This is a genomic window from Acetobacterium sp. (genome assembly GCF_039830195.1).
Taxonomy (GTDB): domain Bacteria; phylum Bacillota; class Clostridia; order Eubacteriales; family Eubacteriaceae; genus Acetobacterium.
The window spans coordinates 1-115,343 of the sequence record NZ_JBDODG010000006.1; the positions used below are offsets into that span (position 1 = coordinate 1).

A 115,343-nucleotide genomic window follows, 5' to 3' on the forward strand; every position below is an offset into this window, starting at 1 on the left:
ATCCATGACCTCCGCCAGCATATTCTCAAATGGGCTCGATTCCTCCGTTGTATAGATGTATTTTCCAGAAAAGATACCTCCATTTTCATGAGAATGATTGGTATAAGCAATCACATTAGGGTTCCAGGAGGTTCCAACGATATAACCTAGAGTCCATTTTGAGACATCCTTACGATAGGTCCCACTCCCACCAACTCTCCCGAGAGAAACTGCTCTTTTCCCATGTATCACGTCAACTGCAGTTCGACAATTCTCTTTAAGCACATTAAAAAAACCATTTGCATAGGCATCATAAGTCGAGTTCTGGGCATGATCTTCCACCCATATACTTTGAATAAGATAAAGCGGTTCTTGTCGACTGGTATTAAACTCATAGAAAGCATTGTAAAAGTCATCGTCCATAATCTGGTTCAAGCGAATAGTATTTGCACCCATTGCCGCAATTTTATCAAACCACCGTAAATAAGTATCTTCATCCGCTTGATAATTTGTCGCATAGTGTCCGGGTAATGAACTGTCTAAAGTGACGCCTTTGACCGTAAATATTTCATAACCATGACCTGTATCCATTAGTATATTATCATGATCTGTTTTTACATTGCTTTTAATCTCTGCATCAGGGTAAATATCTATAAAAAAACCAAAGTACAGGTTTGTATACCAATATCCCAGCAGCGAACAAATCACGATTGCACTAATAATCAGAAATTTTTTTATTTAATTCACCTCCCAGCCCACTTTTAATCAACAAACTGTTTTATTTTAGATTCGTGACAATACTGATAGAGTGTTTCAATATTTCTATCCATCCAATCGCCTCGTTTAACAATATAGTATCTTAATTGATCTATAGCTTCATCATAACTGGTTGGATTTAATTCTATTGGTCTTCTGCTTATGCCTGGCAGTTGATGTTCACGCTGAAACGAGTATCCCCACACAGAATAATTGCGGTCAATTTCATCCCCAAGGTACGCAGTAGTTTCATCGATGTAGTTTAAAAGATAATCCTCACTCAGATACGACTTTCTTAACTGTTTGTACCTTTCAATGACTTTCTCAACAAAGTACTCATCCTTCAAAAGCATCGTATACCAGGTCCTGTCGATAAAATTCATACCACTCCCATCGAATTCCAGATTAATATAATTATTACAAACATTATTATAATCCCAAACCGGTCCCATCGCTAACTTCCCACGAACATCCTTATATAAATATGTTGACCGTGAACACATATCATTGTTACTCAGAAACTCCTGAAGCACGTAGTAATCGACAAATGAATCCACATTAATATATGCCCGATACCCTTTTTCCGGGTCTTTGAAATCATACGAATACAGGACTTTTTCAAATTGACTAATATCTGATTCTACGTAATTGACGAGATCGTCTGAAAGGTCCCTTTTAGCTGGATAGATTATCGATAACTCAGTATTATACTCTGTATTCAGGGTATAATAAGTAAAATTTTCCAGCGATTTTTCATCATTGGAAAGTTTATCAAGTTTGACAATGTAACTAGATTCAGCATCTCCTGGTTCATATTCGTTAATATCAACACGTCCCTCTGAGCGACCAATCGTTTCCATCATCAGATACAAACCTTTGAATTCACCGTCGATATAACACTCACAAAACCTTACATTAGGTGCATATCCCATAATTTCAGCCGAAATATTCATCCACATATAATTTCGGATCAATGTTTTGTCTAAAAACGGACCATAAAGAGCCCATTCATCATGTTGATACATGCCCATCACGGCATAGTCCGCTTCGTCTCCTGTTTTGTCAACGAACCGAATTAGATAGCTTTTTTTATCAAAATTTCTCGATGAATTTCCACGCAACCTAATCAAAGCATCCGTAGCAAAGACTGCATCATCTGTCGTATCATTGTATTCCGCTTCTTTATCCATAATACTGATATTAACCTTCACCATCTCTTCGCCGTTCACACCAGGCAAAAAACTAATAGCATTACCTACATTATCTAAAACTGGTTCTCCCGGAATTCTTTGGCCTCCAGTCTCAATTGAAATAATCGGCAAATGCGATCCCGTTTTGTCTTCCGCGTAAATTGCGCTTTCTGTTTGGTTCTCAAGATGCTGATGAATTCTTTTTGCTGTTTTGTCTGTTGGTAGTAATGCAGCAACAATACAAATTAAAAACATCATTACAGTCACAACTGCATATTGAATTTTGGGTTTCACAAAAGCCTCGCTAACTGCTTATCTCATCATTTTGCGCAACAAGATTGACATATTCAATACTGCCTATTTCATAAAGTACATCCATAATGCTTTTCTCGTTTTTATTGCTACGTTCAACCATTTTTCTGGATAATTCATAGATTAATTCCACACTGTTCTCTGTTGTATTCTGAACGCGCTGCACTGCTTTTTTGCTATAATATTCAAATACCGTTGCCTGAATCTTTCTTTCACTAGTACGCGATGCTCTGATAATCAAAAGAACTCGATTATCATTTTTTATTCTACCTAAAACTAATAAAATAATAAAAACCGCAATACTACCGATAGCAACAACCAGGTAATTTCCAACTCCGCAGCAAATCCCACCAATAATTGTCCAGAAAATATAGACCGTATCTCTTGAATCTTTGATCGCTGTTCTGAAACGCACAATTGACAAAGCTCCTACCATACCAAGAGAAAGGGCGATGTTATTTCCAATAACAGTCATGACTGTTGCAGTTAAAACCGTCAGTGATACTAGAGACGTATTGAACTTCTTACTATATATCGTCCCTGAATGAGAGATCCAGTACGAGGTAAAAATCACAAAACCAATAACAACAGAAATTGTAATTCGAATAACAATCTCTTCAAAACTCAATACATTTGTCTGTTCTGAAAGCTGACTGATCAAATCCTTCATAAAAACACCCCTTAAAAATTGTAGTTGCAGCCAATACTTCGTGCGAGGCAATACTTGCTCACTGAGATCTCACTGCCGTTCGTTTCATTGATTAATTCACGTATATAGCTTAAAAGAAAACCATTGTACTTCACTTCCAATACAAAATTAAACTGATCAAGGACGGGATTTAGAACAAGTTCATTTGAAAAGATATCATAACAACTCTCTGTTGCCGTAATGTTACTGTCCAAAGTAACTCTTATTTTGTTTTCCTTGGCAATAAATGCTTTTCTGTTATATTGAACAATTGTTTTCGGACGATAACAATGCATACTCATGATACCATAGCATTCTGCCGCAAAAGGTTCTGCATAACGGAGTAAAGATCGATAATCACCGTTTATCAATTCAATTGCATCTTCCCTATTCACTTTAAGCGATCGTTTCAACTGATTCGATCCCTGCTTTTGTTTTATTTCTAACATCGCAAACTCGCTGTTAGGATCGTAATTACGGAGACGTATCTTGCGCCGTATTTCAATTCCGTTCTCTTTTTCATGGAAATCACGATCATCTAGCGTATCAAAATATAGCGATCGGATCAAATAACCAGTTGAACCATTGTGACTATCCTGGCTAAGAATCTTTTCAAGATAATCACTATGTTTGTAGAAATCATTCATATTCAATAAAAATTTTCGTTCCTGACGCATTACCTCATTGACATTCCTACTATTATTGATCTGAATGATTTTATTTTGAGGAATATTTAAATGTTTTCTGTTTGTTAATTTTTCTAGTTCTGGAAAAGTACTCGATGACTTATCATTCGTTTCCGAATGCCTACGAAATGTTTTTTTTTCAGAATACTTCTTTACAAAAATCTTTTTTTCTCCACAGTAATTCAGTATTAAGGAATGATCAATCCTATAGAAGTGAGTATATTCATTTATTTGTCTTGGGTTAGCTTTTTTCTCTTCCATCATAGAACATCTCCTTATTTATAGGACCACTAAAATTCTTTATATAATTTACTCAGCAAAATGCCTTACATACAAAAAAGCTACCAAAATTAATGGTAGCTTGACTATCATAGTTTACTAAATTCTGCAAACCTTAGATTCTATGCTTTGCGTCCCCAACTTTCATTGAATTTGCCCTTGTCACTTCTATTTAACTGTCTTAAGAAACTATTAGTAGTATATCAAACTTTTTTATATAAAGTCAATGTATTTTAATCTTCTAAAGTGAATATTTTTCTTTTTAACTGTGAAAGTACTTTTGATAAAAACAACACTTTTTCTCCAAAATTTCCTCAAACCGTTCATTATACGTCTTTACATCCTTAACAGTAAATACCTTGGTAATATTATCTGTGACTGGATCGTAGAGGTTACCAGTCGCTCCGGCCCCGATGCCGATGGTAGACTGGCATTCAGCCATCATCAGAATATTGTAAATGCCTTCGTGTCCCGGCTTGGCATAGCCAATATTCTCACTGTTATCTCTAGTATATTTCAAACGATACAGATAATAAGGTTCAAATCCTTTATTACTCAGTCGGGTTTTTACTGCCTGATAAAAGTCTTCACCATATCCCTCTTTTACGACAATCCCGTTTTGATCTTTAATTCGGGAACCCTTTTTAATCGATAAATTATGAATGGTTATGTTTTGAGGTTCAAGTGCAATCACAGTCTCCAGTGATCGTAAGAAATCATCCGGGGTTTCATTTCCCAATCCGACAATCAGATCCATATTCAAGGTTTTAAACCCGAATGATTTAATTAATGCCACCTGTTTTTCAATCAACCCCGCTTCCCAGGGTCTTCCGACACTTAATAGCGTTTGCGGGTTCATGGACTGAGGATTCAGACAAATCCGTTCTACGCCATGAGCTTTTGCGATTTCCAGCTTTTCCCGGTCAATGGTTTCCGGTCGCCCTGCTTCCAGGGTATATTCCCTGAGATGGGATAAATCAAAACATTCTTCCAGTGCTGACATCAGGATATCTAACTGACTGGCACTTAATACAGTCGGTGTTCCACCGCCGATATACAAGGTATCAATTTGCAAATCACAAGTTCTCAGTATTTCTCCAGTTTTCTCGATTTCAACAAGTAAATGATCAAAGTACTGCTGTAAATTTTCACCCTTTCTATCTACAATGGTAGAAACAAAGGAGCAATAGTCACATTTGGAAGGGCAGAGGGGAATCCCCACATACAAGCTGATCAGGTGCTGTGCCCCGTAATCGAGTTCGTCCGGAATAAAACCTGCCTGTTTTCTTGCAATCCGCATCAATAGGTCGGTGCGGTCGCTGCTGACCCGATAGTAGTTTCTGAATCTGTCTCTGATTTGGGTTGGACTCCAGCCCAGTCTGACATACTTTTGCACCATTTTCACCGGTTTGATTCCGGTTAATGTTCCCCATTCCAGCTGTTTATCAAAGTACTCACATAAAAAATCATAAAGAAACCCCTTATAAATACTATTTTCAAGGGGTTCTTCACTGTTATTGAATTGATAGGCCCGGGATAGTGTTTTTCCATTTTCCCAAGCCAGGGTGAGAAAGACTTGATTTTCCAAACTCTTTTGTGATAATACACCTGCGGCTGCTCCTGACAAGATGTTTTTTACACCTGGGTCGAAGGCCTGATATAATTCGTGAAAATAATACTCCAACTCTGGTCGTTCTAAATCAAAACGCAGTACTCTCATTGGCTCTCTCCTAGAAACGTCCCTTTAAAAAAGGATTATTCATTTTTTCATATCCAATCGTCGTATTCTCACCATGGCCCGGCAATACAGTGGTTGCATCATCCAGGATAAACAATTTCGATTCAATCCCATTCAATAATTCGTTTAAGTCACCATCAGCAAAGTCAGTTCGGCCGATGGAGGTGTTAAACAGTGTATCACCGGCAAAAAGCTGATCTTCCGCCAAAAGACAGATACCTCCCTTTGAGTGGCCTGGTGTATGGATTACCCGGATAACAACTTCACCTAAGGCAATGGTTTCATTTTCTTTTAAAAACTCATCGGCTGGTTCCAATACCATTGACATGCCTGCCAGAACCGATAGGTTACGTCTCGGGTCAAGAAGACAATCAGCATCATTTTCATGAATGAAAACTTTGGCACCAGTTAATTGTTTGAGCTGATTAACGCCGCCGAGATGGTCAAAATGGCCGTGGGTCAGTAAAATATATTTAACCTTCAGTTTATTTTCATTAATGATATCGTTAATCCGCTGGTCTTCAAACCCGGGATCGATGACAGCCGCTTCCAGTGTTTTTTCATCCCAAATCAGATAACAGTTTGTGCCCATCTGTCCCAGGGATTTTTTTATTACTTCCATCTGTTCTTTCCTTATCTATCTAAAAATTCTTTTCACTATCTAATAACAAGGTAACCGGACCGTCGTTGACGATTATAACTTCCATTTCAGCTTGAAAAACACCGGTCTCAATTTTTTTTATCGGTTGACTTTTTAGTTTTTCAATAAAAATAGTGTATTTTTTTTCTGCCTGGTCCACCGGCCCACTTCGCGTAAAGCCTGGCCGTCTCCCTTTTCGACAATCACCATAAAGGGTAAATTGAGAAACTAGCAATAGTTCCCCTTCCACGTCTAAAATAGAGCGGTTCATTTTACCATCGGCATCTTCAAATATTCTCAAGTTAACCAGTTTATTAATAATATAATCCATATCTGTTTCGGTATCGTCATCCTTAATCCCCAGCAGGACGTTGAGACCATGAGCAATTTTTCCCACCGACTCGTTGTTGATCCGCACTTCCGAAGATGACACCCGCTGTATCACTGCCCGCATAACTTCTCCTTATACTCGGTAAATCTGGGTGATTTCTTTTATTTTATTCAAATTTTTTATCAGTAAATTCAGTTCCCGACGGCTTTTAACCTCAAGGGTAGCCGCAAAGAAATCATATTCATTTTTTTCATTTTTTGCATTCAGGGCTGTCACGGGAATGCCCATGTCCAGAAAGGTCTTTGAAATCTGAATAATTGTTCCCGGGGATTCCCGGGCTTTAATGTGTATTTCTGCCGTAAATGAACCGGTACTGAATTTATTCCATTCCACTTCCACAATCCGGTTGGGATCCGTTAGATTTAAAACATTGGAACAATCGGCCCGATGAACAGAAATCCCCCGCCCTTTGGTAATGTACCCAACTATTTTATCCCCGGGGACCGGGTTACAGCATTTGGCAAAATGGACATCAATCTCGTTATGTCCAGCAACAATGACGGTGCTGCTGGTCTTCTTGGAATCCTTGGTTGGTTTTTTGAGAACAACTTCTTCAACTTCTTCAGGAAATTCCTTGGGAAACAGCAGCTTCATTTTCTGAAAAACAGTACCAATTTTTATGCCGTTATAGCCAATGGCCGCATAAAAATCATTGAGACTTTTGTAACTGCACTTTTCTGCTAAAAGCTCAAGATTGTTCAAGTTCAATAAATTGGAGTGTTGCAAACCTTCACGCTTGATTTCCCGCTCCAGAATACTTCGCCCTTTTTGGATATTCTCGTCTTTTTCTTCTTTTTTAAAGTATTGCTTGATCTTATTTCGGGCATGGGGACTTTTGACAAAGGTCAGCCAGTCCCGGCTGGGACCATTGGAATTTTTGGAAGTCATGACTTCGACAATATCGCCACTTTTCAAGGGACTGTTCAGCGGAACAATTTTATTGTTTACCCGGGCACCAACGCAACTGTTTCCAATATCACTATGAATCCGGTAGGCAAAATCCAGGGGACATGATCCGGCTGGCAGCGGAACCACCGCGCCTTTGGGTGAAAAGACGTAGACCTCTTCGTTAAGAAGATCCACCTTGATGGTTTCCACCAGTTCCCCGGCATCCTCCGAATCGCGCTGTAGTTCAAGCATTTGGCGCAGCCAGGACATCTGAACTTCATATTTATTGTCCTTGGCATCCATTCGCCCTTCTTTATACTTCCAGTGCGCAGCAATCCCATATTCAGCGGTTTCATGCATTTCTCTGGTTCGAATCTGGATTTCAAACGGCTCGCCTTTTGGTCCCATAACCGTCGTATGAATGGACTGATAGAGGTTGGGTTTAGGCATGGCAATATAATCTTTAAACCGGCCGGGAATAGGCGTCCACTGGGAATGAACTACTCCCAGAACACCATAACAGTCTTTTAATGAATCGACAATAACCCGAACTGCGATGAGATCGTAAATTTCGTCAAAGCTTCGGTTCTGACTCTTCATTTTTCGGTAGATACTGTAAAAATGTTTCGATCGGCCATAGATCTCAGCATGCGTGCCGACCTTTTCAATTTCTTTTGATAAGATCTCAATCACGTCGGCAATATAGGCTTCCCTAGCACTTTTTTTAATTTTAATTTTCTGTACTAAATCATAATATCCCTCGGGATCCAGATATTTAAGGGCCAGATCTTCCAGTTCCCACTTGATGGTGGAAATCCCCAGGCGATTAGCCAGTGGCGCATAGATATCCAGCGTTTCTTTGGCTTTTTCAACCTGCTTTGCTTCCCGCATGTATTCCAGAGTCCGCATATTATGAAGCCGGTCAACCAGCTTGATTAAGATAACCCGAATATCTTTAGACATCGCCAGGATCATTTTACGAAGGTTTTCGGCCTGACTTTCTTCTTTGGATTGAAACCCAATCCGTCCGATTTTTGTGACCCCTTCCACCAGATCCGCGATATCCTGATTGAATTCTTCTTTAATATAATCATAGGAATAGATTGTATCTTCAATAACATCATGTAAAATGGCAGCAACAATTGTTTCTGTATCCATTTGCATTTCAGCCAAAATGTAAGCAACAGAAACTGGATGAATTACATAGTCCTCTCCAGACAGACGTTTCTGATCTTTATGAGCTTCCCTGGCCAGGTCATAGGCCTTATAGATCATATCCGTTTCTGCGTCTGGATTGTTTGCTTTTACCAGGTTTATTACATTGTCAATTTTTCCTTTTACTGCGTCATTATCCATATCGTTTCTGCCTTTTTAATTAATGAGTGCTTTTTAGTAGGGGTAGGTCACAATCGAGTGTACAAAATAGTTTTTAAGGAGATCTCGGCCACCTAATTCTGTTAGTTCAATCAGAGTGATAATTCCTGATATTTCCCCACCCAAATTTTCAATCAGTTTGGTGGCAGCCATCATGGTTCCCCCGGTGGCCAATAAATCATCCACAATAATAACCCGGTCGCCCGGTTTGATGGCATTTTTTTGAATTTCAACAATATTTGATCCATATTCGAGGTCATAAGCTTCTGATGAAACTTCACCGGGTAATTTACCTGGCTTTCGTACCGGTACCAGACCAGCTCCAATTAAATAAGCCAGCGGTGTGCCAAAGATGTAACCTCTGGCTTCCGGAATCACGATGATATTTGCATCAAGTGCTTTTGCAACCTTTGCCATTTCGTCAATGACATGCTGAAAAGCTTTGGGGTTTAAAATCAGGCTGTTAATATCCTTAAAACTAATACCTTCTTTTGGAAAATCTTCGTAAATGCCAATATTTTCTTTTAGATCCATTTTAAATCTCCCTTATCAATCACTAATCATTTTTTCTAATTTTATCATTAGTTTCGTGTTTTGAATATCCTTTTTTTCCCTTGTTTCTATTATTTTGGAAAAAACCAACCCATCCTTAAGTCCATAGGCAATTAACCCGGCTTCTCTTAATATTTCGCATGCCATCAGCAAATGAAACGGAGACAATTCAGCATTTTTTTTAGTCTGGATGGATACCCCACTTCCCTCTGCTTTTTTCAGCAAAAGATAAACTCGTTTAACGGTCTCTCGCAGCAAACGCAAGTCTCCGGGATTAACGTCATAGGCTGTCATATCAACTTCACTTTTGGGATTTTCTGATCGGACAATCGATTTTACTAACAACATTGCTGTTTCAGAATCCCAGATGGGATTCACTCTAATATCTTTTATTTGCAATTGTAGGGATTTATTGCCCCGGTATTCATTGACATCCAGACGACATAGTATCTCAACTCCCTGGAAACCATTGACCCCCAAATCCGGTTGGAAATGATAAAAGTCGCCAAAGCCAAAACCGACTCCTCGGATGTCGTTTCTCAAGCTAAGACGCAAATGGTTGCTTTCCTTGCCCATGGTGCCCATTGAAACAATCTCCGGTTTATTGATGACAAACTGTACCCCGGGATTACCAAGACCGCAGGGTTCAAAATGAGAACAATCACTTAATAGCTCCCAGGTAATTTCTTGTTCTTCGATAATCGCATCATAGGGAATTTTATTGATTAAATGTTTTTTAATTCCGACGGATTCACCATATTCTTTGATTTTTTCAATCATTGGGTTAATGTTCTCAGCTTTGATACTAAAACCGGCAGCCTGATCGTGACCACCGAAACTGCTGAAATACTCGCCGCAGGATTGCAACGCCTCAAAAATATTAAACCCTTCGACACTGCGACAGGATGCTTTCCCGATGCCATCCTCAACACTGATGACAATCACCGGATTGTAGTATTTCTCCTGAATCCGGCTGGCCACAATTCCAATCACACCAGAGTGCCATTTTTCCCCAACCACGATAATGATATCATCCTTATTTAGCGACCGGGTTTCGACCTGCGCAAGCGCAGCTTCCAAAATGGATGACTCCAGATCCTGACGCTTGCGATTCTCATCACTTAAGAATTGGGCCAATTCCATCAGCTTCACTGAATCGGTTCCGGTTAACAAGTCCACAATGTGATTGGCCTCGCCTAAGCGTCCGGCAGCGTTAATCTTAGGACCCAACACAAATCCAAAATGCCATGCCTTTATCTGAGTCAGTTCACTGACTTCAATTAAAGCCTGAATCCCGGGATTTTTAGGTTTAGCGTTAAGATAATCCAGTCCCATCGAAACCAGACTGCGATTCTCATTCTGTAAGGGCACAAGATCGGCTACTGTCGCCAAAGCTACGCATTCCACGGCGTTTTGGATATCAAAGGCTAACTCCAAACGGGCACTAAGTGCTTGAACCAGTTTAAACGCCACCCCAGCACCACATAATTCTTTAAAGGGATAGCTTGAACCGGGTACCTTGGGGTTGATAATTCCGAATGCTGCTGGTAACGTCCCGTGACACTCGTGATGATCTGTGACAATAACATCGAGATTGTGCTGATTACAAAAACCGATCTGGTCATTAGCCGAAATTCCGTTATCGACGGTTATCAATAGTCCTACCCCCGCATCAATTAAGTCCTGCAAGGGATCCAGGTGAAGTCCATAGCCAGTGATTAAGCGATTGGGGATAAAGTAGGTAACATTAAAGCCATTACTTTTTAGAAAACTGAACAGGATCGATACCCCGGTTGTACCGTCGGCGTCGTAGTCACCATAGAGGCAGATTTTTTCATTACGCTCTTTGGCCTTGGCGATCCGTTTCACAACTTTTTCCATATCATCAAAGAGAAAGGGATCATGAAGATCATCCAGGGTGGGATTGAGGTAACGACGGGTTTCCTCAACTGAGGTCATGCCCCGATTGATCAGTATTTCAGCCATCCGTGTCCCCAAGTTGAGATCATGGATCATCTGGTTTTTTAGACGCTCAAATTCTGATGCATTTAATTGATTGTTTTTGTTTTTCCTTAATATCCATTTTGTTGTAACTGACATATTCACCTCAAGATTGAATCAATTAGTAAAACTATATGATCTTATAATTATGACAACCTAAAACGAAAGCGTCAGGGAGTTACCTCCTTGACGCCAAACGTTTTGTAGCTTGTACTCGTTTTTTTAATTAGTTTTTAACCGCCGCTCTTTTACTGGCCTGAAATTCTTTGATTTTACACCAAAGCGTACTGGCAATAAAGATCGATGAATAGGTTCCACTGACAATCCCGACCATTAACGGCAGGGCAAAATCCTGTACCGCTGGTACCCCAAAGGCATATAAGGCTCCAATCGCCAACAAGGTAGTAAAGGATGTGTTAATACTTCGTCGCAGTGTTTGAGTTACACTGGTATCGACTAAACTGGCAAAATCATATTTACCGAACTTAGGACGATTTTCCCGGATTCGATCAAAGACAACGATGGTATCATTGATGGAATAACCTAATATCGTCAACAAAGCTGCAATCAGTGGTGAATTGACTTGAATCTGGAAGATCGAATAAACACCCAATACAATAATAAGGTCGTGGACTAAGGCAATAATAGCCGCCAATCCAAACATGAATTCAAAACGGAAGGTAATGTACACCAGCATCAGCAGGACCGCCACAACTGCGGCAATCATCGCACTGTTGGCCATTTCCGCACCGATTGACGGACTAACCGTGTCAATCGATAAAAGGTCTGTGTCTTCTAAATTGTATTTTTCCTGAAACTTAGCGAATAACGCCTGTCGCTCTTCAGTCGATAAATCTTTTTTAGTGGAAATAATCACCTGCGTTTTAGCTTCCCCAGCATAGGTTACGTCAGCACTGGAATCATACTCTTCAATCAACGCCTTGGCATCACTGGTTTCGAAGGGTGAGTTTAGTTCAATGGTTACGATGGTTCCGCCAATAAAGTCGATGCCGAAATTCAGGCCATTGATAAATAAAGAGCCGATACTGATGGCAATAAGGATCAATGAGACGGCAAACCATATTTTACTTTTTTCTACTACTTGAATGTTCTTTTTCATTATGGTCTCCTCTCTATATTCCGTAAAATGTATTGCTCTTAAACAATTCTGTTTTTACAAGTAAAATGACCAGTTGTTTGGTAATCACAACAGCGGTGAATAGACTGACTAAAATACCTAAAATCAATGTAACCGCAAATCCCTGGACACTCCCGCTTCCTAAAAAGAAAAGCACAAAACCAGCAATTAAGGTGGTGACATTTGAATCCAGAATAGTCGAAAATGCTCGAGAAAAACCAGCGTCAATGGCAGTCAGTAAGGATTTTCCTAACCGGGCCTCCTCTTTGATCCGCTCAAAAATAATAACATTGGCATCCACGGCCATCCCAATCGTCAGGATCAGTCCGGCAATCCCCGGCAGAGTCAGGGTAACGTTGAGCGCTGTTAAAATGATCATAAAAATGATGATAAAGATAATTAGCGCCATATCGGCAATGATTCCCAAACCCCGGTAAAAAATCAACATAAAGATGAGAACCAAACCAATACCGATCATACCGGCATAGATGCTCTTATCCAGAGAATTCTGACCTAATGTCGGTCCAACTGTTCGTACTTCGATTGGTACCAGTTTCACCGGCAGAGCTCCACCACGAATCAGAGAAGCCAGATTGCCCGCTTCTTCGATGTCGCCAATCCCTTCAATAACGGCTTCACCGTTAGTAATCGCCACGTTGACGGTTGGTGAAGAAATAATCTCGTCATCCAGTTTGATCTGAATCGCCTGGCCAATATATTTTTGGGTGGCATCAGCAAAAAGCTTGGTGCCTTCTTCACTGAATTTTAAGGTAACTACCGCTTTTTCTAAGCCCGTACTATCAGTCTGCATAACGCCCTTTGAATCCACCACGTCTTTACCAGTCAGAATAACCGTTCCGTCGGGACCCACAAATTCCAACTGTGCCGTTTTACCAATCAGATCCAGGGCTTCTTCCTGATCACTTACCGAGGGAATGGAAACCCGAATGCGGTTATCTCCCTGTTTGGTGATGGTCGGTTCTGAAACCCCCAGGGTATCAATTCGCTGACGAATGGTCAACATCGCCGACTCAATTTTTTCGGCCGTAACCGGGTCATCATCAGTTGCCTCGGCTTCCAACACAACATTTACCCCACCGGTTAAATCCAACCCATAGTTGATGTTATTGCTGACATTACCAATGTCATAAACACCCACAGATACCCCACTAAAGAGTACATATCCCACTAACGCAATAAACAGCGTGATCAGGATCAATAGCATTCCGCTTTTCGTCTTATTATTTGTTTTTTGCTTACTCATGTACTTTCCTCCTTGTCTAATTTATTTATAATTGCATAATCGATGACACTGACTTGATGCGATTTATAACCTCATCTTTTCCCAGCACATCCATGATTAATGTCAGATCCGGTCCGTGCATTTCACCCGTGATCATGATCCGGCTTGGCATAAAGAGCATTTTTCCTTTTATTTTTTCTTCTTTTTGGATTTCTTTTAAGATGGCTTTACCCCGGGCGGCATCTAAAACATCCGTGCCTTCGATTTTAGCAATCAGGGCCTGATAGAGACGCTTAGAAGACTCTTCATGCAATAAAGCCAACGCTTCCTCGTCTTCAATGATAAAATCGTTTTTGAATATCATTTCCAGTTCCTGCGGTGCCTGGGCAAAATATTCAATCCGCTCTCTTAAAATCTCGGCCACTTTGAAGAGCCATTCCTGCTTTGCTGCTAATTCTTCCTCGGTTATCACCCCGGCATTTATTAAAAAAGGAGTCAGCTGTTTAACCAATTCTTCAATCGGTAATTCTTTGATATAATGGGCATTCATCCAGTTGAGCTTAGCCCGATCAAAAACTGCACCGGATTTATTAATTCTGGAAAGGTCAAAAGCCTGAATCAACTCTTCCATCGAAAATATTTCCTGATCATTCTCTGGACTCCAGCCTAATAGCGCCAGAAAATTGACCAATGCTTCCGGTAAATAGCCTTTAGCCAGAAAATCGCCTACTGACACATCGCCCTGACGTTTGCTGAGCTTTTTCCGGTCATCATTGAGGATATTGGGTAAATGGACAAAATATGGCATCTCCCATCCAAAACACTCATAAAGGTAGGCGTGTTTTGGTGTAGATGGCAGCCATTCCTCCCCACGGATGACATGGGTGATCTCCATGAGATGATCATCAACGACTACCGCCATATGGTATGTCGGGAATCCGTCTGCTTTTAGCAGCACTTGATCATCCAAATCATTGGTATTCATCTCAATAATGCCCCGCACCAGATCATCAAAGGTAATCACATGATTTTCAGGTAATTTTAATCGGACGGTATAGGGCAATCCAGCCTCAATATTTGCTGCGATTTCTTCCTGAGTTAACTCTCGGCATTTTCCATCATATTTAGGGGTTTCACCCTTTTCCTTCTGGGCATTTCTGACCTCTTCCAAACGTTCTTTGGTACAGAAACAATAATAAGCCTGTCCCTGATCCAGGAGCATCTCGATGTACTTCTTATAGATTTCCAGTCGTTGGGACTGGATATAAGGGCCATGTTGTCCTTTTTGAATCACGCTGTCATTTTCTTTTATTAAGCCTTCATCCGGAATCACACCAGTCATGTTCAGGGCATCCAGCAAATTTTCTACTGCACCCTGTTCAAGCCGGGTCTGATCGGTATCCTCAAGACGGAGTAAAAAATCCCCGCCCATTTTTTTTGCAAATAAGTAGTTATACAGTGCTGTCCGTAGGCTCCCAACGTGAACATTACCAGTTGGACTCGGTGCAAAGCGATCTCGTACCATTTTTCCTCCATGTTTAATTAAAATAAATATAAAAAGTTCTTTAACTTAATTATTATAGCATTTAATCTTCAATTGATCATGTCTTTTTTTTGTTTTTCCGAATTAACTGAGCATTCCGGATAAGATTTTTTTTACCCCGCCATCCACTTGCGGTGTTTCCATACCGTCTTTTGAATCCCTTATTTGTCAGTGTCAAAATATCTTCCAGGAGTGGCGATGCGGTATCAGCGTCAATCGTGAAAGCTGCTTCCCTTGTTGGTTCAAGATTCTGATTATAGGGACACACTTTCTGGCAGATATCACAGCCATAAAGATAAGTACTGATTCGACTTTCTTCATCTGCGGTTAGCGATTTTTTTTGAGTAAGATATGAAATACATTTTGACGGATCCAGGCACGAATTTTCTCCAAGTGCCTGATTGGGACAAGCATCCAGACAACGTCGGCAAGTACCGCAACCATTTTCAACCAATTGCGGCTGCTCAAATATAATGTGGCAGTCCACTATGATTTGCCCAATAAAGAAAAAAGAACCCAATTGCTGATGGATCAGGCAGTTGTTTTTACCAAAAAAACCCAAACCGGCACGATACGCAGATCCCCGGTCAACCAGTGGGCTGTTATCAATAAAAACCTGATAATGTATTGGTCTACTTCCAGATTTTTTCCTTTCGTCGTTGAGAGCTTCCATGAGTGCATTCATTTTTCGTCGCAGGACCAGATGATAATCTTCACCCCAGGAAACCGAGGCAAATTGACCTCGGACCTGATCGTCTGGCATCGTTTCAAAGGACTGATAATTACTAATACCGATAACAATGCCGGCTTTGGCAGCTGGAAATGCTCTGCGGTAATCAATTCTTTCCTCGGGTTCGCCACCCTCAAAACCGGTGGAAAACCCGTCTTGATGGCGCTTAATCAGGTAGGGCAGAAATTCCCATAACGGTTCCACCGAAAAGAAACCGATCAGATCAATACCTGTTTTCTCAGCCAGCTCCCGAATTTTTCCTTCAATCATTTTTTCTTCATTCATTTGTCCCTCTTTTGAATCACTACAGAACTGGAAAAAGCTTCCTGATTAAAGGAAGCCCTTGGTTTAATCTAGTACTTTTTCAATATGTTCCCAGACTTCTTCTTTTCCCAGCTTTGTCTCTGCCGAAAATAGAATAACTTCCCGGGAGCTCCTCAGATTCAGCAATTTAGCAATGCGGTTAATAGATTTCTTCTGATTCGTTTTTGATATCTTATCAGCTTTAGTGCCTATAATCATGGGATTCAGACCATAATGTACCAACCATTCATACATTAGCAGATCATCTTCGGAAGGATCATGCCGGGAGTCGATGAGCTGGAAAATCATGACGACATTTTCCCGATTCCGCAGATACTTCTCAATCATTTTCCCCCATTTTTCCCGTTCCGTTTTCGATGCTTTTGCATAGCCATATCCAGGCATATCCACAAAATGAAACAGATCATTGATCCGATAGAAATTCATGGTTTGGGTTTTTCCCGGTTGAGAACTGGTTCGCGCTAGACTTCGACGTTCGATCAAGGTGTTAACAAAGGTTGACTTACCTACATTTGAGCGCCCAAGCAGAACTATTTCTGGCAGATTGTCATCCGGGTACTGTGCTTCCGCAACAGCACTGATGACAATCTCCGCTTTTGTTACTTTCATTAATATCTCCATTTCCTGCGAGTTTGGTCACTCATGCTATTGCAACTGTTTAAAGACGATTTCGGTGACCTCGCTCATTTTTGAAACAGACTGAATATGTAAAGCCTCCAAAACCACATTTGGAACATCTTCCAGGTCTTTTTCATTTTCTTTTGGTAAAATAATTTCTTTGATTCCAGCCCGATGGGCTGCCGTCAGTTTTTCTCGTAGTCCACCAATTGGTAGAACCCGACCACTAAGGGTTATTTCACCGGTCATCGCAAGATTTTGTGGTACCGGCATGTTGGTCAGTGATGAAATCAGTGCTGTTGTAACAGTGATCCCTGCTGATGGACCATCCTTAGGGACGGCTCCCTCTGGCACATGAAGATGAATGTCTTTTTTGGAGTAAAAATCAGATTCAATCCCCAACACACTTGCTTGAGAACGAATGTAACTGATACCTGCTTTTACTGATTCTTTCATCACGTCTCCCAGCTGGCCGGTAATTTCAATTTTCCCGGTTCCATCCACAACAATCACTTCAATTTGCAGAGTGTCTCCCCCAACTGGTGTCCAGGCCAATCCATTAACTAGACCTACTTCTTTTTTATCACCAACGGTGTCAAAGGAATAACGATGCTTTCCTAAGAATTTTTCCAGGTTCTTCTGGGTAATGCTGATGCTTTTTTTCTTATGTTCCACAATTTCTTTGGCAGCCACCCGGCAAATCTGAGCAATTTTTCGCTCCAGTTCCCGGACTCCTGACTCCCTGGTATAATACTCAATGGTATTTTTTATCACTGCTTCACTGAATTTACAGGTTGATTTCTTCAAGCCATGAATTTCCAACTGTTTGGGAATCAGATAGCGCTGGGCAATTTCGACCTTTTCGCTTTCCACATAGCCATTGACATCAATAATTTCCATTCGATCCAATAGCGGTCTGGGAATAGTCGATAGCGAATTGGCTGTTGTCAAAAACAACACCTGAGACAAGTCAAATGGCAGTTCCAGATAATGGTCGGTAAAGGTATTATTTTGCTCCGGATCCAACACTTCAAGTAGTGCTGATGCCGGATCGCCATTGAAATCCTGTCCTAGTTTATCAATCTCATCCAACAAGAAAAGAGGATTTCTGGTTCCGCATTTTTTAATGTTATAAATAATCCGTCCTGGTATGGCACCGATATAAGTTCGCCGATGCCCTCTGATCTCGGCTTCATCGCGCATCCCGCCTAATGACATTCGCACATATTTTCGGTTTAACGCGCGGGCAATAGACTTTGCGATCGATGTTTTCCCCACCCCCGGCGGTCCCACCAGACAAATGATTGGTGACTTCAGGCTTTTGGAAAGTTGAAGTACTGAAATATATTCCAGAATTCGTTCTTTGACCTTCTTCAAGGCATAATGATCTTCATCCAATATTTTTCTGGCAATCGAAACATCAATGGTTTCTTCAGTTAAAGTATTCCAGGGAAGATCTAATATCCATTCGACATAGGTCTGAATTAATCCCGCTTCAGAAGAACCCTGGGGGACTTTATTTAATCGGTTAAGTTCTCCCAGAACCTTATCCCGGACTTCATCCGGCACATCCAGAGCTGCCAGACGTTCCCGATAAACTTCCAGTTCATTTTGAACATCACCTTCACCTAATTCATTTTGAATCACTTTTATCTGCTCGCGCAGATAATATTCGCGTTGGTGTTTATACATTTCACTACGAACTTTCTCGTCGATATTGTGTTCGATTTTGATCATTTCCACTTCTTCGACTAGAATTTCGTAGGTGAGCACCAAACGTTTATTGACGTCAGTTTCCTGGATCAGTCGTTGACTGTCTTCCAGATCCAGGAATAAATTAGCGCCAATAATATCAATGAGCTGATCGGGATCATCCAACGAATTCATCGCCAGAATCAGATCAGTGGCAACTTTTCTGGTAACATTCATATAGTTTGCAAATGATTCTCGAATCATTTTTTGTAATGTTCGATTTTCTTTTGTATCAAAATATACAGAACGTACTGGTCTGGACGTTACCAGAAAATATGGATCCAGGCTTTCAAACTCGACAATTTCTCGTCTTTCCTGGACTTCAACCAGAACTCTGACGAGATTATCCGGCATTTTTAGTAATTGTTTTACCTTAACTCTGCACCCAATTTTATAAAAGTCATCTGGATTGATGTCTTCTTTAATAATTTCTTTTTGAGTGACCAAAAACGCCATCTGATCCCGCTCCATAGCAGCTTCCAACGCTTTAACAGATTTTTCACGACCCACATCAAAATGAACCACCATGCCAGGAAACACACTCATTCCACGCAGTGGTATTAATGGTAAGGTTTCTTTTTCCTGAACAAACAATTCCGGTTCAGTCATTCCAATATGGTCAGTATTTTCTTCTGGAATTTCTTTTTTTTCGATACTCAAATTAATCAACTCCTTACCTCTCTTATTGAGAATGGCACTCTTTATGTTTTTATATTTATTACTTACTTTGATATATACCCAAACTTCTAAAAAAAAGCCGAACAAAATTTCAAATACACGGTATTAAATACCAAAGAGTAGTTGGTCTTTTGAACGGCCATATAATAAAATCTAAGATACTACATCATTTTTTTTATTTTTACTATCATTTTTCTGACCCAAAATCATAATTGGTTCAACTTGTTTCTCAACGACTTCTTTGGTTATGATCACTTTTTCGATGTGTTCATTTGAAGGTACTTCAAACATAATGTCAAGCATTATGTTCTCAATGATCCCCCTAAGACCTCTGGCGCCGGTTTTCGTATCCATCGCTTTTTTAGCGATTGCCACGAGAGCATCCTGATGAAATTCCAACTCGACCCCTTCTATTCGGAACATTTTTATATATTGTTTTACCAATGCGTTTCGCGGTTCGGTCAATATTTGAATCAACGACTCTTCATCTAGATGTTCCAATGAAGCTATCACTGGAATTCGTCCAATAAACTCTGGAATCAGACCATACTTTAATAGATCCTGAGGCGTAACAGAGCTCAGGTTGTCCTCTTCGATTTTTTCTTTAGAACTGCGAATATCAGCTCCAAATCCCATCGAACTTTTTTCTGTTCGCTGTTCAATCACCTTATCCATCCCGTCAAACGCACCACCGCAAATGAATAAAATATTATTGGTGTTAATCTGAATGAAATCCTGGTGGGGGTGTTTTCGTCCACCTTGGGGTGGAACATTAGCAACTGTACCTTCCAAGATTTTTAGAAGTGCCTGCTGTACGCCTTCGCCGCTGACATCCCGGGTGATGGATGGATTGTCACCTTTTCGGGCGATTTTATCAATCTCATCAATATAGATGATGCCTTTTTCTGCCTTGGCCACATCGAAATTTGCTGCTTGAAGGAGTTTTAATAGAATATTCTCAACATCTTCACCGACATAACCGGCTTCAGTTAATGAGGTCGCATCAGCTATCGCAAAAGGTACATTCAGAACTCGGGCCAATGTTTGCGCCAGTAGCGTTTTTCCTGATCCAGTTGGTCCTATTAAAAGAATATTACTTTTCTGCAATTCGACTTCAGCATCATTTTCATCCATCGCAGTGATCCGTTTGTAATGATTGTAAACAGCCACAGCCAGCGCGCGCTTGGCGCGGTTTTGAGCAATGACATATTCACTAAGTTTTTGTTTAATTTCTTTTGGTTTGGGGACATCGTCAAAGACGATATCATCAGGCATACTGTCCACATCCATGATTTCTTCGCAGAGCTCAATACATTCATTGCAAATATAAACACCTGGTCCTGCGACCATTCGTTTTACCTGAGATTGGCTTTTACCACAAAAGGAACATCGAGCATTTTCGATGCTGTCTTCATTTCTTGCCATTTTTAAGCCTCCTATCTCGACACAATGATCTCATCAATCAATCCGTAGGCCTTCGCTTCGTCAGGATCCATAAAATTATCGCGATCAGTATCTTTAGCAATTGTTTCCAGGGGTTGTCCTGTCCGTTCGCTAAGTATTAAATTCAAATTTTCTCGTGTTTTTATCAGCCGTCTGGCGTAAATTTCAACATCAGTACTTTGGCCCTGGGCGCCGCCCAATGGCTGATGTATCATAATTTCACTGTTCGGCAGGGAAAAGCGTTTTCCCTTTTTTCCGGCTGCTAGTAAAAACGCCCCCATGGATGCCGCCATGCCCACGCAAATGGTGGACACATCACAGCGAATATAGTTCATGGTATCGTAGATAGCCAGCCCTGCAGTGACTGATCCGCCGGGACTGTTAATATAGATCTGGATGTCTTTTTCAGCATTATCAGCTTCTAAAAAAATCAATTGTCCAACAATCAGTGAAGAAAGATTCTCATTTATTTCGCCATTTAAAAATATGATTCGTTCTTTCAACAACCTTGAAAACAGATCATATGATCGTTCTCCCCGGCCGGTCTGTTCAACGACCATCGGTACCAGATTGTTGGAAATTAACGATTGTGATGTTTTACTTGTTAGCATGAATACACTTTCCTGCTTTCTTATTAATTATTCAGAAATTTTAGTTGTGGCCGCATCTACCAGCATTTCCACTGTCTTTCTTCTGATAATATTTGCTTTGATATAGTCTAACATTCTTTCCTGAAGACCTTTTTTATATTCTTCAAAATCATGACCATAAGCATCAGCAAATACTTTTATTTCTTCATCGACTTCTACTTCAGTTGCTTCTAAAGCTTCCATTTCACCAATTTTTGAAAGGATTAATTCGGTTTTAATATTTCTTTCCGCATCCTCTTTCAGATTGTCTCTGAACTCATCTCGATTAACATTGGTAAATTTAAAATAATCATCTAAAGAAATTCCCTGTTGTTTCATCTGTGACTCGAAGTTTTGTAAATTGTTATCTACTTCTTCCTCAATCATTAAATAAGGCACATCAATTTCGGCATTTTCCACTGCATAATTTACTGCTGTGATTTCTGCCGCTTTTCTCAGTTCAGCAGTTTTTGCAGCTTTTAAGCGTGCTTCAATATCTGCTTTCAGTTCTTCCAATGTATCGAATTCACTGGTATCTTTGGCAAAATCATCGTCTAATTCCGGTAATTCTTTTTCCTTGATTCCCTTAACTGCTACTTTAAATACCACCGCTTGACCTTTTAGGTTTTCGGCATAGTATTCATCTGGGAAGGTTACATTAACGGTTGCTTCTTCTCCAATTTTTGCGCCGATTAATTGCTCTTCAAAGCCTGGAATAAAGGTTCCACTGCCGATAACCAGATCATGATCTGTGTCTTTTCCACCAATAAAAGGTTCATCATTTAAAAACCCTTCATAATCAATGGTAACTGTGGCACCGTCTTTAACTTCGCCTGCTTCCAAAGTAACCAGTCGGGCATTTTGATCTTGCATTTTGGCCAGATCTTCGGCGATTTCTTCGGCTGTGATAACAGCTTCTAAAGAATCAACTTCAGCTCCTTTGTATTCGCCCAGTTTAATTTCAGGTTTAACCCCAACTTTGACGATAAAGGTTGCCCCCTCTTCTTCACTGATCTTTTCAATATTTTCAAGGTCAGGTCGGGTTACCGGTTTAATTTCTGTTTCTTCCAATGCACTTGTATAAGCTGGTGCAAATGCAAAGTCAATGGCATCCTCCATAAATACATTTTTCCCATAGTAGGATTCAATAACCTGTTTAGGCACTTTCCCTTTTCTAAATCCTGGAACCGAAAAACGTTTTTTATTTTTATCATAGGACTTTTTAACAGCCTGTGAGTATTCCTCCGGACTAATTTCAATTTTTAGGGTTGCAATATTTTTTTCAATACTTTCTACTGTAGCACTCATGTTATCCTCCGTATCTTTCACTATAAATTATATTCACATTCAATTTTAACAGTATATCATAGGTATATTTTCATATCAAGGATGAAAATTAGGGTGTTTAAGAAATATTATGGGTGTATGCAGTCAAATTTAGCAAAGATGATGCATCCCATTAAAAAACTGCCTCAATTGAGACAGTTTTATCAATCAGCCACCCAAATAGGCTTGCTGGACTTCCGGGTTTACCAGCAGATCTCTGGCATTGCCTGAAAGTTTGATATATCCGGTTTCCAGAACATAGGCGCGATTAGCAATATGCAAAGCTTTGTTGGCATTCTGTTCGACAAGCAATACAGTTGTTCCGGCATCGTTAACTGTTTGGATCATGTTAAAGATCTCATCAACCAGAAGTGGTGCCAGACCCATTGATGGTTCATCGAGAAGAATCAGCTTGGGTCGCGTCATTAAAGCCCGGCCCATTGCCAGCATTTGTTGCTCACCACCACTCAATGTTCCGGCAATTTGTTTAATGCGTTCCTTAAGCCGGGGAAAATTCAAGAATATTTTTTCCATATCTTCCTGGATTTGATCCTTATCATTTCTGATATAGGCACCCATTTGCAGGTTTTCAAAAACAGTCATTTCTGCAAAAATTCGCCGCCCCTCGGGAACATGGGCAATTCCCAAAACTGGGATCTGATGGGCCGGCACCTTGTTGAGATTTTCGCCCTCAAAGGATATCATCCCTTCGCTGGGTTTTAATAGCCCCGAAATGGTCTGGAGAATAGTAGTTTTTCCGGCACCGTTGGCACCGATAAGGGTTACGATCTCACCCTCATTCACCTCAAAGCTAATTCCTTTAATCGCATGAATTTTTCCGTAATGTACATTCAAATCTTTTACTTTTAGCATGTGCGGCCTCCTAATCTCCTAAATAAGCACGAATAACGTCAGGGTTGTTCTTGATTTCATCCGGAGTACCTTCTGCAATAGTTTTACCATAATCGACGACGATTATACGTTCGCAAATTCCCATTACCAATTTCATATCATGTTCAATGAGCAAAACGGTAATATCAAATTTATTTCTGATAAAGTGGATGGTTTCCATGAGCTCAGCCGTTTCATTGGGATTCATACCCGCTGCTGGTTCATCTAACATCAGTACTTTAGGATCTGAAGCCAACGCTCTGGCTATTTCAAGCTTTCGCTGCTGGCCATAGGGCAGGTTTTTTGCCAGTGTATCAGCATATTCGCCCATATCAAAGATATCCAGCAGTTTCATACATTCTTCCTGAGCCTTCTTTTCTTCGTCCCAGAATTTTTTTGTTCTGAACATTCCCTGAATCATATTATAGTCAATAAAATTATGATAAGCTATTTTTACATTTTCAACAGCTGTCAGGTCTTTAAATAAGCGGATATTCTGGAAGGTTCGACTGGCACCCAGTTTGACGATTTCATGGGGTGTTTTTTTGATGATACTTTGATCATTAAGAATGATCTCCCCCATGGTTGGCACGTAAACCCCGGTGAGCATATTGAAAATCGTTGTTTTTCCGGCTCCATTGGGTCCGATTAAGCCAACCAGCTCGTTGGCGTTTAATTCAAGATTAAACTGATCAACGGCTGTCAGTCCACCAAATTGCATGGTAATATTTTTTGCAGACAAAACGGTCATGATGCTTCACCTCCGCCAATGGATTTATTTACATTTTTTCGTTGAATTAGTGACTCAATGAAGGATGTCAGCGAAAATTCAGATCTTCCAAAAATTCCCTGAGGCCGGAAAATCATCATAATAATCAATACCAGCGAATAGACGAGTAAACGATACTCGGCAAAGCTACGGAGCATTTCCGGCAGTACCGTCAGCACAATAGCCGAGATGATCGAACCAGTTAAGCTTCCTAAACCTCCTAAAACAACAATGACGAACATTTCGATTGAGAACATAAAACCGAACTTACTGGGTTCCAGAAATGATTGGTAGTGGGCATACAATGCACCGCCAACACCAGCAAAAAATGCTGCTAAAGAAAACGCCAATACCTTGTATCGGGTAGTTGGGATTCCAGCTGCTTCTGACGCGATCTCGTCTTCTCTGATAGAAATAATCGCGCGGCCCTGTTTAGAACGACCCAAAGTGAAAATTAGAAATGCAATGACAATTGTGACCCAATATACATTGTGAAAATTAACCAATCTGGTAATCCCCTTTAATCCTGCTGCGCCACCAGTTGGCCCAAAATTAATAAAGAAAATTCGAATAATTTCAGAAAAGCCAATAGTCACGATCCCTAAATAATCGCCTCGTAGTCTCAGTGTTGGTGTCCCGATCAGGAATCCAAAAATTCCGGCAACTATTCCGCCGACAATCATGGCCAGTATGAGGATAAACAGATGAGGCAATGGCAATCCACTGTCGACCAACATCATTGAAAAACTGGCTGAAGCGTAGGCGCCAATAGCCATAAAACCGGCATGTCCCAAAGCCATCTCACCCAAAAATCCGGCGACGATATTCAAACTCATGGCCATGACAATCATTATACAGGTCATAATTGCAATTCCGACAAAATAGTTATTCATGGTTTTTGTCTGGATTAGCACAAAGAATACCAGATAGAGCGCAACAACGGCAATAGTATTGACTAAATATGCTTTTTTCTTATTATGATCCATCGTCTATACCTTCTCTCTCGTATTTTTGCCCAGAATACCGGTTGGTTTGAAAAGAAGAACAATGATCAAAATTGCAAAAACAATGGCATCCGCCCAGGTTGTTGAAAGATATGCTTTTGTCATTGTTTCGACCATCCCAATGATAAATCCACCCAACATGGCGCCCGGAATGATCCCGATACCGCCTAAAACAGCTGCAATAAAAGCTTTAAGTCCCGGCATTACACCCATGGTCGGGTAAACCTGGATATACGCCACACTGTAAAGAACCCCTCCCAGTGCACCCAAAGCCGAACCTACAGCAAAAGTAAGTGAAATGGTACGATTAACATTAATACCCATCAGAATCGCAGCATCCTTGTCTTCTGATACGGCACGCATGGCACGACCCTGTTTTGTTTTGCGGATATAAAGATCCAGTAATACCATAAAAAATAATGACAAACCTATGGTAATCAGAGTGGTTGAGCTGATTTCGATTTCACCTAATTTATAAATGGTCTCGGGAAATATTTTTGGCATAACTTTTGGATCCGGCTTGAAAATAATCAGTGCCAGATTTTGTAAAAACAAACTCACACCAATGGCAGTAATCAGTGCTGATAACCTGGGCGCATTTCTAAGTGGCCGATAGGCGATAAATTCAATAGCTACACCAATAATAGCCATAATAATCATTGACGATAAAAGTACCGCCCAAACCGGCAGATGAAAGCTGGTGGCAGCAATGAATGCAAAATACGCGCCGAACATCATGATTTCACCATGGGCAAAGTTGATAAGTTTAATAATGCCATATACCATGGTATAACCGATTGCGATGAGCGCATAGATACTCCCTACGTTAAGCCCGTTGATCAGCTGTTGCAGAAATAAATTCACGATGTATCCTCCTTTGTAGAATAACATAAAATGGATATAGAAGAGATTACCCTCTCCTATATCCCTTGTACTTTTTGAAATGTTGTAATTTACTGAATACTATTTATTAACAACTGTGGAATCGTATTTTAATTGACCGCCATCGATTTTAATAATAGTTACTTCTTTGTCTTTTGGATTTCCCTCTTCGTCAAACTTCAAGGTTCCGGTAACACCTGGGTGATCTGTCGCTTTTAAAGCTGTGATGATGTCTGCTGACTCAGTTGAACCTGCTGCGGTAATTGCTTCAACCATGGCATAAACGGCATCATAACCTAAAGCTGCAAAAGAGTTTGGCACTTTATCATATTCTGCTTTGTAGGCAGTGATAAAGTTTTGGACTGTTTCAGATGGTGAATCGGCTGCATAATGATTTGTGAAGTAATTTCCCTGAGCGGCATCAGCATATTCTTCCTGTACGCCATCCCAACCATCAGCTCCGACAAATTTTGCAGTAATGCCCATTTCTTTAGCTTTTTGAAGAATTGGACCAACTGTTTGAACATAATCTGGAACAAACACGACATCAGGATTCATTTCCTTGATTTTTGTCAATTGTGCACTGAAATCTTTATCCGCAGTACCGTAAGATTCGGTGCCGGCAATTGTGCCACCTTTAGCAGTAAATGCTCCTTTAAATGCTTCTGATACGCCTTCTGAGTATGGATTACCAGTTCCAATTAATAAAGCAGCTGTCTTTGCGCCTAAGGTAGTGGCAGCAAAGTTGGCAGCAGCCTGACCTTGATAGTCATCCAGGAAGCATGCTCTAAACACATTAGGAGCTTCTTGAGTTACTTCAACGGCTGTTGCTGTTGGCGACAATACTGGCATATTATCCTGAACCATGATGTCTTTCATTGCCAAGGTCTCTCCACTTAAGGTTCCCCCGATTACTGCAACAACACCATCCTGGTCTCTTAATCGATTATAAGCATTGATTGCTTCGGTTTGATCCGCCTTTGAATCATATGCAACCAATTCGATGTTTTTCCCATCAATACCCCCCGCAGCATTAATTTCAGCTACGGCTAATTGTGCACCTTCTTCAGCTGAGCTTCCATAGATAGCAGCATCGCCAGTCATTGGCCCAATAAAGCCAAGCTTAACAACATCTGCACTACCGCCGGATGTCGAACATCCTGCAAATGCAAAAATTGAAGCGGTGAACATAACTACAAGTAAAACACTAACAACTCTTTTCTTCATTTCTTTTCCTCCTTTTTCTTTTCAATGATTATTTATAGTGATTATCATAAACCATTCTTAAGAAAAACACAAGAAATAATTGCTCTGTTCCTATGCTTCTTTAAAATTTTGGCTGCCAAAAACACAGAGACTGCGCAGCATACACCCGCCGCAATTGGGATTTCTTGCCATACAACATTTTCGTCCATGCCAGATGAGCCAATGATGGGCCTGGGACCATTTATCTTTGGGGATATTTTTCATTAACTCTTTTTCGACTTCCAGAACGGTTTTACCCCCGGCCAGACCAATTCGTCGTGAAACCCGAAAAACATGGGTATCCACTGCAATAGCCGGGATATTAAAGGCGTTGCTCATTACCACGTTAGCAGTTTTTCGTCCCACCCCCGGAAGCGTAATCAGTTCATCCATCTGATCTGGAACAATTCCGTTATATTCTGTCAGCAACCGGTGGCAGGTCAGAATAATATTTCTGGCCTTCGTTTTTGCCAAACCACAGGTTTTAATTTTAGCCAGCAGACCTTCTTCACCCAAAAATAAAATAGCTTCCGGGGTATTGTAGTTTTCAAACAGCTCACTGGTGACAATATTCACCCGGACATCTGTGCATTGTGCCGAAAGGATGGTAGCAATCAGCAATTCAAAGGGGGTATTAAAATCTAAGCCACACTGTTCCTGGCCGTAAAGGCTTTCCAGTGTGGCTAAAATTTGTTCAATCTTCTTTTTTGTCACGAATTTTCATTGAGAATCAGTGCCATAAACACTAAATCTTCTTTACCTGTATTGACAACACTATGGCTACTCTGATCCGGGGTAACCATCACATCCCCGGGACCAATTTCGGATTGCTTACCATTGTCGATAACAATACCATTTCCCTGTAAAAAATAAAATATCTCTCGTTCGCCCACATGCTGATGTTCCCCGATGGAATCTCCGGGTTTCACTGTGATCTGGGCAAAGAGTCGGCAATTTTCCCCAAGGATTTCATTGTCGGTGATATGGCTAATTTCAACATCACCCTTACCACCGCGCATGTTCTGTTTTATTTCCTGGCGTTTCGTTGTATTTTGTATAATCATCATAATCCTCCGTTAGGTAGTTGGTGTTGTTGGTTCGGTTGGCGTCGTCGGTTCGGTTGGATCCGTTGGCTCGGTTGGATCCGTTGGTTCGGTCGGGTCCGTTGGTTCGGTTGGTTCGGTTGGTTCAGTTGGTTCGGTTGGTTCGGTTGGTTCGGTTGGCGTCGTTGGCGTTGTTGGCGTTGTTGGCGTCGTTGGCGTCGTTGGCGTCGTTGGGGTTTCAGTCTTTTTTTCTTCCTCTTCTTTTGTTGTGGTCGTTGTTCCAGCATCTATGGAAGAAGCTCCAGAAGTTTCGCCATCATTGGAAGTTCTTTCCATTTCTGTAATGGTCAGTAAGTCCTGGTCAATAACCATGCTTAAGTAATCTCCATAAATGGCAGCAGCCCTGGAGCTCCCACCGTAAAGCACGTCATTTTCTGGCGTTCCCAACCAGACTGATGTTGTCAGATTTCCTGTAATCCCAGTAAACCATAAATCTTTATTATCATGAGTTGTTCCTGTTTTCCCAGCTGTTGTGTAAATCTGAGACGCCGCTGATCCGGTACCATAACTAACAACACCTTCTAAGATGCTTATCATGTTCGTCGCTGTGGTATCTGCCATTACTTTTTTAGAAGTCACACTGGTATCGCTTTTTGTATATAGTACCTCCCCATTGACCTGTTCCATCTTCGTTATAAAATAGGGTTTGTTATAAACACCGCCATTATTGAACACATTAAAAGCAGCTGCCATTTCCAGCGGTTTGATCCCATACGTCATTCCGCCCAAGGCTGTTGCAAGATTGTAATCCGTATCTTCAAAAGTCGAAATACCCATTGTTTGCATAAATGCCACTGCCGCTTCAGGTCCGACCTTATCATATACCTTAACTGCCGGTATATTATAAGAGTTAACCAGCGCCGTCCGGACTGTGACAGTCCCATGATAGCCACCATCATAATTTCTCGGAGCATAGCCACCAAAATCCGTATAGGCATCCAAAATAGTCGTTGATGGGGTGATCAATCCTTTATCCATAGCTGCTGCATAATAGAGTGGCTTGATGTTTGAACCCGGTTGTCTCGGTGTATTCGCCATATCTATTTGGGTATTTCCCCCGTAATATGCTTTTATCGCTCCATCCAGATCCACTGTTACAATGGACCCAGTTTCATTAGGCATATCTCCGTCCAGTGAGCTGGTCAAACTCTCAATTGCATCTCCTTGCATGGTCGTATTGATGGTCGTATAAATGCGATAGCCGCCATTGGCGATGTTTTCTTTAATATAATCAATCGCCTGATCTTCGGTAATACCGCGTTCCTGCATTACTGCCGATGCTTTAAGTCTTGCATATTCATCCAAAGCCCGGCCGACATAAGCTTCATAGTTGTCGACAATCTGATCATCATTACTAATGGTCGCCGGATCACGGATAACCAGTTCCATTGCATACGCAGCGTCCGCTTCTTCCTGGGTGATGTATTTTTCCTTGACCATTCGTGTTAAAACTTCCAGCTGTCGTTTTTTAGCTGCTTCGAAATCGGTATTGGGAGCATATGCACTTGGCGCCTGTGGCAAACCGGCCAACATGGCGGCTTCAGCCAGATTAACCTGAGAGACCGGCTTATTGAAATAGGTTTGAGCAGCTTCTTCAATCCCATATGCGCCGGAGCCAAAATAATATTCATTAAAGTACATCTCCAGAATTTGCTCCTTCGTATACTTCTCTTCTAATTGAAGCGCTATCGATATCTCCTTCAACTTTCGTACCAGGGACTGATTAAAATTCTGCTCGGTTGCAATATCCGGCAGAAACAACACCCGTGAAAGCTGTTGGGTAATGGTACTGGCACCTTCGCCGATACCATTACTGGCAATATTTGAGAAAAAGGCGCGTACAATCCCCAGTAAGTCAATCCCAAAATGATCATAAAACCGTGAATCCTCTACCGATATCAGCGCCTGTTGCAATTGCACAGGAATCTGATCAATGGTTACATTGGTTCGATTCTTTGTATATAATTCAGCAATCAGAGCATTGTCCGCCGAATAAATCTCTGTCTTATCCTTAGCTTGATACTGATAATCCGAGATATCCATACGATTTGCTGCATATATCGAGTACATTACACCAACTCCGAGAATTCCCAGGACTAAAAGTACAATGAGCACCTTTACTCCAATATGTTTTTTCTTTTTCCGTCTTTTTATCCCTTTTTTTTGCTTTTCACTCATTCCATCACCTTTTCTATTTATTATCTATTAGACGCTTTAGAAGGTCTGTCAATTCGCTGTTATACTCCGCCTGAACGTACAGATGATTTTTTCTGGGTAATGATAACTCCAGACTCCATGCATGCAGAGCCTGATGAGACATTCCAAAAGAATTGATTTCCAAATCATCTCCATGATATAAGGGATCCCCGATAATCGGATTTCCCAGATGCTGTAAATGAACCCTTATTTGGTGGGTTCGTCCAGTTTCCAGAATCAGTTCCACTAACGATGCATCTTTAAACTCTTCCAATACCCGATATCGAGTAATCGATGGTTTTCCTTCATCCATTACAATCCGATGAATACTATCCTCATAAGGTTGGCCGATCGGCGCATCGATAATCCCTTCTGCTCTGGGAAGTTTTCCATGAACAAAGGCATGATAAACCTTCCTGACTTTTCCTGAATTCATTTGGTTTTGTACATAATGATGCACGTACTTATTCTTTGCTACCGCTACTATACCGGTTGTATCTCGATCTAGTCGATTGATAAATCGAATTTTTGCAGAAATTCCCCGATCGTGCCAGTGATAGCTGATGTAATTTGCCAAAGTATCCAATTGGTGACTCTTAGTCGGATGCGTCACACAAAACGGCGGCTTGTTGACGACCAGTAATTCTTCATCTTCGTAAACCACGCTGAGTTTGCCGGACACCGGCGTTCCATCAAGATGTTCCCGGGGCATTTTAATTTCTATGATATCCCCCGTTTTGATTTGCTGTCCCAGAAAACACTCTTTTTGATTTAAACTGATCTTTCCAATCCGCTTAATTTCTCTGATTAATCGGCTGGAGTAGCTGTAACGGGTGACCAGTTCTTCCCTCACCAACTTTTCGTGATTTTCTGATATCTGATATGTATAAACGAGACTGATAATTCTACCCCCGGTTCTGACTTATTTTAAAACTGCTGATTAAATCCATTTTTAATTTGCCTGTTCTAATCAATTTTGCAATTATTTTATAGCAATCATTCAATTATAAAAACATGCATACTATTATACCCTATTTTGCAGTTAGGCTGTTAGATATTTTTTTATTTTAGGTAATTATAGTAGTTTTTCCTGCTTGAAGCTCAGATATGTCCCTCGGCCAATGATAATATGGTCCAATACCGAAATACCAATGAGCTCTCCCGCATCGACAAGGCGTCTGGTAATGCTTTTATCTTCTGTACTGGGTTCTGTCTCTCCGGAGGGGTGGTTATGAGCCAGGACAATTGATGCTGCGTGTTGCTTAATCGCTTTAACGAAAACTTCTCGCGGGTGAACCAATGAAGAATTAAGGGTGCCGCGACTGATATCCTCAACCTTAATCACCTTGTTCTTTGTATCCAGCATGATAATCTTAAAGCACTCCTGTTTAAGGTACTGCATCTCATCCATCAGTAACCCTACGACATCCTGGGGCGAGGTAATTTTAATTTCCGGAAGATCTTTCTGTTTCACCCGAAGGCCAAGCTCAATGGCAGCTTTAATCTGACATGCCTTAACAATACCAACGCCAGACAGGTTTGGGTTTCTTTTCAGCTCCAAAACATCCATTTGATGAAAATAAGACAGATCATTGTCCAGATACTCAATGATTTTTCTGCCAACCTCAACTGATGTGGCATCGCGGGTTCCGGTGCGAATAATAATAGCTAAAAGTTCGGCGTTACTCAAGCTTCCTGATCCATGACGAATCATTTTTTCCTGGGGTCGTTCATCCTCTGGAAGTTCCTTGATCGATGCGTGATAGTTTGACTTTTCGTTCACCATAAGCCTCCTCGTATCAACAATACCACCATTTTAACAGAATCCAAATTTATTTTATACATCTTTCCTAAAATTCTTATTAAAAATTTAATCAAATACTCAATTGTCATAAATTCTTAATAAAAAAGACTCCTCATTTTTCAATGAAGAGCCCTTTAAGATTTGTTATTTATTTTGTTTTATTAGGTCGCATTTCAATTGCGTTTTTCTTACACTTGTCAAAACAGATTCCACAACCAATACACATGTCGTGATCGATAATGTAAGGGGGCTTTTTAATTTCTCCAGTAATTGCATTAACCGGACAGTTTTTTGCACATAATCCGCAGGCAATACAATTTTCTTCAATGATATAGGCAGTCGATTTTCCATATTCCACATCGCCGGAAATACAGTTCATCGGACACTTATCCACACATTCATAACATTGACGACATTTGTCATAATCGATCACTGCACAATTATTAACAACTGTAATCGCGTCAAATCTACATGCTTTAACACACGCACCACAAGCAATACACGCAGTTGTACATGACAATCTGGCAATTTTCCCTTTATCCAGATTATGGCATTTTACAATAACTTCCTGAACTGCCGGAACTAGATGCATAATCGATTTTGGACAGGCATCCACACATTTACCACAGGATGTACATTTTTCCGGATCAATTTTAGGCAATCCATCTTCTCCCATAACAATGGCATCAAAAGGACACACAGCCTTACAGGTTCCTAATCCCATACAACCATAACGGCAGCCTTTGGCCCCGCCGGAAGCAATCATGGCTTCACGACAATCCATTTCGCCATAGTATTCGGCCCGGTTTGGAGCTGTTTCGCAAGTACCCTGACAAATAACAGTGGCAACCTTTTTTACTGCACTCCCTGCTTCCATGCCCATAATTTCAGCAATGGCCGCAGTACAATCTGCACCCCCGACTGGACAGGCATCAATTGCTGCTGTTCCTTTTACAATTCCTGATGCTAAAGCATCACAACCTGGCAAACCACAACCGCCACAGTTTGCACCGGGAAGAGCCGCTCTTACCATTGGCACCCGCGGATCTTCATAAACTTCAAATACTTTGGCTGCAATCGCAAGACCAATCCCAAAAACTAAACCAAATACACCGAGGATACCGACTGGAACTAAAATCGCATTTATCATTTCCATATCCTCCTAACCCAGTTTCATTCCGGAGAATCCCAAAAATGCGATCGCCATTAATCCGGCTGTCAACAATGCAATCGGGAAACCTTCAAGAGATTTTGGTACCGCTGACGTTTCAAGGCGTTCACGAATACCAGCGAATAAGACAATAGCAAGGGTGAAGCCTAAAGCTGCACCAATACCATGGAAAATCGTTTCAATAAAATTATATTGAAATTGGATGTTAAGCAAAGCAACCCCTAAAACCGCACAATTCGTTGTAATTAAAGGAAGGTATACACCCAGGGCTTGATACAGTGATGGACTAGCTTTTTTGATGACCATTTCGACTAACTGTACCAGAGTCGCAATTACCAAAATAAATGCAATTGTCTGTAAATAACCCAACCCTAGTGGATTAAGAATCGAATATTGAACTACATAAGTGATAGCAGAAGCCAGCGCCATTACAAAGGTAACCGCAACACCCATACCAACAGCGGTTTCAACTTGTTTAGAAACCCCTAAAAACGGACAAATACCTAAAAATCGCGACAGTACAAAGTTATTGACAAAAATTGCACTGATCATTATAAAAATTAAAGTCATCGATATCTCCCCCTATGCCTTTTTCGTTTTCCAGTTAATGAGGCCAATCAAAAGACCAAGGGTCAAAAATGCCCCAGGAGGTAGGATCATCAACAATACCGGTTCATACGCTTCGCCGAATAGTGAAAACCCAAAAATACTGCCTGCCCCTAAAATTTCACGGATTGAGCCTAAAATTGTTAAGGCCAAAGTGAATCCAAGACCCATTCCAAGCCCGTCCGCAAATGAATCAGCGATTCCATTTCCAAATGCAAATGCTTCTGCTCGGCCCAGAATGATACAGTTTACAACGATCAGGGGAATAAACAACCCTAATGACGCATCCAGAGCAGGCAAATAAGCTTTCATCAACATTCCAACGATCGTAACAAAAGAAGCGATAATAACAACGAAAGCAGGGATTCTGATATTATCAGGAATCACTTTTCTGAGTGCCGAAATTACAACGTTCGAACAAATCAATACTGCACAAGTGGCCAACCCCATACCCATACCATTAATAGCGGATGTAGTTACCGCCAGGGTAGGACACATCCCCAGCAAAAGTACAAAGATAGGATTCTCTTTAATAATACCTTTTTTTAGATTTTGCATAAAATTCATCTAAATATCCCCCCTATTCCGACAAAGTCTGGTAAACTTGAATCGATGTATTTACACCTTCAGTAACCGCCTTAGATGTAATGGTTGATCCAGTAATAGCCTGAATTTCATTACTGCCTTCTTTAGCAGTTCCTTTTACCACAACTAGCTCTTCTGTTGCTGATTTTCCAGTAAACTGATCATTCCATTCACCAGTAGCCAAGGCTCCTAAACCTGGAGTCTCATTATGTTTAATAATCGTGATCCCGGTGATAACGCCCTCAGATGAAACGCCAGTTAAAACCTGAACTTCACCACCAAATCCACTGGTTGGACCCGTTTTAACCGTGTAACCGACAACTTCACCATTATTTTTACCAGCGTAAATTTCTAGTAATTCTTCCGGTTTTTCCATACCAATTTCTGTAGCAATTTTCGCTACATCTTCGGCAGAAATTTCTTCAAATTCCGTAGCATCTGACAATACTTCTTGACGTGCTACTGTATTCGCCTGAATATTCATCTCTTCTATTGTACCAGCAGTTACATAATTAGTTAATGCCAAACAACAGGCGGCAACTGCAGAAATGAGAAGTAAAATAAAGCCCAGTTTAAAAACGACTTTCCAGTCAATTTGTACTTTTTCTTTGGTTTCCATTATGCTTTAGCCTCCTTTTTGACCTTAGTCACACCATAAATACGTTCTTTGGTGAAGCGTTCAATCAGAGGTGTTGCAACATTCATCAGCAGAATTGAGTAAGAACATCCTTCTGGATATCCGCCATAGATACGAATGATCATGGTAATTAAGCCACAACCTATTGCATAAATTATTTGACCTTTTGCCGTTACTGGCGACGATGCATAGTCAGTTGCCATAAAGAAGGCACCCAACATAACACCACCCGATACAATATGCACAATTGGATCTTGTCCAACTAGCAGCGCAAAAATTCCCACAGTTAATAAGTAGATCGTTGGAATTCTCCAACTGATGATGCCTTTAAAAATAAGGTACAGTCCACCAATTAATAGAGCAAGTGCTGAAATCTCACCGATACAACCATATACTCCGTTAAGTCCAGTGAAAAGATCCATCGTTGATGGCATACTTGCCAAATCTCCCGCTTTTAACAGAGCCAATGGTGTTGCGGTGGTTACTGTATCTGTTACAGGAATATACGCAGTACTGGTCATATGTCCTGGCCAGGATGCCAACAGGAAGGCTCTTGCTGCCAGGGCCGGGTTGATAAAATTCTGTCCCAAACCACCAAAACATTGTTTTACGATGGCAATGGCAAACACGGAACCCACAACAGCGATCCACCAGGGTGCGTTAATCGGTAAGTTGAATGCTAAAAGCACACCAGTTACAACCGCACTCCAGTCATTGACTGTGATCGGCTTTTTGAGCAGTTTTTGAATAACCGCTTCGGTAACCACTGACGAGATAACACAAATAGCTACTAATGCCAATGCCCATACCCCAAAAACAAATCCTGCGACAGCCAATGCAGGTAACAAAGCAATAATGACATTTTGCATAATATTGGCTGTGGAATGTTTTGCCCGGATATGAGGGGATGATGACACTGTAAGATTTAATTCATTCATCAATATTCCTCCTAATTTCCTTTTCTTCGTTGTGCGATAATCTCACGTTTAGCCACACGAATGGATGATACCAGGGTTCGTTTTGCAGGACAGATGTAAGAACAACTTCCGCATTCAATACAATCCATGGCATGATTTGATTCACATTTATCCCAGTTATTGCGTTGCGAATACTCAGCAATATATAATGGCTGTAAGTGAATCGGACAGACCCCGACACATTTACCGCAGTGGATACAATTTGACGGTGTGGAAATTTTAGCTGATTCTTTGGTTAAACATAAAATTCCTGATGTTCCCTTCATTACCGGGATTCCGGTTTCAAATTGGGTAACACCCATCATCGGTCCGCCGGAGATTACTTTTCCAGGATCAGATGAGAAGCCGCCACACTGGTCAATAACGGATTGAAAAGGTACACCCACTCGAATTTCCATGGTTTGTGGGTTTTTGATAGCATCGCCGGTGCACGTCAGATAGCGTTTATACAAAGGCATTCCCGTTGTCATAGACTCTGCTATTTGAGCTGCTGTACCAACGTTCATAACGACGACGCCAGCATCTGCAGGCAGTGCCCCCGATGGAACTTCGCGACCTGTGATTGCCGCAATTAATTGTTTCTCAGCACCTTGTGGATATTTTGTGTGCAGTGAATAAACTTCCAGTCTGCTATCGTTTCCAATTGCTTTAACAAGTGCTTCAATGGCATCGGTTTTGTTATCTTCTACACCAATAAAACCTTTTTCAACACTAACCGCTTTCATGGCTGCTTTTAATCCCATGACAACCTTTTCAGCCTGATTCAGCATTAAGTGATGATCGGCTGTTAAATAAGGCTCGCATTCAGCACCGTTTAAAACAACACAATCAACTTTTTTATCCGGCGGGATCGCCAGTTTGACATGAGTTGGGAAGGTTGCCCCACCAAGACCAACAATACCAGAATTCAGAACCATTTTCTTAATGGCCTCTGCGTCCATTTCTTCTAAAGTACCATATGGTTTGATACTTGGATCAATGGTATCCAAACCATCCGATTCAATAACAACCGACATGACTCGATCTCCCGATGCATGTGGACGTTCCTCAACCGCAATAACTGTTCCCGAGACGCTGGCGTGTACCGGCACCGAAACAAAACCATTCGGTTCTCCGACTCTCTGGCCAAGAAATACCTGATCGCCTTTTTTCACGATCGGTGTACAAGGTGCCCCAATGTGCAGCGACATGGGTATGATCACCATTTCCGGCTTTGTGCCAAAGCCCAGAGGAACTTCAGCAGTACTTTCCTTTCTATAGGGTGGGTGGATTCCCCCCTTAAAGGTTCCATGTTTTACATTCATCTTAAGTCAAACACCCCTCAAATTAAATTTTTTACACAAGAGAAACTGTATACTTGTATATATAGGCAGTATCATAACATATAAATTATTTTTTTTCCATACGTATTGATAAATTTGTTTAAAATAATACTGTACCCGCCGGGTCGATAAAAAAAATGGTAATATATAGTTCTAAAAGTATATTTTTTAGACTATAATTACCATTTAAAAGTGATCATTTATATGATCAAAATCACAAATGCATTATATAGCATTTGTTACTATATTAACAAATGCGTTTTTGAAGTGACCATTTTGATATTAAGGGTATTATTTTGTCATTTTTTCTACGCCAGGAAGGTTTTGTACCCCTTATAGCACATGTATAGGTCAACTTTTGATGCCAATTCGAAGGGTGAATGCATACTCAGCAGTGCCGGACCACAATCCAGTACATCCATGCCATATTCTGCCAGGATGTGAGCAATGGTGCCACCGCCGCCAAGATCCACCCGACCCAACTCGCCCATCTGCCAGATTACACCGGCTGTTTCCAGGGTTTGTCTCATTTTACCCATGAACTCAGCGTGAGCATCATTGGATCCGGATTTTCCGCGAGCTCCGCCGTATTTGGATAAAACCATTCCTTTGCCAATATACGGCGCATTTCCTTTATCATGGGTACCAGAAAAATTAGGATCAACGCCGGCGGTGACGTCAGCCGACAGCATCTCTGAATTCATAAAACATCGACGCATGGCCATTTCTGTTTTTTTTACATCCATCAGATCAATCAGCTCGGCTACTGTATTCTCAAAAAAACGGGAATGCATGCCCGTGTTGCCAACACTGCCGATTTCTTCCTTGTCAGCTAGAATCACACAAAGGGTGCGGTTTGGGATTTCCTCCTGGTCAAGTATAGCCCGCAACGCCGTATAGGCACAAATCCGGTCATCCTGACCATATCCGCCAATCAGACTTTCATCAAAACCGACATTTCGAGCTGCTCCGGCCGGTACCACTTCCAGTTCAGCAGTTGCAAAATCTTCTTCCAACATCCCGTATTTTGTGTAAAGATGATTGAGAATATTGAGTTTAACCCCGTCTTTCAGATCTTTTTCGGGATAGGGCTGGCTGCCGACAATAATATTTAGCCCTTCCCCGGTAATTCCTTCGGTCATTTTTTTTGTATTTTGTTCCTGCGATAAATGAGGCAATAGATCGGTGATGCAAAAAACCGGATCTTCTGACGCTTCACCGACGGAAATATTAATCGTCCGACCGTCTTTTTTCACTACCGTGCCATGCATAGCTAGCGGTATCGTCACCCAGTGATATTTTTTTATGCCGCCATAATAGTGGGTCTTGAAAAAGGCCATATCGTCGCTTTCATAGAGAGGCGACGGTTTTAAATCCAGCCGGGGCGAGTCTATATGGGCTCCGATGATAGCCATCCCCTTCTCGATTGACTCCCTGCCAGCCACAAAGAAAACCACCGTTTTATCTTTGTGAATCATGTAGACCTTATCCCCGGGACTGATTTCTCCGGCTTCCCGATAAGCTTCCAACGGCTTGAACCCAGCTTTTTCAGCCAGATCAACACTGAGCTTCACACATTGTCGTTCGGTTTTTCCGGCGGATAAAAAGCGGATGTAATCCTCGCTGATTTCTTTTACTTCTAAAGCATCTTCATCACTGAGGTCTTTCCACGCCAGTTCCCATTTTTTACCCAGTTGCTCCTGAAGCAGAACCCCGGGACTCTTTTCTTTATCTTTATTTTTCATCGTAATTTCCTCCTTAGCATCTACCTGATTATAATTATTATTTATCGACGATTTCTATATTGTCCAGTTGCGCTTTTAAATTTGTTCTGACAGCCGACAGATATTCGGCTCGCAGTGTCATTTGCTCATCTGATTCATCTTCGGTCAGTCCGCATTCTTTTTTCTTTCGGGCCAATTCGTTGATCCGATCAATTTTTTCTTTCGTTATCATTTTTTTTCTCCTCTGTTTTTTTGTCTGAATCTTTATATTTTTACGAGTTGTTGATCTAACAGCCGTTGAAGGCTGAGTAAAACGCCCAGCTTTCCATGAAAATGGGTCAGGCCGCCCTGAAAATAAACATAATAGGGTTCCCGCATCGGCGCATCAGCTGAGAGTTCAATGGAAGAACCCTGAATAAAAGCACCCGCTGCCATAATAATGGGATCTGAGTAGCCTGGCATATCCCATGGTTCTGGAGTCGCCTGGCTGTCCACCGGGGCCGCTTCCTGAATTGCCCGGCAAAATGTTTTCACCCCTTCGGCAGTTTTTAAACAAACACTCTGAATAATATCACTGCGATAGTCCATCACTTCGGGACAAACGGCAAAGCCCAATTTTTTATAACAGGCTGCCAAAAGTACCGCCGACTTAACTGCCTGGGCTACCACCGTTGGGGCCAGAAACAGACCTTGCAGCAAGGTTCGGTTTATTCCCAGGGTCGCACCAGTCTCTCTGGCTACTCCAGGCGCGGCCAGACGGCAGGCTGCCAGATGAACCAGATCCGCGCGACCGGCGACATAACCCCCGGTTGGAGCCAAGCCGCCGCCAGGATTTTTGATCAACGAACCGGCCATCAGATCGGCACCAATGGATACCGGTTCGACCCGGTCCATAAATTCGCCATAACAGTTGTCGACAAAGACAACTACATCTGCTTTTACTGAACGAATTTTCCCAATCATCTCTGCCATGTCATCAATGCTAAGCGCTGCCCGCCAGCTATAACCTGTGGATCGCTGCAGATAAATCATTTTCGTGGTAGGAGTAATGGCGGCAAGAATGGCTGCTTCATCAAAACTCCCATCAGACCGCAATTCAATTTGATCATAGGTGACCCCAAATTCTTTAATGGTGCCCTGGCCCATACAAGCCTCTTCCAGTCCGATCACACTGCGTATGGTATCGTAAGGTGAACCGGTAATGGCCAATAAATGGTCTCCGGGGCGCAATACCCCATACAGCGCCAACGAAATCGCGTGGGTTCCAGATGAAATATGCGGTCGCACCAATGCGTCTTCGGCACCGAAAACATCAGCGTAGATGGTTTCGACAACTTCCCGTCCAACATCGTCATAGCCATAGCCGGTGGAAACGGTGAAGTGACGATCTCCCAGCCCCGCCTTTTGCATCGCCTTAATCACCCGATACTGATGAAGCTCAGACAGATCATCACGTTTTTCCAGTTGGGAATGAACTTCATTTTCAACTTTTTTTACGAAATCGATAACTTCTGCTGAAATTTCAAATTCCAGCTCAAGATAGTTTTTAATGTCTTTTTGTGTGTTCAAACAATTACTCACTTTCGTTTATTGTTTTTAATTGGGGCAGAATCAGACTAAGGCATTCCTCAACCTGGGTCTCCAAATCTCTGGTTTCACTCATTTTCAGCCATTGGATCCGTTCATCCTTTCGAAACCAGGTCATTTGACGTTTGGCATAGTGCCGGGAATCCCGTTTTAAGATTGTGACCGCTTCTGCCATGCTGGACGTTCCTTCCAGATAGGGTTTCAACTCCTTGTAGCCAATCGCCTTCAATGCCGTCAGGCTCCAGTCATATCCTCTTTCGACCAGCATTTTGGTCTCGTCAATGAGACCTTCCTCGATCATTAGATCAACCCGGCGATTAATCCGATCATAAAGGGTCTCCCGGTCCCAGTCCAAACCCAGCATTATATAATCGTAGGGAACTTCCTGTTTTTTTGTCTCTTCGTCAAAATGAGATTTCGGTTTACCAGTGAGCTCATAAATTTCCAACGCCCGGATGATACGGTTCAGATTATTGGGATGGACGATTTCTGCCGTAACCGGATCCACCGATTTCAGCCGCTCGTACAAAGCTTCCTTCCCCAGGACTTCTGCTTCGGCTGTTAACCGCCACCGTATTATTTCATCGCTGTCTTTTTTTTGAAAATCCCAGGGTAGCGTGAGACTGTTGATGTATAATCCCGTACCCCCTATTATAATAGGAAGCTTTCCTTTTAAAAGAATGGCTTCGATGGCTTCCAGTGCTGCCGTTTTATATTTTGCCACACTGAATTCTTCATCTGGAGATACACAATCAACCAGGTGATGGGGTACTCCCCGCATTTCTTCTAAGGTAACCTTGGCCGTTCCAATGTTCATATATTTATAGATTTGCATGGAATCAGCTGAAATGATTTCCCCACCGAGTTTTTTGGCAAGAGCCACACCCAATGCAGTTTTTCCACTGGCAGTTGGTCCTACCACTACTAATATTTTGGGTTTTTTTGATTCCATCTTATATCACCCGTTTGAATAATTTCATTAATTCATATTCCTTTAATCTCATTATGATGGGACGGCCATGGGGACAGGTATAGGGATTACTCAGTTTCATCAGATTCTCAAGAAGTTTTCTGATTTCTGCATGAGTCAATGATTGCCCACCCTTGATGGCGGCTTTACAAGCCATGGTAATGATTTTCTTTTTTACTTTTTCGGAAAAAACCCTATTAGCATCAATACCTTCGTCACTTTCAAAGAGATTTTCTTCAATCATCGCTTTTAATAAGCCCGGGCTTTGAGGTTCGCCCAATAGTACCGGGACACTGCGAATCAGCAGGGTATCTTCGCCAAAAACATCACAGTCATAACCCAAGCGCTTATACTCGGCCAGCGCATTCTCGATACCTGCTAAATCTTTGGGACGAATTTTTAAGGTTATCGGAGTCATCAGTCCCTGACTGGGAAGCCCCTCTTTGCAAGCAAATATTTCCATCAATTCCTGGGTTAAGAAAGCCTCGTGGGCAGCGTGCTGATCAAGAAGATAGATTTCTTTGTCACCCTCCAGAAGAATATAAACATTAAACAACTGTCCCACAATTTTCATTTTGGCCAGATCATTAACGTCTTTTTTTATAGCCACTAACGGGTTCGTTTCTGGAATACTATTTTCCGGATCTGCCTGAATTAACTCAAATACCTCCGGCGTTTCTGCCACCCGATTGTTAAGATCCGGTGTTAAAAAAACCTCATCCTTCGCAGCTGGTGCCCCATGCTTATCTTTGCTGAATTCTGCTAATGGCGACTCTTTTAATTTGACCTCTGACTGTGCTGAAGCAACAGTGACTGGCTGATGATCGTCATTCCGTTTTTGTATCAATTTTTTTGTTTCACCAATAATCTGCTCATGATCAAAGCTATCCGTTAATTGGTTGGTATGCAACGGTTTTACCCTATTGGGATCATCCTCTAAGAAAGCTGCTTTCTTTAACATTGTCTCAATGGTAGTTTGATCTTCAGTGCGTTTTTTTTGCGTCGTTGACACCGGAGCTTTTGCTTCGCGGTTCTGACTGTTTAATTCATGATCGTCTAACTCACTGTAGTCAGTTATCTTGTTATCCAAACTACTCTTTTTCTCATCAATCTTAAGGTGATCATCATCTGCTGTCCCCAGCTCTACAATCAGATTGGTATTTCTGAGGGTTTCCCGGATTCCCTGCTTAAAGAGCAGGCAGACCAGACTTTCATTGAGAATTTTTATTTCGGTTTTAGCCGGATGAATGTTTACGTCCAGCATCCGGCCGGGTAGTTCCATAAAAATAATGCCCAGCGGGTGTTGATGTTTCATGCTATAGCCCTCATAGGCTTCATCCAGAGCCTGAGCCAGGCGGTTGTTTTTGATATAGCGGCCATTGATGAAAATAATCTGGTCGTCACGATGGTTTCGCAAGGTTTTGAGGTTTCCCACAAAACCCGCCAGCTTCATGGGTTTGTTCTCATAATTCAGGACGATCAGATTATCTGCCATGTCAAGCCCATAAAGCCCCTTGACCACATCCATCACCTTACCGGTTCCCGGGGTATCAAGGACAATTCGGCCATTGCTGCTGAGCTCGAAGCGAATTCCCGGATGGGAAATAGCAATTTTCTCCAACAGATCCCGGACGATTGTTTCTTCTTTTTTATCCTTTTCCATATGTTTGCGACGGGCCGGGGTATTGTAGAACAGATCACTCACCGTTATTTCCGTACCGCGATTATAGGCGCAAACCCGCTGATTGAGAAGCTTGCCTCCTTCAAACAGGGTTAGACTGCCAACCTCTTCGTGCTCGAAACGGGTGGTAATCTGCACCTTAGCGACAGCCGACACACTGGACAAGGCCTCGCCTCTAAAGCCCAGCGATGCGATGGATTCCAGATCTTCGATGGTTGTTAACTTGCTGGTGGCATGGCGCTTAAAGGCCAACGGGATCTCGTTATAAGCAATACCGCAGCCATTGTCCCGGACCGTAATTCGATTTTTCCCGCCCGCCTCAACAATTACAGTAATCTGGTCAGCACCGGCATCAATAGCATTTTCCACTAATTCCTTGACCACCGACACCGGTCGAATAATAACCTCACCGGCAGCTATTTTATTAATTGTTTCGTTATTTAACATCTTAATTTTCATGGAAAGTATTATATCATAAGAAAATAAGGCCGTCGACAAAACCTGGTAGAAAAAAAGGGAGCTGTCGTCTGACAGCTCCCTTTTTAAGTTTACAGTAATATTATTCACCAACCATACTCAGTTGTACATTAGAATCACCTTTGGGTCTGTTTAATACAGGTTTGCACTCTGGTAATTCAATTCCCAATGCTTCCTTTAACACTTCTTCAATGGTTGATACATGAATGATGGTTAAGGCATTTCTTACTTCTTCAGGAATATCACTGACATCTTTTTCATTGTCTTTTGGCAACAATATTTTTGTGATGCCACTGCGTTGAGCAGCGATAACCTTTTCCTTAATACCACCAACTGGTAGCACCTGACCGCTTAAGGTAATTTCTCCGGTCATGGAAAGTTTTGAATCAACTGGTTTGCCCAAGATCAAGGAAGCCAGTGCAGTGGTTAGCGTAACCCCGGCAGATGGTCCATCTTTTGGCGTTGAACCTGATGGTACATGAATATGAGTATCATTTTTGAAATAATCAAAGCCGTTGGCCAAATCACCCAAACGGGACCGGATCAGACTCATCGCGATGGTGGCACTTTCTTTCATGACATCACCCAGTTGACCTGTTAAGGTCAGCTTGCCGCTTCCTGGCATCAGACTTGCTTCGGTAAAGAGAATTTCTCCACCGACAGCGGTCCAGGCCATTCCAGTTACAACACCAGGCTTGTTATTTTCCCCAGCTTTTTCGTGCCGTCTGGTTTTGTTCCCCAATACCTCACTGATATTTTGAGTTGTTACAACAAATGGAAGTTCGACCTTTTTAGAGACAATTTTTTCAGAAACAACCCGGGCAATTTTTGCCAGTTGTTTGGTCAGGCCACGAACACCCGCCTCAGCGGTATAATTTTCAACGATCGCTTCAACAGCAGTTTCCTCAATCTGAAGCATGTCAGTGGTTAAACCATGATCTTTTAAAACGCTTGGTAATAAGTGATCAATGGCAATCCGTTTCTTTTCACCGTTGGTATAGCTTGACAGTTGAATAATTTCGGCACGATCCAACAATGGTGCCGGGATCGTACTGAGGTCATTGGCTGTGGCAATAAAGAACACCTCGGATAAATCGTAGGGAATTTCCAGATAATGATCTGAGAAGGTACAGTTTTGCTCAGGATCTAAAACTTCCAGTAAAGCTGAACCGGGATCACCCTGGTGGGACATCCCCATCTTGTCAATTTCATCCAGGATAAAAACCGGGTTTTTAGCTTCAGCGTTGGCAATTCCTTTGATGATACGTCCTGGCATTGCACCCAGATAAGTCTTACGATGTCCCCGAATTTCGGCTTCATCCCGAACCCCACCCAGGCTGGCTCGTACGTATTTACGATCTAAGGCTTCCGCAATGCTCTTGCCCAAACTGGTTTTTCCGGTTCCCGGAGGTCCCACCAGCAGAAGGATTGAGCCTTGTTTATCTTCTTTTAATTTCATCACGGCGAGATGCTCAATGATTCGTTTTTTCACATCGTCAATACCAAAGTGGTGAGACTCCAGTACCTGTCTGGCGTGTTCAATATCGATTTCTTTTTTCTCACTGGTCCAAGGTAGTTCCAAAAGCAGATCAAGGTAATTCATGATAACATTGCTTTCGCCTCCGTTCGGCGGTGAGTTTTCAAATTTACGGACTTCTTTTAAAGCGATTTTTTTAACATCGGCAGGCATATCTGATTCCAAAACTTTTTTCCGGTAATCAGCTTCTTCTTCGAGTTCCTCGTCGAGTTCGCCCAGTTCGGCTTTAATATTTTTTAACTGTTCCCGAAGCATGGCTTCACGATAGGTTTTGTCCTTACGCTGGGAATATTTTTTGCTGATTTCCAGCTGTAGGTGGACCGAATCCTTTTCCCGGATGATATAATCAATAAAACTCAGGGTCCGTTCTTTCAGCGAATCAATCTCCAAAAGAACCTGTTTGCTTTTTAATGGAATGCCCATCATTGGGATCGTATAGCCCATAATTTCTTCTAATGAAGGCAACCCTTCGAGGATGCTGACAAAGTACTCAGCCCCTTTAAAATTATGACTTAAGTCTTTCATTAGACCTTTAATGTACAAAATCATTTCCTGCTCTTCGTCAGCGTTGATATCCAGGACATCTTCCTGAATAGTGTAAGATGCAGTAATTTGTTTTTCTTCAAACGTGAAATCCAGAACTTTAACGCGATTGATGGTGGTAATATCAATAATAAACCCGTTATCGGATTTTTGGATATTGTCAAATTTCATTAACACACCGATACGATAAAACGAATCAGCCGTCAATTGAACTAATCCTTTATAATCCTTTGTTGATAAACCAATGGCCAGGGTATTATTCTTGATGATCAATTCTTTGATATTGTTGCCAATATCCTCATTGACAAAAATACGATTTGAAATCCCCGGATAAATCACAGTTTCTGTGATCGGGATTAATGGTGCGTTTTTGATTTCTAGTGTGCTCATTTTTTTCCTCCTCATCCTCTAATTATTTGTTTTAGTTTATTAAAGGATTTTGTTTAGTAAGGTGATCAATTGATCCAGCTCTTCATCGGTAAGACTGTTTTTGATACGTTCAATAACTTGAATCTGGGTTCTTTCCTCGGATCTGGCAATTGATTTTCCCTTTTGTGTAAGATAGATAAAATACACCCTGCCATCCTCTGGTGAACGTTCCCGATACACACAGCCCATGGAAATAAATTTACTAATCAATTCAGTAATCGTCGGTTTCGAATTTTGTGTTTCCTGAGCCAGTTGGCTGAAGGTTACCCGATAATTCTTGTCGATGACTTTCAGATAATATTTCTGTTTTGAGGTTACATCTTCTGCCTGGCACTGGCAGGTTTCATGTTCATGTAAGGCTGCATCCAGTTTCAGCAGTTTATGATAGGCCTCATATAATTCGTTTTTCTTACATGTCATATTATCACCCAACTTTTTTATTAGTTAGTGCTTACCTAACTACTTATTGTAAGTATAGCGCCATCTGCCAATCTTGTCAATAAAAGGTTACTCGTATTCGGAATCGTTAAGCTTTACTTAATTTTAATACTCGCACCTCTTTTGACAAATCATCTTTTAAACGGCTATTATCCAGAAATATTCTAGCTATTTTTATGAATTAGCTACCCTTGTCCCTCACTCTGCTTATTGACAAAAATCACTTGAAAGGCTATGATTTTAGAATAATAAATTATTTGGACCTAAAGGAGACTATTATTATGGAAAAAACCCCTTTGGCTAATGTGGCTGGTAAAACAATTTACACCGCAGATTTAGATGCCTTGATAAAACAATTACCTCAGGAACAAGCGAATCAGTTTACTTCAAAAGAAGGACGACGTCAATTGCTGGAAGAACTCATTGCCCAGGAACTTTTTTATTTAGAAGGTAAAGAAGCAAAAGTTGATGAGAGTGAAGAGTTTCAGAAAATGCTCATTGATGCGGAAGAAAAACTTCTTAAAACGCATATGATTGCAAAATTCATGATGGACATCACCGTGCCGGATGAAGAAGTTCAAAAATTCTACGATGAAAATCCTAACCAGTTCATCGCCCCAGACAGCATTCGCGCCAGCCATATTCTTTTACCCAACGAGGAACAAGCTGTGACCATAATTGACGAAATCAAAAACGGTAAATCCTTTGAAGCAGCTGCAAGAGAATATTCCATTTGTCCTTCTAATGAAAAAGGCGGAGATTTGAGTTATTTTTCCAAAGGCCAGATGGTTCCAGAATTTGAAACCGCTGCCTTTGCACTGGAAGTTGATGAAATGACCGAACTGCCTGTTCAAACCCAGTTTGGTTTCCATATTATCAAACTGACTGATCGTAAGATTGCTCAAACGATTCCTTTTGATGCCGTGAAGGAAAATGCCCGTAATTACTTATTGCGTGAAAAACAGAACAAAGCTTTTATCGGCAAGGTCGAAGCCCTCAAACAAAAATATCCAGTTAAAATGGAAACTAGTACCCTATAAAAAAAAGATCGAAGCAGTTAAACTGCTTCGATCTTTTTTATTTGATACTCTGGCTGTTCCGTTTTTACTTTCTATTCTTCGTCCTGATTTTTGCAACACCTCTTACCAATAAATCGGTGTCCAATTATAAATCCCACAATCGTAAAGGCAATCGTGAGGACAACTAAGGCACAAGGGACAATTTTATCCTTATGAGCCATTACACAGCATTGGCTGCCTTCGTTCTTACTACAACACATGTTATTCCTCCGGTTTTTTAATGATATCTAATTTATACCCTTATTTTTACTTTAAAACCACGGGATTTGTAGATACCTCGCCATTACTTATTTGACTGATTTCGAAATTTACTTTTTTAATGTATTAACCGATAAAAAATCCAGCCGGTTAATTGCCGGCCGGATTTTTTAAACGGAGATATCCAATAATTGTCCGATGTTAGGATCTGGCGCAGGGCCAGCTACAGCGACTGCTGGTGTACTTGTTTCCACCATCGCCATCATATCTGTCATTTGTTCGGTCCCCGTCTCCATGGCCATTTTCATCACCGATATACTGGTTTGTTGAGCGGCCTGTATTTGACTCATTCCCATCGAAAGTGCTGCGATATCCATGTTCATTCCACCTTTCTTTCAGGTGATCCATATACTCTTTCATGAATCAACTCCATCAAATTTAATCTCTACCGTTTACTATGTGCAGAACATACCTATACCTGTTATCGTATTAATTTGTATTTACTTAAACATTATATCACAATTTCAGAAATAATCCTTTAATCATAGATCAGTTGATAGGGAATCTGCCGGTTTGATTATATAAATATTGTTCACGGATCATCCATTCTAATCAGCATTTCTTTTGCCTTCAAAATATGTTATGATGGCAAAATACAATAAGCATTAAAAATTAGTTAAGGAGAATAACTTTGAAAAAGAAACTGTATTTATTAGGTGTTCTTATCCTCTGTGTCGTGACCCTGTCCGGTTGCACACCTTCAGCTGAAAAAAAATCAGATCCGCTGGGTCTGGAATCAAGCGACCGCTATGAACTCCTCATCGGACTGAATGATGTTGACACCGGAAAACAGGTTATGGATACCCAAGAAGCCATTGAAATAGTCAAAATGAAGTTGTTGAGCAATGTCAGCGGTGTCACCATCACCGTGTCTAATGGTTATTATTATGTGGGGGCTTTTATTGTCGATGAAACAACCTTAAATTGCGTGATTTATGGTGCCGATGACGAATCCATCGCCGCCGTTGTTGATGAAATCAACAGCGATCTGAATGTCTCTGTGCTGGTATCAAAAACCCCCAGTCAATACCGTCTAATTACACCATAATTCTGGATGTCCTGCTTGCCCTGTACAGCTAGCTGATTAAATTCACGATTTATTTTTTGTTCTGACAATATCAATAACATCCCATATGTTGTCAATCATAAAAGTGGGCTTACATTTTTCAAGCGCAAAGGGCGTATTATATCCCCAGTTCACCGCGACCACATCCACCCCAACCTTATGACAGGCCTCTATGTCACGAACTTCATCCCCAATATAGAGCATTTCATCTGGATTGATGTCATGCTTACGCAGGACTTTTTTAATTTTTTTTGACTTGGACATTAGCGCGGAACACATAATAAATTCGATCTCATGACTGATGTCATAGGTTATCAAAAAATCAGAAACCGTTTTTTTTATATTTGAGGTGAGAATTCCAATATGATTGGTTTCCTTTCTCAACGCTGTAAAAAAATCATGAATATCAGCCGCAAAGGCATGAATTTCGGTTGATTCCTTTCGCATCATCTTCTGTCCATCTCGAAGCGCCCGGGGAAATTGATAAAAGGGGATGTCGACAATTTCTTTGATTTCTTTGACATGGAGATTTTTTATATGCTGTAATTCTTCCATCGTAACGGTACTGTATTTGTACTTTGTCGCCAGTGCATTGTATATATTAAAAGCTTTCTCTTCAGTATCCGCCAGGGTACCGTCAAAATCGAAAACCACACATTTATAGGCCATAGATGACTCCTCTAATTTAGTTGTTATTTAATTCGTATCCATTCACTTTGCTTTTTAACTTTTTTCCTAAAGATTCGTGATAAAAGTAGTAATCCAAATTCAATCGCTGGGCTTCATGCATGGCAGCACTGCCAAAACGAATCAGATCCTCTTTAGTGTTGGCATGATCCGGGTATTTGGAAATCCCGATATGGTTTCTTAAGGTAATTGCGCTCCCCTCAATGATAAAGGGGCTTTTAAGCAATTCAGCTACCAGCTGACAAATTTCCATTATTATTTTTATGCTGGCATCACAAGGGTAAAACAAGACAAACTGATCCGTATATCGACGGACAAAGAGCCCGTATTTCCCAATGGCGCCATACAACCGCTCGCTTAAAGACCGCATGAGCCGATCTTCAATATCTTGACCGAAAGCATCCCCAACTGCATGAATCCCCTCCACATGGATAAAAATCAAGGCCAAATATCTTTCAGAATTGTTCCCGTTTTTATTAAAGTAGTTATCCAAAACCTGCTCCAGTTTATAACGATTGGGCAGTTTGGTTACGGGATCCTGGACAAAAGCAGCTTCTAATGCTTTTCGTTTTTCGATAGTCTCACTAACATCAATTCCAAGCAAAATATTTGTGTTTTCCCCATCTCTTTTGGAAAAAGTCGCATGATCCCACTGGATATAATGAATATCTCCTTTGTAATCCTTGAATGGCAATGGTCGTTTGAAATTTAAATTTTCATTGACAAATTTTCGATGAGCCCGATTGAGGTTCCCAAAAATATCCCGTAAGTTTTTATTTTCAATATTATCATAGGCAATCCCACTTAGTTGCTGCACCACATGATTAATGTTCCTGACTTCAAAACTACTGTTAAATTCAATGAACAAGAGCCTACTATTATTCAACACCTTGTCTGTAAAAATAAGCTGAGCGTTTAGTTCTTCACGAAGGTCGACCTGCTTCGTCACATCTTGAAGAATCCCGATGGTTCGCAGATGCTCGTTATCTTTCGTAAAATAATGTCGGATTCGCAAATAAATATCCCTGATTTCGCCCCGGTTATTTTTAATCCGGTAATGGGTATCAACCTTTTCCTGAGCTTGAAATGCCCGCAAAAAAGCTTTCCACACCCGGTTCTGATCGTCCTCGTAAGCCATCCAGTATATAATATCAAGGTTCGGTTCTACTTCACCTTCTTCATAGCCCAGTATACTATAAAGTTCCCTGGACCAGTAGATTTTTTTTGTTAAATAATTCATTTCCCAGTAGCCCAGATGGGCAAGATGCTGGATTTCCAGAAGTTCTTCTTTTTGCTGGCTGATATATTCGTCCTTCTCATAGGTTTTTTTTAAATCCGTACCGGTTACGACCATATAAGTTTTTTCTTGTCCCTTATTACTGCTTATTTTCAACGGTTTGAATACCAGATGAATCGGAATCACCTCGCCACTTTTGTGAAAAAATTTGATATCTCTTTCGTAAACACCCTTTTCGGCAATCGCTTTTTTCAATTCATCCAGATCGTCTTCAAAAACGTAGTCCATGGGAATACGCTGGATACTTTTACCAATAATTTTATCCGCTGGCTTTCCCTGATACTTCAAAAACGTTTCGTTTGCCTTGTATATAATGCCTTCTTTATCAACCACGACGATGCTGTCTGTTACCTGATTAAAAACACCCTGAAACATTTTTTCAGCCTGTTCCCATTCTTCCCGTCTTCGTTTGATTTTTTTGAGATGATAGACGATGGCCCCCGCCAAACTAAAAAAAACAATGGCTCCAAAAATTACCATCGTTATTATTTTTTCTCCTGATAAACTTTTTATCTCATTCAGCATAGTGAACACCTTACTTTCTGAGGTTTCATTTTATCGGCAAGACCACCCGATCATGCTTTACTAAAGATGACCAACAGGATATTTGCCTTCAATTCACAGATATATTATAATACATACTGTCAACAAAATCCATTGTTGACCATTATTATTTTCAAAATTGAAAAAACAGACTTATAGAGTTGACGCAGGATTTAGTTGATCCTAGCTAACGGTTCATTTTCTAGCTTGAGACCAATCTTAACCTAGTTCAAAGCGAAATCGATATTTTTATAAATTGTTCATAAAAAAATTAAATAAAATATCTTAAAAGCTTTGACAAAAGGAAAAATAATGTTACAATAGAACCATCACTTCACCAGACTACAGTAATAAAGTATACGTTTGAACAAGGAGGTTCACATGCTTTTCAATTATACTATCGACGGATTCGAAAACATCCAACATCAGGATTATTTCGCGCTGCAGCAAATCAATCATAAACTCATGTCACTTTACCGATCCTTTGGATATCATCAGATTTCCACACCAACTTTTGAAACCTACGACCTTTATGTCAATGAAGATTCCATTCCCAGCGACGATCTCTTCAAGCTGGTTAATCATCAAGGCAAGGTCCTTGTACTGAAGCCTGATGCCACGCTACCGGTAACCCGAATGGCGGCCATGAACCATCCCGATTCCCAGGAGATCATCAAATTCTCTTATGAGACCAACATCTATCGGAATTTTTCATCACCAGAAATCATCAAGAAAGAAATCACCCAAATTGGGATCGAATATTTCGGCAACAACAGCCCTGAATGTGACGGCGAAGTGATTGCCCTGGCCATCCGTTCGCTGTTGGAAAACGGCATCAACGACGTGCATATTGATCTGGGCCATGTGGGTTTCATCAATTTTCTTTTTGACGACCTGGCCTTTTCCTCCAAAGAAAAGGCTACGCTATTTAAATATATCGAAAACAAAAACATCGGCGATATCGCTGACTATCTGGAAAAACTGGCATTACCTGATGATAAAAAAGCTATCGTTCTTAAACTGCCACTTCTCTATGGCGAGCCGAAAACCGTATTAAAACAAATGGAAGCCCTGTGTATCAATGATAAAATGCGTCAGGTCGTCGAAAAAATTTCTGAAATCTACGCCCATCTGGAAATCATTAATCTGGCCAACTATGTAAGTTTTGATCTTGGCTTTACCAATCAGATGAACTACTACAGTGACATCAACTTTAAAGGTTATATCAATAGCTGTGGCGAACCGGTGATCAGCGGCGGACGTTACAACCATTTATCAGAAAAATTCGGCATTCCCCGTCCTGCCTGTGGTTTTGCCATCGATCTGCTCAAAGTGATTGATTACATGGAGCAACACCAGCTGCTCCCCCGGGATGACCAGAGGATCCATGTGCTTTTTTATGAAAAACCACAAAAAGCTAATGCCTACAAAATGGCGGAGCAATTGCGATCTAAAGGAGCAATTGCCGAAGTTTTCCTGATGAATGAAACAAAAGAAGCGCATGCTTTGTCTTTCCAGGCAAATGCCCTTTATAAAAATGCCGCGTTGTATTTCCTGACTGATGGCAAACTTTTATCTGAAAACAACGGAAAATTCTCAGAAATTAAAGCAATTAGTTCTGAAAGTGAGGTGGCGTAAATGGTAATCCGATTCGCCCTGGCCAAGGGCCGTGTCGCCAGAAAGGCAATTGAGCTGTTGATTGATCTGGGGTATGTTTTCGAAGACTACTCGGAAAAAAGCCGAAAATTGATCTTTACCGACACTACCGGTACAATTGAGTTTTTTCTGGTGAAATCACCTGATGTTCCCACCTATGTTGAAAAAGGAGCGGCCGATATCGGTATCGTGGGCAAAGATGTGCTACTGGAACACCCGGCCCAGGTTTATGAGATGTTGAACCTGAACATCGGCAAATGTAAAATGTGTGTAGCTGGTTTTGAAAACCACCCCATTCCCTATGGAAAAAAAATGGTAGTGGGTACAAAATACCCGGTCATTGCCAAAGATTATTTTCATACCAAGAACCAATTGGTAGACATCATTAAAATCAACGGCTCGGTGGAACTGGCCCCCCTGATTGGCCTAGCCGACTGTATTGTCGATATTGTCGAGAGCGGCAGTACCCTGAAAGAGAATGGGTTATCTGTATTAGAAGAAATCTGCGAGATCAGCTCCCGACTGATTGTCAATCAGGTGAGCCTGAAAACCAAACGGGAAATGATTGATCCCATTATCAAGGCATTTGAAAACCAGCTATAGATTACTTAAGAGAGGAATAAAATGAAAACTATCATCTATAAACAAGGCATGGATCTTGATACCATATTAAAACGCAATGAAGATGAACGGGAAGATATTCGCAACGCCGTTCTGGAAATCATTAAAGGGGTAAAAAAAGAGGGCAATGCCGCCCTTTTATATTATACTCAGGCACTTGATCACTGTGTCCTCACTCACTTGCAGGTCACCGAAGAAGAAATTGATGAAGCCTTTGACTCGGTTTCTGATGAACTTCTGGATATCATCCGAGAGGCCGCTCAGAACATACGAGATTTTCACGAAAAACAGCTGGAAACAACCTGGACCTATGCACCTAAACCCGGGGTCATCCTGGGTCAGCATATCACCCCGATTGAACGGGTAGGACTCTACGTCCCCGGCGGTAAGGCCACCTACCCCTCAACGGTTCTCATGGATGCCATTCCTGCGCTGGTAGCCGGTGTTCAGTCCCTGGTGATGGTCACTCCGCCGGGTCGGGATGGAAAAATCAACCCTAATATCCTGGCGGCGGCAAAAATTGCCGGCGTTCACGAGATTTATAAACTTGGCGGTGCACAGGCAGTTGCTGCTCTGACCTATGGCACTGAAACCATTAAACCGGTCAATAAGATTGTCGGTCCTGGTAATATTTATGTGGCCACCGCTAAAAAAGAAGTTTTTGGCAAGGTGGATATCGATATGATTGCCGGGCCCAGTGAGGTGCTGATCATTGCTGACGATAATGCCAACCCTGTCTATGCTGCTGCCGATCTACTGTCTCAGGCCGAACACGACGAACTGGCGATGCCGATTCTGGTGACTACCTCCGAAGAACTGGGAGCACAAGTCATCGAAGAAGTCTACCGCCAGATCAGCGAAGACCTCAACCGCAAAGAAATCGCCAAAAAATCAGTGGATGATTATGGGTTTGTCTTTATTGTCAAGGATCTGGACGAAGCCTTTGAGCTGTCCAACCAGATTGCGCCCGAGCATCTGGAACTCCTGATCGAACACCCCATGGATTCACTGGAAAAAGTAAAAAATGCCGGGGCCATCTTTATGGGTGCCTACACTCCAGAACCCCTCGGCGACTATTTTGCCGGACCCAACCATACTTTGCCGACCTCCGGTACAGCCAAATTTTCTTCTCCTCTGGGAGTCTATGACTATATGAAAAAATCCAGCATTCTATCCTATGATCAGGCCGCATTACGGTCAGTCTATCCAAAGATTGCCGCCTTTGCCCGTTCCGAAGGATTAGATGCCCATGCAAAAGCAGTTGAAAGGCGGTTTGAAGACTAATGGAATCACTAATAAGAAAAAATATCCAGCAATTAATTGCCTACAAGGTGGACGCCCCGCAGTTTGAGATCATCGTCAATGCCAATGAAAGTCCTTATGACTTTCCCATGCAGCTCAAACGAAAGTTCAACGACGATATCTGCAACACTGATTTAAACCGTTATCCGGAGGCCTGTTTTCCGGAACTGATTGAAGCCATTACCGACTACACCGGTGTCCCGGGCGAAGGCATTATCTGCGGCTCCGGCTCTGACGAGTTGATCGCGATGATCAACCAGGCCTTTGTGGATCCCGGTGACGTGGTGGTCTCCCACTCGCCCTCCTTTTCGATGTACGATATCTGGGCTACCATTGCCAATGCCAGACATATTATGGTATCCGATCTGCCGGGACACATTCCCGATGTGGACGGCATGATTACGGCCGCTTGCGAGAATCAGGCCAAACTGGTTTATATTTGTAACCCCAACAACCCCACCGGTTACATTTTTAGTCGGACAGATATTGTCAAAATATTGGATACTGTCCCTTCGCTGGTGATCCTGGACGAAGCCTATATTGAGTTTTTTGGCGAATCTGGTGTTGATCTGCTGGAAAAATATCCCCGCTTGTTAGTGCTGCGAACCTTGTCCAAAGCCTTCGGTCTGGCTGGCATCCGCTGTGGCTATGCCCTGGGCAACAAAGAAATTATTGATATTCTTTGCAAGGTTAAGGGGCCCTACAACCTCAATGTTCTGACCCAAAAATTGGCCGTTATCGCCTTAAAAAACCGCGATGCAATCCTGCGTAATCTGGAGATTTTAAAGGAAGAACGCCAAAAAGTCATGCGTGTGCTGGAAACCTTCCCCGGCCTGACCCTTTATCCCTCCGGCGCAAATTTTATTTATTTTGAAACCGACCGGGCTGAAGCCATCTATCAAGCGCTCCTGAAACGAAATATTCTGATCAAACGTTTTGCTGAAACGGACGCAACTCCCGGCAGTATTCGTTTTTCCATGGGTAAACCTCAGGAAAACCAAAAGATTCTGGATATTATCAAGGAGGTCGTGTACAATGAAGCGTAAAAGCACATTAAACCGGTCCACTACTGAAACTGAAATTTCTCTTTCACTCAATATTGATGGGTCTGGGATAACCAAGATCAACACCGGAGTCGGGTTTTTTGATCACATGCTGACCCTCTTCACCAAGCATGGCAAATTTGATCTGACCATCGATGCTCATGGTGACGAGGCTGACAACCACCATGCCATTGAAGACATTGGCATTCTGCTGGGAAAAGCCTTTTATGATGCGTTGGGCGACAAGGCCGGCATCAATCGCTATGCTTTCGCCTTCACCCCCATGGATGAGGCCCTGTGCCGCACCTGTGTGGACATCAGCGGCCGCAGTTACCTTGTTTTCGATGTCCCCCTAACCCGGGAATTTATAGGCGACTTTGAAACTGAGATGTTGGAGGAATTCTTCGCGGCCTTTACCAATAACAGCAAAATAACTCTCCATGTGGCTTCCCTCTACGGCAAGAACAACCACCATATCGTAGAAGGGATTTTTAAATCACTGGGCCGAACATTGAAAGATGCCTGCACGATCGAAGCTGGCAACACCGAAATTCCATCCACTAAAGGAATAATAGAATAACAGGAGGACAACCATTGATCGCAATTGTCGACTATGATGTCGGAAATTTAAAAAATGTCTATACGGCCCTGGGTGATGTCGGTCTTTCCGGCACCATCACCCGGGATAAAAAGGTCCTGGATGCGGCTGACGCCATCATTCTACCAGGAGTTGGAGCTTTCTCCGACGCCATGGACAACCTCAGAAAATTTGATCTTATTGATGCCCTTAATGATAATGTAAAAAAAGGCAAGATCCTGATGGGCATCTGCCTGGGCATGCAACTGCTTTTTGATAAAAGCTATGAGGACGGTGAATTTTCCGGACTCTCCTATATCCCCGGTGAAATCATCAAATTCGACGCCCCCGGGATAAAAATCCCCCATATGGGCTGGAACAATCTGGTGATCAACCGGGACAGCCCATTAGTCAAGAACATCGGCACAGAAGACTACGTCTACTTTGTCCATTCCTACTATGCCAAACCAGACAACTTTGATGATGTGGTGGCTTATGCGGAATACAGTGTCAAGGTACCCGCGATTGTTCAAAAGGACAACGTCATTGGGATGCAGTTTCATCCGGAAAAAAGCTCCAATGTGGGCTTCCAACTACTAACGAACTTTAAGGAGATGATATCATGATTGTGTTTCCGGCCATCGATTTAAAAAACGGCAAATGCGTCCGCCTGATGCAAGGACAGAAGGATGCCGAAACAATTTATTTTGACAATCCGGTGGATGTCGCCCTGAAGTGGCAGTCCAAGGGTGCCCAGTATCTGCATCTGGTCGATCTGGATGGTGCCTTTGACGGTCAACCGAAAAATCTGGAACTGGTTAAAGATATTGTCGCCGCTCTAGATATACCAGTGGAACTTGGTGGTGGTATCAGAACGCTCGAAATTGCCAAAGACTATGTCGACAGCGGCGTAGCCCGAATCATCATTGGTACCCAAGCTGTTAAAGATTTCGACTTTATCGTCAAACTTCTGGATCTCTATGATGAAAAAGTCTGCGTCTCAATTGACGCCAAAAACGGTTTAGTCTGTACCGAAGGCTGGGTCGAAAGCAGCAACATTGAAGCCCTTGAACTGGCCAGCAACCTGGAAAAACTGGGTCTTTCCACACTGGTTTACACCGACATATCAAAAGACGGCATGATGACTGGGCCTAATTTTGACATGCTCAAAGTACTCAATGACAACCTGAAAATCGATATCATCGCTTCTGGCGGTATCTCTAAATCAGCAGACCTTATCCGTCTTCAGGAAATGGGACTTTACGGCGCCATTACCGGAAAAGCCCTCTATGAAGGGGCCATCGATCTGGAAAAACTGTTGCAAGAGGAGCTGAAATCATGCTGACCAAACGGATCATCCCCTGCCTGGACGTGGATCACGGCCGGGTAGTAAAAGGTAAAAAATTTCAGGATATTCAGGATGTCGCCGACCCGGTGGAACTGGGCCGGTACTACTCTGACCAGGGCGCCGACGAGCTGGTTTTCTACGATATCACCGCCAGTTATGAAGATCGGGACATATTTATCCATATTGTTGAGAAAGTGGCTGAAGCCATCCGCATCCCTTTTACCATCGGGGGCGGTATCAGCAAGGTCGAAGATTTCCGAAAAGTGCTGATGGCTGGCGCCGATAAGGTCTCGGTTAATTCATCAGCCGTTAAAAACCCCCAGCTGATCCGCGAGGCGGCCCTTCGTTTTGGTGCCCAATGTGTGGTTTTATCCATCGACGCCAAGCGCAATAATAAGGGTTCCTGGGATGTCTACGTCAAAGGCGGCCGGGAAAACACCGGTATCGATGCCATTGAATGGGCCAAACAGGGTCAGGATCTTGGTGCCGGAGAGATATGTATCAACTCTATCGATACCGATGGGGTAAAAAAAGGCTATGATCTGGAGCTCAATCGGAAACTCTCCAGTCTTCTTACCATTCCGATTATTGCCTCTGGCGGGGCCGGAACAATGGAAGACTTTGCCGAAGTATTAAAAGTAGGCGCCGATGCAGCTCTGGCGGCATCCGTTTTTCACTATAAAGAAATTCCCATTGTTGATTTAAAGAATTATTTACACAATCAGCAAATACCTGTCAGACGGGTATAGAAAGGCAAAAACATGGATTTGGAAAATATAAAATATAACGAAGCAGGATTGGTTCCTGCCATCGTTCAGGATTATGAAACTCGTCAGGTACTGATGATGGCCTGGATGAATGAAGAGGCTTTAAAATTGACTTTGGACACCAAAAAAGCTACCTTTTACAGCCGCAGCCGACAGACACTGTGGATAAAGGGTGAAACCTCCGGCAATACCCAAACCGTGGTTAAACTCGATTATGACTGCGACGGTGATACGCTGCTACTTCAAGTTATCCCGGCTGGCCCAGCCTGCCATACCGGCAACACCTCCTGTTTCTATCGCAGTCTGGCTGTAAATCCAGAAACAAACCTGGGGAACATGGAAGTACTGACGATGTTGTATAATCTCATAGCCGACCGAAAAATAAATCCAATAGAAGGTTCTTATACCAACTACCTGTTTGAAAAAGGCGTTGATAAAATCTGCAAGAAAATTGGTGAAGAATCAGCTGAAACCATTATTGCAGCCAAGAATAACGATCCTAATGAACTGATCTACGAAGCATCAGATCTCATCTATCACTTGCTTGTGCTACTCAACAACCAGAATGTTGAGCTGGAATCGCTGTTCCATGAACTGACCAAACGTCATAAATAACTATTTATTAGCTTGTGAAGAATAAAAAAAGACCGGTTGGATTTTTCCAACCGGTCCCTGATTATCTTTTAGAATAGTTTAACTATTCTATTTATACGCATACTTCTTTAAAGGGCAAAAAGTCCAGATACCTATCTATCCGATTAACAACAACAACCGCCACTGCTGTCGCCACTGTCTGAGCAACTTCCACTTGAGCAGCCACAGCCAGAAGATTTTTGAGTTTTTAGAACCATTTGGATAATATCTTCTCTGGTCATACCAACCCACTCAGCAAAATTTGCATTGGAAGGATAGGATCCTTTCTGTCTGATTTCTCCATCTACGACGGTAATTGGTAACGCTTCAGTTCCCTCATTGGCGATGATATCGTTGATTTCTTTGTTCTCAACGAATGCCATCGGTTCACTGGAAAGATTGTAACGGATCACTTTTTTACCTTCGCCTTCCAGTTCATTTAAAAATGTGGCAACTCGCAATAATTCCTGGTCGACTCCTGGTCCGCAAACTCCGGTTGAACAACACATTGCCGGTTCAAAAATTTCCACTTTATTCATTTCATTCTCCATTTCATTTAATAATTTTTGATGCCTGATTTTACAGAGCCGTATGATTATAATTTCATATCACTTTGTAATCATATATTATTCCATATCTCATCATTTGTCAAGTTTTTTAGCAGCAATCTCCTCCGCAAAAACTACGATTGGTCATTTTCGTTTTCATCAGCATCAAAACCAGCTCTTCCTGGGTCATCCCCGACCATGTTGCTAAATCAAGATTTGACGGATATGAACCTTTACGGATGATTTCACCATCCACCACTGTAATTGGAAGAACATCAAGTCCATGTTTTGAGATGATCTCACTGACTTCCTTATTCCTGGCAAATACATCAGGGTTCTCAATCAGCCCATATCTCAGTACTTTTTTTCCTTCGCTTGTTAACGCCCGCAGCATCGTTTTAATCCTTAACGCTTCACGATCTGCCCCCGAACCACAGCCATTACTGCTGTTGCATATTTGCGGATCATATATCTCAATTGTTTTCATTTTATCTCTTCAGTTCACTATTGATTTAACTAAATTAAATCAAGGATCACATGAACTACCTTTCATATTAGTATGATTCTAAAATAGTCCAATTATAAGCTTCTGTCAAGCAATATTGTAAATCGTTTAAGTTGTTTTACAGCTAGTTTAACATTTTTTCTTTTTTTTTTTGATTAGTAACTAATGATAACAGATTTTTATTGCACTCGCAGCCGTTATCGTGTATAATATAGATACTCCGAAGTTTAAGTTTTCTAAGGTACTACTATGAGCTTAAACCCGTAGGGTATAATCGGAAACGATTATGTCTCCCATTGTGGAAAAGGGGCTTGACAGAATTATTTTCTCGTCAGTTTGCATTGTTTTAGTGCAGAAAAAAAAGGCCATTCCATTTGGAGTGGTCTTTTTTTTCCCTGAACGTCCCTGAATTTTATTTATTTGTAACCGAAATAATATTAATCAGGACACTTTCTTTTAGATGCCAAAATCGGACTAACCACCCGGTTTTGGTTTTTTTTGAAAAAATCGCATAGAAGATTAGTCCTGATGTCGACTGTTACCTCAAGGCTTGTCTATTATATTGGTCCTTTAAAATCAACCTCCTGCAACAGGAGGAAAAATAGCCATATATCCGTCTTCTTTTATGGGGACAGTGAGCATGGCGTCGACCTTCCCGTCAACACCGTCTACTATTAGTGCTGCAATTTCCGGTGCCGTAATACCCAGACTATCGATAACATCCTGTCCTGTCATTCCTGGAGTATAGTCCATTTCAACGATTTTTCCCCGTCCTTCCCGAAAGTTTGCAAATAATTTTATTTTGATTGACATATTTCCTCCTAAAACGAAAGGGACGATCTTTGATCGTCCCTTAAATTTATTTTATAATAAACCTAATTTTTCAAGACGTTCTTCCGTAGGAATACCATCTTCATCCCATCCACGTTCTTTATAGTATAGTGGTAGCAATTCATCCAGTTTATGAACCCAACCTTTTGTAGGTCCGTCTGGCATTTCTTCTTCCAATAGACGTGGTGGTAATGTATCTTCTTCTGGTGAAATACCAGCTTCTAAATTAAAGAGTTTTTCCAGATTCCAGATCCGTTCTCCCGCCAACAATACATCTTCGGCTGTCCAATCGGTTCCTAATGTTTCATTGAGCATGTCTGCGTATTGCTGAGCACCCAATGCAAATGAGGTAAACAGACATAAGCCGGTAGAGTCGATAACAGCGGTCAGATCCTGGAATACTTTTGCCCAAACTTCTTTACCAGCTAAATCAAAACGATCCAGTTTTTCTGGTAAGCCAAGGATTTCAGGTGAAATCAGGTAGCCACGAACATGACATCCACCACGGTTGGAGGTTGCATATTGAAGACCCATTCCCTGGATTCCACGAGGGTCATAGGCTGGTAAGTCTTGTTTTTTAACCGACATAGAATATTCAGGTACGCCAAAGAAATCTGCTAATCGGTAGGAACCTCTAGCCAGTAAATCACCAAAGCCTTCTCTATTACCCATTTTTTTCAGCCAATGAACAACTGAATCAGCGTTGCCGAATTTCAGGATCACATCGTCATCCAACATTTCGTCTGTGATATAACCACGTTGATATAATTCCATTGCAGCTGCCAAAGTTGCCCCAGCTGAAATGGTATCAATACCCAGCTCATTACACCAGTAATTAGCATCAATAACTACTTCCATGTCATCAATCCCGAGGTCACCAGCAAATACCCAAAGGGTTTCATATTCTGGGCCACCGATTCCATCAGGACTCTTATCGCTTTTAACCCATCGGCCACAGCCAATTGGACAATGGTGGCAAGGATTACGTTTAATCAGATATTTTTCGGTCATGGTTTCGCCGCTGACAGCTTCTGCATCGGGATCCTGACCGCCCTGGAAGTTTTTGGTTGGGTAAACACCATGTTCATTGATAATATTAACCAAAACTGCTGTTCCATAGGTTGGTAGACCACCACCGGTAACACCGTTTTCTTTTAACAAGGTACGGCATTCTTTGGTAACTGCTTTTAAACCATCAGGATTGGCAATTTCAGGTTTCAAATTTCCTTTAACGGTAATAGCTTTTAAATTCTTCGAACCCATAACCGCACCGACGCCAGAACGGCCAGCAGCACGATCTTTTTCATTCATGATAGCAGCCATTTGAGAAAGTTTTTCACCGGCAGGACCGATGGTTAAAACTTTGGAACCAGGCTGTTTTTCTTTTAATAGATCACTGGTTTCGGAAACCATTTTACCCCACAGATCTAGAGCAGGTAATATTTCAACCTTATCTTCATCGATACTGAGGTAAACGGGGAGACTTGCCTTTCCTTCAATAATAATCGCATCATAGCCAGCATACTTCAGGTAGGCGCCCCATTCTCCACCAGAGTTTGAAGAAGCAATGCATCCTGTTAATGGTGACTTTGTAACGACCATATAACGACCACCGGTAGGTGTCGCTGTACCCGACAGCGGACCATTGATAAAGACAATCTTATTTTCTGCAGCAAAAGGATCAACCTGTGGATCAACCTCATCCATATACAACTTTGTTCCTAAACCACGACCACCAATATATTTTTTTGCCAACTCAAAATCCAGATCTTCAGTTGTAATCTCATTGGTCGTCAAATTGACACGTAAAATTTTCCCCATGTAACCAAACATTTCGTACGCCTCCTAAATTTTATTTATTTGTAACCACTATCATTATACCCAAATTTTACCTTTTATTCAATGGATTAAAGGAAAGTTAATGACAAGTGCAAAAATTTATAGCTTTTTAAGGATTCTTGACGCAATTCTTGATCAATTTTCGAACAGATATTTTCTCATTCTGCCAGACCAATGGTTTTCAGGATGTTATAACCCAATCTTCGTTCCTGTCCCTCGAAAGGATAGGCATGCATGACGATCATCGGATTGAAATTAAGCTCGATGATTCCGTAACTTGAATCGGGATTGCGATAGTCTTCGAGGATAATATCAATTCCACAAAATTTAGCTTCGAACGCCTTTGCGGCTTTTAAGGCAATTTTAGAAAAATGAGGGTGCATTTTTTCAGTGAAGTCGATACTGTCGCCACCGGTGCTGATATTGGAATTTCCCCGGAGAAATATCATTTCCCCTTTTGGGGGTACCGATTGATTAGACAGACCCTGTTTTTTTAGAAACATCAGAGCCTGATCATCCAGCTCAATTTTTTTAAGCGGACTGGTATGGCCATCACCCCGATAAGGATGTTTGTTTTTTTCATCAATGAGCCGCTGGATGGTGGAAATCCCATCACCAATCACATTGGCGGGACGGCGATGCAACACCGCTACGACCTCATCTCCCATGGTCAGGAAACGGTATTCCAGTCCGGAAAGATAATCTTCGATTATGATGGCATCATCATATTCAAAAGCAATTCGGGCTCCTTCTAATAGTTCCTCTTGGGTACCACCCTGATCAAAAATGCAGATACCCAATCCAAAATTAGTGGACTTTGGCTTGATCACAACTTTTTTCCCTACGTACTTTGACAGTTTTTGTTTTGCTTCCTGAAAAGAAAAATATTCTTCGCCATCTGGGACTGGCAAACCATTTTCATGAAGAATTTTTTTTGTGACGACCTTATTTTCCATAAGAAGCGGGGTAATATAATTATCAACACTGGTCTTTGTTGCCTGCTTAACATATTCCCGGTGCCCGTCTTTTTCCAATCGCACAATATTGTCAGCCGCATCCATCGGTGTCACTTTTACTCCCCGGGTCAGCGCTTCTTTTATTAAAATCTGCGTTGACATTTCCCAGTTTTCAAAACCGCTCAGACGGTAGTGATCCGCATCCGACTGCTTTTTATAATCTTTAGCCATTACCAGATTGGCCTCAAGGCATCCGTTTTCCTGCATCAATAGTTTTAATCGGTGAGCATAGGTCGTTTCCGGATTTCTTACCCGGTTTTGCATTTCTTTGATGCATTGATCCTGTTCTAAATCCAGGTATTCATTAACCTCAGCAACCTTTTCCAGAATATCCTCAGCCCATGCTGATTTGAGCGTCCAGTGCCGCTGATCCAGCAATTCCAGATCCGATTCAAGCCCATGTTCAGCTACCGCCACCTCATTAATAAGCGCTTCCTGTTGCCAGGTATCAAAAAATTCTTCTCCTTCCAGCAATAAAAAGAGCATAAAGATATTCATAAATTCCAGGTCTATTTTTGCAATTCCGCATTTATCAAAAACATTGAGATCAATGGTTCGAATTTCCAGATATTGGATGCCTTCTTCTGCTAAAGAGTCCAGTACGTTGCGATAGTCTTTTGGTTTTAACCGAATCTGTGCATACAGTTCTTTCGCTTCAGAAATGTCCCCCCGTTCGACAAACTCATTGATGCTCTTGATATAATCCTTGATGGAACTATAATCCGGGTAGAGATCTATTTCATTTTTATAACCGCTGCAACTGCCATTACGGGCGGAGGTTCCGCCAGGGCTGAGATAGGTTTCATTACCACAGTCTTCCATGCATTGCAGGCACTCTTCAATGTAAGAATTATGGAGACCGGGGGTGCAGCCCATTAAATAGATAATCAGCCAGCGATAGCGTAAAAAGTTACGCAAGACCTTTAGATAAATTCGATCTTTAAATTCTTTGAAACTCTCTGCAATACCCAACTCTTTCCAGATGGTCGTTAACAATTCCTCACTAAAAGAAAAGTTATAATGGATCCCCGAGATCAGCTGTCGCTTGCCACCGTATTTGACCATCAGTTTCTCCCGATATTCTCTTGCTTTTTTCCCTTCTTCCCCCTGATAAGAGGCAATCGGGATCTGTTTGTCATCAGGAATATTGCATGGCATCGAGTATGGCCAAAACAACTCATTGTTCTCACCGATCTCGCCTATAACAATATCAGTAAGCGCTTCAAGAAAATCATAGGTTTCGTCTACTGTATAAAAAACCGGTGTAACCAATTCAATCTGACTTTCCGAAAAATCAGTGGTGATATATGGATTTTTAAGTTTATCACCAAAAATCGGCGGATGTGGTGTCAATGCAAGTCTTCCCTGTTGTGTAACACGGAGTCCTTCTCTTTCTACTCCAAACCCTGCAGTTAAGATGCTTTCTGGTGTCATTTTATTTTTTAATATTTCAATCATGCTCATAGCCTTTCCGTTGTTGTACCGCTAAATCAGTGCAAACTGTACAAAATTTTTATAATTATACCATAAAAAAGATTAATTCTAACTAACTATTTCCCTTTGATTGCTAGGGAATAATCGATATTCTTGCACAATCGCAATCATTCTTTCCAGATTCCAATACTTATTCGCTTAAAGTATTGACAAATACACCGGACGATGTTAGACTTTACTCATTGAGTTAGTTATTACTAACTCTGTTTTAGAAAAATTTCTGTTAGTTATTGCTAACCAATCAGGAGGAAAACCATGCTTCTATCAATGGCGACACCCGGAGAAAAAAAATACATCAAAAAAATCACCGGAAAAGATACCACCCATCAATTTCTGGCAAGCCTCGGTTTTGTCGAAGGAGCTGATGTCACGATCATATCCGAACTTTCTGGCAACATTATTTTAAACATTAAAGATACCCGGGTTGCCATCGATAAGACTATGGCCAACCGCATTATAATTTAAGGAGATCAACATGAAAACACTCAGAGCTGTAAAATGTGGGGAATCCACTAAAGTTGTAAAACTCCATGGCACCGGCCCGATCCGGCGCCGGATCATGGATATGGGCATCACCAAAGGTGTTGATGTCTTTGTCAGAAAGGTCGCACCCCTGGGTGACCCGATCGAAATCACCGTGCTTGGTTACGAACTGAGCATTCGTAAAACTGATGCTGAGCTGATCGAAGTTTTTTAACCGCTTCAAAGAACAAATAATTTAGCAGCCATGGCTGTTAAATTTTTGCCCAAAATGTTAGGAAATGCTATCAAATTAAAGAGGAGAACTTATATGAATTTAAAAATTGCATTAGTTGGAAATCCCAACTGTGGAAAAACAACCATGTTCAATGCGCTCACCGGCAGTTCCCAGTATGTGGGTAACTGGCCGGGGGTCACGGTTGAAAAGAAATCCGGCAAACTCAAAGGACACAGCGATGTTGAAATCATCGATTTGCCTGGTATTTATTCGCTGTCCCCCTATACCCTGGAAGAAGTGGTATCCAGAAACTATTTGCTAAACGAAAAACCCGACGTCATGATTAATATCGTCGATAGTAGTAATATTGAAAGAAATCTGTATCTGACCACGCAATTGCTGGAAACCGGTATCCCCATGATTCTGGCCCTAAATATGACCGACATTGTCAAAAAGCGTGGCGACATCATCAATATCAAAGCTCTTTCCAAGCGGCTGGGTTGCGAAGTGATGGAAACCTCCGCCATTAAAAGCGAAGGATGTGCTGAACTGGCCGAGAAAGCTATTGCTCTTGGCAAAAGCAGGCAGAAGCCAAAACCACTGCTGATTTTTTCAAATGACGTCACTGAAACCCTGAGTCGAATTGAATCAATCATTAAAACCAAAAGCACCACTGAACACCCGGATTTTTATGCCATCAAACTTTTCGAACGTGATGAAAAAGCCATCGAACAGCTCAAACTTTCAGACACGGTGATGGCGGAAATTACGACCCTCACCGTGTCCTGTGAAGAAGCCATGGATGATGACAGTGAAAGCATCATTACTTATGAACGCTATCAGACCATCAGTCGAATCGTTTCAGATACGATCAAAAAGAAAGCCCGTACCGGCATGACCACCTCGGACAAAATCGACCGGGTCGTGACCAATCGCTTTCTGGCCTTACCCATTTTTGCCGGTATTATGTTCTTGATGTATTTTGTCTCTGTTACCACGGTGGGTGCCTGGGTAACTGACTGGACTAATGATGTGCTCTTTGGTGAAATCATTCCCCCGGCAGTGGAAGGGATGCTAATTTCCTGGGGCACGGCAGAATGGCTGAATTCCCTGATTCTTGATGGCATCATTGGCGGTGTTGGAGCAGTCCTCGGTTTTGTACCGCAGATGTTTGTCCTGTTCCTCTTTCTTGCCATTCTTGAGGATTGCGGTTACATGGCCCGGGTTGCCTTTATCATGGACCGAGTCTTCAGAAAATTCGGTTTATCCGGCAAGTCGTTCATTCCCTTGCTGATTGGAACTGGCTGCAGCGTTCCCGGAATTATGGCATCCCGAACCATTGAGAATGAGCGGGACCGTAAGATGACCATTATGACGACCTCCTTTATTCCCTGCTCAGCCAAGCTGCCCGTTATCGCCCTGATTGCCGGCGCCTTATTCCCCGGTTCAGTCTGGGTTGCACCATCGGCCTATTTCATCGGGGTAGCGGCTATTATTGTCTCCGGTATCATTCTAAAGAAAACCCGGGGCTTTTCCGGTGATCCGGCCCCCTTTATTATGGAACTGCCAACTTATCATATCCCCGGTGCCAAAGGGGTTCTGATCCACATGTGGGAACGGGGCAAATCCTTTATCAAAAAAGCCGGTACCGTTATTTTTGTGGCCAGTATCACCATCTGGTTTTTATCGTCCTTTAACTTTGGGCTGGAAATGGTCGACACCAATGATTCGATCCTGGCCTCCCTTGGTATGATCATTGCACCGGTCTTTATTCCCCTCGGTTTTGGTACCTGGGAAGCGACCGTTGCTACCATAACTGGTCTGATTGCCAAGGAAACCGTGGTCAGTACCTTTGGCGTGCTCTTTGGTTTTGCCGAAGTGGCCGAAGATGGTGCTGAACTGTGGCCCCAGCTGCAAATGGCCTTTACCCAGATGGCCGCCTTCTCATTTCTGGTTTTTAATCTGCTCTGTGCCCCCTGCTTTGCCGCAATCGGCGCGATTCACCGGGAAATGGGCAGTGCCAAATGGACACTAATTGCGGTTGGATATCAGACCGCTTTTGCCTATACGATCGCTCTGATCATTTATCAACTGGGGGTCTTCTTTACTGGCGGTGGCTTTGGTATCGGTACCGTTGCTGCGATCATGATGATTGCTGTCCTGCTCTATCTGCTCTTTAGAAAACCGGTCAGTAAAACAAAATCCGGCCAAAAACATTTGACCCCGGTCAAAGAAATTTAACACTTAACTATCAAAAGCCAGACGAAAATGATAATCCTTTTCGTCTGGCTTTTGTATTATTTATTGCAGCCCCAACTCTTGTTTAAGTTTAACCAATTCCTCATCAACCGAAGTATTTCCGGCTTCACCATACTTTTCTTCCAAAGCTTGTGCCGGGTCAATCGGCTCAATATTCAGTTCGGCCATGGCGTTGGCTTCATCCAGCATCCGGTCGGCCTTTTCTTCCATTCGGGTAAAGGCGTCCATAGCATCTTCGGTTTGATTGGCTGAGCTGCTGGCTTCATTGATGATCTCCTGAGTTTTGGCAATGGACACCTTGGACTTGATCATGGTTCGGCGTGCCTGCAGGGTTTGGATATCCGCTGCCAGTTTGTCATGCATCTGTCGCATTTTCATGGCATTTTCATGAGCAGCAGCATACACATCCATCAGTTCAGAATCCAGATTTTCCAGCTCCTGTTTTTTTGCCAGAAAGGTTCGGGCATCCCCTTCATTCCCAGCTACCAGAGCTTTTTTGGCCAGCTCGGCATATTTTTCCACTTCGGCCTTGTTGTTGTCAACCAACCGTTTCGTACGGGTTTCTTCGCCCATGATTTCAGCAGTACTACGCTTCACTTCGGCCAGATCCTCCAACAGATCAATTAAATACTGGTCGATCATGATCGCCGGATCTTCCATTTTGTCCAGCATATCGTTGATGTTGGCCCGGATTATATCACCGAATCGTTCTAAAATTGCCATCTTTTTCCTCCTCTAATATTACTAATTAGTCTTTTTCCTGATCTGACGGATTATCCTGATATTTTTTCGCCAGGTCTTCGATTTCCACATCGTCAAATTTTTCCAACGGGGTATTCAGCAGTTCTTCGGTCCGCTTGGCCTCAAGATTTTTCTGATTTTTGGCATGTCGCCACCAGACGAATAATAGAATTGCTAATATCACCACCGCAAAAACAATGCCAATGGTAGTCATGGCCGCGATCCATGGTGACCTGGTAACGGTCATGATCCGGTCAGCCGCATCCCGGAACGAGTTACTGAAAAACTCCTCATCCGTAAGGCTACTGTCGTAATAATTACGGTCAATATAGTCAAGCAGAATATCAGTCGCTTCCGTATCAATGACCGTTTTGGCCTGAGTCCCGGCCACATAACGATCCATATAAAAATCATTATACTCATAAAATACAAAGAGCAGATGGGCTTCATCAGTAAACAACTGATCATAAAGGGCATTTGCATAACTGTCCAGTTCACTTTCAATTGGTTGATGCGAACCATTCACGTTATCGATGATCACCACATACGGTTGCACCCCGGTTTTCTGATAAAAGTATTTTAGCCCTTCCTCCAATTTTGTCTGATTATTAATCCATCCCAACTCATCGGTATAATATTCGGTTTCATTGACTGAACCGGCCGGCAGCGGCTGCCGAGCCACTGTTGATTTAGTTATTTCAGCAGAGCCCGTAAAAACCGATGCCACAAAGATACCGATAATCAACAAGAAAATCAAAACGATCACCAGAATGATCAGGAATGCCCCGCAGCCGCAGCCCACCGGACCGCCGCTGCCACCATAGTTGCTGCCGCCAGAACTCATTCTGGACCCGCTGCCAAAAAAACCGCCCCCGGAACTACTGTTAAAGCTGCCAAATCCGCCACTGCCGCCGCTTCTGTGGCTGCTGCCAAAGCCGCCGCTGCGACCACCGCTACTGCGGCTGCCGCCAAAGGAACCGCCACTGCTACGGCCACCTGAGCCGCCACTTCTTCCCATGATACTCCCTCCATTTGTTTACGCGTAGTTACAATTGCTATCTACCCTAAACAATGCCATTCATTCATCATTGACCGCTACAAAAAAAGAAGCATAAAAGATCATTTTCTGATAAAATAAACAGGTTACAAAACCAGCTTTACATATTAAGGAGAAAAACACCAATGGCTAAACAAAAAGAAGTGAAAACCAATGCCATGCGCATTTTGGATAAATTAAAAATTGACTATACCCACCAAAGTTATGATTGCAATGAATTTGTGGACGGGTTGCAGACCGCCGATCAGCTGAATCTACCTTATGAACAGGTCTATAAGACCCTGGTGACTGAAGGAAAAAGCAAGAATTATTTTGTCTTTGTGATCCCCATCGACAAGGAACTGGATATGAAAAAAGCCGCCAAAGCGGTTGGCGAAAAGGCGGTAGCGATGATTCATCTGAAAGATCTGACTGCGATCACCGGCTATGTCCGGGGCGGCTGCACCGCCATTGGCATGAAAAAACAGTTTAAAACCGTCATTAACGACACCGCCAAAGAGCTGGACACCATCTATATCAGCGGCGGTAAGATCGGGCTGCAGATTCAATTGCGACCTGATGATTTCTGCACCGCGGCCGCGGCTGTTTATGGGGATATTATCACTGTCTGATCGTTCCACCCCTGTCCATTAGTCTCGCACTGCTGGGTTATTACGAGTAAAGCATATTATGGGATTATCTATCAATATCTCCTGCTTTTATCGAAGCTAAGTAAAGAAGATTCAGCATTTGCAGCCATGGCGGTTCAATCAAATAATCCCGATTATTCGCACAGAATTTGGGTATCATGTTAAAAAAGCGAGGTTTAACGATAATGACACGATTATATATTGTCACCGGAGCCGCTGGTCACCTGGGAAATACCATTGTCAGAGATCTTTGTGACACGGGTGAACGGGTGCGATGTTTTATCATGCCCAATGACACAGCGCCAGCGCTGACTGGGCTGAACGTTGAAATAGTGTATGGTGATATCTGTAAAGCATCCGAACTTGCCCCTCTCTTTAATGAGACGGATAAATTCGAAACGATTGTGCTTCATACCGCCGGAATTGTATCGATTGCCACTAAATTTGATCAAAACATGTACGATGTTAATGTTTTGGGCACCCTAAACCTCATTGAACACTGCCAAAAACATCAGGTCAAACGTCTGATTTATATCAGTTCGGTACATGCCATCCCCGAGCAGCCCGAACGTCAGATTATCCGGGAAACAACAGACTTTGATCCCGAAGCAGTAGTAGGTTTTTATGCCAAAACCAAAGCTGAAGCAACCAGATATGTCTTGGCCAGTGCCACAGCAGGACTGGATTGTGTGGTGATTCATCCTTCTGGGATCGGCGGTCCAAACGATTATGGCCACGGCCATTTTAAGCAACTGGTTATGGATTTTCTGGATGGCCGCCTGACCGCATTCATTAACGGTGGTTACGATTTTGTCGATGTTCGGGATGTATCCAAAGGTATTATTGCGGCAGTCGACAAAGGCAGAACCGGCGAGTGTTATATTTTATCGAACCGCTTTGTTTCTGTCAGTGAACTGCTCCATCTGCTGGCTGAACTCAGCGGTAAAAAAAGACTTAAAACGATCCTACCCCTCTGGTTTGTCCGGCTGACAGTACCACTTGCCGAGTTATGGTATCAGTTTAAAAAACAAAAACCCCTTTATACCCGCTACTCCCTTTATACGCTTGGCAGCAACTCAAATTTTTCGCATCAAAAAGCAGACACCGAATTAGGCTACACCACCCGGAGTCTGCGTGAAACCTTACTGGACACGATTGTCTTTTTACAACAGACCAATAGTCTCAAACGGCCAAAATAAAGCCCCTTTGCAATGAACATAGGCACCCGGGATTCCCCGCCCCGCGTCATATTTTACCAACTGGAGCCATATAAACGACAAACTCCTCATCGCCATCAACATTTAATAACTGGTCGGCACTTTGTTGATTGCGGTCTGCATCAATCAGCCGGTCTTTGAGATGATCTGCTGTTGATTCCAGCACCAATTGATGCTGAGAAGGCAAATAGCGATACATCCCCGGTTCCAGGCCGCCGACATTGAAAACCACCAGATAGGTTTCCAGCGTATGACGATTTCCCGCTGAGGGAACCGTGCGCAGTGCATTTTTCAGACGCCACTCACGAACCCCCTGGGTGGACCAGAGCAAGAAAGGGATCACCGTCATTGACAACTTCCTGAATGATCACGATGGGATCAGAAATGAGACCATATTTCTGATCTTCCGGGTATGTCACCGCAATTGTCGGATTATTACCGGCATAGGCGATCATACTTGCCATTGAATCCCATTTCGTACACAAGAAAAAATGAGCATACTCGCCTTGTTCAACAATTTTCAAAAATGCCCCGCAATTACCTGCAAGTGCCAATGTATCTTTTACACCAGTCTCGTATTCATATTTTTCAAAGCCATCCCGCATTTCAAGGCGTACCATTCCATGCCATGTTCTTGATATCATTTTAAAACTCCTCTTCTTAAGAAGTGCCCTCCTTCATTGCCCGAACGACACGATTCGAATGTCATTATTGTATCATTCTATTATCCTTAATAAAAGATTATAAAATAAAATCATCCCACCTCCAATCGAAAAATCAATTAACGAAAACACACCCAAAAATTTTGTAGAATACTCATAGAATGTGCTTCTGTTATATCGTGCTCTTATTTCTCTCTAAAAATTTCCGCAAAAAAAGACAGCTATCGCTAGCTGTCTTAACTATTTTTTAATGGTCGGAGTGAGAGGATTTGAACCTCCGGCCTCATGGTCCCGAACCATGCGCTCTACCAAGCTGAGCCACACCCCGTAATATGTTGCATTTCCGACTCAAATATTGTACACTATAATAGACAAAAATACAATCTCAAATATAAAATTTTTTCTATGTTAAGGAGGAACCCACCATGCACAAAAGAAATCCACTTTATCGTGTTGGCGCTTTGGTTTTAGTCGCTGTTATTGTTCTAAGTCTTCTCGTTGTTTACAGTTTCTAATCTGAATGAACATTCGTATTATTGCTGTTGGAAAAATAAAGGAAAAATACTTGACCCAGGCAATCCTGGAATACACCAAGCGATTAAGTGCCTATTGCCGTCTGGAAATCATTGAAGTTAAGGATGAAAAAATTCCCGAAAACGCCAGTGAAGCCCAACGACGAAAAGCGGTCGAAATTGAAGGCGGTCGAATTCTTTCCTATTTAAAGGACGAAGAAATTCTGGCCACCCTGGAAATACAGGGCGATCAACTGGACTCACCAACTTTTGCCAAAAAAATCGAAAACTATGGCATTCAGGGAAAAAGCCAGATCACCTTTGTCATCGGCGGATCCATCGGGCTTTCCCCTGAGATTACCAGTCGTTCAAAATGGAAATGTTCCTTTTCTAAAATGACATTTCCCCACCAATTATTTCGGGTTATGCTGCTGGAACAAATTTACCGTTCTTTTAAAATAATCCGGGGCGAAACGTATCATAAATAACAAATACAAATAATAAAATTAGAGAGGTAAAATATGCCGGACTACGTACTAAAAGCCACCGCAGGAAACGGACAGATCCGGGTCTTTGCGGCAACAACACAAGGGCTCGCTGAAACTGCCCGGAGGCTTCATCAAACCAGCCCTGTCGTTACCCAGGCTCTGGGCCGATTACTAACAGCAGGCTCGCTGATGGGTTCGATGATGAAAAATGCCGATGAACTAATCACTTTAAAAATTGCTGGAGATGGACCTTTAAGCGGCTTATTAGTAACAGCAGATGCCAAAGGCAATGTCAAAGGTTATCCATATGTCAATGATCTGCACGATACGATGGAATCACCCCTTCCCGTATCCGAAGCGATTGGCGGTGGCGCCTTGAATATCATGAAAGATATTGGCCTGAAAGAACCCTACGTTGGTTATTCACCACTTATCAGCGGTGAGCTTGCCGAAGATTTAACTTATTACTATGCCCAGTCTGAACAAATTCCTACCTCCGTATCACTGGGAGTTTTATTAAACGATGATGGCACCGTCCGACAGGCCGGCGGGTTTATTATTCAATTAATGCCCGACACCGATGATGAGGTAATTGATGCGCTGGAAGCCGCTCTGGCTGATACCCCATCGTTAACCAAGTTGCTGGATGAGGGAATAACCCTTGAATCAATTATGGAAGATTTATTTAAAAACCTTAACTTAAAGGTTAATAAAACAGAAATCACCCGCTTTAGCTGCGATTGTTCCCGACAACGCATTACCAAAGCGCTGACATCTATCGGTAAGGAAGATCTCATTGACATAATTTCAGATCAGGAAGAAATTGAAATCAATTGTGACTTTTGTAAAGAGAAATATCTCTTTACTCCGGAAGATCTCCAATCTATTCTAGATCATATCGAAGAAAAAGAGGGATAAAATGACTTTAAAATCTCGTTCCAGTGGTGTTCTGATGCATGTTTCCTCCTTACCGGGGGACTACGGTATTGGAACCCTGGGCAAGGAGGCCCAGAGTTTCATCGATCTCCTTCAGTCCATGGGTTGCAGCTATTGGCAGATTCTGCCGATTGGGCCCGTTGACCCCTGTTTTTCACCGTATAAAAGCACCTCGGCTTTTGCCGGAAACCCCCTTTTGATCGACTTGGAGCTTTTGTACCAGTGGGGTTTATTAACTGCGGATGAACTGACTGCCAGCAAGTCGGCTGATCCCCCCTATTCTATTTGTTATCCCAATCTTATCAACAATCGACAATCGATCTTCAAACTAGCCTACTCTCGACTTAATCCCCAATTTAAAAAAGAAATTCAGGACTACAGCACTGCCAATCAAGATTGGCTTCCAGATTTTTCACTATACACAGTTCTTTCTCAGCATTTTTCAGAGGAAGACTGGACCAAGTGGGATAATCAAGATCTGGTTAAACGCAACCCTGTCACTCTTTCCACTGTTAGATCTATCTATTGTGATAAAATTGATTTTCAAAATTTCTTGCAGTATGCCTATGATAAACAATGGACAACCCTTAAAACTTATGCAAATTCGAAAGGCATAAAAATTATTGGCGACATGCCAATCTATGTTTCCCACTCCAGTGCCGATGTGTGGTGTCATCCCGAACTTTTCCAATTAGATACTGAGGGTTGTTGCATTGAAGTGGCCGGCGTGCCACCCGACTATTTTGCTAAAGATGGTCAGCTGTGGGGCAATCCACTTTATCACTGGGATGTCATGAAAGCAGACAATTATGGCTGGTGGATGCGGCGCATCAAACGCGCTTTGGCAAGTTTTGACATGATTCGGATTGACCATTTCCGGGCCTTCTCGGCATTCTGTTCGATTCCGGCAGGTGCGGAAACGGCCAGGAATGGCCGCTGGATTCCCGGCCCGGCGATGGATTTCTTTGGACAACTGAAAAAGACCTTTCCCGAACCAAACATCATTGCCGAAGATCTGGGCCTGCGGGATGAAGATCTGGTCAAACTGTTAAAAGACACCGGTTTCCCAGGCATGCGGATCATGGAATTCGCTTTTATCGATGATATGAACAATATTCATTTGCCCCATAATTATTCCGCCAATACGGTGGCCTACTCAGGCACCCATGACAATAACACGCTTCTGGGAACTTTTTATGACTACACCCCGGAACAGCGCCGTTATGCCTTTGACTACTGCGGTTACACGGATGCCTGGGAAAACCAATGGCAGGTCGGTGGACATCAAAGCCATTCCTGTCGGGCCTTTATCCGCACCCTTTTTCAGAGTGCCGCCAATTTAGTGATCCTGCCGATTCAGGATGTCTGTGGTTATGGCAAAGACACCCGCATGAATGAACCAGGAACTACAGCAAATAACTGGGTTTTTCGTATGACCCAGGAGGGTTTATCACAAATTGATGTTGATTGGTATTATCACATCAATCAACTCTACCAAAGAAAAGAGCAGTCTGTCATCTGATTACGGACTATCAGGCTCCGCACTTTTTATTTTAATTTATTACTTTAGCGTACTAACGCATTCTTTTCAGGGTTTGTTAATCAGCGTGATTAAAACAAGTGTCCGTATCATTCAAACATTTCTTAATATAAACTTGCAATAAAAGCTTAACCTTTGGTATAATAAGCCCAGGTAAAAATTAGGAAAAAAAGAAAAAGGAGGACTTTACCTTGAAAAAAACTCTATCATTATTGTTGTCTTTGGCGATGGTTGTTACCATGGTCGCCGGCTGTTCCAGTGGATCGACTACATCTTCTACTGACAGCGACGTCATTAAAATTGGCGTGTTCGAACCATTAACCGGTGCCAATGCGGCCGGTGGTGAACTTGAAGTTGAAGGGGTTGAATTGGCTAACCAATTACGTCCCGAAGTATTAGGCAAAAAAGTTGAGCTGGTTATTGCTGATAACAAATCAGACAAAGCTGAAGCAACAACTGCTGCCGCTCGTTTAATTGAAAAAGATAAGGTTGTTGCAATCTTAGGTTCATGGGGATCTTCACTATCCATCGCTGCTGGCGATGTAGTTAAAACCAACCAGATTCCTGCTGTGGCTCTTTCTGCCACCAACCCACAGGTAACTGCCGGAAATGATTACTACTTCCGTGTTTGTTTCCTTGATCCTTTCCAGGGTACGGTAATGGCTAACTATGCATCTAAAAAACTGAATGCTAAAAAAGTTGCCATCATCCAGGAAGTTTCAAACGACTATTCAGTTGGTTTGGCTAAATTCTTCACCGACTCATTTATTAAGTTATCTGGAGATCCAAATGCCATCGTTGCAACTGGTAACTACAATACCGGTGACCAGGATTTCAATGGTATCTTAACAAATATCAAAGCTGCTAACCCAGATGTAATTTTTGCCCCCGGTAACTTTACTGAGTCAGCATTAATCATCAAACAAGCCCGTGCGCTTGGCATCACTGCTCCATTTATTGGTGGCGATACCTGGGAAACCAATGAGTTTATCACCGTTGGTGGTGCTGATGTCGAAGGTGCTGTTATGTCAACATTCTTTGATGATACCAACCCACTGACTGAAGCAGGGAAAACATTTGTTGCTGAATACAAAAAAGCCTACCCAGACCGTGAAAACATTGCAGCTGTAACCGCTCTTGGTTATGATGGCTACATGATGACTCTGGATGCCATCGAACGTGCCGGATCTGCAGATCCAGTTGCTATTCGTGACGCATTAGCAGCTACCAAAGATTTTGAAGGTGCTACCGGGATGATCACCATTGATGCCAACGGCGATGCTACGAAGAACGAAGCAATCATTAAAACAGTCAAAGATGGTAAGTTCACCTACCTTGATTCTGTAACGGTTGACTAATCTACTTCCAAATTTTTTACAAAAAGAGAACATGGTTACCATGATTCGCTTTTATACGCAAGGGTGCGTTAAAGTGATACTTCAATGTATTTAATTTGCGTACCCGTCTTGAACAAACATTGAGGGTATTTGTTATCAGATACCCTCAATTTAAATTAAATGATATAACGAGGTTTTAATTATGGTCGTTGGAATGACAATGGAAACATTCTTACAGCAACTTATCAATGGTTTATCAGTAGGGAGTTTATATGCCTTGATTGCCATAGGCTATACCATGGTTTATGGTATCCTGAGACTGATCAACTTTGCCCATGGCGATATCTTTATGATGGCTGCCTATTTTACATATTTTGGGATTGCCGTATTTTTTCTTCCCTGGTATGTCACATTTATTATCACGATTGGTTTAACCATGCTACTGGGTGTCACCATCGAGCGGGTCGCCTATCGTCCCCTGCGGGAAGCGCCCAAAACATCACTTCTGATTTCAGCAATCGGTGTTTCATTTTTGCTGGAAAATGTTGCCACTTACTTATTTTCAGGAAAACCACAGGCGTTCCCTGAATTCCCACTGATGACAACGCCTTTCTTTATCGGTGGATTGTCTTTTCAGCCGGTTTCTATTGTTATTCCAATTGTTGCGTTTATCCTGATGTCCGCACTACTTTTTATTATTAATAAAACTAAAATTGGAATGGCAATGCGGGCTGTTGCGGTTGATTATGATACTGCCAAACTCATGGGAATTAAGATCAATGGGGTTATTTCTTCAACCTTCGCCATCGGCTCGGCCCTTGCCGCGGTCGGTGCTATTTTATGGTGCATGAAATACCCATCGGTGTTACCCCTCATGGGCGTTGTTCCCGGATTAAAATGCTTTATAGCCGCTGTTATCGGCGGTATTGGCAACGTCAAGGGTGCCGTTCTCGGTGGCTTGATCTTGGGATTTTCCGAAGTGTTGATGGTCGCTTTCTTTCCGGCGCTAACCGGATATCGGGACGCCATCGCATTTGTCATCTTGATTATTATTCTGCTGTTTCTTCCCAATGGACTCCTTGGTAAGAAACAAGTCGAAAAGGTTTAGAGGAGGTACCAAAAATGAAAGAAACTCAAAACAGCATCGGTGCCTACTTAAAACTCCACTGGAAAACAGCCGTATTCTTAGTTGTACTCCTCGTTGGGATCGGTTTAGCCGACATTTTTGTCGATTCATATATGCGCCGGCTTTTGAATTTATGCGCTATTTATGTCATCGTCAGTTTGGCAATGAATCTGGTTAACGGATTTACCGGACAGTTTTCTTTGGGACAGGCCGGTTTTATGGCCATTGGCGCCTATACCGTGGCGGTCTTTACCGTTCCCATCGAATCGCGTGCCGCGATTTTCTACCTGGAACCAATGGCGCCATTTTTAGCCAACATTCAATTGCCCTTTATTGTGGCATTAATTCTCGGCGGACTGGCTTCGGTAGTCGTGGCCTTTTTTATCGGATCGCCTTGTTTACGCCTCCGAGGTGATTATTTGGCCATTGCCACCCTTGGTTTTTCCGAAATTATCCGCATTGTCTTCACCAATACCCAGTCGATCACCAATGGTGCCCTGGGGATTAAAAGTATTCCCACCATCAGCAGTCTCTGGTGGACCTACGGGACTGCCCTACTGATCATCATCGCAACCGTCCTGCTGATTAACTCAACCTATGGACGAGCCTTTAAATCCATCCGTGAAGACGAAATAGCAGCTGAAGCGATGGGGGTTGGGCTCTTTAAAACAAAAATGACTTCATTCCTGATCGGTGCCTTTTTTACCGGCATCGGCGGCGGTTTGTTTGCCGCTTTATTGGGAACTGTTGACCCTAAACAATTCTATTTTACCCTGACCTATAACTTTTTGCTGATCATTGTACTTGGCGGTATGGGCAGTATTTCCGGAACCGTCATTGCCAGCTTTGTAGTCACATTGGGTCAGGAAGCCCTGCGTTTTCTTGATGAACCAATGGCCTTCGGCCTGGATCTGCCGATCTTCAGACCTGGCCTGAGAATGGTTGTCTTCTCCTTCCTGCTGATGGTTATTGTCCTCTTCTATCGAAAGGGCTTAATGGGTACCAATGAGCTCACCTGGGATTTCATTGCACAGAAATACCGCTCCATCAAGAAAAAGCTGAGCGGAAAAAAGACATCAACTGAAGGAGGTGGCAATTAATGAGTCTTCTGAGAACAGAGAATGTCATCATGCAGTTTGGCGGTGTTGTTGCCGTCAACGACTTAAATATCGATATTAAAAAAGGTGAGCTGGCCGCTCTGATCGGACCCAATGGTGCCGGTAAAACCACCGCCTTTAATGTTATCACCGGGGTGTATACACCCACCGGTGGAAAGGTGCTTTTTAGCCCGACCGATAAAAATGGTGCTACTACCGAGATTGATATTACCGGCAAGAAGCCGGACAAAATAACCGGTATGGGCATTGCCCGAACCTTTCAGAACATTCGACTGTTTAAGGAACTTACAGTTCTTGAAAATGTTCTGGTTGCGACTCACCAGAATGCCGATTATAGTTTTCTATCAGCCATGCTGAGAGCACCAAAAGCCCGAAAAGGCGAACGTCAGGCTAAAATGGATTGCGAATTCTTATTGGAGCGGCTGGGCCTTATCGATCTTAAAAATGAAAAAGCCTCGTCCCTGCCCTATGGCCAGCAACGCCATCTGGAAATCGCCCGGGCCCTGGCAACCAAGCCGCAGTTGCTGCTGCTTGATGAACCAGCGGCGGGGATGAATCCTCAGGAAACGGATGAATTAACAGATCTGATTTTTAAACTGAAAACTGATTTTGATCTGACCATTTTTATGATTGAACATCATATGGATCTGGTTATGGAAATTTCTGATCATATCTATGTATTGGATTTTGGATGTACCATCGCAAAAGGAACCCCGGATGAGGTTCAGAATAATCCAAAGGTTATTGAAGCATATTTGGGGGTAGACGCCGATGTTGAAGATTAGTAATTTACAGGTCGCCTATGGCGGTATTGAAGCCGTTAAGGGTATCGATCTGGAAGTGCCGGAAGGCAAAATTGTAACCCTGATCGGAGCAAACGGTGCCGGAAAAAGCACCACCCTCCGGGCTATCGTCAATCTGGTTAAATCAAAAGCTGGAAGCATTACCTATCACGGTGACGAGCTGCTGGGTCTGGACACCACAAAGGTTGTCGATAAGGGCATCACCCTGGTTCCGGAAGGACGACACGTATTTCCGGATCTGACTGTGCTGGAAAATCTGAAAATTGGCGCTTATATGCGCAAGGATAATCTGGATGAAGACATTCAAAAGATTTACGGACTCTTCCCTCGTCTGGAAGAACGTTCCTGGCAACAAGCGGGAACTTTATCCGGTGGCGAGCAGCAAATGCTGGCGGTAGGTCGGGCGATGATGAGCCGACCAAAACTGCTGATGATGGATGAACCATCGTTGGGTCTGGCACCGCTGGTTGTTCAGGGTATTTTTGATATCATCGAAACCCTGAATAAAGAAGGAATGACCATTCTTCTGATTGAGCAAAATGCTAATATGGCTCTGCGGGTTGCCGATTATGCCTATGTGCTGGAAACTGGAAAGATAACCAAAGAAGGCACTGGCCGGGAATTACTGGCTGATGATAGTATTAAAGAAGCATATCTGGGCAAAAGCCACAGAAACAAATAAAAAAAACTCCAATTATTCAAAAACTGAATAATTGGAGTTTTTTTATCGTCGTGATATAATGACCTTATTATTAATGGTCAGGGTTTTGTTAAAGACCCGTTTGAATTTTTTGCCACATTCGTTGATGATCATGTTATCAAATACCGAATGTCCGGTAGTGAGGACATTAAGCTGGACTTCTTTTTCCATAATCACGCAATTCACATCTTTTACGACACCATCCATGCTGCGGTCCAGATACTCAGATATTTGCAGGAACAGACTCAGTTGATCAATGAGATGCCGCTCTTCATTCTGAAGCAGGCCCATGTACTCTTCGGAAATATGAATCTTCTTATTGGTCCGATGGTTCAGAGCAATAAAGGCGCTCATTAACAGTTCTTTTTGCTCGATGCCCAAAAGTCCGGAGTTTAAAATAATATAAAAACTATGTTCATGATGATTTCCAAACTGGAGTTTAATGCCTACATCATGAAGCATGGCCGCGGCACGAATCATCTTCCGGACATCCTCTTTAATGCCATGAAGTGGTTTCAGCTGCTCAAACAGGTTTTCGGTCAGTTTGAGCACATGGTAGGCATGGGGAATGTTCACATTAAAGTTAAGCATGATATTCACCAGCGACAGCTCAAAAATGTCATAGACCAGATTGTCCTCATTATAACCAAAGTAATCGTAAATAATACCATCCCGCAAACCGGCATTGCTGATAATCAGTTCCGGTGAATCGATGTGCTTCATCACCCGCTCCAGAGTGTGGCTGGACCCGACAAAAATATCAATACGTCCTTTTGATAAGCCTTTGAGATTTGAGCGTTCCGCTAAATTCATACTGGCCGCCATTTCACAGATCCGCTTAACATCGTTTGATCCCATCCGATAATTATGGGCAATCTCCATCGGATAATCATTGAAACTGCGGTGGATCCGCCCGACGTTTCGAATGGTTCCGCCCACACCGATCACCGGCAAACCTTCAGCCTTTTTCAGCATCGGGATGTTATTAAATGCCTCTTTCAAAAATTCATCCAGGGCCTTCAGTTTTTTTTCCGAAACCTCGTCAGTTAAATCAAATTTTTCAGCTAAATCGATGGATCCGAAAGGTAGACTGACTGTCTCAACCTTTTTGCGGTCTTTGATAAGAACAAATTCGGTACTACCGCCCCCGATATCCATCAGCAATGCATCCCTGACATCCAGGGTATTGATAGCCCCCAGATAGTCCATTGAGGCTTCCACCTCTCCAGGGATAACAGTGACATCCAAGCCCACTTCAGCTTTGATTCGGGCAACGTATTCTGGTCCGTTTGAAGCTTTTCTAACCGCTGCGGTAGCTACAGCAATGACCTTTTCGATCCCATAAGCTTCACACATACTGACAAACATCGCCATTGTTTCAATCCCGAAGTCCATCCGATCCTGTTGCAGTTTTCCGGTTTCTGCCAGTCCGTCGTTTAAGCGGACATTTACCTTCACGTCATCAATAATCTGAAAATATTCATTGTTGTAATATTCGCCAATAACCAGATGCACACTATTTGAGCCAATGTCGATGACCCCGATATTTCGTCTTTCCACTTCTATTCTCCCTCGATATTTTGTTTTAAAACTGTTTTGTTTTTAGCTTGTTCAAATTCTGCTTCCGCTTCTTTACAGAAATAGTCCTGGCAGGATAGCAATTCTTTGCCGCGCTTGTCAATGCGGATATATTCTCCGGTCTCGGTCATTAAGCGGGTTTTAATAGTATCTTTCAAGGTAATATCCAATATATGTTTTAATTTCTTCTTTATGCTCTCTTCCTCAACTGGGAACAAGGTTTCAATTCGCCGGTTGAGGTTTCGTTCCATCCAGTCCGCACTGGAAAGAAAGATATCTTCCTTGCCCTGATTGTAAAAATAGTAGATCCGGCTGTGTTCCAGAAAGGTTCCGACAATACTGTGTACGGTGATGTGTTCGCTGATACCGGGTAAATTAGGTTTCAGGGAACACATTCCCCTGACAATCAGTTTAATTTCAACCCCAGCCTGGGATGCTTCATAAAGTTTATTGATGATACCTTCATCCACCAATGAGTTCATTTTTGCAATAATTCTTCCTTTTTCTCCCATCTTCACATTCTCGATTTCTCGGTCGATGGCAATGTAAAAGGCGTTTCTAAGGGTTTTAGGCGCGACTTCAATCTTTTTCCACAAGGTGTAATGACTATAACCCGACAGCAGATTAAACAGAGTGGAAATATCGGAACCATAGTTTTCTTTGGCAGTAAACATCCCCAAATCAGTATAAAGACCAGCCGTCACGTCATTGTAGTTACCAGTTCCCAGATGAACATAGCGCCTGATCCCGTCGGACTCTTTTCGTACCACCAGAATCATTTTACAGTGAATCTTCAGACCCACCAGTCCATAGATCACGTGACATCCGGCCTGTTCCAACTTCTTTGCCCAGACAATATTGTTTGCTTCATCAAAACGCGCCTTCAGTTCCACCAATACCGTAACCTGTTTGCCATTCTGAGCGGCCTGAATCAGTGCTTCAATAATGGGTGAATCGCCACTGACCCGGTATAGCGTTTGCTTAATAGCTAAGACCTCCGGATCGGTTGATGCCGCTCTGACAAAATCCACCACGGTTTGAAAGGACTGGTAGGGATGGTGGAGCAGACGGTCTTTTTCGCGGATGACTTCAAATATATCTTCAACCTCATAAAATTCATTGGAGACGAGGGGTGTATAACGAGGCTCCCGAAGCTCATTAAATTCACTGCGATTCTGAAACTTCATAAAACAGGTTAAATCGAGATTACCCTTGAGCTCATAAAGCTCACTCTCAACAATTTCCAATTCGTTCATGAGCCATTTTTTCATTTTTTTACTCATATCTCTGGTGACCTCCAGTTTGATACTGGCACCCCATTTACGCTGCTGAATGGATTTCTCAATTTCAATCAACAGATCCTCTGCTTCATCTTCATCAATGGCCAGGTCACCATTACGAGTAATGCGAAATTCATTGACCTGCTTGACATCGTAGCCGGTAAAGAGCTCGTTGACAAAGGGACTGATCAAATCCTCGATAAAAATATAATTTAGCATATCGGTGTCTTTAGCTTTTGGCAACGCAATGATCCGATCCAAAACCTTGGGAATCTCAAGGATGGCCATAAAATCTTTTTCATCCTTTACCTTGGCTTCGGTATCATGCAGCATGATACACAAATAAACCTGATTGTTTTTCACTAACGGAAAAGGCCGGCTGTTATCAATGGCTTGCGGTGTCAACACGGGGTAACACTCATGTCTGAAATAGTGAAGCGCAAAGTCCTTACCTTCTTCATCGAGCTCATCATAACGCAAAAAAAAGATCTTGTTCTGATTTAGCTCAGGGATGATTGATTTTGACAAACAGGTATATTGTCGGGCCATCATTTCCTGGGTCATACTGTTTAAGGTTGCCAATTGTTCGATCGGAGTTAATCCATCCACAGATTTTTTGGTATAACCAACATTTATCTGATCCATAATCCCGGCAACCCGAACCATAAAAAACTCATCCAGGTTAGATGCCGTAATTGCCAAAAACTTCAGTCGATCCATAACCCGGTTGCATTTATCGTAGGCCTCATCCAGAACCCGATAATTAAAATCCAACCAACTGATCTCGCGGTTTAAAAATAACTTGCTTTTCATGATTCAACCCTCTTAATCTTTAGTATCGGTTTAATGCCATATACATTTTCCATGGTAGTCCGGCTTGCCTTAAAAAAATACTCTTCCAATTGAAAATTTTTCCCGGTTGTTAAATCTATGATCAACTTCTCGTCGCTGACATGGCAATGAAGATTTTGAATTTTTTGTTGATAGCTTTTGTCAAGAGCGATGGCCAGTTTCAGGATCGCTGCCAGTTTAGCAACCAGCAGATGCTCTTTTTCATCACTTGAGTGAATCTTTTCTTCTACTTTGATGAAGTTTGTTTTAACCGCCTCTGCGACCTTGCCCATTACGGCTTTTTCTTCCTGCGTAACGCCGATGATATCGGTCGTTTCGATAATATAGCGACTCTGCACCCAAAAATTTTTATGATCGATAAAGCTACCCACTTCCATCAGATAACAGAGCATCGACAAAAGCTGTCGCTCTCTTTTGCTCAGTTGATGGTATTTTTTTAAGGAATCGAAAATTTTCAGACTAATCTTTTCTACAAATTCCGAGTGCTTATGACTGGTATGATATTTTTTCCCGATCGTTTTGGCAGAAAGATAACTGCCGTCTTCGATCCATTCGATGAGCTGCTGTTTTTTGGTGATCTGAAATTCAAAATCCAGAAAAGCATCGCCGATGATCATCGGGATCAAAATAAAGGTCTCAACTCCGGTTTCTGCCAACAGTTTCAAATAGAGCATCAAGGTATGATTCAGGGTTTCTGCTTCACTTTGATCCAAACGCGGGTACTTTTTTAATAATTGATTAACGGTCAGATTGCCAGCCACCTTACACAATTTACCAAAGTCTTCCGCATTGACCACATAATAATCCTGCCGCTCAGTATAGCCGCATAACTGAGCGATCACATCCACTTCGTGGGAGGATACAAAGAGCCTTTTGATGCGACGTTTTCTGATATTTTCGACGATGTCCTGGGTATTGATCGAAATGAACTCCATCAATAGCGTTTCAAATCGTTCCGAATTTTCTTCGATTGATTTGAGGATTTCCTTCATTTTAAGATAACCCAGCTCGGCAGTCTGATGATAGTCAATAATTCCATTTTTTAGTAGCGCCACTGACACGTTTCCGCTGGAAATAGAAGCCAACATCTGATCTTCTTTGGTTTCATTGATAATATTGAATTCCGGATCGCATTTTAACACCATATGGCGGTAAATAAGATGGGTTTCTTCTTCCTTATCCAGAATTTCAACCTCATAGCCACCGGTATTGATTTTTATCTGTTCAAGAATATAAAGCCGATTTCTCGCTTCTCGGAGGGCCGTTGTTCCAAATATTTTAATTGATTCAACACCGTATGTTTTAGACATTTCGATATATTCGTTAATTGTCTGACACAATGCATAAACCGATTTAAAAGAGATTTCTCCTTTAGTGAAGCTCTGGCTCCCAAAATTGATGGGAAACATGGCTCGATCCAATATTTTAATGCATCCTTTTCCTCTTTGCCCCACAATCAGTTCGCATCGGATTGAGCCAATATAAATAACTGAAAACCGCTTGATCATAAACGTCACCTCACATTCTTTTTTCTATTCTATCACAATTTAAAAAAAAATTATGTTAAAACTCGTCGAAACTCTGATTTTTTTTCAATAAATCAGCTTGTCAGGGCAGTTATGATTTCAGCTCTTTCGCTTTTATGTTACAATGGTTAAAGATATCACATCAGGAGGAAAAATCTTTGCTTGGAACTATTATCAATGCTGCCGCTATTGTTGTTTGCGGCTTGATCGGACTTTTATTTAAACGGGCTTTGCCCCAACGTCTCTGTGAAACCATCACTCAGGGGTTGGGCCTGGGGGTCGTTGTCATCGGCATCACCATGACCATCGAAACTGAAAACATCATGCTGATGTTGCTGAGCCTATTGTTTGGCGGAATTCTGGGGGAACTGATTAATATTGAAAAACAGTTGAAACGCATCGGCGATACCCTGGAATCAAAGATGAAAAACAATAACAATAATATCTCCCAGGGTTTTGTCAGTGCTTCACTGCTTTTCTGTACCGGTTCCATGGCCATTATGGGAGCTCTGGAAAACGGACTAACCGGAACCTTTAGTATTCTTTTGAGCAAATCGCTTTTGGATGGAATTTTTTCGATGATTCTTTCATCGACTTTAGGCATTGGGGTTGTCTTTTCGGCTATTCCGGTGCTAATCTACCAGGGCAGTATTTCGCTTTTGGCTGGCTCAGTCAAAAGCCTGCTCTCGCCGGAAATGATCACCGAAATGAACGCCGTTGGCGGCGTTCTGATTATGGCCATTGGCATTAATATGCTGAAAATCAAAGAACTCAAGGTTGGCAATCTGCTACCAGCGGTTTTTATGCCCATTCTATTTATCTGGCTGATGGGGTTACTGGGACTTTAGAACAAACAAAAGCCGGCATTAAAGCCGGCTTGAGGTTGTCGCTAAACTACCGTACCGACCAATTGTTAATCTGTTGTTCGCCGCGGAATCGAACAGGCTCTGCCGTGTCCGCTCCGATGCGTACAACATGATGTAACAATTGTCGGTACTGGGTTATCTTTTTGACAGTCTGAAGCTGGCAATAATACCGGCTTCTATTTTACGATAATTGGAGTAATAAATAGATGTTAAATGTTAACCAAGCAGGCCACTACGATGAGCTTTGATGTAGCCGCCACAGTAATTATCCATACCCAGTAAGGCCCGGGAGGTGGCAATATCGGCCATGGTCTTATTGTTGGTTGGGTCCAGGACATAGCCGTCCATACCCAGGGTCATGGTCTCAACAACAAAGAGTCGATTCAGGATCGCCCGATTGGGCAACCCATAGGAAATATTACTGAGTCCACACATGAAATGCACATCGGGATAGTCAATTTTTATTTTCTTGATGGTTTCTAAAACTTCGATCCCAGCGGTACCCACACTGCTCACCGGTTTCACCAGTGGATCAAAATACATGTCATCATCTTTGACCCCCTCGTTGGCTAGTTTATCCTGGAGTTTATGGACAACCTTCATTCGGTCATCGGATGTAACCGGCATTCCGGTACTGTCCATGCAGAGTACCACAATTTTGGCATCGTATTTTTTAATCAGCGGCAACACCGAATCATAGCGCTCATCTTCATCCGAGATGGAATTAATCATCGGTCGGCCATACTTACAGAGGCTCAGACCCACATCCAGGGCGGTTGCGCTGGGACTGTCAATACACAACGGCACTTCTACCTCACTTTGAATGGTATTTACCAGCCATTCCATGGTTTCTTCCTCGTTATTGATCATGTTACCACAATTTACATCAATAAATGTAGCCCCAGCCTTAGCCTGACGGATAGCAAGATCAATGATCATTTCTTTATCCCGATTCTTAGCTGCTTCTTTGACAGCGGGTCGGCTGGTATTGATTAATTCACCTACAATTGTCAGCATGATTATTGTCTCCTTCTGTTTTTATGAATTCACGCACTCAATTCTTCTGGACTGCTCTGCTCACTCATCATTAGATCACATAATTCGACCGCTGTTGAAGCATCATCTGAGTAACCGTCTGCCCCGATATCATCAGCAAATTCCTGAGTAACCGGCGCGCCGCCGATAATAATTTTCACCTGATTTCTTACCCCATCTGCAACCAGTTGTTTAATAGTCGATTCAATCTTCATCATGGTCGTGGTCAGCAGCGATGACATTCCGACAATATTTGGTTTGTGCTCTTTAACGGCTGCCGAGAAAACTTCTTCCTTAACATCCACGCCCAGATCGATCACAGTATAGCCCCGGCTTTCCATCATCATTACCAGTAGATTTTTGCCAATATCATGTAAGTCCCCATTTACTGTTCCAATGATTATTTTTCCTTTACTGGGAATATCTTCGTCCGTTATCAAGGGTTTGACCAGCTTCATCCCTTCGTTCATGGTATCAGCCGATTCCATAACTTCCGGGACAAACATTTCGCCGCTTTTAAACAGTGGCGCCACAATGTTCATTCCGGCAATCAAACCATCATTGATAATCACTATCGGATCTGTACCATCATCAATCAACGCCTGAACCAGTACTTTAATTCCATCTAAGTCACCATCCAAAACACATTGGGATACATCATTTAAAGTTGCCATACTAAACCTCCTAAGTTTTATCTTGCTTTATTCTTATTTTATTTCCCGGTATCAATCACTCACACATAATTTCCAGTTTTTTATTGAATTACAAGCCGTACTCACTGGGAATAAACTTGTCCATATCCAAAACAGATTTCATTTCATTATAGAACTCATTGGGATCATCAGGAATCGTTTCAATTGCTTTTTCCATTTTATCCAACCACTTCATATCGCGTTTATCGCTTTTTACCTTGCCTTCGACAATTGCTTTTTTAAGTTCAGCTACTGTCAGTTGGGCTGCTAACTTGGTTCTCAAGAAATTATCCTGGGTTTTAACAAGCTCCGCACTGATCCGCATCACTACATCCGGTCGCAAAACATAAGCCTGAACATCTAATGCCGAGTCGGACTGAACCAGCAGATCTCGAAACATCAGTTGCTGTCCATTTAGGGTGGCCGCATTCATCAGCCGGCAGTCGTAGATCAGTTGTTCCATTGCCACCACCGGAGCCATTTCAGATAATAATTTGACTTGCTGAATCGATTCATTACTCCAGGTATCGGCAACGGCAGCGGCAATATTGCCGATCGGGCTCAAATGGGCACCCGCTGCCGTTTTTCCTTCCATCGAAATGGGACTGCCAGTGATAGCTTTGAGGTACGGTCCTTCATAAGCGCAATCTTTACTTGGTCCCACAGCACCCTGTTCAAAGGCTACCAATGCTCTTGGTACCGCTGTAACCCGAATAACGGCGGCAAATACGTGCGGGATAAAGCCTTTTTCAGCTAACACCATGGCTGTATTGGCAAAACCGCAGGCTGAATCTCCAGCGGCAAAACAACTATTGGCATTGGATAAGTTGACCAGGTGTTTCCATAAAAATTCCATGTCATTGCATCCTAGAATACCAAGTGCAAAAATAGCTAAACGAATGTCTGCCTTAACCAGAGCGCTGTCATGAATTTCCTTTCCGCCGGTTGATTCTATTGAGAAGAAATCGGAACCATCTCTGGCACATTGTTCATACAATTCCAGCATCGTTTCCCAGTATTTTCCGCTACGCATGACAGGTGGTCGGCTGAACTCTCGCAAATCGTTGGGAGTGGTTCGAATCGCTGTTTTTAAGCCATATTTTTCCGATGCTTCTTTCATACCATTTAAAAGAATTCGATTGACTTCAATTCCATATTTAGGGTGCTCGGTGAAGTCAGGCAGGGTTTCAAATTCGATCAAAACACCGGGTGCATAAAGTTCCGCGGCCCGCTTTAAAACCCCTTCAATAATGTTGGAATAGATCGTGGCTGCTTTTGGCATGGTCACATCGTTGATGTCCATACCTGGTAATGTGAAGTTTATTTCCGGATAGACCATCCCCCCACCGATCACCATGCCACTTTTCGTTGTAACTGGATTGGGACAGGAGCCATATACAAAATCATCCAAGTCCGTGTATGCTAATTGATTAAACTTCTTCGCCATTTTTTCCTCCTCGTTTTTAATTCTAGCCCCTGCAGGATTGCTAAAATTTATTTTATACTCTAATCATACGCCTGCTTTGTCAATGTGTCTTTAGACGTTTTTTGTGATATTTGGTATTATATTGCTTTTTTATTTTATTTAAAGCACAAAATAAGCATAGTCTATATTATTACTTGCAAATAATATAAACTATGCGTTTGCAGCTAACTATTTCAATGATGATGGCCATTACAGATCGGACAATCATTCCCATCGCCATGATGGTGATGATTGCTTTGCTGATTGTGCTTCGCATTGATTTGAATCTTGATCTCAGAATCACGTTTTATCATCATCTGGCATGATCGTTCAAGAAAAACCCGGCTTTCTTTTTCACTGATATTGGAAACCAGCGAGTTAATAATTACATTTATATCGAAAAGATCCTGATGCTTGCCATAAAGCTTACTGTTTATGGCATTTGAATTGCTGATACAGCTGTATTTAATAAAATCCTGTTCGTTGATCTGTGCCAGCGCTTTGATATGTCCAATCATCCGATCATCATTTTTACAAATGTGATTCACATAAAGATGTAATACATCATGAATCCGGGAGCGCCATTTTTCAACTGACAAAGCCTGGTTCGATGAAAACCGGACATTGAAAACAATCGGCAGAAATTCTTCCTGATACATTTGTTTACCTGCTTTCTTAAAAATATTGATGAAATTCCTGAACCAGCTCATCGTTTAGATCCATTTTAAATGTTTTTAACCCTGGTTTTGTTGCTTCTACCATCTTCACTGCTGCTTCAATTTCACTCTCCCTGACTTGGTCAAGCTTATTGATTACTACGCATCTAGCCAGATTAATCGAATCATTAAACAACTGCTTCATCCGTTTTTCATATAAGGCAATCCGGGTTGGATCGAAAATAAACACATTTTGAATCTCTTTTTCATGATACCCGCAATTTATAATGGCCGGATACAACGACGATGGATTGGCCATTCCCGAAGGTTCAAATAGAATATAATCCAGATCCACGTAGTCTTCCAGCAGATGATTGACGGTCGCTTCCAGTGTCACCTTCATGGTGCAGCAGACACAGCCGCCAAATAAATCCAGCACGTCGTAGCCCATCATCCGCATCTGCCGGTTATCAATACCCACTTCCCCGATCTCGTTAATGATAATCGCACATTTTTTATCAGCCGCTGATAGCATTTCTATGGTTTTAAGCAGCATCGTTGTTTTTCCCGAGCCCAGAAATCCCGAGAACAGTATTATTGGCGGCCGATCGTTTAATAATTCGCGGTTTTTACTACACATTAAAATACCCCGCTTTGTTTCCCAGCAATTGATTAACAATTTCAATTGCTCCAAAAACGTCTTTGCCAAAGCCATTTGCGCCGATCTCATCAACATAGTCCTGGGTGACCGGGCCACCACCAACGACAATTTTAACCCGGTCGCGGATCCCTTCGTTGACAATTGCTTGAATCACATGTTTCAACTCGCCAATGGTTGTGGTCAAAAGTGCTGACATCGCCAGAATATCCGGTTTATAGCGCTGGATAGCTGCTATAAATGATGAGGCTGGTACATCAATACCCAGGTCAATGACCTCATAGCCATCACCCTGTAGGGTCATCGATACCATATTCTTGCCAATATCATGCAGATCTCCGGCAACGGTACCAATAACGATCAGTCCTTTTTTTCGTTTGAGGTTAGATTCAACAAGTAGCGGTTTTAAGACATATAAGCTTGCATGCATCGCCCGGGAGGACATCAGTACATCGGGAATAAAGATATTACCATTTCTAAATTCTTTACCGATTTGTTCCATCATCGGAATCAGGGCGGTGGTAATAATCACATCGGCCGACATTCCCATCTTCAATGCCTGCTCGGTTGCGTTTTTGACTACTTCGGCATCACCATCATTTAAGCCGTCTTGAATATCTTTTAAATAACCATCCATCTTGATTTCTCCTTTTAGAGATTTTGCCTGAATTGTGTTGGGGTCATCCCCTCATTGCGACGAAAGACCTTCGAAAAGTAGGAGCCATCGCTATAACCCAGAAACATGGCAATTTCTTCAATCTTATAGCGAGGATTACTGAGCATTTTTTTCGCCTCATCCAGCTTGACCTTGGTGACATAATCCATCACCGTCATATTTTGGCTTTCTTTGAAAATTCTACTGACGTAAAACGGACTCAGATAAACCGAATCTGCGATCTCTTCCAGAGAACTGTTCTTAGTATAATTGTTTCGGATAAAGCCTTTGATGCCTTCCACTGCTGCCCGATTTTTAGATTTGCTGTGATGGTGAATTTCATCCAAATAGCGCTCCAGCAGGGAATTGGCAACAATATTAATTTCGCGGATACTATAACAGTTATTCAGTTCCTGTAACAAATTAGCATTGAAACCCATTGATTTTTCTATGTCAACCCCGGCTTCGACACAGGCTCGGGACATGACCACCACCAGTTCGTAAACCCGGCCCTTCATAATTAGAAGCTTTTCCCCGTCACAAGAAAAAATATCTGCCAGCATGACTTTAAAGAGTTTACGACATTCATCCAGATCACTAAGTTTGATTTTTCCGATCAGTGCTTTTTCTTTTTCTAAAAAGAAGTTAAGGCTCTGACTATTGAGTTTTTCTTCCAGATTCTTACGAGTTTGGATTTCTTCGTTTAAGAGGAGTTGCTGCAATTCAATTTCTTTCTTCTGGTGCAGGCTTTCCCCACCTGTTTTGATAATGTAGTTGGCAATCACATGAAGCAGTGATGCCGCCCCCTGAACCTTTTCGCCTGATACCACCTGAAGTTTCTTAGCAGCTTCGAACAGCGCTTTAAAATCGTCGGTTAAAAAACGATTCATTTCTTCCAATTCAATCCAAAAAAACTCTTCTGGCTCCCACATTAAAACCTGTCCGCAGATAATGGTTCCCAGGTGTTCTTCATCAAAAATAATGGGTGCAGCCCACTCAATCAACCCGGCCGGACAACGGAAAATATAGGGTTCATCAAAGATAGCAGCCTGTTTTCCGGCCCGGGCATATGCGCCCACACAGCGACTGATCCCCTTTTGTTTTTCCATTTTCCAGATCATGTGGCAAAATTCACAATTCTTTTGGGCATCTTTCCTGGAAAAGATCGAGTGTCCTTCCACATCTACGATGTTCGCGGTTAGTCCGGTTACATTGGTAAATGCATCTAATATTTTGATAATAATTTCTTTGTCCACCAGTTGGATTAAATGCGCCCGGCTCGAGATGCTCCCGCATTTTTTATTAGTAAACGTTTCGTTCACCATTTCCCCCCCTTTACGCAGTAGTTTGTAATCGTATATCGTTCTATCTATAATTAAGAGTATAACATTTATCAAACTAATAATAGGTACAATATTGCTATTTTAGGTATTTTTCTGTATGGCGTGTTTGATATTCAAAGAAATAGGCACAATATAAAAAAAAGTGTAAAAATTAAACCAAATTTGGTTTAATTTTTACACTTATGGAGCAACTTGTTATAATAATTCTTGACTTAGTTTAAACTTCTGTAAATGAGCTTTTATCAACACCACATTCTGGACATACCCAATCTTCCGGAATATCCGCAAAAGCAGTTCCTGCTGCTACCCCGTTGTCTGGATCCCCTAATTCCGGGTCATATACATAACCACAGATATCACATTCATATTTTTGCATTGCACTCTCCTTTTTTTAGTATGACTTATCTCTATTATAATCATTCTAACTATTATTTCAATGTTTTTTTGAATTATTCATTCATTTCATGTTTTTAATCTCCGAAAAATGGCTAAACTAAATGAAATGACAAAGATTTGCCGCACCAATCATACCTGACTCATTTCTAAAAGTAGCCAGAACAATTTCGGGCATGGCATAATCGGGATAGGTTAAATGGCTTTTAGTCTCAGTTTTGATCCGTTCCAGCAAAAATTCTCCGGCGCTGGACACACCCCCACCAATGGCGAAAATTTCGGGATCAATCAGATCACTAATGTTGGCAATAGCCCAGCCCAGGTATCGGGCCAGCCGATTAACTGCCGCTAGAGCCAGTGAATCGCCAGCTTTGGCAGCCTCAAAAATTCGTCTGGCATCAAAATTTTCAGCTGCTTTTAAATCTGATTCAGCGCCCTCAGCAAGCTGTTTACGACAGTAGCGGATCAGTGCTGTTGCTGAAGCAAAGGTCTCCAAACAGCCATTTTTTCCGCAACCACAATCATAAAAATTTGCTTCCATGATCATGTGGCCAACTTCTGAGGCCACCCCATGGGCACCGGAAATAACCTGATCATTAATGATCACGCCACCGCCCACTCCGGTACCCAGGGTCAGCATCACCGAGCTGCTTCGACCCCGGGTGCTTCCAAAAGCTGCTTCGGCAATACAGGCAGCCGTAGCATCATTAACCAACAGTACCTCAAGCGACAGCGCTCTTTCAAGATCCTGTTTTAAAGGTTTATTCTTCCAAAAGAGGTTAGGACAGGAAACAACCGTTGTACCATCTGCCGAGAGGATTCCGGGAATCCCGACTCCCACCGTTTTTTCTGTCGGCGCTAGCCGGTGCAGTTCTTTAATTAACAAAACCAGATCGTTTAGCACCTGACCATAACCCAATTGGCTTTGGGTTTCTACCATCCGTTCTTCCTGTATGACGCCCAAATGATCAACGATACCGCCTTTGATGGCGGTGCCACCTAAATCGATGCCTATTCCCATCCTTGTCCTCCTATTTCCTAGCTAATCGCCGTAGTGGATAAGCCAGCCATGGAATTGAGGCTGATCAATGATACTCCCAGGCTGAGTCCGGCTGACACCACTTCCAGCCCGATCACTGTAATCGCAGTTTTTTTGTAGCTCACGCCGTAGACGATGGCCAGACCAATAATGGTCAGAACAAGCTGCCAGATGTTAAAGACACTGAATATTCCCCCCAAAAAGGCTATCCAATCCATTTCATAAACCTTGGTCATGTCGATCGGTTTTTGAAAGAAAATATTGAGAATAGTCTGGAATATTTTAGGGAAATAGCTCAGTCCCACCACGTATACGGCAGTTTTAAAAGAGCCTTCACCACCCATTTTCTTTAACACCAGGTTAAAGATGGCAGCCTTTACCACCATGGCAACAGCCAAACCGATCGTGCCGAAAATAATCGCACTTACGATACTAATCGTTTTAACCATGCCCAACTGATCCGCAGGAAGATCCATGCTAGTGGCAGTATTACCAGCGATCACACCGGTCAATCCTCCGATGATTACAATAATCAAAATCGGGATTAGAAGCGACCGTTTTTCTTTTTCAGCAACCTGTTTAAAAAATTTAACAGGGTTAATTAATAGGTATAAATAGTTCATCCTTACTCCTTCGCATTTTAATTTTTTGAACAGTTTCGGCAACTGATCATTCACTCATTTAAAATTGCCTCCACTGTTATTTTTATTCTAAATTTCATTTTTAATAATCGCTTTTTTAACTTGATATTGTCGCGACGCCTTATCATTCGCTGCGGATCGCATCCAATGAACTCAGATTGGCAGCTTTAATGGCCGGACGAACCCCGGACAAAAGTCCCACCAGGGCTGAAAAAAACAAGGCAAAAATAACCAGACCCGGGGTAATAAAGGAAATCGTTACGCCACCTTCACCGCCGATAAAAAAGCCGGCAATTAGATTGATCAGCACCGAAAGCACCAGGCTGATGATAATCCCCACCAGGCCACCGATCAGTCCAATCATCGTCGATTCGGCAATAAACATGTTGCGGATGTCCGATATGGACGCACCGATGACCTTCATGATCCCAATTTCTTTGGTTCGCTCATAAATAGACATGGTCATGGTATTGACAATGCCGATACAGGCAACCAGTAGAGCCACTCCACCGATACCGCCCAGAAGAATCTGCAACATCTGGAATACCGAACCCATGGAATCAAGAATCTGCTGCATCGAAAAGACCGTAAATTCCATCGCCTCAACCTCAGTGGTGACATCATTAACCACCGAAGAATCCTCGACAGTCACCAATGCCTGGGTATAGCCCTGCTTCTTGACATTGGCTTTTCTGCCGGTCTGCCATTCGTTGAGCTCTGTCACCAGATTATAGTCAGCAATGATGGAGTAATCCTCATTTCCGCCGGTTGCTTCCAGCACACCAGTCACCTTCAGCTTCTGGGTCTTCATTTCTTCTTCGCCATTGGCATTGGTGCGTTTGATGGTCATGGTTATGTTCTGGCCAATCAGATCTTCGGGTTTAACTTCACTAGCTTCAAGCTGGGTCGAAGCACCAGTATAGGTAAAGCTGGTTAAAACATCCTTGCCGAGGATGACACTGTTTTCATCATTGGCTCCAGGCTTTTTTCCGCTGGTCGTTACATAGCGCATGTCTTCCAACACACCATAGTCCACCCCCATCAAGGAAACCCCGTACTGCTCGCGGTCAATCTCGATCTCGCCACCATTAAGATTCACCACGGGGGTGACCGCTACAACCCCATCTATTTTCTTCAGATCTTTTATGGCATCCTCATTAAGAATCGGTTTATCATCCGTTTTTCCGCCACCCATGGAGGTCATCCCCATCGAGGAGAGATCCTGATAAACTTGCAGAGTGGTCACTGAACCGATCCCCGAAAGCTCATCAGTGATGCTTTTCTGAGCCCCATTTCCAATCGAAACCATCACGATAATGGACGAAGTTCCAATGACTACACCGATAATGGTGAGAATGGTTCGAAATTTCATGCGCCAGAGATTCTCCCAGGATAATCGCAGGAGTTCTTGCTTATTCACACCCGCACCCCTCTAAGCGCCAATGCCAAAGACTACTCTGAGAAATTTCTGAAAAATGTTTTCTTCTCCAGATTCGGCCGTCGGCGTGGTGGCTTCCTCAGAAACAATGGTAATAGCTTTTTCAATCGCCCGCTCGTTATTGAAACTGTCCATGTATTTCACGGTTATTTTTCCCGGAAATTCACCAGGTTCAGCGGTGGTGACATCAGCTGAAAAATTATCATTATCATCCTTTTCAAAGGTACCATAATATTGATAGTTTTTGGTAAAGTCCACCCCATCAGCAGCCACACTAACCTGCACCCCACGTACCGGATTGGAACCAAAATTGGCAATTTCAAACTCAATCGGTGTAATGCCTTTGTCATTTTCGGTTAAAACAAATCGATCTGGTGCAATAATCGACAATGACTCGCTTTCATTAATCACAATACCCACGGTTTCGGTAAAGTTGTAGACGCTTCCACCACTACTTTCACAATTAAGCTGTAGGTTCAAGTTATAGTTTTTAGCTTCGGCATTGGGAGAAGTAACCATTGGAATATCGATGGTGGTACTTTCCGCCGAAAGAATCTCTTCCCGATAAAAATGGCTGCCGCTGCCGACCATCGAAAATACCCCCAGATCTGTGGCGCCTGACTGGGATAATACATCCAGGGTCACGTTATGGGCATCGTAGTCACCATGATTTGTCAGGGTAACCACCAGTTTAAATTCCTTACCAGGTGATACTGTCACCGGATTGAAGGTGACTGAGCTGATCTGAAGCAAGGGTTGTTCCGGTGCCGCCAGGACTGCTGGTGTAAGACATAATGATAGCAATATTGCCACCAACAGAGCTGATATTACGGATTTTGTCTTGATTGCGATTTTTGTTCTCTCTTTCATAATTTCTCCATTTCTTTGAGTTTCGATCCTCGCCAAAGCTTCTGATCAAAGCTTATTGATTGACTTCAGATTCGATCAGGCCATCCCGCATATGAATAACTTTGGTGCAGTATTTAGTCGTATCTGGATCATGGGTAACAATGACAAAGGTCTGATTTTCGTCCCGGTTGAGTCGATAAATCATTTCCATAATATCGGCACTTGTTTTTGAATCCAGATTCCCGGTGGGCTCATCGGCTAAAATAATCTCCGGATGGTTCACCAGCGCCCTGGCAATACTCACCCGTTGTTGCTGTCCCCCCGATAGTTCGCTGGGCTTATGCCCCATTCGATCGACCAGTCCCACCACTTCCAGGGCTTCAATTGCCCGTTCTTTGCGGATTTCTTTTTTGACACCAGCAAAGGTCAGGGCCAGGGCAACGTTTTCCATGGCGGTCATGGTTGAGATCAGATTATAGGACTGGAAAATAAAACCGAGGTGCTCGCGTCTGAACAGACAAAGTTCATTCTCTGTCATTTCACTGATCCGATAATCCCGAATCCTAATATCCCCGGAGGTGGGCGGTACTAATCCCCCCAGCACGTTCAAAAAGGTGGATTTACCTGATCCCGAAGGACCAAGCAGGGCCACCATTTCCCCTTGTTCAATATCCAGATTGATTCCCTTGAGAATATTAATGTCTTCTTTCCCCAACTTGAAATCTTTGTGTAAATCTCTGACTTGAATAAAAATTTCGATCGACCCCCTTTCTTTTTGATCTGTGGTTTCAACCAATCAATTGCTGATTATTATAACACAAATCAACAACAATTATTCCAGATTTAAACGATTTTTCATAATCGTCTGGGTCACGTAATAGAAACCAATTCCTAACACCACATTGAGTGCGGTTGTCCCATTTATAAACCAGTGAATAGTTGTCATGGCCTCACTGCCATTTAGCACCATGTTTTCCAGATTGCCGATGGCCAAACCCGCCATCGCAATCGACATAATAATCTGAATCGCAATGGTTATAACGATATAGGCGCCAAAGGCTGCAATAATCCGGTGTTGACTAAACAATTGACCAATGGTAATAGCGACGTAAATCATCAGAATCGATGAAATTGCATCAGCAAGGAAAAATATTGCCAGTTCAGCCATAAAGAGATTAAGCTCCGTTCCCGTTTGCAGGTAGAACATCGAATAAGCCGAACGTATTGTCTGCGACAGTTCCATCATTGAAAAATAGCCCAGCGAGAAAATGAAAAAAGTCAGGACAATCATTACTGTACAGACTGCCGACCAGATCATCCCCACCAGTAACTTGGATAAAACTAGCTCCCAGGTTTTTACCGGTAAACTGAACATCAGATAGCCCTCATCGGTAAATAAATTTTTATAAAAACGTTGAATGATCATCACCAGAGTCATCACACAAATCCCTACAATCAACACAAAATAGAGGATAAAGCTGATTCCTAAAACAATCTCGGCAATTTTGTTATTTGACGCTGCCTCTGAAAAGAAATCCGGTGCGCCGATAGCCATTACCAATTTGGTAAAAATTGTTAAAATCAACAAAGCACCGTATAGGGGCAGAAAAATTCGACTGGTGGCCCTGATTTCATGTTTGATCAGTTTTCCTAACATTTGAACACCTCCCTAAATAATCCATCCACCGACTTGTTATGAGTTTCCCGTATCTCATCGACACTGGAACTCAGCACCAGTTCACCCTGATTAATAAAAACAATATCATCCAGAATCTGTTCGATATCCGCAATCAGATGGGTGGAAATAATTACTGCTGCATCTTCTTTATAATTGGTGATGATGGTATTTAGAATATAATCCCGAGCCGCCGGATCAACCCCGCCAATAGGCTCATCGAGGAGATATAGCTGGGCTTGACGACTCATCACCAGAATTAGCTGTACCTTTTCTTTAGTACCTTTGGACATGGTTTTAAGGCGGTCATCAGGATTGATATTCAGATCTTTAAGCATATTTTCTGCTTTAATGCAATTGAAATCCTCATAAAAATCCTCAAAAAAAGCAATGATCTCACTGACTCGCATCCAATCATTGAGATAGGTGCGCTCAGACAAATATGAAACCTTTGCTTTGGTATCAACTCCCGGAGCCTTACCATCGATGGTAATTTCACCATCTGTTGGCACCAGCAAACCGGCTGCCAGCTTGATAAAAGTACTTTTGCCACTACCGTTGGGCCCCAGTAACCCAATGATCCGTCCGCGAGGTATTTCCAAATTGATGCTGGAAAGGGCTGTTTTTTTGCCATAGCTTTTAGTCAGATTGTTAGTGTTTAATATGGTCATTTTCTTTTTCCCCTTCCTCAATTTTTTCCATCAACACCAATATTTCATTTCGACCTATGCCCAACTTTTTCATTTTTTCTAGAAATGCGCCAATTTCCTGGACTGCCAAGTTTTTTTTCGCTTCTTCTATCACTTTCAAATCCTCCGTAATAAATCTGCCACTGGTTCTTTGTGCAAAAACGAGTTCCATTCTTTCCAGTTCTGCCAATGCTTTCTGCATGGTATTGGGGTTCACTCCGGCATCCATTGCCATCTCTCTCACTGATTCTAGTTTATCTCCCGGGGTGTAAACACCGGAGATGATTCTGAGCTCTATCTGTTCCACCAACTGTTTATAGATGGGGCGATCGGAATCGATGTACCATTTCATTGCGGTCCTCCTTTGTATTATTGTATTACTTGATTAATACAATAATACTATTTGATTTAATTGTCAAGCGTTATTAATCAAAATGACAAAAAAAGAACCCTGAAGGGGTTCATATGTCATTACACTACCATACGGTCAATATTTTTTCACGACTATACCGCTTTAATCTCGAAGATGCTAACCATTTGCTTGAGGAGCTGGGCCTGGCCAGAGAGTTCTTCACTGGCGGCGGCGCTCTGTTCAGCTGTAGCAGAATTAGTTTGAACCACCATCGATACCTGATCAATACCCTGATTAATCTGTTCAATTTCGCGGGCCTGGTCACCTGATGCCTGGGCGATGTTTCTAACCAAATTGGCAACTTTCTCAATCTCGCTTGATATTTCTTTGAGACTGACCGCCGTTTCATCCGCGATGCGGGTGCCAATTTCCACTTTCTTAATGGATCCTTCAATGAGACTGGTGGTTTTATTGGCGGCCTCACTGCTACGAACCGCCAGATTTCTCACTTCCTGAGCGACCACTGCAAATCCTTTGCCGTGCTGTCCTGCTCTCGCCGCTTCCACTGCCGCATTGAGCGCTAAAATATTAGTTTGGAAAGCAATATCATCAATCACTTTGATGATTTGAGAAATATTTTGGGAAGATTTGTTGATTTCAGTCATGGCAGCAACCATTTTACCCATTTGATGGTTGCCAACTGCCGCATTCTCACGCACAGCCATGGCCCGATCATTGGCTTCATTTGCCCGGACAGCATTTGATTTGGTTTCATCTGCCACTTCTTCAATGGATGCCGTCAGTTCCTCGATAGAACTTGCTTGTTCGGTTGTTCCCTGAGCGAGGGCCTGCCCGCTGTCAGAAATTTGGATGGCCCCCGATTCCACCTGTTCAGAAACCCCATTGATATCAGAAAGGGTAGTGCTAAGCTGCGTATTGATGTCATTTAATGAATTTTTAATGGCTGCAAAATCGCCTCTAAATTCCGAAGTAATTTCCTGATTGAGATTCCCTCGTCCCATTTCTTCAAGGGTACCAGTAATTTCGCCCACATAGGCTTCCAGGGAAATAATAGTCTGATTAAGGTCCTCTTTGATTTTGGCATGATCACCTTTGTATTCTCCCATGATCTTGGTATGCAGATTACCCTGGGCCAAGTCCTGAAGCACATCTGAGGCTTCCCTGATTGGTTCAATGACTGCATCCAGAGTTTGATTAAAGCCGTCAACAACCGTAGCGTATTCGCCTCTGAATTTGCTGCTGTCGCCACGGTGACTTAAATCTCCTTCCACCGCTATCTGAGCCATGTTTTCGGTTTCTGCTACCAACAGATTGATATTCTCCATCATCACAACTAAGGTTGGCAGCAGATGATCATTTTCACTGCGTTTCCCCTCCTGTTGCAGGTTCGGCAAATCGCTGAGATTACCCTGGCTAATATTTCCGGCAATCCTGGTAATCGTCAGGAGCAATCTACGGATACCATTGATGGATTCAGCAATCTCTGCATAAATGCCCAGATAATCGCCCTGGATCGACTGGCTAAAATCATTCTGATTCATCAGCCCCAATACATAATTTCCTTCTTTTAGCGCTGCCAAACCATCAATACAGGCATTAATGCTGTTCTTAAAGGTTTCAAAATCACCATAATAGGTATCTTCAATTTTTTCCGGGATAATCCCGCAGCCGATCTGGCTGACACACTCAGCTGCCACATTCATGGGAACGACCAGAGCATCCAGGGTGTGATTAAAGCCGACCAGAATTTCTCTGAAGCCGCCTTCAAACGCGTCGGTGTTGCCGCGAATTTCCAATCGCCCTTCAACGGCGGCTTGAGACAACAAAACGGATTCGGCAATCAGTCCGCGAATGGTTTCAATGGTCTGCTTTAACGCCGGCATTATTTCATCCTGATCATCCTTAGGTTCAATGTCTGCCGACACATTCCCGGCCGAAATCTGATGCATGGTTTCAATGACCACATGCTGCAGATCATCGGCAAAATGATCCATTGCCACCGCCATTTCGCCAACTTCATCCTGGTAATCCATGTTCAATCGCATCCCCAGATGACCCAAACTCATTTCTTTAATCATCTTATTGATTCTGGCAATGGGTTTGGTGATGGTTGAGGCAATCAAAAAACCCAGCAACAGCGAGAGAATGAGTCCCACCACCAGTAAGATAATCATCATCATCGTTGATGATGCCGCAATGGCCTGATTACTTTTGCCGGTATCCTTAACAATTACCAGTTTCAGCTCCATCATTTCCCGGTAATTAGTCTCTATTTGACTGTGAATCGCATCAAACTCGCTGCCACTCGCTAAAACAGCCGCTTCCGCTGATTTCCCCTGATGAACCAAATCAACCATTTCGGTAACCATCACATCAAATTGATCTTTCAGCAAATAGGTCTCATCAGCAATTTTAATGGCTTCCGGGTCCATCAGGGTCGTTTGAAAGGTTTTAAGGTTGGAGTCAAAACGGGAGTTCTTTTTGAAGATTTCCTTCTCAATGGCATCAATGTCTTCTGGCGTCGTTGCCAGGATTAAATCTTCAATACTGCCGATAATGCCTTGAAAAGAGTCGACGATATTAACCAGTTCACCCAACGGTTTGGCCATTTTCTCATAAAGATAAATATCTTGCTGACTGATTTTTTGAATACCAACCAACCCCATGGCTCCAATCCCCCCAGCAATGGCGGCAATGATCAAATATCCCAGAATTATTTTTCGGCCTATTTTAAAATTATAAAACCATTTCATTTACTTTTCTCCCCATCTGCAACTGATTTATATCATCAAAGCTCATACAAACAAAATAACAGCGATTCAGATATAGGTTCCCCTGTTATCTTCATCGCTGTTAAAGTCTAACATGCTCTGCAGTACCATATGTTAACGGCATGGAAAGATTATATTAAGAGTCTGTTAATTTATCGTCATAATTAATTTAATTAAGGATCGTTCCGATTGTCAAAATAATAATTATCGGTACCAATGAGATCACCAGATTTTGCACACTCAGTGGAAATGTCTTTGTTTTGGACTGCTGTTTTCTGAATTTTGAAATATTTTTATGAATAGGGATTAAACCCACAATCGCGATTAGTCCATAAATTGGTAGTAATCCAAACATTACCATTATTATAGTGGCAGCAAATCCTAGATAATAAAGCGCTGCAAAAATATTCAGGGCATTTTTTACACCAGTGTAATAAGGCAGGGTAAAGCGGTTTACTTTAACATCATCGTCAAGATCACAGATGTTATTTGCCAACATAATATTGGCAATCCCTGTTATCGCCGGGATTGTAACAACTCCCAATTTCAGTAGGTCCATGATGTTAAATGACACTTGCAGAAGCCAGTTTGTAAAAATAAAATAAATTAGACTATCCTCAGGAGCATTAATAAAAACCACTAAGAAGGGAATAAACAAGCCCATAAATAATCCCGAGAAAATTTCGCCTAGCGGCATACGGGAAATCGGTACTGGACCGAAGGTATAGAAAATCCCCACGCCAAAACAGAGGGCACCCAATACTAGAACAATCACTCCGGTATAAAATACCAGGGCCAGCCCCAATAATATGGCCAGAATCAAAAGGAAATACAATATCTGCTTCGCGGTTTTTTGAGAAAATTCCAAGATCTTGCCATTTGCTTTCACATCGATGTAATTATTTAAGGCGGTTGTTGCCATATCAAAGCTCAGCATTGATGTGAAAAATAGCAGTGTATTGCGAATATCAACCTGTTTATAGGTATACAGAACATAAGTCAAACCCAGTAAAAATGGCAACAGACTGGCTATTTTTGTCCGAATTTCGACATAATTTAAAAACCGTTGGATCATCCGTTAATTCTCAACTTTCCAAATTCGCCCCAAAATCTTACCCATTAATTGTCGCTGATACTTATTCAGCAGGGTATCGATCATTTTTTTTGTCTTGCGATAATATTTTTCGGCCACATCATGGGCCATTGAAACGCCACCAACATCGACCACCTCAGCAATGATTTCGTTAATCTCTGCCACGCTCAATTGTTGCTGTCGGATTCGCTGTTTGAGCTCCGGTTTTTTTAGAAAAGCAAAGATTAACGGCAAGGTGATGACTTCATCGGCCAGGTCATGCTTAACCGTTTTTTTAGTGACCACAACATCGGCTTCATAATCGGCACAATCATCCAGGATCTGAAAAGCCAACCCCATATTGTGGCCAATCCGCCCCATAAAACGGGCCTCCTTATCACTGCTGCCGTTAATGATCGCTCCGGAATACATCGCCAGCGCAAAGAGCGCCGACGTTTTCCCGGCAATTATTTTCAGGTAATTCAAAACACTTAGATCGGTGTCTGAGTTATGTTTAAATTGACGCAGTTCGCCTAAACATATTTTTGTCATGGCCTGGGTAAATTCTTTCAGCTTTTCGGGATAATGGTTGGAAATCTCAGCCACCATGGCAATCGCAATGCAAAAGAGATAATCACCACAGATTACCGCTTCTTTTTTGCCAAACTTTTTTTGCAGACTGGCTTGTCCCCGGCGGATATCAGCCTCATCAATGATGTCATCGTGAACTAGGGTGGCAAGGTGCAGAATTTCCACTGCTGCTGCGGCAATAACAGCATCCTGTGGAACAAGTCCTTCTTCATCCATTGCCGACCCCAGCAATAACATCGCTCTTAAATTTTTTCCGGTTCCCAATGTCAGGTGTTGCATCATCGCCTGGATTAATTCATCGGTATCCAATAAGGTCTCATTGATCAATCGTCTAACTGCTTCAAGAGCAGATTGGTAGTCTAGTCCTGGTGATAATTCACTCTTAATCATGATAAATATATAGTTTTCGGACGATTTTGATATTCTTATAGTGCTCTTTTAACCAGGGTATTGCATAATAATCAAGTCCGAATACGCTCCCTCCACCAAAAATAACAGCCACTGCCGCAAAAATCATCCACCATGTACTCAGATAAAGCCCGGTAGTTGTCACAAACATCCCCTGGAGAACAATTGAATATAGGGCGGAAATGGTGGTAAACAGACCTACAATCAGCAAGACACCGACAAGTATTTCAGAATAGACGATCACGGACTGAAAAAATACTTCTGAGCTCCCACTACTTAGAATCACAGTGTTGGTAAACCAATCCATAAGACCCATTTGCAATTTAATGGCAATATCCGATGTCTGAATCACAATAATTTTAAAGAGCCCTAAGATATTCCAATTGATCAGCAGGGTTCCGGCCACTTCAGTCCCCGATCCAGCCGCTGTGGCACTAGATACTGCATCGCCGCCACCGGTACCAGCCTGGATAATTGAATAAAACAGATCGTTGGCGCCTTTGAAAAACGGCGTCAGCATTGGCTTTTGAAGCCAACCTTCATTGACTTTCTTAATGCCCTCGTAGACCCAAAAGGCGCCCAGAAAAACCCGTAGGGGCACCAATAAAAAACTGGGGGTTCGATTTGAGAAATGACCACCAACGAAGCTCCGACAATTTCTGATCGTAAAAAACTCATGCCGGATATAACTAAAGACCTTATTCCACCCCAAAATTTGGATAAAGTAAATAATATTAATAAAATGCTTTACAAACTGAGAGAGAAACGAAGGTAAAGCAAATTTCTTTTTGTCGGTTCCGACATAAGAAATACCATAACGACCGCCGATGCTAACCATTACCCCATGGAACTTGGGCGCATATTTTTCCATTTTTCCAGTTCCGGTAATGACACTGGTTAGATTATGGGCGACAGTAGCTGCGGATTGTTCACAGTTTTCGACCATTTGTGGTACTGGCATTGATTCACCCTCAGGAATATAGAAAATATTATCCCCGGCGATAAAAACATCATCTTTTCCTTCAGCTTTGAGAAATTCATCGGTTTTAATTCGGCCACGACCAACCTGGGTAAGTTGAACGGCCTGGTTGGCAATATCTGAACTCTCAATGCCAGCCGCCCAGACAACCGTGTTGGTAGGCAGTTCCTGATGCTGATCAGCCTGTTTGAGGCCAATGAAGTCGGTGCCAATGCAATCAACAGCTGTTTTTAACCTTACTTCCACGCCCATTTTTTCCAATCGTCTTTTTGCTTTTTCTGAAAGTTCCTCTGATAAATTAGGGACGACTCTGTCCATCATATCAACCAGCGTAATTTTTACCATCTCGCGCTCAATTTCAAATTGCTTGCAGAGTATCGGTGCCCATTCAGCCAGTTCTCCGGCCATTTCGACGCCGGTAAATCCTGCCCCTAAAACATAGAAGCTTAGTAATTTCTGTTTTTCTGCTTGATCCGTTTCCTGCAAAGCTCTGGTGAACATTTCAAAAATATGTCCCTTCAGCTTGATTGCATCTTCATAAGACCAAAGTTTATAAGTATAGTCTTCCGCTCCACAAATACCAAAAAACGACGGCTGTGAACCCGAAGCCATTACCAGATAATCATAGCTATAGCTGGATTTTTTCCCCGTTAATTGTTTTTTTTCATAATCAATCGCAGTGATCGTGTCCACTTCCACATCAACATTTCGACCTTCAAAAATACGTTTGATGCTGATTCGGATACTGTCCTCTTCAACGCGATTTGCGGCTACCTCGTGCAGCTCAGTGAGCATGGTATGATAGCTTTCTTTGTTGATTAAGGTAATTTTAATATCCGTCTGGCTTTTCAAACGTTTGGCAAGCTTCTTTGCAATCAGAATACCCGAATATCCGGCACCTAATATAATAATATTCTTTTCCATAATGCACCTCCGGATTTTAACTTTTTATTTCACAACTCTTTTTTTCACTATTCTCATCATTTAATTTTCGCTTAAATAAATAAAAGCCTCTAAATTGATGTATTTCACACTTCAATTTAGAGGCTCCCAAAATTTTTATTGTGAAATGTCAAACAATTACTTCTATTGCTTTAATTCCTGAACGCCAGTAACTGAACTTGTTGCATCCATTTTAAAGGTAGCCTGGGCTTCGGGATTTGTAAAATACAAATTCCCTTCGATTTTTTGATCTTTAAGCTGGAAATCTGTGGCGGTTACGTAAACATCGCCGACAAAAGTTCCATGCTCAATGCTGGCTTTGGGACTATTAATTGTGATCTTTGGTGCCGTCAGGGTGAATCTGGCCGTGACATTCCGGGCTTCATCCTGAGTATAGAGACCAATCTTTCGCTGAACAATGTCATTTCCGGCGTCGTCTTTCTTACCATTGACAAACTCACCATCCAGGACCAGGTCGGAATCAATTTTTAAATCACCAAGGGTGGCAATGATCCAGGTACCATCCTTACTGATGGCTTTAATAAAAGCATCCTCGGTATTGACAATCGAAGCGGTGGTGACAACATCTGTTGTTGTTTCTGAATCTTTTTTGTCTGTGGTTGCCGGAGTTTGCGTACATCCTGAAATCAGCACAGCAAGGACAAGCAACGTTCCTAGTATTACTTTTCTTTTCATTTTTTTCTCCTTTTTCCTAAAAATAAATTAGCTTAAACCAAGCTTAATATATTAATACCCAAACCAAATCATTCTAATCTAAATTTAAAAAAAATAAATTAGAACTGCAAATTCGGGGGCATCTCCAGAGTTTTGCATTCTCTTCCACCTCATGTACTTCACTATCAATATGTCACTTTTTAGCGTTTTCGTTTCTTGCGGTGAATGGACAACATCAACCCCAGGCTTAGAATAATGGCAGTAAAATATCCCAGCGCCCCCAACGCCGGAATTCCCATGAATAGAGGCGTCATATCGGTGGTGGCAATAAAACTGGAGCTGATCAGCAGTGCGGCCAAAATGATGCAGATCACAATCTTATTCACCATCTGATCAATTTCGGCCAGAGGCTCGTCCGATCCCATGACTTCCAGGTTCACTTTCAATTGACCTTTGTTGGCCAAGCTTAAAAAATCAGAAATCTGTCCCGGAACACTAATGGCTTTTTCGCCGGAAATTAATATTTTTCGTCTATTGGTTTCCATAAAATTATTAAGATCAAAATTTGCCACCCGCTGACCGGCCATATGGTTGGCCATGATCCGCACAAAATTGGCATCAGGAGAAATTTCAGCGATCACCCCTTCAATAGTGATCATCCCACGACTGAGCATGCTGATACCCCGGGGCATACCAATGTGATTTTCAGCAGCAATCCGTAATATTTCTTCCAGGAATCGTCCCATATTGATATTACTGAGTTCTTCGGTGCCGTAAACATCCAGCATCCGGTCAATCGCCTCATATAGAAGCGAATGGTTAATGCGTTTGCCCTTATGGACACCCAGGGACAGAATCGCACCTTCCAGACTTTCCACATCCCGGGTAGCCACGGCTTTGACACTGCGCCTTAACAGTCCCATCTCCCGTTTGGACAGTTTTCCCATCATCCCCAGATCAATCCAAACGATTTGGCCATCCCGGATAAACATGTTTCCCGGATGGGGATCAGCATGAAAAAAGCCATCATCAATGATCTGTTTAACGTAGTTTTCGGCCAGCTTGATGCCAATTTCTTGTAAATCATAGCCGGCCTCCTGCAATTCTTTCTTTTCATCAATTTCAATGCCGACAATATCTTCCATGACCAGAACTTTGGCAGTGGTAAACTGATTATAAATTTTGGGACAACCAATGTATTTAATTTCGGCATTGAGCTCATTAAATAACTGGGCATTTTTGGCCTCGAAGAGAAAATCCATTTCCTGCTGGGCGGTACTCCACATTTCATCAACGATCATTTTAAAATCCACCACATCACCAATACCGCTGGCGATATTAAGAATTCCGGTAGCCCTGTTCAACAGTACCACGTCCTGAGCCATAACCTTATAGATCCCGGGACGTTGAACCTTAATCACGACCTTAGCACCATCAGTCAAATCGGCGGCATGCACCTGAGCAATCGAAGCCGATCCCAGTGGTTCTTGATTGATCGTGCGAAACACTTCGTTTACCGGACATTGATATTCATCTTCAATAATTCGAATAAATTCATCAAAGGGCATCGGTGTCACCTGAGATCGCAGTTTTTCGAGTTCAATACAGTAGTCGCTGGGGAAAATATCCCGACGCATGGACATAATCTGGCCGATTTTAATAAAGGTTGGCCCCAGATCTTCAATGATAAGTCGAAGTTTTTCTGGGGTCAACCCTTTGGTAATTTCGTGTTTTACCAGTATCGATACAATTTTTTTCAACCGTTTCCCATTTGTATCCATTGGACTTTTTGGTATATCTTTAACTTTTATGCCCGAATCACTTAAGTTCATTGATTTCCTTTTCACTGACATTTTCTTCTAAATCAGAAACCTCGACAATCTCTTTTTCCGACGCTTGTGCTGCCGTCATGGCATCCAGCTTATCTTTGATTTTTTGAATCTCTTCTGGGGTCATCTTATCAAGCCCTTCCACCACAGTGTCAACCGAGGGTGGTGTTTCAGACTTAACCACATTGACCGTCACCGTGTCTTTAATGGTTTCTTTGATATTATGTTTTAATTCTTCGTTGAGAATTTTCCCCTGCTGGACAGTGAGATCTCCTTTTTCCACCAGCTCATCGATGAGAACCTTTGATTTCTCGGCTGTAACTGCCACCGCTCCGACACCAAAAAGAAATATTTTTTTTAAATCTTCACTGATATTGGTCAACATTTTTATCCTCCTCTTTAAAATACAAAAACTGAGTTTTGTCCAAATTTATCTCAGTGTGCTCTTTTTCAAAAGATTTCCGATTGATTAAAAAGCACACCACCGATAAACAGATGTTAAATACTTATCGATTGAATTATACCCCTTTTTTTTCTATCCAATCATTAATGAATCACTATTTTCATTTAATTCTTTAGTTTAAATCCGCCCTGGATCAGACCTTCCCGAATTTCACGGATGTGTTCATAATTTCTTGTTTCCAGCTCAATTCGCAAAAAACAACCATTGATATCCGATCCTTCATTGCTCCGTTCATGGTGGATCGAAATGACATTACCACCCAGATCGGCGATAATTTGGGACACTTTTTTTAGCTGCCCCGGTTTATCCAGAAGCTCAATATTAAAGGAACAAGTCCGGCCAGAGGTTAACAGACCCCGTTTGATGATCCGGGATAAGATCGTCACATCAATATTCCCTCCGGAAACGATGCAAACCGTCTTTTTACCTTTAATCGGCAATTTACCAAACATCGCAGCCGCCACCGCTACTGCCCCAGCCCCTTCAGCAATGAGCTTTTGCTGTTCAATCAAGGTCAGGATGGCAGTGGATATTTCGTCTTCGGTGACGGTAACTATCTCATCAACGAAATCACTACATAGGCTGAAAGTCAGCTCTCCCGGTTCTTTCACGGCAATCCCATCTGCAATGGTTGATACTTGAGGCAATCGGCAGATTTTTTTCTCTAGAACGGACTGTTGCATACTGGGTGCACCGCAGGCCTGGACCCCATAAACTTTCACATCGGGTTTTAAGGACTTGAGCACATAGGCAATGCCCGAAATCAACCCGCCACCGCCAATCGGAACGATCACCGCATCCAGATCCGGCAAACTTTCAAGCAGTTCCAGACCAATGGTGCCCTGGCCGGCGATGACGAACTCATCGTCGAAGGGATGAATGAAGGTATAGCCTTTTTCAGCCTGAAGCTCCAATGCTTTGGCATAGGCCTCGTCATAGCCGCCTTCGACCAGACAGACCTCGGCACCATAAGCTTTGGTCGCTTCCACCTTGGAGATCGGGGCTCCGTCTGGCAAACAGATCAAGGCTTTGATATGGTTAATCGCAGCGGCCATGGCCACTCCCTGGGCATGATTGCCAGCTGAGCAGGCAATCACCCCCTTCGCTTTTTCTGCTTCGCTGAGCTGCGAAATCTTATAACAGGCCCCCCGGACCTTAAAAGATCCGGTTATCTGCAAATTTTCTGTTTTTAAATAAATATCACTGTCCGGACATATCTTAGGGGCATGGATCAAATCCGTTGGGCGAATATATTTTTTTAGTGTAAATGATGCGTGGTATATTTTATCCAGTGTTAACATTTTAACTCCTATTTCTAATCCATGATGTCACAACAAAAACTTCCTGAAGTTCCTATTTCGGTTTAGCCATATCGCTGGGATGCCATTTTAAAAACCAGAGTGAAAACACAAAGGTCGGTATGCTTAATATGATCGGCAGTATTGCCGCGAAATTGATCAGTAACGTCGTATTCAACCATAAAGCAAGTCCCGCCTGTACCAGAAAAACCAGTGACCAGACATAACATAACAAACGATTGGTACGCAAGAACAAAACATTTTTAAGGGCATTACGGCCATTAAAATAGTGGGTGTAGTCGGCTGTCAGGGGAACTGTTTTTAAGGTGGAGATCGCCCAGATTAAAGCCAGGGCAAAATATCCGATGATGGCAAAGGTATTTCCCTGATAATCCGATCCAAAGGTCACTACCATAAAACCAAGCAACGAAAAAGTCAACAGTGTGGCTCGCTCAAAATAAACCAGGTCGGTGCCGCGCTTGATGCCGCACAAGATGCCACTGATCATCAACGGAATCACCACCCCAATCAGAGGACTGTAATCCGCAAATAAAAAGCAGAAAATCCAGGGACACAGGGCCAGAAAGAACCAATAAGGAGTATTTTTAAAACTGACCGGTACCAGTCTTTTTTTCTTGTCCGGATTCAGATTGACCGGACCAAATAGGCCATCCAAAAAGGCGTTGAACAACCGCATATCGCCAACAACAGAATATTTTTTCTCCAGCAACGATTGGGCCGCGTCAATTTTCCCTTCCAGAATCCGCTCCAGCGTGGTGAGATTGATATTGATGGTCGCTGTTTCTCTGGCAAAATCATTGCGCAGCAGGGTGCAAGTTTCGTCCTTGATCACAAACTGATAGCGTTCTTTAATATCGGTGAAATCAATTTGTAACACGGCATTCATTTTGGGCCGCACCTTGGGGTTGAAGGCCGCCTGTACTTCTTTCATGTAATTCCAGGCAATCAGCCCACCGTCGGAATCCTTCATTCGGGTGTCATCCACTCCCCAACTCAGGTTAGTGGTCTGGAGATAGGTTGGCGTTTCAACAAATGGTTTTGACAGACCTTCCCTGACTTTTGGCGTTATGCTCAGGTTTTCACCATATTCCTGGCCGGCAATTTTAACCAAATCCAGATATGGACCAGTCAGGTTATCCAACTGATGAATACCCAGAAGTTCACCTTCGACACAGATGATCTTTTCCCACTTGTCTTTTCCGAAGAGATTATTAAACTGTTCTTCTACACCTTCATAATTGTTTTTTGTTGACGGAAAGCCACAGGTGCTGATCAGCACATGCTTTTTTGTTAGCATCTTTTCAGGATTCCGGAACGGATGTCCGTAGGTTCCCCCGCCTTCATTGTCAATAAATGGCAGTAGCGCCGGTTGGGTGCGTTCCATGAATTTTTTCATGGAGCTTGAGATCCCATAATGATAGAGCGGAGTAGCCCAGATAACTACATCGGCATCTTCATATTGATGGAAGAGTTCAGTCATGTCATCCTGGAAAATACATTCCCCTGGTGTGGTGGTCCAGCAGGTATGGCACCCCGTACATGCGTTAATATTCTGCTGGATTAAATCAACGGTTTCGATCACGGTTTCCGGATCATACTCAACCAGACCTGATGCAAATTGCTCGGCTATAATCATGGTATAACTTTTACCTGATTTATGACTACCGTTTAATAATAAAACTTTACGCATATTATCCTCACTTTCTTTATTTTAATCAAACAACTAAAGTATTATGAACCAGATGCTAAACTTTAGCATCGGTAGTTTCTTCTATCTTTTATATAATACCTCATCTGATAAGATTATAACAAAAAACATTCCCATCGAATACCACTAATTTGAAACTCAGTTTACCAAAGTTTTTTATATTAAGGCTTAAATCATGTGTCACGTGTTATAATGACACACAATGCTGTCCCATTTTGACACATGACACACTTAATAATGCATCAATAATCTCAATTTTATGTTTTTCAGGGATTTGTTGTTTTGGCATGATTATTGCGGGTATATAACTGTACGTCCATGCATATGGACAAATATATGGTGACTATACCAAAAGGAGATTATCATGAGTAAAACAAAAGTATCTGTTGTAAAGGTTGCACAACCAGAAGGCAATGCCTCATTCATGGGCGGTAAATACGTTCGAATTGAAGAGGATGTTAGAAAAATTGAAGCC

At 42.3% G+C, this 115,343-nt stretch carries 107 protein-coding genes, 1 tRNA gene, 1 pseudogene and 2 riboswitches (1 of these 111 running past the window's edge); of the genes and pseudogenes, 26 read left to right on the plus strand and 83 right to left on the minus strand.

Annotated features, from left to right (window positions below):
- The 42 genes and pseudogenes from ABGU93_RS01180 to ABGU93_RS01385 all read right to left on the minus strand — a co-directional run.
- Positions 1-570: pseudogene (locus ABGU93_RS01180) on the minus strand (hypothetical protein); the annotation flags it as partial.
- A 170-nt stretch (positions 571-740) separates the two neighbouring features.
- Entirely contained in the window at positions 741-2,219 is a 1,479-nt protein-coding gene (locus tag ABGU93_RS01185) for a CotH kinase family protein (protein WP_347411679.1), read from the minus strand.
- A gap of 10 nt (positions 2,220-2,229) precedes the next feature.
- Complete coding sequence (locus ABGU93_RS01190) at positions 2,230-2,907, minus strand: DUF4956 domain-containing protein (protein WP_347411680.1); 678 nt, start codon at positions 2,905-2,907, stop codon at positions 2,230-2,232.
- Between the two features lie 11 nt (positions 2,908-2,918).
- On the minus strand, positions 2,919-3,875 hold the full coding sequence (locus tag ABGU93_RS01195; RefSeq protein WP_347411681.1) for a polyphosphate polymerase domain-containing protein: 957 nt from the start codon (positions 3,873-3,875) through the stop codon (positions 2,919-2,921).
- Positions 3,876-3,963: 88 nt separating this feature from the next.
- Positions 3,964-4,058: riboswitch (cyclic di-GMP riboswitch) on the minus strand.
- Between the two features lie 94 nt (positions 4,059-4,152).
- Entirely contained in the window at positions 4,153-5,610 is a 1,458-nt protein-coding gene (hemZ, locus tag ABGU93_RS01200) for a coproporphyrinogen dehydrogenase HemZ (protein WP_347411682.1), read from the minus strand.
- Between the two features lie 10 nt (positions 5,611-5,620).
- Positions 5,621-6,250: an MBL fold metallo-hydrolase gene (locus ABGU93_RS01205; protein ID WP_347411683.1), complete on the minus strand. Its 630-nt coding sequence runs from the start codon at positions 6,248-6,250 to the stop codon at positions 5,621-5,623.
- 19 nt (positions 6,251-6,269) lie between these two features.
- Positions 6,270-6,722 carry a D-aminoacyl-tRNA deacylase gene (gene dtd, locus ABGU93_RS01210; protein ID WP_347411684.1) on the minus strand — a complete coding sequence of 151 codons (453 nt, stop codon included), beginning with the start codon at positions 6,720-6,722 and terminating at the stop codon, positions 6,270-6,272.
- 9 nt (positions 6,723-6,731) lie between these two features.
- The gene (locus ABGU93_RS01215; protein ID WP_347411685.1) at positions 6,732-8,903 is read right to left on the minus strand and encodes a bifunctional (p)ppGpp synthetase/guanosine-3',5'-bis(diphosphate) 3'-pyrophosphohydrolase; all 2,172 of its coding nucleotides are present in this window, start codon (positions 8,901-8,903) and stop codon (positions 6,732-6,734) included.
- A gap of 33 nt (positions 8,904-8,936) precedes the next feature.
- Positions 8,937-9,455 carry an adenine phosphoribosyltransferase gene (locus ABGU93_RS01220; RefSeq protein ID WP_347411686.1) on the minus strand — a complete coding sequence of 173 codons (519 nt, stop codon included), beginning with the start codon at positions 9,453-9,455 and terminating at the stop codon, positions 8,937-8,939.
- Positions 9,456-9,470: 15 nt separating this feature from the next.
- Complete coding sequence (gene recJ / locus ABGU93_RS01225; protein ID WP_347411687.1) at positions 9,471-11,459, minus strand: single-stranded-DNA-specific exonuclease RecJ; 1,989 nt, start codon at positions 11,457-11,459, stop codon at positions 9,471-9,473.
- Positions 11,460-11,700: 241 nt separating this feature from the next.
- Positions 11,701-12,594: a protein translocase subunit SecF gene (gene secF, locus ABGU93_RS01230; RefSeq protein ID WP_347411688.1), complete on the minus strand. Its 894-nt coding sequence runs from the start codon at positions 12,592-12,594 to the stop codon at positions 11,701-11,703.
- A gap of 13 nt (positions 12,595-12,607) precedes the next feature.
- Positions 12,608-13,876, minus strand: a complete 1,269-nt coding sequence (gene secD, locus ABGU93_RS01235) for a protein translocase subunit SecD (RefSeq protein WP_347411689.1) — start codon at positions 13,874-13,876, stop codon at positions 12,608-12,610.
- Between the two features lie 25 nt (positions 13,877-13,901).
- The gene (gene gltX / locus ABGU93_RS01240) at positions 13,902-15,380 is read right to left on the minus strand and encodes a glutamate--tRNA ligase (RefSeq protein ID WP_347411690.1); all 1,479 of its coding nucleotides are present in this window, start codon (positions 15,378-15,380) and stop codon (positions 13,902-13,904) included.
- Positions 15,381-15,456: 76 nt separating this feature from the next.
- A complete protein-coding gene (gene queG, locus ABGU93_RS01245; RefSeq protein ID WP_347411691.1) occupies positions 15,457-16,413 on the minus strand; it encodes a tRNA epoxyqueuosine(34) reductase QueG in 957 nt (318 codons plus the stop codon).
- A 63-nt stretch (positions 16,414-16,476) separates the two neighbouring features.
- Entirely contained in the window at positions 16,477-17,061 is a 585-nt protein-coding gene (yihA, locus tag ABGU93_RS01250; RefSeq protein ID WP_347411692.1) for a ribosome biogenesis GTP-binding protein YihA/YsxC, read from the minus strand.
- Positions 17,062-17,097: 36 nt separating this feature from the next.
- Positions 17,098-19,482, minus strand: coding sequence for an endopeptidase La (gene lon, locus ABGU93_RS01255; protein ID WP_347411693.1), 2,385 nt, complete (start codon positions 19,480-19,482; stop codon positions 17,098-17,100).
- A 171-nt stretch (positions 19,483-19,653) separates the two neighbouring features.
- Positions 19,654-20,925, minus strand: a complete 1,272-nt coding sequence (gene clpX / locus ABGU93_RS01260; RefSeq protein WP_347411694.1) for an ATP-dependent Clp protease ATP-binding subunit ClpX — start codon at positions 20,923-20,925, stop codon at positions 19,654-19,656.
- Between the two features lie 11 nt (positions 20,926-20,936).
- Positions 20,937-21,554, minus strand: coding sequence for an ATP-dependent Clp endopeptidase proteolytic subunit ClpP (gene clpP / locus ABGU93_RS01265; RefSeq protein WP_347411695.1), 618 nt, complete (start codon positions 21,552-21,554; stop codon positions 20,937-20,939).
- A gap of 27 nt (positions 21,555-21,581) precedes the next feature.
- Positions 21,582-22,880, minus strand: a complete 1,299-nt coding sequence (gene tig, locus ABGU93_RS01270) for a trigger factor (protein WP_347411696.1) — start codon at positions 22,878-22,880, stop codon at positions 21,582-21,584.
- A gap of 186 nt (positions 22,881-23,066) precedes the next feature.
- On the minus strand, positions 23,067-23,771 hold the full coding sequence (locus tag ABGU93_RS01275; RefSeq protein WP_347411697.1) for an ABC transporter ATP-binding protein: 705 nt from the start codon (positions 23,769-23,771) through the stop codon (positions 23,067-23,069).
- A gap of 10 nt (positions 23,772-23,781) precedes the next feature.
- Positions 23,782-24,540 (minus strand): ABC transporter ATP-binding protein, encoded by a 759-nt coding sequence (locus ABGU93_RS01280; RefSeq protein ID WP_347411698.1) that lies wholly within the window; start codon positions 24,538-24,540, stop codon positions 23,782-23,784.
- Positions 24,537-25,544 (minus strand): branched-chain amino acid ABC transporter permease, encoded by a 1,008-nt coding sequence (locus ABGU93_RS01285; RefSeq protein WP_347411699.1) that lies wholly within the window; start codon positions 25,542-25,544, stop codon positions 24,537-24,539. Before ABGU93_RS01285 ends, ABGU93_RS01280 begins: the two co-directional genes overlap by 4 nt.
- A gap of 3 nt (positions 25,545-25,547) precedes the next feature.
- Positions 25,548-26,453, minus strand: a complete 906-nt coding sequence (locus ABGU93_RS01290; RefSeq protein WP_186892985.1) for a branched-chain amino acid ABC transporter permease — start codon at positions 26,451-26,453, stop codon at positions 25,548-25,550.
- Positions 26,454-26,525: 72 nt separating this feature from the next.
- Positions 26,526-27,671, minus strand: coding sequence for an ABC transporter substrate-binding protein (locus tag ABGU93_RS01295; RefSeq protein ID WP_347411700.1), 1,146 nt, complete (start codon positions 27,669-27,671; stop codon positions 26,526-26,528).
- A gap of 90 nt (positions 27,672-27,761) precedes the next feature.
- Entirely contained in the window at positions 27,762-28,403 is a 642-nt protein-coding gene (nth, locus tag ABGU93_RS01300; protein ID WP_347411701.1) for an endonuclease III, read from the minus strand.
- Positions 28,400-28,753, minus strand: a complete 354-nt coding sequence (locus ABGU93_RS01305) for a cupin domain-containing protein (RefSeq protein WP_347411702.1) — start codon at positions 28,751-28,753, stop codon at positions 28,400-28,402. The genes nth and ABGU93_RS01305 overlap by 4 nt, the downstream gene beginning before the upstream one ends.
- 12 nt (positions 28,754-28,765) lie before the next feature.
- Entirely contained in the window at positions 28,766-30,970 is a 2,205-nt protein-coding gene (locus ABGU93_RS01310; RefSeq protein WP_347411703.1) for a PBP1A family penicillin-binding protein, read from the minus strand.
- 13 nt (positions 30,971-30,983) lie between these two features.
- Positions 30,984-31,841 carry an RluA family pseudouridine synthase gene (locus ABGU93_RS01315; protein WP_347411704.1) on the minus strand — a complete coding sequence of 286 codons (858 nt, stop codon included), beginning with the start codon at positions 31,839-31,841 and terminating at the stop codon, positions 30,984-30,986.
- A gap of 222 nt (positions 31,842-32,063) precedes the next feature.
- The gene (radC, locus tag ABGU93_RS01320; protein WP_347411705.1) at positions 32,064-32,771 is read right to left on the minus strand and encodes a DNA repair protein RadC; all 708 of its coding nucleotides are present in this window, start codon (positions 32,769-32,771) and stop codon (positions 32,064-32,066) included.
- Between the two features lie 169 nt (positions 32,772-32,940).
- The gene (locus ABGU93_RS01325; protein WP_347411706.1) at positions 32,941-33,942 is read right to left on the minus strand and encodes a 4Fe-4S binding protein; all 1,002 of its coding nucleotides are present in this window, start codon (positions 33,940-33,942) and stop codon (positions 32,941-32,943) included.
- A 12-nt stretch (positions 33,943-33,954) separates the two neighbouring features.
- Positions 33,955-34,533, minus strand: coding sequence for an electron transport complex subunit RsxA (rsxA, locus tag ABGU93_RS01330; RefSeq protein WP_347411707.1), 579 nt, complete (start codon positions 34,531-34,533; stop codon positions 33,955-33,957).
- Positions 34,534-34,545: 12 nt separating this feature from the next.
- Positions 34,546-35,136 carry an electron transport complex subunit E gene (locus tag ABGU93_RS01335; protein ID WP_347411708.1) on the minus strand — a complete coding sequence of 197 codons (591 nt, stop codon included), beginning with the start codon at positions 35,134-35,136 and terminating at the stop codon, positions 34,546-34,548.
- A gap of 13 nt (positions 35,137-35,149) precedes the next feature.
- The gene (locus ABGU93_RS01340; RefSeq protein ID WP_347411709.1) at positions 35,150-35,773 is read right to left on the minus strand and encodes an RnfABCDGE type electron transport complex subunit G; all 624 of its coding nucleotides are present in this window, start codon (positions 35,771-35,773) and stop codon (positions 35,150-35,152) included.
- Positions 35,773-36,729 carry an RnfABCDGE type electron transport complex subunit D gene (locus ABGU93_RS01345; RefSeq protein ID WP_347411710.1) on the minus strand — a complete coding sequence of 319 codons (957 nt, stop codon included), beginning with the start codon at positions 36,727-36,729 and terminating at the stop codon, positions 35,773-35,775. The genes ABGU93_RS01340 and ABGU93_RS01345 overlap by 1 nt, the downstream gene beginning before the upstream one ends.
- Before the next feature lie 11 nt (positions 36,730-36,740).
- Positions 36,741-38,072 carry an electron transport complex subunit RsxC gene (gene rsxC / locus ABGU93_RS01350; RefSeq protein ID WP_347411711.1) on the minus strand — a complete coding sequence of 444 codons (1,332 nt, stop codon included), beginning with the start codon at positions 38,070-38,072 and terminating at the stop codon, positions 36,741-36,743.
- Between the two features lie 326 nt (positions 38,073-38,398).
- On the minus strand, positions 38,399-39,835 hold the full coding sequence (locus ABGU93_RS01355) for an aminopeptidase (RefSeq protein ID WP_347411712.1): 1,437 nt from the start codon (positions 39,833-39,835) through the stop codon (positions 38,399-38,401).
- 37 nt (positions 39,836-39,872) lie between these two features.
- Entirely contained in the window at positions 39,873-40,046 is a 174-nt protein-coding gene (locus ABGU93_RS01360; protein ID WP_347411713.1) for a DUF896 domain-containing protein, read from the minus strand.
- 32 nt (positions 40,047-40,078) lie between these two features.
- Positions 40,079-41,383 (minus strand): methionine gamma-lyase family protein, encoded by a 1,305-nt coding sequence (locus ABGU93_RS01365; protein ID WP_347411714.1) that lies wholly within the window; start codon positions 41,381-41,383, stop codon positions 40,079-40,081.
- Positions 41,384-41,387: 4 nt separating this feature from the next.
- A complete protein-coding gene (gene miaA / locus ABGU93_RS01370) occupies positions 41,388-42,353 on the minus strand; it encodes a tRNA (adenosine(37)-N6)-dimethylallyltransferase MiaA (protein WP_347411715.1) in 966 nt (321 codons plus the stop codon).
- A 1-nt stretch (position 42,354) separates the two neighbouring features.
- Complete coding sequence (gene mutL, locus ABGU93_RS01375) at positions 42,355-44,511, minus strand: DNA mismatch repair endonuclease MutL (protein WP_347411716.1); 2,157 nt, start codon at positions 44,509-44,511, stop codon at positions 42,355-42,357.
- Between the two features lie 100 nt (positions 44,512-44,611).
- Complete coding sequence (lon, locus tag ABGU93_RS01380; protein WP_347411717.1) at positions 44,612-46,999, minus strand: endopeptidase La; 2,388 nt, start codon at positions 46,997-46,999, stop codon at positions 44,612-44,614.
- A gap of 39 nt (positions 47,000-47,038) precedes the next feature.
- Positions 47,039-47,458 carry a MarR family winged helix-turn-helix transcriptional regulator gene (locus ABGU93_RS01385; RefSeq protein ID WP_347411718.1) on the minus strand — a complete coding sequence of 140 codons (420 nt, stop codon included), beginning with the start codon at positions 47,456-47,458 and terminating at the stop codon, positions 47,039-47,041.
- Positions 47,459-47,700: 242 nt separating this feature from the next.
- Between ABGU93_RS01385 and ABGU93_RS01390 the strand changes: the two genes are divergently transcribed.
- Entirely contained in the window at positions 47,701-48,516 is an 816-nt protein-coding gene (locus ABGU93_RS01390; RefSeq protein WP_347411719.1) for a peptidylprolyl isomerase, read from the plus strand.
- 407 nt (positions 48,517-48,923) lie between these two features.
- Here the strand turns inward: ABGU93_RS01390 and ABGU93_RS01395 are convergent, their stop codons facing one another.
- A complete protein-coding gene (locus tag ABGU93_RS01395; protein WP_347411720.1) occupies positions 48,924-49,130 on the minus strand; it encodes a YjfB family protein in 207 nt (68 codons plus the stop codon).
- 314 nt (positions 49,131-49,444) lie between these two features.
- On the opposite strand from ABGU93_RS01395, the gene ABGU93_RS01400 reads away from it, so the two are divergent.
- Positions 49,445-49,861, plus strand: a complete 417-nt coding sequence (locus ABGU93_RS01400) for a hypothetical protein (protein WP_347411721.1) — start codon at positions 49,445-49,447, stop codon at positions 49,859-49,861.
- Positions 49,862-49,903: 42 nt separating this feature from the next.
- Here ABGU93_RS01400 and ABGU93_RS01405 read toward each other — a convergent pair whose 3' ends face one another.
- A complete protein-coding gene (locus tag ABGU93_RS01405; RefSeq protein WP_347411722.1) occupies positions 49,904-50,548 on the minus strand; it encodes an HAD hydrolase-like protein in 645 nt (214 codons plus the stop codon).
- A gap of 16 nt (positions 50,549-50,564) precedes the next feature.
- On the minus strand, positions 50,565-52,343 hold the full coding sequence (locus ABGU93_RS01410) for a PAS domain S-box protein (protein ID WP_347411723.1): 1,779 nt from the start codon (positions 52,341-52,343) through the stop codon (positions 50,565-50,567).
- A gap of 444 nt (positions 52,344-52,787) precedes the next feature.
- Here ABGU93_RS01410 and ABGU93_RS01415 point away from each other — a divergent pair, with 444 nt between their 5' ends.
- Genes ABGU93_RS01415 through hisIE form a run of 9 tightly spaced genes read left to right on the plus strand, consistent with a single transcriptional unit; the run spans position 52,788 to position 60,335 of the window.
- Positions 52,788-54,044 carry an ATP phosphoribosyltransferase regulatory subunit gene (locus ABGU93_RS01415; RefSeq protein ID WP_347411724.1) on the plus strand — a complete coding sequence of 419 codons (1,257 nt, stop codon included), beginning with the start codon at positions 52,788-52,790 and terminating at the stop codon, positions 54,042-54,044.
- Positions 54,045-54,665 (plus strand): ATP phosphoribosyltransferase, encoded by a 621-nt coding sequence (gene hisG / locus ABGU93_RS01420; RefSeq protein ID WP_347411725.1) that lies wholly within the window; start codon positions 54,045-54,047, stop codon positions 54,663-54,665.
- A gap of 21 nt (positions 54,666-54,686) precedes the next feature.
- Positions 54,687-55,967, plus strand: a complete 1,281-nt coding sequence (gene hisD / locus ABGU93_RS01425; protein ID WP_347411726.1) for a histidinol dehydrogenase — start codon at positions 54,687-54,689, stop codon at positions 55,965-55,967.
- Positions 55,967-57,031, plus strand: a complete 1,065-nt coding sequence (gene hisC / locus ABGU93_RS01430; RefSeq protein ID WP_347411727.1) for a histidinol-phosphate transaminase — start codon at positions 55,967-55,969, stop codon at positions 57,029-57,031. The genes hisD and hisC overlap by 1 nt, the downstream gene beginning before the upstream one ends.
- The gene (gene hisB / locus ABGU93_RS01435) at positions 57,021-57,608 is read left to right on the plus strand and encodes an imidazoleglycerol-phosphate dehydratase HisB (protein WP_347411728.1); all 588 of its coding nucleotides are present in this window, start codon (positions 57,021-57,023) and stop codon (positions 57,606-57,608) included. The genes hisC and hisB overlap by 11 nt, the downstream gene beginning before the upstream one ends.
- A 14-nt stretch (positions 57,609-57,622) precedes the next feature.
- Positions 57,623-58,231 carry an imidazole glycerol phosphate synthase subunit HisH gene (gene hisH, locus ABGU93_RS01440; RefSeq protein ID WP_347411729.1) on the plus strand — a complete coding sequence of 203 codons (609 nt, stop codon included), beginning with the start codon at positions 57,623-57,625 and terminating at the stop codon, positions 58,229-58,231.
- Complete coding sequence (hisA, locus tag ABGU93_RS01445; protein ID WP_347411730.1) at positions 58,228-58,950, plus strand: 1-(5-phosphoribosyl)-5-[(5-phosphoribosylamino)methylideneamino]imidazole-4-carboxamide isomerase; 723 nt, start codon at positions 58,228-58,230, stop codon at positions 58,948-58,950. Before hisH ends, hisA begins: the two co-directional genes overlap by 4 nt.
- A complete protein-coding gene (gene hisF, locus ABGU93_RS01450) occupies positions 58,944-59,702 on the plus strand; it encodes an imidazole glycerol phosphate synthase subunit HisF (RefSeq protein ID WP_347411731.1) in 759 nt (252 codons plus the stop codon). Before hisA ends, hisF begins: the two co-directional genes overlap by 7 nt.
- Before the next feature lie 12 nt (positions 59,703-59,714).
- Positions 59,715-60,335 carry a bifunctional phosphoribosyl-AMP cyclohydrolase/phosphoribosyl-ATP diphosphatase HisIE gene (hisIE, locus tag ABGU93_RS01455; RefSeq protein WP_347411732.1) on the plus strand — a complete coding sequence of 207 codons (621 nt, stop codon included), beginning with the start codon at positions 59,715-59,717 and terminating at the stop codon, positions 60,333-60,335.
- Between the two features lie 143 nt (positions 60,336-60,478).
- Here hisIE and arsD read toward each other — a convergent pair whose 3' ends face one another.
- From arsD to gshAB, 5 genes are all read right to left on the minus strand, one after another.
- Entirely contained in the window at positions 60,479-60,892 is a 414-nt protein-coding gene (gene arsD, locus ABGU93_RS01460; protein WP_347411733.1) for an arsenite efflux transporter metallochaperone ArsD, read from the minus strand.
- A gap of 118 nt (positions 60,893-61,010) precedes the next feature.
- Positions 61,011-61,388, minus strand: coding sequence for an arsenic metallochaperone ArsD family protein (locus tag ABGU93_RS01465; protein ID WP_347411734.1), 378 nt, complete (start codon positions 61,386-61,388; stop codon positions 61,011-61,013).
- A gap of 225 nt (positions 61,389-61,613) precedes the next feature.
- Positions 61,614-61,731: riboswitch (molybdenum cofactor riboswitch) on the plus strand.
- A gap of 251 nt (positions 61,732-61,982) precedes the next feature.
- Positions 61,983-62,219, minus strand: a complete 237-nt coding sequence (locus ABGU93_RS01470) for a MoaD/ThiS family protein (RefSeq protein ID WP_347411735.1) — start codon at positions 62,217-62,219, stop codon at positions 61,983-61,985.
- A gap of 51 nt (positions 62,220-62,270) precedes the next feature.
- Positions 62,271-64,070: an aldehyde ferredoxin oxidoreductase family protein gene (locus tag ABGU93_RS01475; RefSeq protein ID WP_347411736.1), complete on the minus strand. Its 1,800-nt coding sequence runs from the start codon at positions 64,068-64,070 to the stop codon at positions 62,271-62,273.
- 164 nt (positions 64,071-64,234) lie between these two features.
- The gene (gene gshAB / locus ABGU93_RS01480) at positions 64,235-66,550 is read right to left on the minus strand and encodes a bifunctional glutamate--cysteine ligase GshA/glutathione synthetase GshB (RefSeq protein WP_347411737.1); all 2,316 of its coding nucleotides are present in this window, start codon (positions 66,548-66,550) and stop codon (positions 64,235-64,237) included.
- Positions 66,551-66,841: 291 nt separating this feature from the next.
- On the opposite strand from gshAB, the gene ABGU93_RS01485 reads away from it, so the two are divergent.
- The 3 genes from ABGU93_RS01485 to feoB all read left to right on the plus strand — a co-directional run bounded on the left by ABGU93_RS01485 (position 66,842) and on the right by feoB (position 69,524).
- On the plus strand, positions 66,842-67,051 hold the full coding sequence (locus tag ABGU93_RS01485; protein ID WP_347411738.1) for a FeoA family protein: 210 nt from the start codon (positions 66,842-66,844) through the stop codon (positions 67,049-67,051).
- 10 nt (positions 67,052-67,061) lie between these two features.
- Positions 67,062-67,283 carry a FeoA domain-containing protein gene (locus ABGU93_RS01490; protein WP_286948125.1) on the plus strand — a complete coding sequence of 74 codons (222 nt, stop codon included), beginning with the start codon at positions 67,062-67,064 and terminating at the stop codon, positions 67,281-67,283.
- 93 nt (positions 67,284-67,376) lie between these two features.
- The gene (feoB, locus tag ABGU93_RS01495; RefSeq protein WP_347411739.1) at positions 67,377-69,524 is read left to right on the plus strand and encodes a ferrous iron transport protein B; all 2,148 of its coding nucleotides are present in this window, start codon (positions 67,377-67,379) and stop codon (positions 69,522-69,524) included.
- Positions 69,525-69,584: 60 nt separating this feature from the next.
- Here feoB and ABGU93_RS01500 read toward each other — a convergent pair whose 3' ends face one another.
- Together ABGU93_RS01500 and ABGU93_RS01505 are read right to left on the minus strand one after the other, a co-directional pair.
- Positions 69,585-70,265, minus strand: a complete 681-nt coding sequence (locus ABGU93_RS01500) for a PspA/IM30 family protein (RefSeq protein WP_347411740.1) — start codon at positions 70,263-70,265, stop codon at positions 69,585-69,587.
- A 25-nt stretch (positions 70,266-70,290) separates the two neighbouring features.
- Positions 70,291-71,301 carry a hypothetical protein gene (locus tag ABGU93_RS01505; RefSeq protein WP_347411741.1) on the minus strand — a complete coding sequence of 337 codons (1,011 nt, stop codon included), beginning with the start codon at positions 71,299-71,301 and terminating at the stop codon, positions 70,291-70,293.
- Between the two features lie 164 nt (positions 71,302-71,465).
- Here ABGU93_RS01505 and ybaK point away from each other — a divergent pair, with 164 nt between their 5' ends.
- Positions 71,466-71,951, plus strand: a complete 486-nt coding sequence (gene ybaK / locus ABGU93_RS01510) for a Cys-tRNA(Pro) deacylase (protein WP_347411742.1) — start codon at positions 71,466-71,468, stop codon at positions 71,949-71,951.
- A 203-nt stretch (positions 71,952-72,154) separates the two neighbouring features.
- On the plus strand, positions 72,155-73,168 hold the full coding sequence (locus tag ABGU93_RS01515; RefSeq protein ID WP_347411743.1) for an NAD-dependent epimerase/dehydratase family protein: 1,014 nt from the start codon (positions 72,155-72,157) through the stop codon (positions 73,166-73,168).
- 46 nt (positions 73,169-73,214) lie between these two features.
- On the opposite strand, the gene ABGU93_RS01520 is transcribed toward ABGU93_RS01515, so the two are convergent.
- The 3 genes from ABGU93_RS01520 to ABGU93_RS01530 form a co-directional block, all read right to left on the minus strand.
- Entirely contained in the window at positions 73,215-73,535 is a 321-nt protein-coding gene (locus ABGU93_RS01520) for a hypothetical protein (RefSeq protein WP_347411744.1), read from the minus strand.
- On the minus strand, positions 73,489-73,830 hold the full coding sequence (locus ABGU93_RS01525; RefSeq protein ID WP_347411745.1) for a hypothetical protein: 342 nt from the start codon (positions 73,828-73,830) through the stop codon (positions 73,489-73,491). Before ABGU93_RS01525 ends, ABGU93_RS01520 begins: the two co-directional genes overlap by 47 nt.
- A gap of 269 nt (positions 73,831-74,099) precedes the next feature.
- Positions 74,100-74,176, minus strand: a tRNA-Pro gene (locus tag ABGU93_RS01530).
- A gap of 192 nt (positions 74,177-74,368) precedes the next feature.
- On the opposite strand from ABGU93_RS01530, the gene rlmH reads away from it, so the two are divergent.
- The 8 genes from rlmH to ABGU93_RS01570 all read left to right on the plus strand — a co-directional run bounded on the left by rlmH (position 74,369) and on the right by ABGU93_RS01570 (position 82,390).
- A complete protein-coding gene (gene rlmH / locus ABGU93_RS01535; protein ID WP_347411746.1) occupies positions 74,369-74,848 on the plus strand; it encodes a 23S rRNA (pseudouridine(1915)-N(3))-methyltransferase RlmH in 480 nt (159 codons plus the stop codon).
- A 33-nt stretch (positions 74,849-74,881) separates the two neighbouring features.
- Positions 74,882-75,766, plus strand: coding sequence for an Hsp33 family molecular chaperone HslO (gene hslO / locus ABGU93_RS01540; protein ID WP_347411747.1), 885 nt, complete (start codon positions 74,882-74,884; stop codon positions 75,764-75,766).
- 1 nt (position 75,767) lies between these two features.
- A complete protein-coding gene (gene malQ, locus ABGU93_RS01545) occupies positions 75,768-77,306 on the plus strand; it encodes a 4-alpha-glucanotransferase (RefSeq protein WP_347411748.1) in 1,539 nt (512 codons plus the stop codon).
- A 209-nt stretch (positions 77,307-77,515) separates the two neighbouring features.
- Positions 77,516-78,682 (plus strand): ABC transporter substrate-binding protein, encoded by a 1,167-nt coding sequence (locus ABGU93_RS01550; RefSeq protein WP_347411749.1) that lies wholly within the window; start codon positions 77,516-77,518, stop codon positions 78,680-78,682.
- A 193-nt stretch (positions 78,683-78,875) separates the two neighbouring features.
- Entirely contained in the window at positions 78,876-79,769 is an 894-nt protein-coding gene (locus tag ABGU93_RS01555; RefSeq protein WP_347411913.1) for a branched-chain amino acid ABC transporter permease, read from the plus strand.
- Positions 79,770-79,783: 14 nt separating this feature from the next.
- A complete protein-coding gene (locus tag ABGU93_RS01560; RefSeq protein ID WP_347411750.1) occupies positions 79,784-80,887 on the plus strand; it encodes a branched-chain amino acid ABC transporter permease in 1,104 nt (367 codons plus the stop codon).
- Positions 80,887-81,690: an ABC transporter ATP-binding protein gene (locus ABGU93_RS01565; protein WP_347411751.1), complete on the plus strand. Its 804-nt coding sequence runs from the start codon at positions 80,887-80,889 to the stop codon at positions 81,688-81,690. Before ABGU93_RS01560 ends, ABGU93_RS01565 begins: the two co-directional genes overlap by 1 nt.
- Positions 81,677-82,390, plus strand: a complete 714-nt coding sequence (locus ABGU93_RS01570; RefSeq protein WP_026393786.1) for an ABC transporter ATP-binding protein — start codon at positions 81,677-81,679, stop codon at positions 82,388-82,390. Before ABGU93_RS01565 ends, ABGU93_RS01570 begins: the two co-directional genes overlap by 14 nt.
- 42 nt (positions 82,391-82,432) lie before the next feature.
- On the opposite strand, the gene ABGU93_RS01575 is transcribed toward ABGU93_RS01570, so the two are convergent.
- From ABGU93_RS01575 to ABGU93_RS01585, 3 genes are read right to left on the minus strand one after another with little or no spacing between them, the layout of a single operon-like run.
- Entirely contained in the window at positions 82,433-83,968 is a 1,536-nt protein-coding gene (locus ABGU93_RS01575) for a Ppx/GppA phosphatase family protein (protein ID WP_347411752.1), read from the minus strand.
- Between the two features lie 2 nt (positions 83,969-83,970).
- Positions 83,971-86,079 (minus strand): RNA degradosome polyphosphate kinase, encoded by a 2,109-nt coding sequence (locus ABGU93_RS01580; RefSeq protein WP_347411753.1) that lies wholly within the window; start codon positions 86,077-86,079, stop codon positions 83,971-83,973.
- Positions 86,076-87,626 carry an exopolyphosphatase gene (locus ABGU93_RS01585; protein WP_347411754.1) on the minus strand — a complete coding sequence of 517 codons (1,551 nt, stop codon included), beginning with the start codon at positions 87,624-87,626 and terminating at the stop codon, positions 86,076-86,078. Before ABGU93_RS01585 ends, ABGU93_RS01580 begins: the two co-directional genes overlap by 4 nt.
- Positions 87,627-87,802: 176 nt before the next feature.
- Here ABGU93_RS01585 and ABGU93_RS01590 point away from each other — a divergent pair, with 176 nt between their 5' ends.
- On the plus strand, positions 87,803-88,492 hold the full coding sequence (locus ABGU93_RS01590; protein ID WP_347411755.1) for a DUF554 domain-containing protein: 690 nt from the start codon (positions 87,803-87,805) through the stop codon (positions 88,490-88,492).
- Positions 88,493-88,726: 234 nt separating this feature from the next.
- On the opposite strand, the gene ABGU93_RS01595 is transcribed toward ABGU93_RS01590, so the two are convergent.
- From ABGU93_RS01595 to ABGU93_RS01715, 25 genes are all read right to left on the minus strand, one after another.
- Entirely contained in the window at positions 88,727-89,524 is a 798-nt protein-coding gene (locus ABGU93_RS01595) for a methyltetrahydrofolate cobalamin methyltransferase (RefSeq protein WP_347411914.1), read from the minus strand.
- Positions 89,525-89,556: 32 nt separating this feature from the next.
- The gene (locus ABGU93_RS01600; protein ID WP_347411756.1) at positions 89,557-90,219 is read right to left on the minus strand and encodes a corrinoid protein; all 663 of its coding nucleotides are present in this window, start codon (positions 90,217-90,219) and stop codon (positions 89,557-89,559) included.
- Between the two features lie 88 nt (positions 90,220-90,307).
- Positions 90,308-91,684: a methyltransferase MtaB domain-containing protein gene (locus ABGU93_RS01605; protein WP_347411757.1), complete on the minus strand. Its 1,377-nt coding sequence runs from the start codon at positions 91,682-91,684 to the stop codon at positions 90,308-90,310.
- A gap of 212 nt (positions 91,685-91,896) precedes the next feature.
- Positions 91,897-92,361 carry a hypothetical protein gene (locus tag ABGU93_RS01610; RefSeq protein WP_347411758.1) on the minus strand — a complete coding sequence of 155 codons (465 nt, stop codon included), beginning with the start codon at positions 92,359-92,361 and terminating at the stop codon, positions 91,897-91,899.
- A gap of 16 nt (positions 92,362-92,377) precedes the next feature.
- Positions 92,378-92,998 carry a GTP-binding protein gene (locus ABGU93_RS01615; protein ID WP_347411759.1) on the minus strand — a complete coding sequence of 207 codons (621 nt, stop codon included), beginning with the start codon at positions 92,996-92,998 and terminating at the stop codon, positions 92,378-92,380.
- Positions 92,991-93,653, minus strand: a complete 663-nt coding sequence (locus tag ABGU93_RS01620) for a corrinoid protein (protein WP_347411760.1) — start codon at positions 93,651-93,653, stop codon at positions 92,991-92,993. Before ABGU93_RS01620 ends, ABGU93_RS01615 begins: the two co-directional genes overlap by 8 nt.
- A gap of 14 nt (positions 93,654-93,667) precedes the next feature.
- Complete coding sequence (locus ABGU93_RS01625; RefSeq protein WP_347411761.1) at positions 93,668-94,996, minus strand: PocR ligand-binding domain-containing protein; 1,329 nt, start codon at positions 94,994-94,996, stop codon at positions 93,668-93,670.
- A 235-nt stretch (positions 94,997-95,231) separates the two neighbouring features.
- A complete protein-coding gene (gene rd, locus ABGU93_RS01630) occupies positions 95,232-95,390 on the minus strand; it encodes a rubredoxin (RefSeq protein WP_347411762.1) in 159 nt (52 codons plus the stop codon).
- A 117-nt stretch (positions 95,391-95,507) separates the two neighbouring features.
- Positions 95,508-96,428: an ROK family protein gene (locus ABGU93_RS01635; RefSeq protein ID WP_347411763.1), complete on the minus strand. Its 921-nt coding sequence runs from the start codon at positions 96,426-96,428 to the stop codon at positions 95,508-95,510.
- Between the two features lie 17 nt (positions 96,429-96,445).
- Positions 96,446-97,069 (minus strand): Yip1 family protein, encoded by a 624-nt coding sequence (locus ABGU93_RS01640; RefSeq protein WP_347411764.1) that lies wholly within the window; start codon positions 97,067-97,069, stop codon positions 96,446-96,448.
- 142 nt (positions 97,070-97,211) lie between these two features.
- The gene (locus tag ABGU93_RS01645; protein WP_347411765.1) at positions 97,212-98,507 is read right to left on the minus strand and encodes an ABC transporter permease; all 1,296 of its coding nucleotides are present in this window, start codon (positions 98,505-98,507) and stop codon (positions 97,212-97,214) included.
- A 12-nt stretch (positions 98,508-98,519) separates the two neighbouring features.
- On the minus strand, positions 98,520-99,395 hold the full coding sequence (locus tag ABGU93_RS01650; protein WP_347411766.1) for a hypothetical protein: 876 nt from the start codon (positions 99,393-99,395) through the stop codon (positions 98,520-98,522).
- A 52-nt stretch (positions 99,396-99,447) separates the two neighbouring features.
- On the minus strand, positions 99,448-100,128 hold the full coding sequence (locus ABGU93_RS01655) for an ABC transporter ATP-binding protein (RefSeq protein ID WP_347411915.1): 681 nt from the start codon (positions 100,126-100,128) through the stop codon (positions 99,448-99,450).
- Positions 100,129-100,206: 78 nt separating this feature from the next.
- A complete protein-coding gene (locus tag ABGU93_RS01660; RefSeq protein WP_347411767.1) occupies positions 100,207-101,031 on the minus strand; it encodes an ABC transporter permease in 825 nt (274 codons plus the stop codon).
- Positions 101,025-101,720, minus strand: coding sequence for an ABC transporter ATP-binding protein (locus tag ABGU93_RS01665; RefSeq protein ID WP_347411768.1), 696 nt, complete (start codon positions 101,718-101,720; stop codon positions 101,025-101,027). The genes ABGU93_RS01660 and ABGU93_RS01665 overlap by 7 nt, the downstream gene beginning before the upstream one ends.
- Positions 101,701-102,090: a GntR family transcriptional regulator gene (locus ABGU93_RS01670; RefSeq protein ID WP_347411769.1), complete on the minus strand. Its 390-nt coding sequence runs from the start codon at positions 102,088-102,090 to the stop codon at positions 101,701-101,703. Before ABGU93_RS01670 ends, ABGU93_RS01665 begins: the two co-directional genes overlap by 20 nt.
- Before the next feature lie 152 nt (positions 102,091-102,242).
- On the minus strand, positions 102,243-104,864 hold the full coding sequence (locus ABGU93_RS01675; RefSeq protein WP_347411770.1) for a methyl-accepting chemotaxis protein: 2,622 nt from the start codon (positions 104,862-104,864) through the stop codon (positions 102,243-102,245).
- Positions 104,865-105,051: 187 nt separating this feature from the next.
- Positions 105,052-105,957, minus strand: a complete 906-nt coding sequence (locus ABGU93_RS01680) for a UbiA family prenyltransferase (protein WP_347411771.1) — start codon at positions 105,955-105,957, stop codon at positions 105,052-105,054.
- A 3-nt stretch (positions 105,958-105,960) separates the two neighbouring features.
- Positions 105,961-106,935: a polyprenyl synthetase family protein gene (locus ABGU93_RS01685; RefSeq protein ID WP_347411772.1), complete on the minus strand. Its 975-nt coding sequence runs from the start codon at positions 106,933-106,935 to the stop codon at positions 105,961-105,963.
- Positions 106,928-108,856 carry an FAD-dependent oxidoreductase gene (locus ABGU93_RS01690; RefSeq protein ID WP_347411773.1) on the minus strand — a complete coding sequence of 643 codons (1,929 nt, stop codon included), beginning with the start codon at positions 108,854-108,856 and terminating at the stop codon, positions 106,928-106,930. The genes ABGU93_RS01685 and ABGU93_RS01690 overlap by 8 nt, the downstream gene beginning before the upstream one ends.
- A gap of 162 nt (positions 108,857-109,018) precedes the next feature.
- Entirely contained in the window at positions 109,019-109,570 is a 552-nt protein-coding gene (locus ABGU93_RS01695) for a hypothetical protein (RefSeq protein ID WP_347411774.1), read from the minus strand.
- A 179-nt stretch (positions 109,571-109,749) separates the two neighbouring features.
- Entirely contained in the window at positions 109,750-111,330 is a 1,581-nt protein-coding gene (locus ABGU93_RS01700) for an AarF/UbiB family protein (protein WP_347411775.1), read from the minus strand.
- 37 nt (positions 111,331-111,367) lie between these two features.
- Positions 111,368-111,763 carry a hypothetical protein gene (locus ABGU93_RS01705; protein ID WP_347411776.1) on the minus strand — a complete coding sequence of 132 codons (396 nt, stop codon included), beginning with the start codon at positions 111,761-111,763 and terminating at the stop codon, positions 111,368-111,370.
- 182 nt (positions 111,764-111,945) lie between these two features.
- Positions 111,946-113,142, minus strand: a complete 1,197-nt coding sequence (gene ilvA / locus ABGU93_RS01710; protein WP_347411777.1) for a threonine ammonia-lyase — start codon at positions 113,140-113,142, stop codon at positions 111,946-111,948.
- A 52-nt stretch (positions 113,143-113,194) separates the two neighbouring features.
- Complete coding sequence (locus ABGU93_RS01715) at positions 113,195-114,850, minus strand: NAD(P)H-dependent oxidoreductase (RefSeq protein WP_347411778.1); 1,656 nt, start codon at positions 114,848-114,850, stop codon at positions 113,195-113,197.
- Between the two features lie 382 nt (positions 114,851-115,232).
- On the opposite strand from ABGU93_RS01715, the gene ABGU93_RS01720 reads away from it, so the two are divergent.
- A protein-coding gene (locus ABGU93_RS01720; RefSeq protein WP_347411779.1) for a DUF362 domain-containing protein crosses the window boundary here: on the plus strand, positions 115,233-115,343 show its beginning. It continues 1,191 nt past the right edge of the window; the window shows 111 of its 1,302 coding nt (coding positions 1-111); it begins with the start codon at positions 115,233-115,235; its stop codon lies beyond the right edge, outside the window.

What these genes read in the sequence shown, in the direction of transcription:
- ABGU93_RS01190 (WP_347411680.1), bottom strand. Translation starts at nt 2,907, where the DNA reads ATGAAGGATTTGATCAGTCAGCTTTCAGAACAGACAAATGTATTGAGT.
- ABGU93_RS01195 (WP_347411681.1), bottom strand. Translation starts at nt 3,875, where the DNA reads ATGATGGAAGAGAAAAAAGCTAACCCAAGACAAATAAATGAATATACT.
- hemZ (WP_347411682.1), bottom strand. Translation starts at nt 5,610, where the DNA reads ATGAGAGTACTGCGTTTTGATTTAGAACGACCAGAGTTGGAGTATTAT.
- ABGU93_RS01205 (WP_347411683.1), bottom strand. Translation starts at nt 6,250, where the DNA reads ATGGAAGTAATAAAAAAATCCCTGGGACAGATGGGCACAAACTGTTAT.
- dtd (WP_347411684.1), bottom strand. Translation starts at nt 6,722, where the DNA reads ATGCGGGCAGTGATACAGCGGGTGTCATCTTCGGAAGTGCGGATCAAC.
- ABGU93_RS01215 (WP_347411685.1), bottom strand. Translation starts at nt 8,903, where the DNA reads ATGGATAATGACGCAGTAAAAGGAAAAATTGACAATGTAATAAACCTG.
- ABGU93_RS01220 (WP_347411686.1), bottom strand. Translation starts at nt 9,455, where the DNA reads ATGGATCTAAAAGAAAATATTGGCATTTACGAAGATTTTCCAAAAGAA.
- recJ (WP_347411687.1), bottom strand. Translation starts at nt 11,459, where the DNA reads ATGGCTGAAATACTGATCAATCGGGGCATGACCTCAGTTGAGGAAACC.
- secF (WP_347411688.1), bottom strand. Translation starts at nt 12,594, where the DNA reads ATGAAAAAGAACATTCAAGTAGTAGAAAAAAGTAAAATATGGTTTGCC.
- secD (WP_347411689.1), bottom strand. Translation starts at nt 13,876, where the DNA reads ATGAGTAAGCAAAAAACAAATAATAAGACGAAAAGCGGAATGCTATTG.
- gltX (WP_347411690.1), bottom strand. Translation starts at nt 15,380, where the DNA reads ATGGTACGAGATCGCTTTGCACCGAGTCCAACTGGTAATGTTCACGTT.
- queG (WP_347411691.1), bottom strand. Translation starts at nt 16,413, where the DNA reads ATGAATGAAGAAAAAATGATTGAAGGAAAAATTCGGGAGCTGGCTGAG.
- yihA (WP_347411692.1), bottom strand. Translation starts at nt 17,061, where the DNA reads ATGAAAGTAACAAAAGCGGAGATTGTCATCAGTGCTGTTGCGGAAGCA.
- clpX (WP_347411694.1), bottom strand. Translation starts at nt 20,925, where the DNA reads ATGGCAAGAAATGAAGACAGCATCGAAAATGCTCGATGTTCCTTTTGT.
- clpP (WP_347411695.1), bottom strand. Translation starts at nt 21,554, where the DNA reads ATGCTAACAAGTAAAACATCACAATCGTTAATTTCCAACAATCTGGTA.
- tig (WP_347411696.1), bottom strand. Translation starts at nt 22,880, where the DNA reads ATGAGTGCTACAGTAGAAAGTATTGAAAAAAATATTGCAACCCTAAAA.
- ABGU93_RS01275 (WP_347411697.1), bottom strand. Translation starts at nt 23,771, where the DNA reads ATGCTAAAAGTAAAAGATTTGAATGTACATTACGGAAAAATTCATGCG.
- ABGU93_RS01280 (WP_347411698.1), bottom strand. Translation starts at nt 24,540, where the DNA reads ATGACCGTTTTGTCTGCAAAAAATATTACCATGCAATTTGGTGGACTG.
- ABGU93_RS01285 (WP_347411699.1), bottom strand. Translation starts at nt 25,544, where the DNA reads ATGGATCATAATAAGAAAAAAGCATATTTAGTCAATACTATTGCCGTT.
- ABGU93_RS01290 (WP_186892985.1), bottom strand. Translation starts at nt 26,453, where the DNA reads ATGTTATTCTACAAAGGAGGATACATCGTGAATTTATTTCTGCAACAG.
- ABGU93_RS01295 (WP_347411700.1), bottom strand. Translation starts at nt 27,671, where the DNA reads ATGAAGAAAAGAGTTGTTAGTGTTTTACTTGTAGTTATGTTCACCGCT.
- ABGU93_RS01305 (WP_347411702.1), bottom strand. Translation starts at nt 28,753, where the DNA reads ATGATTATACAAAATACAACGAAACGCCAGGAAATAAAACAGAACATG.
- ABGU93_RS01310 (WP_347411703.1), bottom strand. Translation starts at nt 30,970, where the DNA reads ATGAGTGAAAAGCAAAAAAAAGGGATAAAAAGACGGAAAAAGAAAAAA.
- ABGU93_RS01325 (WP_347411706.1), bottom strand. Translation starts at nt 33,942, where the DNA reads ATGATAAATGCGATTTTAGTTCCAGTCGGTATCCTCGGTGTATTTGGT.
- rsxA (WP_347411707.1), bottom strand. Translation starts at nt 34,533, where the DNA reads ATGACTTTAATTTTTATAATGATCAGTGCAATTTTTGTCAATAACTTT.
- ABGU93_RS01335 (WP_347411708.1), bottom strand. Translation starts at nt 35,136, where the DNA reads ATGAATTTTATGCAAAATCTAAAAAAAGGTATTATTAAAGAGAATCCT.
- ABGU93_RS01340 (WP_347411709.1), bottom strand. Translation starts at nt 35,773, where the DNA reads ATGGAAACCAAAGAAAAAGTACAAATTGACTGGAAAGTCGTTTTTAAA.
- ABGU93_RS01345 (WP_347411710.1), bottom strand. Translation starts at nt 36,729, where the DNA reads ATGAATGAATTAAATCTTACAGTGTCATCATCCCCTCATATCCGGGCA.
- rsxC (WP_347411711.1), bottom strand. Translation starts at nt 38,072, where the DNA reads ATGAATGTAAAACATGGAACCTTTAAGGGGGGAATCCACCCACCCTAT.
- ABGU93_RS01355 (WP_347411712.1), bottom strand. Translation starts at nt 39,835, where the DNA reads ATGAAAAATAAAGATAAAGAAAAGAGTCCCGGGGTTCTGCTTCAGGAG.
- ABGU93_RS01360 (WP_347411713.1), bottom strand. Translation starts at nt 40,046, where the DNA reads ATGATAACGAAAGAAAAAATTGATCGGATCAACGAATTGGCCCGAAAG.
- miaA (WP_347411715.1), bottom strand. Translation starts at nt 42,353, where the DNA reads ATGGAATCAAAAAAACCCAAAATATTAGTAGTGGTAGGACCAACTGCC.
- mutL (WP_347411716.1), bottom strand. Translation starts at nt 44,511, where the DNA reads ATGAAAATTAAGATGTTAAATAACGAAACAATTAATAAAATAGCTGCC.
- lon (WP_347411717.1), bottom strand. Translation starts at nt 46,999, where the DNA reads ATGAGCACACTAGAAATCAAAAACGCACCATTAATCCCGATCACAGAA.
- ABGU93_RS01385 (WP_347411718.1), bottom strand. Translation starts at nt 47,458, where the DNA reads ATGACATGTAAGAAAAACGAATTATATGAGGCCTATCATAAACTGCTG.
- ABGU93_RS01395 (WP_347411720.1), bottom strand. Translation starts at nt 49,130, where the DNA reads ATGGATATCGCAGCACTTTCGATGGGAATGAGTCAAATACAGGCCGCT.
- ABGU93_RS01405 (WP_347411722.1), bottom strand. Translation starts at nt 50,548, where the DNA reads ATGGCCTATAAATGTGTGGTTTTCGATTTTGACGGTACCCTGGCGGAT.
- ABGU93_RS01410 (WP_347411723.1), bottom strand. Translation starts at nt 52,343, where the DNA reads ATGGTAATTTTTGGAGCCATTGTTTTTTTTAGTTTGGCGGGGGCCATC.
- ABGU93_RS01415 (WP_347411724.1), top strand. Translation starts at nt 52,788, where the DNA reads ATGCTTTTCAATTATACTATCGACGGATTCGAAAACATCCAACATCAG.
- hisG (WP_347411725.1), top strand. Translation starts at nt 54,045, where the DNA reads ATGGTAATCCGATTCGCCCTGGCCAAGGGCCGTGTCGCCAGAAAGGCA.
- hisD (WP_347411726.1), top strand. Translation starts at nt 54,687, where the DNA reads ATGAAAACTATCATCTATAAACAAGGCATGGATCTTGATACCATATTA.
- hisC (WP_347411727.1), top strand. Translation starts at nt 55,967, where the DNA reads ATGGAATCACTAATAAGAAAAAATATCCAGCAATTAATTGCCTACAAG.
- hisB (WP_347411728.1), top strand. Translation starts at nt 57,021, where the DNA reads ATGAAGCGTAAAAGCACATTAAACCGGTCCACTACTGAAACTGAAATT.
- hisA (WP_347411730.1), top strand. Translation starts at nt 58,228, where the DNA reads ATGATTGTGTTTCCGGCCATCGATTTAAAAAACGGCAAATGCGTCCGC.
- hisF (WP_347411731.1), top strand. Translation starts at nt 58,944, where the DNA reads ATGCTGACCAAACGGATCATCCCCTGCCTGGACGTGGATCACGGCCGG.
- hisIE (WP_347411732.1), top strand. Translation starts at nt 59,715, where the DNA reads ATGGATTTGGAAAATATAAAATATAACGAAGCAGGATTGGTTCCTGCC.
- arsD (WP_347411733.1), bottom strand. Translation starts at nt 60,892, where the DNA reads ATGAATAAAGTGGAAATTTTTGAACCGGCAATGTGTTGTTCAACCGGA.
- ABGU93_RS01465 (WP_347411734.1), bottom strand. Translation starts at nt 61,388, where the DNA reads ATGAAAACAATTGAGATATATGATCCGCAAATATGCAACAGCAGTAAT.
- ABGU93_RS01470 (WP_347411735.1), bottom strand. Translation starts at nt 62,219, where the DNA reads ATGTCAATCAAAATAAAATTATTTGCAAACTTTCGGGAAGGACGGGGA.
- ABGU93_RS01475 (WP_347411736.1), bottom strand. Translation starts at nt 64,070, where the DNA reads ATGTTTGGTTACATGGGGAAAATTTTACGTGTCAATTTGACGACCAAT.
- gshAB (WP_347411737.1), bottom strand. Translation starts at nt 66,550, where the DNA reads ATGATTGAAATATTAAAAAATAAAATGACACCAGAAAGCATCTTAACT.
- ABGU93_RS01485 (WP_347411738.1), top strand. Translation starts at nt 66,842, where the DNA reads ATGCTTCTATCAATGGCGACACCCGGAGAAAAAAAATACATCAAAAAA.
- ABGU93_RS01490 (WP_286948125.1), top strand. Translation starts at nt 67,062, where the DNA reads ATGAAAACACTCAGAGCTGTAAAATGTGGGGAATCCACTAAAGTTGTA.
- feoB (WP_347411739.1), top strand. Translation starts at nt 67,377, where the DNA reads ATGAATTTAAAAATTGCATTAGTTGGAAATCCCAACTGTGGAAAAACA.
- ABGU93_RS01500 (WP_347411740.1), bottom strand. Translation starts at nt 70,265, where the DNA reads ATGGCAATTTTAGAACGATTCGGTGATATAATCCGGGCCAACATCAAC.
- ABGU93_RS01505 (WP_347411741.1), bottom strand. Translation starts at nt 71,301, where the DNA reads ATGGGAAGAAGTGGCGGCTCAGGTGGCCGTAGCAGTGGCGGTTCCTTT.
- ybaK (WP_347411742.1), top strand. Translation starts at nt 71,466, where the DNA reads ATGGCTAAACAAAAAGAAGTGAAAACCAATGCCATGCGCATTTTGGAT.
- ABGU93_RS01515 (WP_347411743.1), top strand. Translation starts at nt 72,155, where the DNA reads ATGACACGATTATATATTGTCACCGGAGCCGCTGGTCACCTGGGAAAT.
- ABGU93_RS01520 (WP_347411744.1), bottom strand. Translation starts at nt 73,535, where the DNA reads ATGACGGTGATCCCTTTCTTGCTCTGGTCCACCCAGGGGGTTCGTGAG.
- ABGU93_RS01525 (WP_347411745.1), bottom strand. Translation starts at nt 73,830, where the DNA reads ATGATATCAAGAACATGGCATGGAATGGTACGCCTTGAAATGCGGGAT.
- rlmH (WP_347411746.1), top strand. Translation starts at nt 74,369, where the DNA reads ATGAACATTCGTATTATTGCTGTTGGAAAAATAAAGGAAAAATACTTG.
- hslO (WP_347411747.1), top strand. Translation starts at nt 74,882, where the DNA reads ATGCCGGACTACGTACTAAAAGCCACCGCAGGAAACGGACAGATCCGG.
- malQ (WP_347411748.1), top strand. Translation starts at nt 75,768, where the DNA reads ATGACTTTAAAATCTCGTTCCAGTGGTGTTCTGATGCATGTTTCCTCC.
- ABGU93_RS01555 (WP_347411913.1), top strand. Translation starts at nt 78,876, where the DNA reads ATGACAATGGAAACATTCTTACAGCAACTTATCAATGGTTTATCAGTA.
- ABGU93_RS01560 (WP_347411750.1), top strand. Translation starts at nt 79,784, where the DNA reads ATGAAAGAAACTCAAAACAGCATCGGTGCCTACTTAAAACTCCACTGG.
- ABGU93_RS01565 (WP_347411751.1), top strand. Translation starts at nt 80,887, where the DNA reads ATGAGTCTTCTGAGAACAGAGAATGTCATCATGCAGTTTGGCGGTGTT.
- ABGU93_RS01570 (WP_026393786.1), top strand. Translation starts at nt 81,677, where the DNA reads ATGTTGAAGATTAGTAATTTACAGGTCGCCTATGGCGGTATTGAAGCC.
- ABGU93_RS01580 (WP_347411753.1), bottom strand. Translation starts at nt 86,079, where the DNA reads ATGAAAAGCAAGTTATTTTTAAACCGCGAGATCAGTTGGTTGGATTTT.
- ABGU93_RS01585 (WP_347411754.1), bottom strand. Translation starts at nt 87,626, where the DNA reads ATGATCAAGCGGTTTTCAGTTATTTATATTGGCTCAATCCGATGCGAA.
- ABGU93_RS01600 (WP_347411756.1), bottom strand. Translation starts at nt 90,219, where the DNA reads ATGGCAACTTTAAATGATGTATCCCAATGTGTTTTGGATGGTGACTTA.
- ABGU93_RS01605 (WP_347411757.1), bottom strand. Translation starts at nt 91,684, where the DNA reads ATGGCGAAGAAGTTTAATCAATTAGCATACACGGACTTGGATGATTTT.
- ABGU93_RS01610 (WP_347411758.1), bottom strand. Translation starts at nt 92,361, where the DNA reads ATGTATCAGGAAGAATTTCTGCCGATTGTTTTCAATGTCCGGTTTTCA.
- ABGU93_RS01615 (WP_347411759.1), bottom strand. Translation starts at nt 92,998, where the DNA reads ATGTGTAGTAAAAACCGCGAATTATTAAACGATCGGCCGCCAATAATA.
- ABGU93_RS01620 (WP_347411760.1), bottom strand. Translation starts at nt 93,653, where the DNA reads ATGGATGGTTATTTAAAAGATATTCAAGACGGCTTAAATGATGGTGAT.
- ABGU93_RS01625 (WP_347411761.1), bottom strand. Translation starts at nt 94,996, where the DNA reads ATGGTGAACGAAACGTTTACTAATAAAAAATGCGGGAGCATCTCGAGC.
- rd (WP_347411762.1), bottom strand. Translation starts at nt 95,390, where the DNA reads ATGCAAAAATATGAATGTGATATCTGTGGTTATGTATATGACCCGGAA.
- ABGU93_RS01635 (WP_347411763.1), bottom strand. Translation starts at nt 96,428, where the DNA reads ATGGGAATAGGCATCGATTTAGGTGGCACCGCCATCAAAGGCGGTATC.
- ABGU93_RS01640 (WP_347411764.1), bottom strand. Translation starts at nt 97,069, where the DNA reads ATGAACTATTTATACCTATTAATTAACCCTGTTAAATTTTTTAAACAG.
- ABGU93_RS01650 (WP_347411766.1), bottom strand. Translation starts at nt 99,395, where the DNA reads ATGAAAGAGAGAACAAAAATCGCAATCAAGACAAAATCCGTAATATCA.
- ABGU93_RS01660 (WP_347411767.1), bottom strand. Translation starts at nt 101,031, where the DNA reads ATGTTAGGAAAACTGATCAAACATGAAATCAGGGCCACCAGTCGAATT.
- ABGU93_RS01665 (WP_347411768.1), bottom strand. Translation starts at nt 101,720, where the DNA reads ATGACCATATTAAACACTAACAATCTGACTAAAAGCTATGGCAAAAAA.
- ABGU93_RS01670 (WP_347411769.1), bottom strand. Translation starts at nt 102,090, where the DNA reads ATGAAATGGTACATCGATTCCGATCGCCCCATCTATAAACAGTTGGTG.
- ABGU93_RS01675 (WP_347411770.1), bottom strand. Translation starts at nt 104,864, where the DNA reads ATGAAATGGTTTTATAATTTTAAAATAGGCCGAAAAATAATTCTGGGA.
- ABGU93_RS01680 (WP_347411771.1), bottom strand. Translation starts at nt 105,957, where the DNA reads ATGATCCAACGGTTTTTAAATTATGTCGAAATTCGGACAAAAATAGCC.
- ABGU93_RS01685 (WP_347411772.1), bottom strand. Translation starts at nt 106,935, where the DNA reads ATGATTAAGAGTGAATTATCACCAGGACTAGACTACCAATCTGCTCTT.
- ABGU93_RS01690 (WP_347411773.1), bottom strand. Translation starts at nt 108,856, where the DNA reads ATGGAAAAGAATATTATTATATTAGGTGCCGGATATTCGGGTATTCTG.
- ABGU93_RS01695 (WP_347411774.1), bottom strand. Translation starts at nt 109,570, where the DNA reads ATGAAAAGAAAAGTAATACTAGGAACGTTGCTTGTCCTTGCTGTGCTG.
- ABGU93_RS01700 (WP_347411775.1), bottom strand. Translation starts at nt 111,330, where the DNA reads ATGGATACAAATGGGAAACGGTTGAAAAAAATTGTATCGATACTGGTA.
- ABGU93_RS01705 (WP_347411776.1), bottom strand. Translation starts at nt 111,763, where the DNA reads ATGTTGACCAATATCAGTGAAGATTTAAAAAAAATATTTCTTTTTGGT.
- ilvA (WP_347411777.1), bottom strand. Translation starts at nt 113,142, where the DNA reads ATGTTAACACTGGATAAAATATACCACGCATCATTTACACTAAAAAAA.
- ABGU93_RS01715 (WP_347411778.1), bottom strand. Translation starts at nt 114,850, where the DNA reads ATGCGTAAAGTTTTATTATTAAACGGTAGTCATAAATCAGGTAAAAGT.